Raw genomic sequence first — 112,032 nt, 5'->3', positions numbered from 1 at the left:
GCGCTGGAGCGCCGGATCGACTTCACCAGCGAAGAGGGAAAGGAATACAAGCTCCGCCCGGCCGGCGACCTGCCCACCATCGTGGTCCGGCCCCGCGGCTGGCACCTGCCGGAGAAGCACATGCTGATCGACGGCCAGCCGGTCGCCGGCGGCATCGTGGACTTCGGCTTGTTCTTCTTCCACAACGCCCGCCGCCTTCTGGCCCAGGGCAAGGGCCCGTACTTCTACCTGCCCAAGATCGAGAACCACCTCGAAGCCCGGCTGTGGAACGACATCTTCATCCTGGCCCAGGACTTGCTCGGCATCCCGCAGGGCACCATCCGCGCAACGGTGCTGATCGAAACCATCACCGCCGCGTTCGAAATGGAGGAGATCCTCTACGAGCTGCGCGACCACGCCGCGGGCCTGAACGCCGGCCGCTGGGACTACATCTTCTCCATCATCAAGAACTTCCGCACCCGCGGCCCCCGCTTCGTGATGCCGGACCGCAGCCAGGTGACCATGACGGCCCCCTTCATGCGCGCCTACACCGAACAGCTGGTCCGGGCCTGCCACAAGCGCGGCGCCATGGCCATCGGCGGTATGGCTGCAGCCGTGCCCAACCGCAAGGACCCCGAAGCCAACGCCAACGCCCTCGAGAAGGTCTGCGCTGACAAGACCCGCGAGGCCAATGATGGCTTCGACGGCTCCTGGGTGGCCCACCCGGACCTGGTGCCCATCTGCCGTGAGGTGTTCGACGGCGTCCTCGGCGACCGCCCCAACCAGCTCGGCAAGCTCCGCGAGGACGTCACCCCTGACGACCGTGCCCTCATCGATATTGCTTCCCTGCACGGCACCATCACCGAACAGGGCATTCGGAACAACATCGAAGTGGGGATCCGCTACATCGAGTCCTGGCTGCGCGGCAACGGCGCGGTGGCCATCCACAACCTCATGGAGGACGCCGCCACCGCCGAGATCTCCCGGTCCCAGCTGTGGCAGTGGATCTATGCCCGGGCCATCACGGACCACGGCGAGATCGTCAGCCACGAGTGGGTGGAGGAACTGCTGGACGAGGAATTCGCCCGGCTGGAACGCTTCGACGGCGACCGGTTCGAGGACGCCCGGGACATCTTCGAGGAAGTCACCCTCGCCACCGAGTTCCCGTCCTTCCTCACGCTTCCCGCCTATGCCCGCTACCTGACCGAGGCCCGCGAGAAGGCAACGGTTGAGGAGCTGGCTGCGGCCTGACACTCAAGAAACTTCCGTTTGCCGGGCCGGCACGCCCTTCGCAACAGGCCCCCCGAAATCCGGGGCGCCGGTCCGGCAACGGAGCACCACAGTCACCTCCGCGAGATGGCGTTTAACGGCAATGTTCCAAGGAAACATTGCGCTCAAATGGCATCTCGCGTGAGGTGTTTAAAGAAGAAGCCCGACGGCGGCACCTCGCCTTAGCGGCCTTTAGGCACCTTCCGCACAGAGAGGGTGGTGCTGACGAAGAAGGTCAGCACCGAAACCAGGATGACCAGCAACGCGGGGGTCCACGACTCCGCGCTGTCGTGCACGAAGCCCACCAGCGGCGGGGCCACCGCTCCGAGGCAGTAGCCCAGGCCCTGGACGGTGGCGGACATCCGCCCGGCGGAGGCCTGGTCGCGGGCCAGCTTGATGATGGCGATGAAGATCAACGTGATGCCGCCGCCCTGGGCGATGCCGCCGGACGTTGACCACAGCCACCACAACTGCGGCGCGAGAAGCAGCCCCACCGGAACGGGAAGCCACAAGGCACCCAGGGTGACCGCCACCGCCGTCGTGCTCATATATTTGGCTGCAAATGGCACGCCGAGCCCGCCCACTATGGCGAGGATCTGGAAGATCGAGGAGGCGGCTCCGGCCTCTGCGGCGCTCATGCCCAGCTCGTCGTGCAGGTAGCTGGGCAGCCACGCCGTGACTCCGTAGTAGGAGAACGCCTGGCCACCGAACCCGGCCGTAAGCCCGAACGTGATCCAGCCGGAACCCCCCACCCTCGCGAGTGGCGCGTCCCCGCCATCCTCAGCCTCAGCCAGGAATGCCGTCCGCGGTCCCACCGCCAGGACCCACACCACCACGGCGGCGACGGCCAGGACGGCAACACTGGCCAAGGCAACTCTCCACCCCGTCGCGGCCGCAAGCGGAGCCATGATGACCGAGGTCAGGAAGGACCCGATGTTCAGCGCGGCGGTGTAGATTCCCATGGCCGTCCCCTGCCGCCGCGGAGCGAAATCGCGGCGGATGATCAGCGGCACCGCGATGTTGCCCACCGTGATGGCCACGCCAAGGACCACCGTGCCGGCCACCACCAGCACCGGGCCCCCGGCGGAGCGCACCAGCACGCCGGCCAGGACTCCCAGGATGGTCAGCGTAACGGCGAACTCGGCACCGAATTTCCGGGCCGCAAGGGACGCCAAGGGAGCCGCGAGCGAGAAGCAGAGGACGGGGATGCTGGTCAGCAGCCCCAGCATGACCGGCGAAAAATGCAGTTCCGCCTGCATGAGGTCCACCAGGGGTGCGACGGCGACGAAAGGGCCGCGGAGGTTCAGCGCAAGCAGGCCGATGCAGGCCAGCAGGACCCAGCTTTTCGGAATGCGGGACAGGACGCGGCCGCTCACAGGGACAAAATCGGGAATGGGCGAGGATTCATCACTCCCATTGCTATCATGCCCGGCGTTGCTGGAGTTTTAGGCGCCCTCCCGGCCGGCGCTGCCATACGATGAACGTGACCCAAGGACGCAGCAAACTGGGAAGGACACCCATGACGCACCGCTTGGCCATCCTCGACGACTACCAGGACGTAGCCCACGGCTTCGCCGACTTCGCGGCCTTGGAGGCGGAGGGGGTCACCGTGACCTCCTACCGCGAGCCTTTCGCTTCCCGGGACGCCCTGGTTTCGGCGCTGGCGGACACCACCATGGTGATTGCGATGCGTGAGCGGACGGCGTTCCCGCGCGAGGTGTTTGAGAAGCTTCCAGGGCTTGAGCTGCTGGTCACCACCGGAATGGCGAACGCCGCCATCGACGTGGCAGCCGCGGCCGAGCACGGAGTAACGGTGTGCGGCACGCCCGGTTCGCCCACGGCAGCGCCGGAACTGACCTGGGCCCTGCTGCTGGCCATCGCCCGGCACCTTCCAGCGGAGGAGAACTCCCTCCGGGCCGGAACGTGGCAGTCGACTGTTGGTGTGGAGCTGGCCGGAAAGACGCTGGGGATCGTGGGGCTGGGCAAGATCGGACGGCGGGTGGCCACCTACGGGCAGGCCTTCGGCATGGATGTGGTGGCGTGGAGCCAGAATCTCACTGCGGACGCGGCCAAGGAGGCCGGTGCCCGGCTGGTGTCCAAGGAGGAGCTCTTCACGGTTGCCGACGTGGCCACCCTCCACCTGCGGCTCTCCCCACGCTCGGAGAACACGGTGGGCGAGGCAGAGCTGCGGCTGCTGGGGCCTGACGGCATCCTGGTGAACACCGCCCGCGGGCCGCTCGTGGATCAGGAGTCGCTGATCAAAGCGCTGAATGAGGGGTGGATCCGGGGCGCCGCCTTGGACGTCTTCGACCAGGAACCCCTGCAGGCCGGGCACCCGCTCCTGGCTGCGCCCAACACCGTGCTCTCCCCCCACCTGGGCTACGTCACCCAGGAAAGCTACCGACAGTTTTACGGCGGCGCCCTTGAGGACATCACCGCCTGGCTGGCCGGCTCCCCCATCCGAACCATCACCGCCTGACCCGGAAGAACAGCATGACCCACACCATCCGCAGGGCAACAGCGGACGACGCCGGCGCGTTGGCTGCGCTGGCGGCCGTCACCTTTCCGCTGGCCTGCCCGCCGTCGTCGTCACCTGCCGACATTGCCGCCCACCTGGCCAACACGCTGAGCGAGGAACACTTCAAGGGGTACCTTGCGGACCCGGACACCACCGTCCTGGTCGTCGATGCCGACGGCCAGCTCAATGGCTACAGCCTGCTGGTGGACCGGCCCGCAACGGATCCCGATGTGGCCTCTGTCCTGACCCTGCTGCCGTCCGTGGAAATCAGCAAGTGCTACGTCCACCCGGACTACCACGGCCTGGGCGCGGCCGCCGAACTCATGCACGCCAGCCTCCAGGCCGCTGCAGCATGCGGCGGTTCCGGAACCTGGTTGGGCGTGAACAGCCAGAACGCCCGAGCCATCCGGTTCTACGAAAAATCCGGTTTCCGCAAGGTGGGCACCAAGTCGTTCCGGCTGGGCAGCACTGTTGAACATGACTTTGTGCTGGAGCGCTCCCTGCCCTGACCCTGGTTCAACTGCCCGGCTGGTTCTGCCCCTGGCGCACGGAACTGCCGGCAAAACCGTTAGGCGGGTAGGCCAGCGGCGGGCGGGGCTCGGTCAGGAGTCTGAGTCCCGGCGGAAGCCCATCGATACTGCCCTTGGTTCCGGCGGCGCTGATGGTCACCCTGCTGGAGTCCAGCATGACGTTTTCGGCCCGGAACGATCCCACGACTTCGGGCAGGATGGGTGCCAGGTGCACCACGTCGCGGGTGAAGACGGGGTCGAACCGGAGCAGGATCCGGGCGAGCTGGACGGGCGCAGCGGCCGCCCAGGCCTGCGGGGAGCATGCTGTGGGATAGGGCACCGGGCTGGGGAATTCCCCGCGGTCGAAGCCGCAGAACAGTTCCGGCAGCCGACCGTCGAAGTGCGCAGCGGCGTCGAAGATCCCCAGGGCTACCCGCTTGGCCTCGTCCACGAACCCGTACCGCATCAGGCCGGTGGCCACCAGCGCCGTATCATGCGGCCAGACCGAGCCGTTGTGGTAGCTGACGGGGTTGTAGGCGCCCATGTCCGAGGCCAGGGTGCGGATCCCCCAGCCGGTGAACATCTGCGGGGACATCAGGTGCTCCATCACGGACTCGGCTTTGTCCTGGTCCACGATGCCGGTCCAGAGGCAGTGTCCGATGTTGGACGTCAGGGCGTCGACCGGCCGCTTGTCCTTGTCCAGCGCCACGGCGAAGTAGCCCTTATCCGGCAGCCAGAACTTCTTGTTGAACTCCTCCTTGAATGCCGCGGCCTTATCGGCCCAGTGCAGTTCCAGGGCCGGGTCACCGCTCCAATGGGCCAGCAGTGACCTGCCCAGGTAGGCCGAGTACACGTATGCCTGGACCTCACACAGGGCGATCGGCGCTTCAGCGATGGTGCCATCGGCGAAGTTGATGCCGTCCCAGGAGTCCTTCCAGCCCTGGTTGACCAGGCCGTGGTCGTTGGCGCGGAGGTATTCGACGAACCCATCGCCGTCCCGGTCGCCGTATTTTTCGATCCAGTCCAGCGCACGGTCGGCATGTGCCAGCAGTGGCTGGATCTTGTCCCGGGAGAGTCCCCAACGGCTCAGCTCGCCGAGGACAGCCACGAAGAGTGGCGTTGCATCTGCCGTCCCGTAATAGGCCGTGCCGCCGAGCGAAAGACCTGCTGTCACGCCGAGCCGGACCTCGTGCGGGATCCGCCCGGGTTCCTCCTCCGAGTCCGGGTCCACCTTCTTTCCCTGGATCCCGGCAAGGGTCTGCAGCGTGCCCAGGGCGAGGTTTGGGTTGACCATGAGGCTCATGTAGGAGGTCAGCAGCGAGTCCCGCCCAAACAGCGCCATGAACCACGGCGCACCGGCAGCAACCGCTGCCCGCTCCGGATGGTGGGCGTCGAAGATGCGCAGGGCACCAAGATCACTCTGGCTCCGGTTGAGCAGGTTTTGGAGGCTGGCGTCCTCGATGCTGATCCTGGGGAGGGCTTCCTCCCAGGCCAGGTGCCGGCGCACACCCTCGCGGTGGTGCGGCAGTTGTCCTTCCGTGAATGGCTCTTCCGGCGCTTCTCCGTTCACCAGCGGCACCACAATCACACTGGTGGCCCATTTTCCCCGGGCGGGGACGGTCACCCGGAAGCGCAGGCCCTCGGTGGTAACCTCCGCGTCCCGGGCCCCGATCGCAGAGCCGCGCTGCTGGCCATGGCGCGCCGCCTCGATGACAAGCCTGCCCCCTGAAACGGTCCGGGTGGTGTCATCCGCCCCCGTGGTTCGTCCACCTTTTACGTCGAACAGGTCGGCCTGGTCAGCATCGACAAGGAGCTCGATGTCGCATTCCACGGGCTCGGCGGCATAATTTTCCAGCGTGATGTCGTCCTGCAGACCCGGGCCGATGTGCCGCACCTGCCGGACAACCAGTGGACTGTCGAATTTTCCGCCGGGCCACTTCGCCCGCCCTACGAAGGTGGCCTGGAAGGGGTGGGGCCGTTGGGCTGAAAGCGGTTCGCGCAGCGAGCCGTTGACGCGCAGTATCCAGCGGGACACGATGCGGGTGTCCTGGTAGAACGCTCCGTTCGTGCCGGCGTCGGCGCTGATGTCGCCGCTGGCTGCGGAGATACAGAACGAAGATCCTTCCAGGACCGTAACCGCGCCTGAATCGGACCCGGTCGCCTCTATGTCTTCGTTCCAAGCGGTCATGGAAAGACTCCCTTCTGAAGGGGAAGCTGCCCCGGGGATCGGGAAAGCAGTTCTGCCCCTATCGATTCTGGTGCAAGCGGGTACCGTGTGGAACCCCTGGTGGCATGCGTCCCTCAATCAGGTCACCGAAGAGTTCCAGGTGTTGGGCCACCATCCGTTGGGCACTGAATTTGTCCTCAACGGATTTGCGGCAACCAGCCCGGTCCAGGGCGGCAGCAGCGGGAATGAAGCCTGCCAGTTCCTCTGTCGTTCCGAGGAACCCGGTGCGCCCGTGCTTCACGATTTCCGGGGCGGAGCCGATGTACGTCCCCACCACGGGCGTACCGGTGGCCAGGGCTTCGATCATCACCAGCCCGAAAGGTTCGGCCCACTGGATGGGGTTCAGGAAGGCTGCTGCCTCCCCCATCAGCCGGTATTTGGCGGCGTCGTCCACCTCGCCCACGAAGTCCTCGTTGGGACCCAGCATTGGTTCAATAACTTCCCGGAAGTAGCGGATTTCGTCCGGCTCCCGCATTTTGACCGCGATCTTCAGGTGCATCCCGGCCTGCCGGGCGATGGTGATGGCCTCAACAAGGCCCTTGTCCGGGCACGAGCGGCCCAGGAAGCACAGGTAGCCGCCGCTTCCGGACCCAACCGGTACGGCCGAAAGGTCCATGCCATGATGGATCACGCGGGTCACGGGAACCGTGGGTGCGTGTGATGCCTGGTCCCTTGAAATGGCAATGACAGCGCCCTTCCGGGCAACGGCGCGATAGATGTCTGCCGCCTGCTCGTGGATGGGCCCGTGGATAGTGGTCGCCACCGGCACCCCTGCCGGCCGGTGCAGGTAGAGGGGCCCAATGAAGGTGTGGTCGTGGATGACGTCCACGTCCTGCAGCCCCTCATAGGCCCTGATTACATGGCTCAACTCCGACATGGTGGTACCCAGTCCGCCGTAGTCTGCCGGACGCATTCCGGGAACGAGCGGCACGGGACACGCGCTCTCCGTCGGCGCCGCCAGTAACACCTCATGACCTGCGGCCATGAAGCCGCGGGCAAGGGTGTCAACTACTCTTTCAGTGCCCCCGTACATTACGGGGGGAACGGGAATCCAAGGTCCCGAAACCAGTCCAATCCGCATTCCTGGCCTCCCAGGTGATACAGGCCGGGCTCCCCAGCTGGCCGGGCGAAACTTCCACCGGGACAATTTCGTATTCCGCGGTGCTTTCCACTTCGAAAGGGCCCGCTGCTCGACGCCTCTGCTCCGACTATCTACCCAGCAGCGGCTCCAAGACAAGACCCAGTGTGCTGAATGTCATACCGCCGGCCCGGAATGGCGCCCGCGGTACGCGGGTTGTGAGAAACATGAAGATTGAGATCTGGTCGGACGTCGCGTGCCCGTGGTGCTTTATCGGCAAGCGACGGTTCGAAGCTGCCCTGGCTGCATTTCCCCACCGCGACGCCGTTGACGTGGTGTGGCGGAGCTACCAGCTGGATCCCACGCTGCCGGAACACTACGACGGCACCGAACTGGAGTACCTGAGCAGCCGCAAGGGCATGCCGGCCCAGCAGGTCTCCCAAATGTTCGAGCACGTGGCCCAGCAGGCAAAGGGCGAAGGCCTGTACTACCGGTTCGACAAGGTGGTGGTGGCCAACAGCTTCACCGCCCACCGCCTGATCCACCTGGCCGCGGCACACGGCAAGCAGGATGCGGCGAAGGAACGCCTGCTCAGCGATCACTTCGAGCACGGCAAGGACATCGGCAGCCGGGAGTATCTGACCGCCCTCGGCAGGGACCTGGGCTTGCCGGCTCCCGAGGTGGATGAGCTGTTCACCACGGACAAGTACTCGGACGAGGTCCGGTTCGATTTCCAGGAGGCCCGTGGCCTGGGCATCAGCGGGGTCCCGTTCTTCGTAATCGACCGCAAGTTCGGGTTGTCCGGAGCCCAGCCCACGGAGACGTTCACCGCCGCCCTGAACCAGGCCTGGCAGGAAGCGAATCCTCTGGTCCTGGTCAATTCCACGGAAGCTGAAGCCTGCGGTCCGGACGGCTGCGCCGTCTAGCGCACTTTACTGACACATAGCGGTAAAGTGTCCGCATGCCCAGGATTTCAGCGGCCAGCAATACCGAACAACGCGCGGAGACCCAGCGCCGCATCCTCACCGCTTTCGGCGAGCTACTGTTCACCCATGGCCTTCCAGGGCTGACCATGACTGATGTTGCGCGCCATGCAGGCATTGGCAGGACCGCCGTCTACAACTACTTCGCGGACATCGAAGAGCTCCTGATCTCCTACGCCCTCGATGAGACCGAGAAGTTCCTCTCCGACCTGCGCGACGCGCTGGAGCGCCTGGAGAACCCGGTGGAACGGCTGGCCCTGTACGTCCGCGCCCAGGTGGTTGACCTCAGCCGCCGCCACCTCCCGCCGGGACCTGCCATGGGTGCCGTACTGTCGCCGTCGTCCTTTGCCAAGCTTTCCGACCACGTGGGTGAGCTCAGCGTCCTGCTCCAGGGCATCCTGCGGGACGGCATGGAGCAGGGCTACCTGCCGGTGGCCGATGTGGGCCAGCAGTCACAGCTGATCCTGGGCACCCTGTCCTCCAGCGCGGCGAGGGGCAGCGACGAGCCCGCCGAACTGGAGGCCCGGGTGGCCCGGACCGTGCGGTTCATCCAGTTGGGCGCAGGTGCAAGGTTCGACGACGAGGGGCGGCCCATTCGGGTGGCGCAGCTTCCGGCGGTGGCCAGTTAGCAAGCAGCCACCAGGTGCGGGGCCCAAGAAATCAGGGGCAAAATGATCAGGCCGCAGGGGTGACGGGCAGCTTGTCCGGGTCGGCTATGCGCCGGCTTTCCCTGGGGCAGCTGAGCTGGCCCGGCGTCTGGTCCACCAGCTCCGGCGGGACGAGCGCCTTGTAGTCCTGCGCCAGGATCACGTCAACGCTGGCGTCGGTCCTGCCGTCCTGGAAATAGTCCGACCCCTGGAGATTGCGCTGCACCGTGAAAGCCGCGGCTTGTCCGGCCGCACCTGACACCACCGCAGCCACGCCCCGGTAGCCGGCGTTGACGTTCGCTACGTTCCCCACCACGAACTTCCGGGCCAGGAACTCGTCCGCCACGGAGCGGGCGAGCCCGGCCCGGCTGGTGGAGTTCAGGACATTGAGGCTGACTTTGTCGTTGGGCGTGTAATCGAAGGTCGAGGCGGGGCAGGACGATACCGGCGTCGGGGCCGGTTCGGCGGCAGGAATTTTCAGCCGGCCATTGATGATGGCCATGGCAAGGATGATGCCGGCCGCGATCAGGCCGATCAGCAGAACCAGCACCACGCCGTGCAAAACGCGGCGGCGCACCCGGGCGGTCTCATCGGCGTCCTTGGCCGCCTCCAGGGCGGCGCGCAGCTCCGGGCCGGAAACAACATGGTGGCCATGCAGGACGCCGGGGTCCTGCGGCCGCTTCCTAGCCATCGAGCACCAGGACCCTGGCGTGGATTGCAGTGCGCTGGTGCAGTGCGGTCCGGACGGCGCGGTGCAGCCCGTCCTCCAGGTACAACGTGCCCTGGTACTGCACGACGTGAGGGAAAAGGTCACCAAAGAAGGTGGAGTCCTCTGCCAGCAGCGCTTCCAGGTCCAGGGTGCGCTTGGTGGTCACCAATTCGTCCAGCCTGACGGGCCGCGGCGGCAGGGATGCCCACTGTTTCGGAGTGTTGTAACCATGGTCGGGGTAAGGGCGGCCCTCGCCCACAGCTTTGAATATCACCATGCCACAGTAGGCACCGCAGTGCGCCAGCGAAAGTAGCAGGGCTGGCAGGTGCCAGGTTGTAGCCAAACAGTGACAAAACGCCACGTCCGCGCGCTTGGTGCCTGCGCAGGCACCGCCGGCCTTGCTGAGACAATGGAGCCATGACAGCAACCGAGTCCCCCGCCGTACCCGCGCCCGGAATCCGACTGCCGTCCCCACCGCCGCTGGCGCTCCTGCTGGATGTGGACGGACCGGTGGCCAGCCCGGTGACCCGGAACGTCAAGCCGGACATCATCCGTGACCTGGTGGCCCTCGCCGCGGCAGGGATCCCCGTCATCTTCAACACCGGCCGCTCCGACGCCTTCATCCGCGAGCAGGTGATGGAGCCGATGATCGCGGCAGGCATCCCGGCAGGCACCGTCATCCACGCCATCTGCGAAAAGGGGGCGGTCTGGTTCAGCTACACCTCCGCCGGGCCGGGTCCCATCCACGTGGACCGGGAGCTGGCCGTGCCGGCAGCGTACGGCGAGGACATCCGCCGGCTGGTGGCAGAGGACTATGCGGCTCACATGTTCTTTGATGAGACCAAGCGCGCCATGGTGTCTGTGGAGCAGCACATCGATGTACCCAGCGCCGACTACCTGGCCGAGCAGAAGCTGTTCGACGCCGAGGCCATGGAGCTTATGGCGCGCCACGGGCTGGGCGTTGTCCGCCTGGACCACCACGTCCCCAATTCCGACGACGAGGTGGACTACCGCGTCGATCCCACCATCATCTCCACGGACATCGAGTCCGTGCGCCTGGGGAAGGACCTGGGCGCCAGCCGGGCGGTGGAGCTGCTTGCCGCCCAGGGCATCACGCCGCAGGCGTGGCGGACCGTGGGTGACTCGCGCACCGACTACGCCATGGCCGACTGGCTGCACCACAATGACCACGCCGTGAAGCACGTCGACGTGCGTCCTGCCGACGGCGTACCCAACAAGCCCTACCCGGTACTCACGGCGGAGGACCTGGGGCTGGAAGCCACGGTTATCCATGACGACGCCGGCGGCGCCTTCCTGCGCGCATGGCGCGAGGCGCTGGACGACTGAGCCCCTGCCGGGCTACCGTCCGACGGTGACTGCGGGGCCCCGACGGCGCCCCGGAACATGCAGTTACTCCGGCAGGACTATCATGCAGGTAAGAATGCCCACTTCCAGAAGCGCGGAGATAACCATTACAGAAGCACCGGTCCAGGACGAGGTCTACTACGGCGGCCAGGCGTCCGTGGAGGAACAATTTCACGCCGAGATCACATCACGGGCGGCGGAGCAGCGGCTCAGCCACCGGACTGACGTCATCCGGCACAAGGGCCGCTACGCCCTGACCAATGACACCAGGACCCCTTATCAGGCCATGGTGGAAGACCTGCTGTTCCTGCGCAATGTCCTGGCGAACGCCGACCTCTCCTACCTCCTGGTCCGCGGCAACAACGACCGCCCTGTGCTGGCCGTGGACTGGAAGGACCGGAAGAAGCTCCGCGCCGCGCTGGTGGAGGCCTGCCGCGATGAGCCCTTCTACTCCATGACGGTGGATGCCAAGAAGAAGACCTCCGTCCTGGTGGCAGACGGCGAACTGTCCCCCAGCCGGCAGGCACGAATTTTTCGCTTGTACCGGCCCCGGGTGGAGCCGGTGGGCGGTTTTGAGTTCGGCGCCTCCGCCGGCGTCCAGATCGAGCTGTGGTCCTTCGAGGGGGAACAGCTGATCCTCCCCATTGAGAACTCCCTGACCCGCAGGACGCTGCTGCGCCAGGATGCAGTTCGCGGGACTGTTGAGCGTTACGGCCACACCTGGCCCACCATCGAGAACATGTTCGCCGACCATGCAAGCGACATCAGCTTCGACATCGACATTGTTTTCTCGTGGGTGGATGGCAGTTCCCCGGAATACATCGCCGCCCGCCGCGCCCAGCAGAAGGGGCACGTGCTGGGCGAAGGTGATGAACACGAGGCACGGTTCCGGCAGATCGACGAACTCAAGTACGCCCTGCGGTCCGTGTACATGTTTGCGCCCTGGATCCGCCGTATTTTCATTGCCACCGACTCCCCCGCACCTGCCTGGCTGGCGGACCATCCGTCCGTCACCATTGTCCGCAGTGAAGAATTCTTCGCCGATCCCTCCGTGCTGCCCACCCACAACTCACAGGCTGTGGAATGCCAGCTGCACCACATCGAGGGGCTGTCCGAGCACTTCCTGTACTCCAATGACGACATGTTCTTTGGCCGCCCAGTGAGCCCCGACATGTTTTTCACTCCCGGCGGGATCACCAAGTTCATCGAGGCGGAAACCCGGATTGGACTGGGCGAGAACGACGCCGAGCGCAGCGGCTTCGAAAATGCTGCCCGGGTGAACCGCAAGCTCCTGTGGAACCGGTTTGGCCGTATCACCACCCGGCACCTCGAGCACACGGCCGCGCCCCTGCGGCGCAGCCTGGTGGAGCAGATGGAGCAGGAGTTCCCGGAGGAGTTCCGCAAGACGGCGGCCAGCCGGTTCCGTGCGGCGGACAACATCTCCGTGACCAACTCGTTCTACCACTACTACGCCCTGCTCACCGGCCGGGCCGTCACCCAGACAGCGGCCAAGGTGCGCTACGTGGACACCACCATGCGCGCGGGACTGAAGTACCTGCCCAAGCTGCTCGCCAAGCGGAACATGGACTTCTTCTGCCTGAACGATGGCAGTTTCCCTGAAGTCAGTGCCGATGAGCGCGCCGAAGTGGTGACGAACTTCCTGGAGCGTTATTTCCCCATCAAGGCACCCTGGGAAAAGTAGCCGGGCGGTCAGGGCGCAGGTGCCGGCCCGCACACGTGGGGCCGGCACCCAGGCATCGGCGGCCCTAGCGCCGAATAGGGCTTCCAAGCCTGGCGCTGCCGCGCTGCTTGGTGGTTTCCGGGATCCGGATGCCGGCCGCTTCCAGCCGCCGGGCGGTCTCTTCCGGTGACACGTACTCGCCGACAGTGGGCGAGCTGCCCAGCGGGACCACAGAATGCACGATGGTGTGCTCGTAGACATGGACCAGGTTGAAGGCCTGGCCGCCATCCCGCCCGCGGGTGGCTCCCGCCGGAACGTTGAGGTCCTGCGTATAGCAGGAGGCGGACGCGACCGAGACGGGAACGCCGGCAAAGCCCGCCGTGGTGGAGTAGTGAAGGTGCCCGGCCAGGATGGTGCGGACATCAGAGTTGCGCACCACTGCGGCCAACGACGCCTGGTCCCGCAGTTCCACCAGCACCGAAAGATCCAGCACGGATGGGACCGGGGGGTGGTGGAGGGCCAGGATGGTGCCGTCCGGTGCGGGGGTTTCCAACTGCCGGGCCAGCCACTCCAGTTGGGCGGCACTCAATTCGCCGTGGTGGAAGCCCGGGACGGTGGTGTCCAGCGTGATGACGCGCAGCCCATTAATGAAGTAGCTGTGGTCCACCGGCTCATCCGTGCCGGGTTGGTCCAGCAGGCCTTGGCGGAAATTGGCCCGATCATCGTGGTTGCCCATAGCCCAAATAACCTGGGCGCCAAGCTCCCTGCAGGCGGGCTCGACGATGGCGCGCAGCTTCACGTAGGCCTGGGGATCGCCCTTGTCGGCGAGGTCGCCCGTAAAGATCACGGCTTCGGGCCTGGCGCCGGACGCTTTGACTTCGTCGAAGAGCTGGATGAGCCTGGCTTCGCTGTCGACGGTTCCGTAGAGGGGTTCTGGACCTCCCAACAGGTGGGGATCGCTCAGGTGGAGTAGGAAGTGGCGCGGCCGGGGATGTTCGGCCTCGATGTGCTCCATTGCTACCTCTATGGTCGGTGGGAAGCCGTTCTTCCCTTGTACCCTTCAGTAATATTTATCCAATCAGACATTTGGCAAACATGGGGTAAATTGCCGTCGTTGATGTGGAAAAAGTTACAAGAACTGCGCTTTTGCGTGGGCAAACCGCCGGGCCACCTTTTATCCGAGCGCATGCTCGATTGCCTCGATGATCTCTGCGGAGTCCGGCTCGATCGTGGGGGCGAACCGGGCCACTACGTCCCCCTCGCGGCTGACCAGGAACTTCTCGAAATTCCACTTCACCAGCCCCGGCAGCAGGCCGGTCCGGAACTTGGTGAGCTCGCCGTAGAGCAAGTGCTGCTTCCTGCCGCGGACATCAGTCTTGGCCGTCAGGGGGAACGTAACGCCGAAATTCCGTTCGCAAAAGTCAGCGATTTCGTCGTCTGTACCGGGCTCCTGCCCCGCGAACTGGTTGCACGGGACGCCCAGGACCTCGAAACCCCGGTCCCGGAACTTGGCGTAGAGAGCTTCGAGGCCGGCGTATTGGCGGGTGAAGCCACAGTTGGAGGCGACATTGACCACCAAAACTACTTTTCCCTTGAACTGCCCGAAACTCGTCCTGGTGCCGTCGTTGAGAATCAACGGGATCGGATACAGGGGGCGCGGGCTGCGCATCAGCGAAGGATTGTTCATATGGGGAGTTCGATGCCGTGCCCCCGATGTACGGGTCAGGAATGAAATTTCCTTAGGCGGGCGGCGTTGTTGGTGCAGGTCCAGTCAACGAGGGCGTGGGGCTTGGCGCAGGCGCCACCGTCGTCGGCGCCGGCTCAGGTGCGGGCGCCGTTGGCAGGGGTTCGCTTGGCTGCGGTGCCGGTGCCGGTTCCGGCGGCGGCGGAACAGGTTCGATGGGCGCCGGTTCGATGGGCGCCGGCTCGATGGGCGCCGGCTCGATGGGCGCCGGCTCGATAGGCGCGGGCTCGATAGGTGCAGGTTCGATGGGCGCGGGCTCGATAGGCGCGGGCTCGATAGGTGCGGGCTCGATGGGGGCAGGTTCGGTGGGCAATGGAACAGGATCCGTGGGTGCCGGCTCGGACGGGGCCGGCTCACTCGGTACCGGTTCGATGGGCGCAGGCTCAGTCGGCGCAGGCTCGATCGGGCCCGGTTCATCCGGCGCCGGAACAGGTTCGGACGGGGCAGGCTCACTCGGTACCGGCTCAGTCGGCGCAGGCTCAGTAGGCGTAGGAGTCGGGTTGGCTGGCTCTGCGGGCGACGGCGACGGCGACGGCGACGGCGACGGCGACGGACTCGGCGAAGTGGGCGACGGCGCCGGGGCTGGCTCAGCAGCCGGCGGTCCGCTGGGTGCCGGGCCGGACGAAGGCGGCACGGCACCTCCGGAAGGTTCGGGCGGTGGCGGGGCCGACGTCGTCCTTTGCGCGCTGGGAGGCGGGAGAACAATACCCGTAGGTTCGGACGGCAGCGGGTTCGGAACACGTGGCAGGAGCGGCGGGAATGGCGACGGGAGCAGCCCGGCCGCGGGCGATCCATCGCCCGGGTCCACTTGGAGGGGAATGGTCCAGCTGATCGTGCCGGTGGAGGTCCCCTGCCCCGGCGCGAACGACACCATGTCGGCCGGAACCTGGCCCAGCGCGCGGAGCTGGAGGAAGCTCCACCGCAGGGGGTTGGTGTAGCGGCCGTTGAGGATGGCCTCAAAATGCAGGTGGCAGCCCGTGGACCATCCCGTGGTGCCCACGCGTGCAAGAACCTGGCCCACCTTCACCGTGTCGCCGGTACGCACGCCGATGGACTCAAGGTGGTTGTAGGTGGTGATGAGGCCGTCGCCGTGGTCGATCTCTATCCGGTTGCCGCCGCCCCAAGGATGCCAGCCCGCGGCCCGCACAACACCTGAATCAGCGGCGTAGACGGGCGTGCCACAGGCCGCTGCGTAGTCCTGGCCCAAATGGAAGTCCCCCGCTGTCCCGCTGAGCGGGCTGACCCGGAGACCGTAAGGCGAACTGGCGTCAAGGGACTGGAGCGGTGACATCAGGAAGCCGGCCAACGGCCTGCCTGCGCCGGCGGGTCCCAAGGTCAGGGCCCCCGGTCCCACCTGGTCGGCGCCTCCAATCGAGGTGTGCGGGAACGCCAGGGTGACCTGCGGATCGGACAGGATGGCAGGCGGAAGTGCGCCCGCAACAACCTGGTCCGATGCCGGCGGAGCTGATTGCCGTTGCACCTTTTGGCCCGTGCCGGCGTCCGGGGTTCCGAAGGGAGCGGCAACACCCGGATTGACTCCGGCAGGCGCCACGGACCCTGCCAGCTGTCCCGGTTCTGCGGCGGAAAGGTTGACGGCGTAAACAGACGCGGCCATCACACCTGCAGCGGCGGCGGCGCGGGCAACGGGGGGAAACGTTCGCTGCTCCGGCTTCCTGCTGCCGGACACGGATTTCTTCGCCAATTGACTGACTCCACGACGTGGCCTGCCGCACGTTGTCTCGACGGTATGTCCCATGGGACCACAGGACCTCACAGGTGGAAACCCCGGGCCGGGGCATTACGGGTTTTTTATCGGGCCTTAGGGGGATGCGGATCTGCGCTTGAAGCCATGAGCACTGCTGTCCGGGCCGGAATGGGCAACAATGGTTCATGCGCAATGTCCTTCGTACATGGCGGGACGAAGTCAAAAAGACCTTTTCAGGCAAGGCCGACGCCCCGCCGGAGTGGTCGCTGCGCCTGGCCGAAGGCGACGACGCCGGCTACCACCTGCCCGGTTCAGCGGTCTGGGCTGTACACGGCTCCATGACGCCCATCGTGGGAGGCATCCGCACGCTGCTGATGCAGTCGCTGCATCCGGGCGCCTTGGCGGGCGTTCACGAGCACTCCAACTTCCGTGATGACCCCCTGCGCCGGCTGGCCAACACCATCCGCTGGATCTTCACGGTGACGTACGGATCCACTGCGGCGGCGGAGGAGGCAACACGGCGTGTCCGCCACCTCCACGAGCCGGTCCAGGGCAGCTACCAGGACAACAACGGCGGCCAGCGCACCTACAGTGCCAACGATCCGGCACTCGCCGGCTGGATCCACATCGCCTTCACGGACGGCTTCCTCGCAGCCCACAAGACCTGGGGCGGCCCCATTCCCGGCGGCGCCGACGCCTACGTCCGGGAGTGGGCACAAGCGGGCCGGATGATGGGGGTGGAAAACCCGCCGACGACTGAAGCGGAGATGCGCAGCCAACTGGACAGGTGGTACGCGCAGGGCCAGCTGAGGGCAGACGGACGGGTGGAGGAAACCGTGCAGTTCCTCCGCAACGCTCCGCTCCATCCCCTGCTGAGGCCCGGTTACCGCATCCTGTTTGCCGGCGCCGTATACAGCCTGGAACCCCGGTACCGCGAGATGCTGGGGCTTTCTGTACCACGGCTGGGCCCCTTTCCCCTTCCGGTGAGGCTGGCCACGAAGGTGGTGCTCGGCGTCGTACACCTCGCCCTGGGCGGCATTGGCCGGCGCATGGGTCCGAGTGAAATCGCCGCGAGGCAGCGCCTGACACGGCTCGGGGAGCCGTCGGCGGACCTGGCGTAAGCGAGCCTTCGCCGACAAGGCCGGCGACATGAAAAAGCCAGGGAAAAGAGTGCCGACGACGGCGAAAAGCAAGAACCCGGCCCCAACGTTTGCTGGGGCCGGGTTCTTGACCGGCGGAGAATGGGGGATTTGAACCCCCGAGGGCGTTAACCCAACACGCGTTCCAGGCGTGCGCCATAGGCCGCTAGGCGAATTCTCCATCTGCTTCTGAATCAAAAGCAGGTACCAGATTACCTGAACTTTTCCGCATCGCCCAATTGGCCCGTCCGGAGCAGCTTTGGGGCGTCGGCGTCCGCACACCGCGGAGACTTCTGTCGGCGTCTTTAATCTGAAAATGGACGCCCCCAATGCGCCCATTCCCTGGTGCACCGTTGAGCTGCCGGGTCCGTCCCGTCCAACCAGGCCACGCAGCTCACAACCTTGAGATTGCCCCAATCGGTGTACGTTCCAATGATCGCGGCTGCGGCGGGGATAAGCAATGGAATGCGCGAAGTGTCCGGCCCCTTGCGGCATCGGGCAGGATAGGGGCCATGGCAGAGCTGCATGCACTGGTGGTTTACGTCCCCACGTCCCACACCCGGGAGGTTCTGGATGCCATCGGCGACGCTGGAGCTGGCCGCGTGGGCAATTACTCCCACTGCTCTTTCGTCACGCCGGGGACCGGGAGGTTCACACCGCAAGAAGGCGCCCGGCCCTTCCTTGGACGGCCAGGCACCCCTGAAATAGTTGCCGAGGAACGCATCGAGTGCGTGATCGAAGAGCAGGTGCTGGCCGCCGTCGTGGCTGCTTTGCGTGCCGCGCACCCGTACGAGGAGCCCGCCTTCATGACCTGGCGCGTGGAAGGCTGGCGGTGACGGGAACCCGATTCGAGTCGGGCCACATGTTCGGGTAAAGTATCTGACGGCCCCTCATGTGGCGTCATCCTGTTGAACTCCCCCAGGACCGGAAGGTAGCAAGGGTAGACGGGCTCTGGCGGGTGCATGGGGGGTCTTTACTATTCCCCCACAGGGCGGCATGATGTCAGCCCGGATTGGTAGGGTTTTCTCTGTGACAGTTACTACCGCCCTGTACCGCAGATACCGTCCCGACTCGTTCGCTGACGTTATCGGGCAGGAGCACGTCACCGAGCCGCTCATGACGGCTTTGCGGAAGAACCGGGTCAACCACGCCTACCTTTTTTCCGGCCCCAGGGGCTGCGGAAAGACCACGTCCGCCCGCATCCTGGCCCGCTGCCTCAACTGCGCCCAGGGTCCCACCGACACCCCCTGCGGAACCTGCCCCAGCTGCATCGAGCTGGCACGTGGCGGCTCCGGCTCCCTCGACGTCATCGAGATCGACGCCGCGAGCCATGGTGGCGTCGACGACGCACGGGACCTCCGCGAGCGGGCCACCTTCGCCCCCGTACGCGACCGCTACAAGATCTTCATCATCGACGAAGCCCACATGGTCACCTCTGCCGGGTTCAACGCCCTGCTGAAGATCGTGGAAGAGCCGCCGGAACACATCAAGTTCATCTTCGCCACCACGGAGCCGGACAAGGTCATCGGCACCATCCGGTCCCGGACCCATCACTACCCGTTCCGGTTGGTGCCGCCTGAGCCGCTGATGGCGTACCTCGAGCTCCTGTGCCGCCAGGAAAACGTCCCCGTTGCCCCGGGCGTGCTGTCACTGGTCATCCGGGCCGGCGGCGGCTCCGTCCGTGACTCGCTCTCCGTCCTGGACCAGCTCATGGCAGGCGCAGGGCCCAACGGCCTCGACTATGAACTCGCCGTCGCGCTGCTGGGGTACACCCACGCCTCACTGCTGGACGACGTCGTGGAGGCCATCGCCGCCTCCGATTCCGCCACCGTCTTCCGCGCCGTGGACCGGGTCATCCAGACCGGCCACGATCCTCGCCGGTTCGTGGAGGACCTGCTGGAGCGATTCCGCGACCTGATCATTGTCCAGGCAATGCCCGAAAGCGCCCACGCCATCCTTCGCGGGATGCCGGCCGACCAGATCGCACGGCTGCAGAACCAGGCCCACAACCTCGGCGCCGCGGAACTTTCCCGCGCCGCAGATGTCACCAATACCGCTTTGACGGAGATGACCGGTGCCACGTCGCCGCGGCTGCACCTGGAACTGCTGTGTGCCCGGATCCTGCTGCCCAGCTCTGAGCAGAACGAACGCGGCATGGCTGCACGGATCGACCGCGTGGAGCGGCGGCTGAACTACGCAGGAAACGACGTCGGAGCTCCCGCCGACGCAGCCCCGGCAGTACCAGCAGCCGCAGTTCAGGCAGGCCCGACAGAGGCAGCAACGGCGGCAGCCCCTGCTGGAACTCCTGCCGCGGCTTCCGGCACGTCATCAGCCGGCCCCCGCCCTGCCCCGGAGCAAGCCAGCCCTGAAGCGGGCCGCGAGCAGGCGCCGACCAGCCCTGCCGCGCAGCCGGCCCAGGAGCCGACCATTCCGTCCATGCCCGCTGCGTCTGCCGCACCCGCGGCCGGCAGCCAGAGCCCTCCCGCCGCCGAAGCACCGCGGAGCCCGCTTACACCACCAAGGGTCAGCACCAGCGACTGGCCTGTGGAAGAACCCGCCCGGGCCCGGACACAGCAGGGCCCCGGGACTGCAGTTTCCAACCACCCAGTGCCGGAGGCGAACGCTTCGCCGCATGCAGGCCCAGCGTCCGAGCCACAGGATCACCGGGCGGCACCCGGGCAGGCTTCCAATGCGCCCGCCACGCCCCAGGCCCCGGGCAACCAGGCACCCGCGCCGCAGCAGGCTGCACCGGGCAGGACAGCGCCCTCCGGTCCCCCGGCCATGGGTGATGTGGAGGTCCTCCGCAGGGCGTGGCCCGACGTCCTCCAGGCACTGTCCAAGATCAAGCGCAGCACCTGGGCGCTGGTTGAGCCCAATGCGCAGGTAAGCGCGTTCGACGGCAGCGTCCTCACCTTGGCTTTCACCACGTCCGGACTTGCAGGCGCCTTCGGCCGGGCAGACCACTCCGACAACCTTCGCCAGGCCATCCACAGGACCGTTGGCCTTGACTGCCAGATCCACGCCGTTGCCGGTGGCGCCAGCCAGGCGAGCTCTGAGCCAAACCCAAAAGTGCCCGCCAGCCCGGTGGTTCCGGCCTCTTCAGCTGACATTGCCTGGGGTCTGGCTCCTGCGCCGGCCCAATCGGCCTCACCGGCACAGGCCCCTGCCTCGCCCGTCCAACCGGCGTCACCGGCACAGGCCCCTGCCTCGCCCGTCCAACCGGCCTCACCGGCACAGGCCCCTGCCTCAACGTTCCAGCAGGCGCCGGCCCCTTCGACCACGTCCAGGACCGCCCCCGGAACTCCGGACGGCCCGGCAGCCCAACCAAGTGAACGTTCCGGTGGTTCCCCCACTGCCGGTACCTCCGCCATTAGCGGAAGTTCCGGGAGCTCTGCCGTTGCCGCCAGCCCGGCAACGGCCGCACCGAAGGGCACGCCCGCTGCGGGCGACATCGCTGAAACAGATCCGCCACAGGGTGTGAACGGCCGCGGCCAGCAGGCCCCTGAACCCGTCCAGGCGGCGGCCGGGAGGCCGGAAACCCCACGTGGCGCCTCCGGCCCTTACCCCGGCCAGTCCCCGCACTCGTCAACCGGCGGTGACTACTCCTACTCCGATGATGACTGGGGACCGCCCCGGGACGAGGACGCTCCCCCGCTGGACGAGGAACCTCCCATGGACTGGGAGCCCTCCGGGGGTCCTGCCAACCGCAGCGCCCCGTCCTCCCCTGCACCCGGCGGCCGCCCGCCTGCCGACGGCCAGGGGGCTGGTACGCGGGCCCACGGAAGTTCGGCCGTCGCTCCGCGCGCGGACAGTGCCGCCCCCCAGTCCGCGAACCCCTCCGCTGAGCCGGCCGGCGTGCCGCACGATCCATGGACGCGGGCCGTGGAGCAGGCTCCCGGCGTCTGGGTTGTGGGAGACAAGAGCAACGTGGGTGCCAAACCCGTAGCCGCCTCCGGCAGCGACAACATCGGAGCACAGGCCACCGTTCCGCACTACGCGCCGGCAACGGCCCAGGTGCCGCCCTCGATTCCCGTGGCCCCGCTGCCTGCTGCCACGCCAGGGCACGGCTGGGATCCGGGGTCAGTTTCCGGCAACGGCCACCCGGCCTCCGCCACGGAAAGCTACCAGGCGTCGTCACCGGAGCCCGCCCCGGTACCCGAATACGCCATGGCCTCCGCTGCGCCCGCCACGGTTTCGCCAGCCACTGTTGCACCCGCCACTGTTACACCCGCTGCACCGGCGCGCCCACAAGCGCCTGCAACTGCCCCGGCCGCCGGAAGAACCGAAACACGGCAAAGCCTGTACCAGCGGCTTTCAAGCAGTCCGGAAGCTGAGGCCGGTCGTGCCAAGGCGCCCGCCAGGGCAACCGCCGCTCCCAGTGCCTATGTCCAGGACATCCCAAGCGCCGATGACGAAACCATTGAGGAGTCGGGTGTGTTCGGCCGGGCGGCTGTGGAGCGCATCCTGGGTGGCAAGCTGATTGAAGAGCGGTCCCTGGACGGCAGCCCTGTTCCGCCACGCTATTGACCCTGGGCAAGGCTGCCCCGGCAGCCACAACCCGTGACCGATCCACCCGCATCCATACCAATCTGAAGAGGGAAACGTGTACGAAGGTGCTGTCCAGGAGCTGATCGATGAGCTCGGACGCCTTCCGGGGGTGGGACCCAAGTCCGCGCAGCGGCTGGCGTTCCACATCCTTGAAGCTGATCCCCAGGACATGAAGCGATTGGTGGAGGCCATCACCACCGTCAAGGAACGGGTCAAGTTCTGCACGGTCTGCGGCAACGTCACGGAGCAGGAGCTGTGCAACATCTGCCGCGACCCGCGCCGTGATCCCGCTGTAATCTGCGTGGTGGAGGAGTCCAAGGACGTGCTGGCAGTGGAGCGCACCCGGTCGTTCCGCGGCCGGTACCACGTGCTGGGCGGCGCCATCAATCCCATTGCCGGTGTGGGACCGGACCAACTGCGGATCCGCGAACTGCTCACCCGTTTGAACGACGGCGAGATCCAGGAAGTCATCATCGCCACCGACCCCAACCTCGAGGGTGAGGCAACAGCCACGTACCTGGCCCGCATGCTGAAGACCATCGGCATTGCCGTCACCCGCCTTGCCTCCGGCCTACCCGTGGGCGGCGACCTGGAATACGCCGACGAGGTCACTTTGGGCCGGGCGTTCGAAGGCCGCCGCAACGCCCTGGGCTGACGCACCGGGCCGCCATCCGCCGTCGTACATCATCCAACCTGGAGCCGCCGCCTTCCCGAGCCGACGCCACCATGTGCCGTGGCCGGTATGTGGTCACAATTAAACGTCCCTCCGGGCACGGCGATAAACTGTCCCAAGGAATGCCGCGCCCACCCGGCGCCCGGGCCGCCTGGCCTCCCAGAACTCCAATTGACCCAACGAAGGTACGCGCATGAGTACGCCCACCACCGAAGTGCACAACGCAACACAGCCGCAGGCAGCTCCCGCCGCCGGCGCGGTGACCAAGCAGCTCATTGTGCAGAAATTCGGCGGCTCCTCCGTTGCGGACGCTGCAGGGATTAAGCGCGTCGCCGCCCGGGTGGTGGCTGCCCAGCAGGCCGGCAACGAGGTAGTGGTGGTTGTCTCGGCAATGGGCGACACCACCGACGAACTCCTTGACCTCGCCGCCGAGGTCACCGACTCCGCGCCCGCCCGCGAAATGGACATGCTCCTTTCGGCCGGCGAACGCATCTCCATGGCGCTGCTGGCCATGGCCATCAACAAGCTCGGCGCCTCCGCCCAGTCCTTCACCGGGTCCCAGGCGGGCATGATCACCGACGGAATCCACGGCAAGGCCCGGATTATCGACGTCGACCCGCACCGTATCCGCACCGCCCTGGACAAGGGCAACATCGCCATCGTGGCCGGCTTCCAGGGGATGAGCCGCACCACCCACGAGATCACCACCTTGGGCCGTGGCGGCTCCGACACCACCGCAGTGGCGCTGGCCGCAGCCCTTGAAGCTGATGTCTGCGAGATCTACACCGACGTGGACGGCATCTTCACCGCCGACCCGCGTGTTGTCCCGTCGGCGCAGAAGATCGACACCATCTCCAGCGAAGAGATGCTGGAGCTCGCTGCCTCGGGCGCCAAGATCCTCCACCTGCGGTGCGTTGAGTACGCGCGCCGGTTCGGTGTGCCGCTGCACGTCCGTTCCTCATTCAGCCAGCATGAAGGCACCTGGGTCATCCCCAGCGCCGACGACAAGATCACCACTCAAGAGGGAGTTGCCTTGGAGCAGCCAATCATCTCCGGCGTTGCGCACGACCGTTCCGAAGCGAAGGTCACCGTAGTCGGCGTCCCCGATATCCCCGGCAAGGCCGCCGCGATCTTCCAGGTCATCGCCGACGCGCACTCGAACATCGATATGATCGTGCAGAACGTCTCCACCCACGGCACCGGCAAGACCGACATCTCCTTCACGCTTCCCATCATTGAAGGCGCCGACGCCCTGGCTGCCCTTCACGCCGCGCAGGACCAGATCGGTTTCGAGGCCATCGAATACAACGAGAAGATCGGCAAGCTGTCCCTGATCGGCGCCGGCATGCGGTCCCACCCGGGCGTTTCCGCCACCTTCTTCAAGGCGCTGTCCGATGCCGGCATCAACATCAACATGATCTCCACGTCCGAAATCCGGATCTCCGTGGTGACCCACGCCGACCTGCTCGACGAGGCCGTGCGCGTCATCCACAAAGCGTTCGGACTCGATACCGAAAGCGAAGCCACGGTCTACGGCGGCACCGGCCGCTAGAGCCGCGCCGGCAAAAAGCCGGGCTGCCTTCCCTGGGTTTGCCAAGGGGAAGGCAGCCCGGCTTTTTGGTGCTCTGGGCTTCCAGGTATCAGCGGAGCGTGCCGGGAAGAATCAGCTCCCGCGTTCCAGGTCTTCGCGGCGCACGGCGTAGTGGTGTCCGTTGGAGTCGGTTTCGACCACGAAGTGCGTAAGTTCCTCTTCGGAGGCCTGTTCGAATTCATCGTGCTTGTGCACCACCGGCGCATCGGTATCCAGTCGGGTGGCGGGACCGAAGACGAAGCGGAGCCTCTCAGTCAGGCTCATGAAGCCGCTGAGGACATGTGCCACTGTATCCACCCCCTTCCCGAGCCTCGGGCGAAAGTGCAGCCGGCTCCGGCGGGAGCCAGTGCCCTTATTTTAAGCCCGGGCAGTAAAAAAGGCGCCGGAGTCGACGGCGCGGAACTTCTAGCGCAGGGAGCGGTCTTCAGGGTTCTTTGGGACGACGTAGGTGCTGCCGTCCGCCCTGGTGATGGTTTCCCATTGCTGGGTCTCCGCCTGGCGCTGGGCAAGCAGCCTGCGGTTCTCTTCAGTCATGTCGTGCCCCAGGGCGGTGCGGCTGGCGGGTCCGAAGACTGCCCGCAGCTTTCCTGTGACGCGCATGAAGCGCTGGGAGGCGTTGCCCTTGTCCGCGGACTTGTTCCTACCCATGAAGAAGTTCCTTCCACTCACCCTCTACCTCCAATAAATGTACACTAATGATTAGTGCACTAACAGTTGGAGGGGCCATGACCGCCACAACGGCGACGGAAGCAATAGCGACAGACGCGGCAGCGGCAGGGGTCCAAGAGGAAGACCTGCTGCTGGAACACCAGCTCTGCTTTGCCCTCACGGTGGCTGCCCGGAGCGTGGTGGGGGCCTATAAACCGGTACTGGAAAAGCTCAACCTCACCCATCCGCAGTACCTGGTGATGCTCTGCCTGTGGGAAGACAGCCCACGGACAGTGCGGAACATCAGTGAGGCGCTCGCGCAGGAACCGGCCACCATTTCTCCACTGCTCCGCCGGCTGGAAGCAGCGGATCTGATCACACGGCGGCGGGCCGAGGGGAACGAGCGTGCACTCGCCGTCGAACTGACTCCCAAGGGGGCGGCCCTGCGGGAACAGGCACTGCAGGTCCCGGGAACCATGATGGAACGGCTGGGGCTCACCCGCGAACAGGTCACTGAACTGCATGCCTCGATGATGGGGCTCATCGCTGCCACCTCGCAGTGACCCCAGTCGAACCGAGCGAGGTCCTGCCGGGGACTGCCGACACCCGGTCAAGCGACTAGAATTACGGGACGAACGAGAGGTGGACTGATGCGCAATATTCGGACACTCGCAGTCTTCCTGGCCGTGACCGCTGGGCTGGTCTCCGGTTGCAGTGGTACCCCTGACAGCGGCACGTCCGCGTCCACAGCACCTTCGACCAATCCGGGCAGCTCCTCCAGTTCTGCCGCTGGCTCTGCCACCCCCTCCCCTGACACTGAAACCTCGGTAGCGGCCCCTGCCCCCGCCACTTCGCGGCCAAGCGCCGGACCGGGGCAGGGGAACGCCGAACTGGCAATCACCGTGGTGCCGTCCCAGGGCGCAGCGGAGCTCGACTACACCCTGGTCTGCAGCTCGGGGACGCCGGCCGCGGAAAGCAGCCATCCCAATGCCGCTGCCGCCTGTGCGGCGATCAAGGCAAATCCGGACATCCTGGCGCCGTCGAAACCGTCCGGCGCCCAGGCCTGCACGCAGCAGTACGGCGGCCCGCAGAAGGCGACCATTACGGGTGTGGTGGACGGTGTCGCCGTCGATTCATCCTTCGCCCGGACCAACGGATGTGAAATCAGTGCGTGGGATGCCGCGAAGGACGTTTTGGGCGCGGCCGGTGGAGCCTCTTAAGCTCCTGGCGGCGGACTGTGCGCGGGACAGGGAGGAGGCCCACGTGCAGCGTGTCAGCCGCTATGCCGATCCCTACCTGGCCCGCCGGTCCGCCGGGCAAAAACATCCCGTGGAGGATTTCCTCTTCACCTACTACACCCAAAAACCGGGCCAGCTGAAGCGCTGGCACCCAGGTGCCGGTACGGTCCTCACCGGCAGCCAGGCCTCCACACGGGTTGGCTGGAAGCATTACCGGAAGCTCGACGACGGCGAGCTCGCCTCCCTGGGGCTGGCTGCAGGCAGCACCGCGGTCACCTTCGACCGGAGCGCCTTCCTCGACGACCGCCGGGAAGCAGTGGCCTTTGCCGGCATCATCCTTCGCGGCACTGCCGCCAGGCCCGCCCAGTTTGGCTGCTTCGGCCTGCACGAGTGGGCCATGGTCTACCGCCAGGATAAGTTCGACCTCCGGCACGAGTACCTGCAGCTCCGTCTCGGAGCGGCCGGCACCGACAAGGTGGTGGAGGACAACAGGATCCGCTGCACCCACTTCGACGCGTTCCGCTTCTACACTCCGGACGCCATCCCGCTCAATGAACATTCCCCCAGCCGGGAAACCCAGCGGCACCTGGAGCAACCGGGCTGCCTCCACGCCAATATGGACCTTTACAAGTGGGCCTACAAACTACTGCCTGCACTGTCCAGCGAGCTGGTCATGGACTGCTTTGAACTGTCATGGCGAATCAGGGCCATGGACATGCAGGCGTCCCCCTACGATTTGGCCGACTGGGGGTACCCTGCCATTGCCATCGAGACGCCCCAGGGCAAAGCCGCCTACGTCGAGCACCAGCGGGCATTTGCAGCGGAAGCGGGGACCCTGCGGAACAGGCTCGCGGCGGAGCTTGGGGCCACGGCAGAAGGGGTATCCCGGTGATCGATTTGACCATCAGCATCCAGGAGGACCCGGAAGCTCCCGAACACGTATTCCGCCTGCTGGCCAACGATGGCCACCCCGATCCAGGGACCACCCTGCCGGATCCAGGGGCGGCCCTGGCAGCCGTGGAGCGCTTCGGCGAGGACATCTTCTTCCCCAAGCCCGGACCGCCCAAGCTGTGCACCCAGCAGTACGGCGGCCCGCAGGTAGCCGTGGTCACCGGGACATTCCGGGGGCGCAGCGTGCACTCCACCTTCACCCGCACAGATGGGTGCGAAATCGCACGTTGGAAAGCCATGGCCCCTTTGCTGGGCGGCACGGCCACCTAGCTACCCCGGCAACGGAAGAAGCCGCGGGAACGGAAAAAGGTCCCGGGCGGCCTGACGACCACCCGGGACCTCCCCCCATGTCTACCCGGTCAGGTGGCGGGTACCGCCTGGGCCAGGCCAAGCTGGGGAGCCCCGGCGGGGGCCGGGGCAGAGCCGGCTCCCACCTGGACGTTCACCCAGGTCTTGATGCCGTTGCTGCCAAGGCTCAGCCGTGAGAGGTAGGAGCCTTCCGCGAGTCCAGTCCAGTTCAGCGTGGCCGAGGTGGCGGTTCCGTTCGGTGCCACGATGGGGTTCGGGTTCACCGTAAGGTTCCCCGCGTCACCGGCGAAGCTCACCGCCTGCACCGAAGCAGTGGCCGGCCCGTTGTCCGGTGTGGCGTACAGGTTGGCCACCACGTAGTAGGTTCCGGCACGCGGCGATTCGATGTCCAGGAATTCACTGGCAGACGCCGTGGCCACCTGGGTGGCCGTCAGCCCGCCGGAACCGTTGGGTGCGTAGACCACCATGTCCCAGTCGACGTCGTTCGACTGCGCCTGGATGCCCAGCCGGGCAAACGAGGCGCCCGCGGGCACCTTCACCTGGAGCAGGGCGTTGTGCGCGTCATTGGTCGGCGCGTACTCGCCCGGCGTCTTGGTGACGGCGGTCTGGCTCAGCGGTGCAAGGCCCTCCACGCCTACGGCGATGGGGCTGTCCGAACCGGACACCAGTTCCATGGTGCCGCTGCCGGTGCCGGTGGGGGAGCTGAACGAGAACGAAGGGGCAATCTGGGCATCAACCGGGCGGACTGCGATCGGTGAGCTCACCGTCCGCGGCCCCTTCCAGGTGAGGCTTCCGGTGCTGAACTTGCCCACGGGTGCACTGACGTTGCGGATGGTCACGGTCACTTCGCGGGTCTGGCCCGCCTTGGCGAAGTTCAGGGCCTTGGGTTCCACATTGACGTTGAAGCCAGGCATGTTCACCTCGGGCCGGTACATGCCCGGCACCAGCGCAGTCAGCTTGCGCTTCACTTGGACCTCCCCCACCAGACTGCCCAAGGCAATGGAGGGAACGTTGAGGTCGCGGGCAGCGATGGAGCCTGCCTGCGGAGCACCGGTGTCCACGCCCTGGCCGTTGAGGAAGCCGAGCCAGTCCTGGATGCCGGAGTCGTACACCAGGCCTGGGTCGAGGACCCTGGTGGAATCGATGTGCCCGGCACCGCCCTGGAACGGGTCGGTGTTGGGCGAGCCATCGGCATTGACCAGCGGGTACGCCGTGGTCATCATGGCGGACTTGACCATGGCGGGGGTCCACTTGGGCTGCTTGCCCAGGACCAGGGCGCCGAAACCGGCGATGTGGGGTGCGGCCATCGAAGTGCCGGACATGAATCCGAACTGGTCACCGTGGTTGCCGATGGTGGAGACCCCGGCCAGGACGTTGACGCCCGGCGCGGAGATGTCCGGCTTCAGCAGGTCACCGCCTGAGGCGAGGGTGGGTCCGCGTGACGAGAAGCCTGCGATCTGGGGCGCCGGAGCCGGGGGCAGACCCGTCAGGTCGCCCTTGACCAGGCTGACGGTCAGCGCCGGGTTGGCTTCCAGCTTGGACTTCAGTTCCAGGCTCTTGGGGGCGTTGACGTGGACCGTGGGGATGACGTGGTTGTCCGCGTCCTCGGAGCTGCTGGTGAGGTTCACCAGGATCATGCCCACGCCGCCCTTGTCCATAACCTCCTTGCTCTTGGCAGTCCGGTCCACCACGCCGCGGTCGCAGACCACGACCTTTCCGGCCACCTTTGCGGCGTCAAGGGTTCCCGGACCGCACAGGTTGGGATTCGCGGCGCCGGGAGCGGCGGCTGCAGCGGCGACAATAACGGGCTTGTCAGCCACCTCGGACTTCATGATGGAGGCGCCGCGGTACAGCGAGCCGTCGGATACCTTGACTGTGCCCTGCAGGTCGCTGGGGAAGGTGGAAGCGGCCACCGTGGTCAGCCACGGCGACGCGTGGTTCACGGTGGAGGCCGTGGGGCCGGAGTTTCCAGCGGAAGCCGAGACGAAAATTCCTGCGGCTGCAGCGTTCAGGAAGGCCAGCGCGACAGGATCGGTGGTGCTGTTGTTGTTTCCCGAAATGGAGTAGTTCAGGACGTCGACGCCGTCCTTGATGGCTGCTTCCACAGCCTCAACCGAAGCCGAGGAGTAGCAGCCGCCGGTGTCCGGATTGGTGTCCTCCCAGCAGACCTTGTACACGGAGACCTTGGCGGCCGGGGCAACACCTGAACTCTTGCCGAAGCTGGCCCCGTCAATGACCTGCTCGATGTTGGCGTTGCCGGCTGCCGTGGTGGCGGTGTGGGTGCCGTGGCTGCCGACGTCCACGGGGGAGATCTGCTCTTCCGGGGCCCGGTTCCCCGGTGCAACGTACTGAAGGAAGGAATCGGCGAAGTATCGGGCACCGATGACCTTGGAGTTGCAGAGCGATCCGTCGAAGCCTGCCCCGGTCCCCTCACCCTTTTGGCATTCACCCTCGAAGGTGGTGCCGTCTGCCTTGAGCATGGCGATCTTGCCGTCAGCGGTGCGATAGGGAACACCGACCTGCGGGCTGCCCTGCAGCGGCTTCAGCGCTTCGCCCTGCAGGAAGGGGTTGTCGGGTGCGTAGCCGGAGTCGATGACGCCCACCACCACGCCCTTGCCGGCGTTGGCTTGTCCACCGAACTGCGTGGCCCAGGAACCATCGGGACCGGTGAGCTTGAGGAAGTCGGTGGTGGTGTAGTCCGGCTTGTTTTCAACATCCGGTGCGACCACCAGGACGCGACTGTCCTTGGACAACGCCGAAGCCTGCGCCGCGGTCAGCTCCGCACTGAACCCGTTCAGGGCTGCGGTGTACTGCTTGGCCGGAGTGACTCCCTGGGCGGCCGCAACATCACGCTGCTGCTTACGCAGGTGGGCGTCGTAGGCCTTGTAGTTGGGGCTGCCGGCGTCGAGCTTCCTGCCTTGCTGGGGCTTGGTTGCACCCAGCCCGGCAGTTCCCCCTTCATACGCGGCAGCAGCGGGTCCGGCCAGCACCACGATGTACCGGCCGTCCTTGAACTGACTGTCCTTTGCGCTGGAGGAAGCATTGCCCCCTCCCTGGCCGCCAGGGGCCGCCGAAGCGGGGCCCACAGCCAGCGAGCTGAGGATAAGGGGCAACCCGACGGCCAGCGCGGCCGCCTTCCGGAGTCCCCCAGCCCGCAAGGGGCTCTTTCCAGTTGATTTCACGTGCAACCCTTTCACGATGTGCCGCCCAGACTTGGTGGGCGCCCCCGAACGACTGGCACTGCAGAGGGAATTACAGGTTTTGTAATTTGCTGAGACCAGACTGTTCACAGAGTACAGACTGAGAGCGGGATATGACATAGAGCACATTTGAAAAATTTTCGCTTGTCACACGCGTTGTACTGCCAGTCCCTGCGCGTGAAAAAGGGCGCCCCGAAGGACGCCCTGACGAGTTAGGAGCCGGGAGGCGGACTAGTGGCGCGGAGTCCGCACCACCTCGCTGATCCACTGCCTGGTCTTTTCATCCACCGGGCCGGCCATCCGCGTCTCGCGGGCCAATCTGTCCGCCTTGATCTTCTGGAAGACCATCCTGCCCAGGCCGGCGAACACCGCCGCGGCAACCACGGGCAACAACACGGACTTTGAATTCTCAGCCATCCAGCAATCCTAATGAAGGCCTTCGGGCAACTCCAGACCACCCTTGGCCGCGGAGCGGGATCCGGCGCCCCACGCGGCGTTCCTGCCCCCCCCAATCCGCCGAATACAAAGGGACGCGCCCGGGCCGGTAGAATGATAGGGCAAGCTCGCGGAGCGCCCGACCTCATGGTGAACCAATGCAGGTGACCCCTTGTCCCCAACACCCTGGTACGGCGTGAGACGGCACCACTCCGCTGCGCCCTTACCCAAGCTCACGCACAGGAGTTACCGGATGCCCCGGATCGTTGTTGACGTCATGCCCAAGCCCGAGATTCTGGACCCGCAGGGGAAGGCAATCGTTGGCGCTCTCCCCCGGCTGGGCTTCACCAGCTTCAGCTCTGTCCGCCAGGGCAAGCGCTTCGAACTGACGGTCGACGGCGAGGTGACCGAGGAAATCCTGGCCCAGGCCCGCGATGCCGCAGAAACCCTCCTGTCCAACCCCGTGATCGAAGACGTCGTCAACGTCGAGGTCGTCGAGGCCTGAGATGAGTGAACTTCCCCTGATCGGCGAGGCTGTCGCCGTCGCGGCGGAGCCGCGCCTCGCTGGCGCCCGGATCGGCGTCGTTACCTTCCCCGGCACCCTGGACGACCGGGATGCTGCCCGCGCCGTCCGCCTGGCCGGTGCCACCGCCGTCGAACTTTGGCATGGCGACGCCGAACTTGGCGACGTGGACGCCGTCATCATCCCCGGTGGATTCTCCTATGGCGACTACCTCCGGGCCGGCGCCATTGCCCGCTTCGCACCGCTGATGTCAAAGATCATCGACGCCGCAAACTCTGACGCCAAGCTGCCCGTCCTCGGCATCTGCAACGGATTCCAGATCCTCACCGAGTCGCACCTGCTGCCCGGTTCGATGATCAAGAACGACCACCTGAAATTCCTCTGCCGCGACCAGGTACTCCGCGTGGAGAACAGCAACACGGCCTGGACCCTGGATTACCAGGCGGGGCAGGAAATCACCATCCCGCTGAAGAACCAGGACGGCCAGTACATCGCGGATGAGAAGACGCTGGACGCCCTTGAGGCCGAGGGCCGCGTGGTGTTCCGTTACGTCGGCTTCAACCCGAACGGGTCCCGCCGCGACATCGCCGGCATCTCCAACGCGGCCGGCAACGTGGTGGGCCTCATGCCGCACCCCGAACACGCCGTGGAGCCGGGCTTCGGCCCCGAGTCGCTCGATGGCATCGGTGGTTCCGACACCGATGGCCTGGGCTTCTTCACCTCCGTACTGAACAAGATTGTGGGAGGCGACAAGTGACCACCGAAACCACCAAGAAGTTCAATATCGACACCGTCGAGAACGCTGCCAAGACCCCGGACACCGAGCTGCCCTGGGCCGAGCTGGGCCTGAAGCAGAACGAGTTCGACGAAATCGTCAAGGTCCTGGGCCGCCGCCCCACCGGCGCCGAGCTGGCCATGTACTCCGTCATGTGGAGCGAGCACTGCTCGTACAAGTCCTCCAAGAACCACCTGCGCCAGTTCGGCCAGAAGGTCACCGAGGAAATGAAGAAAGACATGCTGGTGGGCATCGGCGAAAACGCCGGCGTGACCAACCTGGGGGACGGCTGGGCCGTGACCTTCAAGATCGAATCGCACAACTCGCCGTCGTTCGTTGAGCCCTACCAGGGTGCCGCGACCGGCATCGGCGGAATCGTCCGCGACATCATCTCCATGGGTGCCCGCCCCGTGGCCGTCATGGATCCGCTGCGCTTCGGCGCCATCGACCACCCGGATACCGCCCGCGTCATGCATGGAGCCGTGGCCGGAATCGGCGGCTACGGCAACTCCCTGGGCCTGCCCAACATCGGCGGCGAGATGGTGTTCGACTCCGTCTACCAGGGCAACCCGCTGGTCAACGCCCTGGCCGTGGGCGTCATGCGCCATGAGGACATCCGCCTGGCCAACGCGTCAGGCAAGGGCAACAAGGTGGTCCTGTTCGGTGCCCGCACGGGTGGCGACGGGATTGGCGGCGCGTCCGTTCTGGCCTCCGAGTCCTTCGACGACACCAAGCCGTCCAAGCGTCCCGCCGTCCAGGTGGGCGACCCGTTCGCCGAGAAGGTCCTCATTGAGTGCTGCCTGGAGCTCTTCAAGGGCTCCTTGGTGGAGGGTATCCAGGACCTGGGCGCGGCAGGCATCTCCTGCGCCACGTCAGAACTCGCATCCAATGGCGACGGCGGCATGCAGGTGGAACTGACCTCCGTCCTGCTGCGCGACCCCACGCTGACCCCGGGCGAGATCCTGATGTCCGAGTCGCAGGAACGCATGATGGCCGTGGTTACCCCGGAGAACGTGGAAGCGTTCGAGGCCGTCATGGACAAGTGGGCCGTGGAGTACTCCTGGCTGGGCGAGGTGACGGACACCGGCCGCCTCATCATCACCTGGGAAGGCGACGTGATTGTCGACGTCGATCCCCGCACCGTGGCGCACGACGGCCCGGTCTACGACCGCCCCTACGCCCGCCCCGAGTGGCAGGACGCCGTCCAGGCCGACACCTTCACCGGTTCAGTGCAGGACGCCGGCCGCCCGGCGGCTCCGGCTGAACTCGCCAAGGCCGTCACGGAGCTCGTGGCATCGCCGAACATGTGCTCCAAGTCCTGGATCACCAACCAGTACGACCGGTACGTGGGCGGCAACACCTCCATGGCATTCCCGGATGACGCCGGCGTGGTCCGCGTCGATGAGGAAACCGGGTTGGGCGTAGCCCTGGCCACCGACGCCAACGGCCGCTACACCTACCTGGATCCGTACCACGGCGCGCAGCTGGCGCTGGCCGAGGCGTACCGGAACGTTGCCACCGCGGGCGCCATCCCCATGGCCGTCAGCGACTGCCTGAACTTCGGCTCCCCTGAGGACCCGGACGTCATGTGGCAGCTGGCCGAAGCCATCCGCGGCCTGTCCGACGCCTGCATGGTGCTGGGCATCCCGGTCACCGGCGGCAACGTCTCGCTGTACAACCAGACAGGCACCACGCCCATCCACCCCTCCCCCGTGGTGGCAGTCCTGGGCAAGCTCGACGACGTCGCGCGCCGCACGCCGTCAGGCTGGCGCGAGGACGGCCAGGCCATCTACCTGCTGGGCACCACGGGTGCCGAGCTGGATGGTTCCGAATGGGCCAACATGCGCGGCCACCTGGGCGGCCAGCCGCCGAAGGTCGACCTCGAGGCCGAGCGCGCACTGGGTGAGATCCTGATCAATGCATCCCGCGACGGCATGATCGACGCCGCGCACGACCTGTCCGAAGGCGGCCTCGCGGCCGCCCTCGTGGAGTCCTCGCTGCGCTACGGCGTCGGTGCCCGGATCGCCCTGCAGGACATCATGGACCGGGACGGCGTGGACCTGTTCACGGCGCTCTTCTCCGAGTCCCAGGGCCGTGCCGTTGTAGGGGTTCCCCGCTCCGAGGAAGTCCGCTTCACGGACATGTGCACCGCCCGCGGCTTCGCCCACGCCCGCATCGGCGTGGTGGACGCCGCCAGCGGCAAACTGGAGATCAACGGTGTGGAGGGCCTGTCCCTGGACGCCCTCCGCGAAGCCCACGAAGGGACCCTGCCGAAGTACTTCGGCTGATCCCCACCCATCGACTGCTGCGTACTTGTCGTTTTGAACCGTCAGAACGACAAGTACGCAGCAATCGTTTTTAAGAGCCCCTTCGCCAGCCTGCCTGGGCCAGGGCGACCAGGACTTTGGCTGCGGCCGGCTTCGCATCGTTGACCATGTGCCGCTTGGAGATCCTGACCTCCGTCCACCCCAACGCGGCGTACCGTTCGGAGCGCGTTATGTCCCTGGCGATCTGGCATTCCTCGCCGTGGTGGTCGCCCTCGTACTCGATTCCGATCCTGTATTTGCGGTAGGAAAGGTCAGGCTCGTGATGCCTGCTGCCGTCCTCGGCAATGATCGGGACATTCAACTCGGGTTCGGGTAGGCCCGCGCGGACAATCGCGAGCCGGAGCAAGCTTTCCTGCGGTGAGTCCGATCCGACCCGAACGAGCGCCAGAGCTTCTTTCGCCTTCCGGATTCCCCGCTTTCCCCGGTGCCTGTCGATCGTCCGTTGCAGGTCCCTTATGCTGCACAGGGGCATGTCCCGGTCCTCAAACTCCGGCCTGGGCACGCGGACGCAGCTGTCCCCCATCGCCACGAGCTCGTCAACGGACAGCAGCTCGGCCATGTCGAGCCAGGTACGCGCCGGCGTCGTGACCGGAATGCCGTCACTTCTGATGATTTCGTCCTCATACACCTTCATGCGGTGCACGATGACGTGGGGCCTGTCCAGGTGGGCTGCGCCCTCTGGACGGATGAGGTGGTAGACGTCAGAGGTGTGGTCCTGGCGCCGCTGCGGCAGCGAATGGAGCTCTGCGGCCGTAACATGCGAGGCAGCACAAAGCTGGTTGACCTCAATGAATGGCCGGACCCGCGCGCCCAACGAAAGTCCCGCCGTCGTACCTTCCATCCGGATTCCCCGGCCGAAGCGCTCCAACGAATCGTGCCGCCAACGCCGCGGTGACAGGCCCGCATAAGCAGCGTCTGCAAAGGTGAAGGGGCGGCCGCGGAGTTCCTCCGGTAATGAGCGTGGCGTCTTCATCGGTCCATGACACCAGAACCAGGATTAGTGCCGCAGAAGTTATCCACACCCTTCATCGATTGCTGAGCAGGTGTCGTTTTGGCGCGTGAAAACGACAAATGCTCAGCAATCGATGGGGTGGGATCAGTCCTCGCTGTGCAGTTCCCGCTGGCGGACGCTGAGCAGCTCAATCTCCGGGCGGCCCGCCACGAAGCGTTCGACGGCGGACAGCACCTCCACGAGGTGCGCGCGGTCGGCTGCCACAAGCCCCGCACCAAGCTGCGTGCGCCGGTACTGGCTGTGGTCCCCCACCTCGGCCACTGAAATTTCGAAACGCCGCTTGAGTTCGGCCACGAGCGGCCGGACCACGGAACGTTTCTCCTTCAGGCTGTGCACGTCGCCAAGGAGGATGTCGAATTCGATCCAGCCGATCCACATGGCTTCATGCTATCGATTGCTCCGTATTTGTCGTTTGGGTGGCCCAAAACGACACATACGGAGCAATCGATGGGGGTTTAGATGGTGAGTTCGCCCATCAGGTCCCAGCCTTCGCCGTCGAGCTGGCGGCTGATGATCCTGGGCGTCTCGGCGAGGGCCTGGGGCATGTCAGCCATGGCCTTCTTGAAGTGGTCGCTGTTCACGTGGTCACCGGCGGCGTCGTCTTTGAAGGCTTCCACGAGGACGTATTCATTGGGATCGTCCAGGCTTCGGGACCAGTCGAACCAGAGGTTGCCGGGCTCCTGCCGCGTTTCCTTGGTGAAATCAGCTACGAGATCGGGCCAGCGCTCCGCCCACTCGGGCTTGACCTTGAATTTTACGACGATAAAGATCACTGGGATTTTCCTTCCGCGGCGAGACTGCGTGCTCCTTCAATGTACCGGGAAGTAACGTAGCGCTGCGTCGCCCGGGTGACCGGGCCGCCGGCGGCATAGAACCAGTTGGAGGGCTTGCTGAAGGCCCGGATCCTCAACCACACCTCGCCTTGGTTGTTGATCTCCACCTCAAACGATTCCTCCCCGCGGGCCGGGTGTCCTGGCAGCGTCCCGTATCCGAAGCCGGCGGACTGGGGAACACCGTCAGGGGCCGGCTCGTGGACCCACACCACCTGGCAGGGTGCGGGCAGACGGAAGGATCCGACGCCGAATCCGCTCACCACGCGGGCCCCGGCCACGGCCCGCGGCGAATCTGCGCGGACCCGAAGTCCTGCCCGCCGCTGCAGTTCCCAGCCCAGGATGCCGTCCGCCACGCGCCGGTAAACGTCCAGCCCGCTGCCCAGCCGTGCTTCCTCAAGGACGCGGTCATAACCTTCGGGCGCCCTGCCCTGCTCGGTGCCACCCATCCCCGGGTACCCGAGCTCGCCCGGCACCCGTCCCTCTTCACTCATTGCCGCCTGCCCTCCCGAGGCGTGCCCACCCCAGTTGCTCCTGTTGCTTCCGGCTCAAGCCTGCCACCACCAGGTCATACGAGTCCTCCACCATGTCCCGGACCATGCCGTCCGGCAGCGAGCCGTCAAGGCGGACGCCGTTCCAGTGGGTCTTGTTCATGTGCCACGCGCCGGTGATCGCGGGGTGCACTGCGCGCAGCTGGACGGCCAGGGCCGGTTCGCACTTCAGGTTCACATAGAAGTCGGCCTGGTCCATGGATGACAGGGCAAACAATTTGGCCTCGTGGCGGGCCCCGCCGGCGATGTGCGCACGCACCTTGAACACCGCGGTCTCCGGACCAAACGGATAATCCTCAAAGGCGCCTGGAAAGCTCAGGCAGATTTCCCGCAGGGCAGTTGGGTCCATAAAGGAAGCCTATAAAGCAGGCCTGCACGGTGCTAGTGTGCGAGGATGGCACGTGACCAGGGAGCAATACCTGTTCTGGATTTGAGTTCCGCACGGCAGCCTTACGGGGCTTTCCGCCCTGAGTTTATTGAGCAGTTGCGGCATGCCACCCACGATGTTGGGTTCTTCCAAATCACCGGATACGGCGGCCGGCCCGGCCAAGCCGAAGAACTCCTGGACCTGATCCGGCGCTTCTTCGACCTGCCGCTTGAGGAACGGATGAAGCTGGACAACCGCCTCTCCCCGCACTTCCGCGGTTACACCCGCATGGGCACGGAGGTGACCCAGGGCCGGGCAGACGCCCGTGAGCAAATTGACTATTCACCGGAGCGGGAGCCGGTCAGGGATTATCCGGACGACCAGCCCTACTGGCTGCTGCAGGGACCCAACCTGTGGCCGGATGAAACCCTGCCAGAGCTGAAGACTGCCGCCATGGAGTGGGCGGACCTGATGTCCGGGGTGGGGATGGAGCTGCTGCGGGCCATTGCTGTTTCCCTGCAGCTGCCCGAGGACTACTTCGACGAGCCCTTCCGGGATTCACCGGCATGGATGGGCAAGCTGGTGCACTACGTGGGCGGTGTGGTGGAGGCCGCCGGAGACCAAGGCGTGGGCTCGCATGCGGACTACGGCTTCGTGACCCTCCTGCTGCAGGATGAGGTGGGCGGCCTTGAAGTGCTGCCGCCCGGAACCACCGAGTGGCTGCCGGTGGAACCCCTCGCCGGAGCCCTGGTGGTGAACCTTGGCGAGATGCTCGAAGTCGCCACCGAGGGGTACCTGGCAGCGACCATCCACCGCGTGCAGGCGCCCCCGCCGGGCGTTGACCGCTACTCGGTGCCGTTCTTCTGGTCGCCGGGACTGGACGCGGTGATCGACCCCGTGCCGCTGGCCCCGGAATTGAAAGCAGCCGCCCGGGGGATCACCGACGATCCCGCCAACCCGCTTCTGGCGTCCTTCGGCATGAACATGCTCAAGGGCAGGATGCGGGCGCACCCGGACGTCACCGAGCAGCACTATCCGGAGTTGCTGCGGCGCCAGGGTTGATGGCCACCTACGCTGGGACTCCGGACGTTAGAGGCTGTACTTCCACGCGAGCTGTGCGGGGCAGGCATTCATGACAACGTCCAGCCCCGCGGCCTTGGCGCGCTCCGCCGCTGCCTCGTCGATAACCCCCAGCTGGAGCCAAACAGCTTTCGCCCCCGCGGCAATAGCCTGGTCCACCACGCTGCCCACCTTCTGTGAGTTCACGAAGCAATCCACGACGTCGATGGGCCGCTTTTCCGCCGGAATGTCACCGAGGGTGCGGTACCCGGTTTCGCCGTGGACAGCGTCGCCGGGCAGGTTCACCGGGATGATTTCCTTGCCCAGCCTGTCGCGAATGAACAGCGACACATCATAGGCGGCCCGCCACTCATTGGTACTCAGGCCAACGATGGCCCAACGCCCCTTGGTTCGCATGAGGCGTTCGATGACTGCAGGATCGTTCGTGTGGCCCATGGGATTAGCCTACGCTCTGCCCGGAGTAGCAGCCTGGATCGAATAAAAGAATGATCCTTCTCCGAACATGCGGCTGTGAACGAATATTACGCACCTAAACGCGAGAGTTTGCTCTCGACGATTCAGTGCGCTGTAGTGGTTCTTGACCATCCCGAGCGGCCGAGAGACCTGGATCGATGACGCCGCAGCAACCCTGGTCGCCGGACGCTCCCCAACAGCCCCGGCGATAGCAAGGATTGCAGCCGTGGGTACCGGAACTGACCACTCCGGCGAGGCTGCCTCCGTAGGGTGCTACTGCCAGGACCGATGGAGTGATCCTATGACCGCAGTTTTGTCGTCCCGGCCTGCCGGGACGAACCCCGCCCATGCGCCTGCCCTCCCCGTATCGTTCAGGAACCTGCGCCGCACTTTCGGGGCCGGCACCGCAGCCCACACCGTCCTCCGGGACGTGACCTTCGATGTGGCAGCCGGAGAAGTGCTGGCCATCCTGGGACCCTCGGGTTGCGGAAAGTCCACGCTCCTGCGCGCCACGGCAGGCCTGGACTTCCCGAGCGCCGGTTCCGTCGTCATTGAGGACACCCCGGTCCACGGCATCGATCCCCGGTGCGCCTTCGCCTTCCAGGAACCCCGGCTGCTGCCCTGGCACACCCTGCAGGCCAACGTGGCCATCGGCCTGCCCACCGGATGCAGTGCCAAGGAAGGCAAGGCAAAGGTAGCCCGCCTGCTGGAACTGGTGGGGCTGGAGAAATTCGCCAAGCACCGCCCCCGCGAGGTGTCCGGCGGCATGGCGCAGCGCGCCTCCCTGGCAAGGGCACTGGCCCGGAATCCCGGCGTCCTGCTGCTTGATGAACCCTTCGGGGCCCTGGATGCCCTCACCCGGATCAAGATGCAGGACTTGCTCCTGGACATCCACCGGGCAGAGCCCACCACCGTCCTGCTGGTCACCCACGACGTGGATGAAGCCCTGCAGCTCGCAGACCGAATCATCGTCCTCGGCCCCGACTCCGCCGGGCAGGGTGCAACCATCGTCAGGACCGTCCAGGTGCCCGGCAGCCGGCCACGTGAACGCGCCTCAGCCGAACTCGCCCTCATGCGCAGCTCACTCCTGGAAACGCTGGGCGTCGACGGGCACTGAAGGCTCCTGACGAGGAGCCGCTGGCACCCCTAAAGCCTTCACCTGCCCCCGGTGGCCCACGCCGCCGTCGGACCTTACCGCCTGGCGGGCGCAGCCTGGCCTCCCCCGTTCCACACCGCACAATTCCGCACCGTTCCATCCCGCTTTCGAAGGAAACCAATGCCGCACGCATCGCCCATCTCCCGCCGTTCAGTCCTTGGCGCAGCAGCCCTGGCCGTCTCCACGGTCCTGGCACTCACCGGATGCGTAGCTGGGGAAGGTTCCTCCGGCAGCGCGGCCGCAGCCGGCAGCAGCAAGGGCGGCGGCACCCTGAACATCGACTTCGCCACCTACAACCCGCTGAGCCTGGTCATCAAGAAGCAGGGGTGGCTCGAGGCCAGCCTCAAGGACCAGGGCGTCACCGTGAACTGGGTACAGTCCGCCGGGTCCAACAAAGCGAACGAGGCGCTGCGTTCCGGCGCGATCGACGTCGGTTCCACCGCCGGCTCCGCCGCCCTCCTGGCCCGGGCCAACGGCTCCGAAATCAAGACCATCGACATCTTCTCGCAGCCCGAGTGGGCGGCCCTGGTCGCACCGGCCGGCTCAGACATCAAGTCCGTGGCCGACCTCAAGGGCAAGTCCATCGCCGCCACCAAGGGCACCGACCCCTACTTCTTCCTCCTGCAGTCACTGGAGCAGGCCGGACTGAAGCCCGGCGACGTGACGGTCCAGAACCTGCAGCACGCCGACGGCCGCACCGCCTTGGAGAACGGCTCGGTCCAGGCCTGGTCCGGGCTGGACCCGATCATGGCGGGAGCGGAGCAGAAGGGTGCCAAGCTCTTCTACCGCAACCTGGACTTCAACACCTACGGCTTCCTCAACGCCACCGAATCCTTCCTGAAGAACAAGCCGGAACTGGCACAGGCCGTGGTAAACGCCTACGAAAAGGCCCGCGCCTGGGCCGCACAGAACCCGGACCAGACCGCCCAGATCCTGGCCGACGTGGCCGGTCTGGACCTCCCCGTGGCCAAGACCGTGGTCCTGGAGCGCAGCAACCTGGACGTCAACCCGGCACCGGGTGACGCCCAGCGCAAAGTACTGGAGAAGATCGGCCCCACCTTCGTGGAGACCGGCGACGTCAAGACGCAGAAGCAGATTGACGACGCCGTGGCCTCCCTTCTCGACGACTCGCTGGTGAAGAAGGCTGACCCGTCAGCCATCAAGGCCTCCTGATGAGCTACCCAGGAGAGCCATACACCACCGGCGCAAGTGTTGCGGATGGACGTGCTGCAGCCGCCACCGCAACCTCGGCAGACGCCGCCCAGCCGGGCGCCGCCACGGCACCCGCTCCGGCACCGGGATGGTCTCCCGCCGGAGTCCTTTCCAGGAACTGGGCGCGTCTGCCCCTTGGCCTGATCATTCCGGCGGCCCTGCTGGCAGCGTGGCAACTTGCCTCCACCAGCGGGATGTTCACCGTGGTCCAGCTCCCCCCGCCGGCCATGGTGCTGTCCGCTGCGGGCGAGCTCGTGGACCGCGGTGAGCTGTGGACCCACATCGCTATCTCCACCCAACGGGTCCTGATCGGATTCCTGGTGGGCGCAGCCCTGGGCCTGGTCCTCGGCGCAACCGTGGGACTTTCCAAAATCGCCGACGCCCTGCTGGCACCCATCATCGGCGCACTCCGGGCAGTACCCTCGCTGGCCTGGGTGCCGCTGCTGATCCTGTGGATGAAGATCGGCGAGGACTCCAAGGTCACGCTCATCATCATCGGCGCCTTCTTCCCGGTGTTCACCACCGTCTCCCTGGCGCTGCGCCACGTGGACCGCAACCTGGTGGAGGCCGCCCGGGCCTTCGGGCTCAAGGGGATCCGGCTGCTGACCACCGTGCAGCTGCCCGCCGTCGTCCCCGCCGTGTTCTCCGGCCTGCGCCTGGCCCTTGCCCAGGCATGGCTGTTCCTGGTGGCGGCTGAGCTGATCGCGTCCTCCATGGGACTGGGCTTCCTCTTGATCGACTCGCAGAACAACGGCCGCACAGACCGTCTGCTCCTGGCCATCGTGATGCTGGCCGTGATTGGAAAGATTACCGACGCCCTGCTGGGCCTGGCCGAAAAATGGGCGGTGAAACGATGGGCGTGAGCACCACCGAAACGTTGGACCAGAGCACTGGGGTGCACCCGGACAACGTTGCTTTCTGGGAGCAGCAGGCGCTGCGCCTGGACTGGGACACCCGCTGGCACACCGCTCACCGCTGGGTCCCGGCAGACCCGGAGGCGGGCCGCGGCCCGGAGATCACGTGGTTCGAGGGCGGCAAGCTCAACGTGGCCGCCAACTGCGTGGACCGCCACGTGGCGGCAGGCCGGGGCAACAAGGTGGCACTCCACTTCGAAGGGGAGCCGGGCGACCGCCGGTCCATCACCTACGCCGAACTCCAGCGCGAGGTGTCCAAGGCAGCCAACGCGCTCCTGGCCCTAGGCATCACCAAGAGCGACCGCGTAGTCATCTACCTCCCCGTCATCCCCGAAACCATCATCATCACCCTGGCCGTGGCCCGCATCGGCGCCATCCACTCCCTGGTCTTCGGCGGCTTCTCCGCGGAGGCACTGAAGTTCCGGGTGGAGGACACCCGCGCCAAGCTGTTGGTGACCACTGACGGCCAGTTCCGGCGCGGCACAGCCGTTCCCGTCAAGGACAACGCCGACGCCGCGGTAGCCGGCGAGAACGCGATCGAACACGTCCTGGTGGTCAACCGCACCACCCCGGCCGCCGACCTGGCAACCGTCCCCATGACCGAGGGCCGCGACCTTTGGTGGCACGACGTCGTCGACACCGCCGCGGACGTCCACGAGCCGGAGGCCTTCGACGCCGAGACGCCGCTGTTCATCATGTACACCTCCGGCACCACCGGCAAACCCAAGGGCCTGGTGCATACCTCCGGCGGTTACCTCACGCAGGCGTCCTGGAGCTTCGAGCACCTGTTCAGCAACCCGGACCCGACCCTCCGGGATGAGGACGTGCACTGGTGCACCGCCGACCTCGCCTGGGTCACCGCCCACACGTATGAGATCTACGGCCCGCTGTCCAACGGCGTCACCCAGGTGATCTTCGAGGGCACGCCCAACACTCCCCATCCGGGCCGGCACTTCGAGATTATCGAGCGCTACGGCGTGACGCAGTACTACACCGCGCCCACGCTGGTCCGTTCCCTGATGGGCTGGTTCCCCGACGGCGTGCCGGACACCTACGACCTCTCCTCCATCCGCCTGCTGGGCACCGTGGGCGAGGCTGTCAATCCCGAGGCCTGGCGTTGGCTGCGGGAGAACGTGGGCGCGGGCACAGCGCCGGTTGTGGACACCTGGTGGCAGTCCGAGACCGGCGCCACCATTCTCTCCCCCGCCCCCACGGACACCAGCTTCAAGCCGGGTTGCGCGGCCCGTCCGCTGCCCGGCGTCAGCACCAGGATCGTGGACGACGGCGGCGCCACCGTTGCGCCGGGCGTCCAGGGGTACATCGTGGTTGACTCCCCCGGGCCCGCCATCGCGCGGACCGTCTGGGGGAACGCGCGCCGCTACTTCGATTCCTACTGGAGCAAGTACGCGGACCAGGGCTGGTTCCTGGCCGGCGACGGCGCCAAGTACGATTCCGACGGCGACATCTGGATCCTGGGCCGGGTGGATGACACCCTCAACGTCTCAGGCCACCTGCTCTCCACTATCGAGATCGAGTCCGCCCTGGTCTCGCACCCGGACGTGGTGGAGGCAGGCGTCTGCCCGGTGGCGGACCCGAAGACCGGCCATGCCGTGGTCGCCTTCGTCGTCCCCACCCGCCCCCTCCCCTCGCAAGCTCGGGCAGGGAACCCTGCGGGCGTGGGCCCATCCAGCGCCGCCGCCTTCGCTGAGGACCTCCGCAACCACGTTGCAAAGGAGATCGGCCCCATCGCCAAGCCGCGTGACGTCGTCGTGGTCCCTGACGTCCCCAAGACGCGCAGCGGCAAGATCATGCGCCGGCTGCTTACCCAGCTGTTCGAAGGAACACCGCTGGGCGACACCACCTCACTCCAGAACGAGCCGGCCATCGCCGGCATCCAGGAAGTCCTGCAGCAGCGGGCCCTACCGAAGGAAGAATCATGACAGACATCAGCAACGTCGCACGTCTCTCCGAACCGCTCAAGTTCGCCTACTGGGTGCCCAATGTCTCCGGCGGCCTGGTGGTATCCACCATCGAACAGCGCACCGGCTGGGACTTCGACTACAACAAGAAGCTGGCGCGCATCGCCGAGGAGTCCGGGTTCGAGTACGCCCTGACCCAGACCCGCTACGCCGCCTCCTACGGAGCGGACAAGCAGCACGAGGCCACCTCGTTCAGCCTGGCCCTGCTCGCCGCCACGGAGCGCCTCAAGGTGATCGCCGCCGTCCACCCGGGCATGTGGCACCCCGGTGTCCTGGCGAAGTACATCATCACCGCGGACCACATCTCCAACGGCCGCGCTGCTGTCAACATCGTTTCCGGCTGGCTGAAGAGCGAGTTCACCAACTTTGGCCTGGAGTGGCTGGAACACGACGAGCGCTACGTCCGCACCGAGGAATTCATCAACGTCCTGCGCGGCCTGTGGACCGAGCAGGAGTACAGCCAGTCCGGCAAGTACTACAACATCACCGACTTCACCCTGAACCCCGCCCCGGTCAACGTTCCCGGCCGCGCCCACCCCGAGATCTTCTTCGGCGGCAATTCGACGGCGGCCCAGGCCACCGCGGGCCGGGTGGCGGACTGGTACTTCTCCAACGGCAAGGACCTGGAGGGTTTCAAGGAGAACATCGCCGGTGTTGTCGCCTCGGCCGGCGAGGCCCGGCGCGGCACCGAAGGGCAGCTCGCCGCTCCGAGGTTCGGCCTGAACGGTTTCGTTATTGCCCGCGACTCCGAGAAGGAGGCCCGGGACACCCTGCGCGAGATCGTCGAGAAGGCACACAAGCCCGCCGTCCAGGGGTTCCGCGACGCGGTGCAGGAGGCCGGGGCGTCCACCAAGGACGGCAAAGGCATGTGGGCCGACTCCACGTTTGAGGACCTGATCCAGTACAACGACGGGTTCAAGACCCAGCTGATCGGTACCCCGGAGCAGATCGCCGAGCGGATCGTCGAGTACAAGAAGATCGGCGTGAACCTCTTCCTCACCTGCTACCTGCACTTCCAGGAGGAGGTGGCGGCGTTCGGCCGGGACATCCTGCCGATCGTCCGCGAACTGGAAGCGGACCTGGCCCGCAAGAACGGCACCGAGCTCGTCCCCACCCGCCCCCTAACCTCGCAAGCTCGGCCAGGGAACCCTGCGGGCGTGGGCCCATCCAGCACCCCGGTTGCTGCCGAGGCGGTGGCTGTCTAATGGCTGAGCGTACTTTCGGTTTCCGCACCCGCGCCCTGCACGCCGGCGGCACCCCGGACGCCGAGCACGGCGCCCGCGCGGTCCCCATTTACCAGACCACGTCCTTCGTCTTCAAGGACACCAACGACGCCGCCAACCTGTTCGCCCTGCAGAAGTACGGCAACATCTACTCCCGCATCGGCAACCCCACGGTGGCGGCGTTCGAGGAGCGCATCGCGTCCCTGGAAGGCGGCATCGGAGCGGTAGCGACGTCGTCAGGCATGGCCGCGGAGTTCATCACCTTCGCCGCGCTCACCCAGGCGGGCGACCACATCGTGGCCGCCTCCCAGCTGTACGGCGGCACGGTGACACAGCTGGACGTGACCCTGCGCCGGTTCGGCGTGGACACCACGTTCGTCCCCGGCACGGACCCGGCGGACTATGCCGCGGCTGTCCAGGACAACACCAAGGCGATCTTCGTCGAGGTGGTGGCCAACCCGTCGTCGGAAGTCCAGGACCTTGCCGCCCTGGCCAAGGTGGCGCACGACGCCGGCATCCCCCTAGTGGTCGACGCCACCTTGAGCACGCCGTACCTCGTGCGGCCCATCGAGCACGGCGCCGACATCGTGATCCACTCCGCCACGAAGTTCCTGGGCGGCCACGGCACCACGCTCGGCGGCGTGGTGGTGGAAAGCGGCCGCTTCAACTGGGGCAACGGCAAGTTCCCCACCATGACCGAGCCCGTGGCTTCCTACGGAAACGTCTCCTGGTGGGGCAACTTCGGCGAGTACGGCTTCCTCACCAAGCTCCGCTCGGAGCAGCTGCGCGACATCGGCTCTGCCCTGTCGCCGCAGTCGGCGTTCCAGCTGCTCCAGGGCGTCGAAACCCTGCCGCAGCGGCTCGACGAGCACTTGAAGAACGCCCAGGCCGTGGCCGAGTGGCTGGAAAACGATGACCGGGTGGCCTATGTCAACTACTCCGGGCTGCCGTCGCACCCACACTTCGAACGGGCGCGGAAGTACCTGCCGCACGGCCCCGGCTCGGTCTTCTCCTTTGGAGTCAAGGGCGGGCGCGCTGCCGGCCAGAAGTTCATCGAGTCGCTGCAGCTGGCCTCGCACCTTGCCAACGTGGGTGACTCCCGTACCCTGGTGATCCACCCCGGCTCCACCACCCACCAGCAGCTCAGCGCGGCACAGCTGGAATCCGCCGGCGTGCCGGAGGACCTGGTCCGCATCTCCGTGGGCCTGGAGGACATCGAGGACATCCTGTGGGACCTGGACCAGGCACTCACCGAGGCGTCCAAAGCGGTGCCCGGAGCCGTCGCTGAAGAACCCGCAGAAGCCTGCACGATCGGAGCAAACGCATGAGCACCGCCGAACGTACCTGGACGGGCCCGTCAGCACCGGAACGGCTCTCCCTGCTCCGGCAGGCGAAGTCCATCGCGATTGTTGGCGCGTCGGACAAGCCGTCACGGGCCAGCTACTTCGTGGCCACCTACCTGCTGTCATCCACGCGCTACAAGGTGTACTTCGTCAACCCCGTGGTCAAGGAGATCCTGGGACAGCCCACCTACGCGTCGCTGGCGGACCTGCCGGAAAGCCCGGACATCGTTGACGTGTTCCGCAAGCACGACGACCTTCCCGGCGTCCTCGATGAGGCAGTGGCCGCGGGCGCCAAGACGCTCTGGCTGCAGCTGGGGTCCTGGCATGAAGGCGTGGCGGCAGACGCAGAAGCCGCCGGGCTCAACGTGGTGATGGACCGCTGCGTGAAGATCGAACATGCGCGCTTCCATGGCGGGCTCCACCTGGCCGGTTTCGATACTGGCGTGGTTTCCTCCAAGCGCCAGGTCCTGGCGTGAAGCTTCCGCTCGAATGAGAACAGCGGGCCCGTTTCAACGGGCCCGCTGTTCTTTTTAACGGCTATTTGGCCGGGGAGGCGCCCTTCTGGGCGTTGCCCGGGCTTCCGCCCTGTGACTGGCCCTGTGCTGGCTGCCCGGCATTACCAGTGGAGCCTGCCGACTTCTGGGCCCCGGCACCGGCGGTCCCCGGGACCCCGGCCGAGCTGTTGCCTGCCGGCGGTTCAGCTTTCCCCGCTCCTGGCGGGCTTGGCGCTACTGCCGTTCCTTCGGCCCCGGCCGATCCGGCGGTGTCCTTGCCGCCGCCGGATCCATTGTCCTGTGCAGCTGCCCCCGACGCACCCTTATCCCCGGTCGCACCGCACTTCGCTGTACCTGTTTCGGATTCATGCCTTACCGGGCCGGTGCATGGCGGGAGGTTGGTGCGGCCGGACAGGCCTGCGTGGCCTCGCAGGAGGCGTGACGCCAAATTTGCGGCGTCGGCAGGCCCGGCAGGAGCAGCGGAAGAAGCCGTCTCCCCGTCTGCCGCCATTTTGGGGGCACCGTGACCCGCGCCGGCGGCCCCGGCACCGTCCCCGGTGGCTGACGCGTCAGCGGCGGGCCGGCTCCACGGAACCCACTCCTCCAGCACTTGCTCCATGCTGCTGCCGTCCGGGGTGGTGGTGCCGGCAGCAACTCCGCCAACACCGAGTCCCATCCCGGCAACCAGTACCAGACCGAGCGCCGTGGGGCGATGGCGGCGACGGCGGCGGGCGAGTTCGTCGTGCCGCTGGTCACGGGGCTGCTCGTGCGGCAGCTCAGCAGTCGGCTCATCCGAATCAGGCACTTCAGCCGTTGGCGGCACACCCGCAGCAAGCAAGGCGGCCAGCTCCCCGGTGGGCGCGGGGACGGGCAGCGATGCCATGGTGCCGAGCGAGAGCAGCACGTCACGAAGTTCCGCGTCCTGGCCGCAGCCTGCGTCCTGAAGCACGTCGTCCACAAGGGTGGCGAGGTTATCCGAGGCGGATGTCATGGCGTGAGATACTCCTTCACTGCCTTAAGTTCCCGGAGTTTGAGCAAGGCGCGCCGCTGCAGTTGTTTTACCGCTCCGGCGCTCTTATCCATGGCTTCCGCCGTCTGTTCTATCGAAAGGCCGCCCACCAGCCGAAGCGACAGCACTTCCCGCTGGTCCTGGGGCAGTCCGTCCAGCAGCCCAAGGACTTCCCGGGGCGAGATGCGGTGCAGGGCTTCATTCTCCGCAGAGGTATCTTCGCGCTGATCGAGTTCGGGCTCGAAAGACAGCTTGACTGGAGTCCGGCTTTGGCGGCGGTAGTCATCCACCATCCGGGCGTGGGCAACGGAGAAGATGAACGTACGCAGCCCGGCTTCTCCTCCGTGGACGGTGTTGAGCCTGGGCAGCACCGAAAGGAATACTTCCTGCATGGCGGCCTCCGGATCCTCGACTCCCCGGGCCGTGAGATAGCCCAGTACCTGTGATGCGTATGTCTTGTAGACGAGGCTGAAGGCAGCGGTCCCGGAAACTGGCTGGTCCGGAGCCTCGTCTGTCTGTGCATCGGTCACTGACGTAGTGCTTTCCGTCAAAGAGGGTGTTGGCAAGGCAAGCGCTCAGTACATCCGGAACGCTGGCCCCACTCTACCCTTCGGTAACCACCCCGCCGGAACCGCCACGGCCCCGTGGACGGGCCAGTGCGGGGTCACGCCGGGGGAAGCTACACGTTGGGAAAGACAAAAGAGCCGGTCTGGAACGTGATGGGGGACAGGTTCCAGACCGGCACTTCATAGGGGTAATCGCCGACGCTGCCGGGAGGGTTACGCGTTTTCAAAAAAACTTCCAAATTTTTTTCAACGGACTGCTGCCCTGGTCCACCGCGGGGTGGCCGCCTGCCGCCGGGGCGCCTTCGCCGGCGCGAAAGCATGCACCCTGGCGGGCATGCGCTCTTCGGCGCAAACAGGTGCGACGACGGCAGGCGGCTCAGCGGCACCGGCGGCAGCAGCCGCAGCGGGCGGGATTGCCGGGGTTGCGGCCCCGGGACGGGTCAGGGCTCCCGCGGGGCACAGGTCGGTGACCAGGCCGGTGCCGGCACATTCGCGTACCGCGGCGATCCCGGCTGCCACCGACGCTTTGTCCTCGTAGGGTCCCGAGACCGCGATCACTCCCCCGTCAGCAGCCAGGAGCCGGAACCGGAAGAACAAATCAGCATCAATGAATGCTTCGAATTTTCCAGCCATGACGGTCCTTCCTTGGGCACCAAGGGTATTACCGAGTGTGGCTTCCCCACCATCCGCCTCACAAGACCGGCCGCGTTAAGCCTGTGTAAATTGCTTCCCCACGCCAAAGCAAACGGCCAGCCACCTGCAAAGGTGGCCTGCCGCCGTCGTTATCCTGCGCTCTAAGCGCGGATTAGTCGTTGATGAGGTCGTTCACCACGATGGTCTGGTCCCGGTCCGGGCCCACGCCGATGGCGGAGAAGCGGGTGCCGGAGAGCTTCTCCAGCGCCAGCACGTAGTTCCGGGCGTTCTCCGGCAGGTCCGCAAGGGTGCGGGCGCCGGTGATGTCCTCGGTCCAGCCGTCGAAGTACTCGAAGATGGGCTTGGCGTGGTGGAACTCGGTCTGCGTCATGGGCATCTCATCGTGCCGAACGCCGTCCACGTCGTAGGCCACGCATACGGGGATCTGTTCGATGCCGGTGAGCACGTCCAGCTTGGTCACGAAGTAATCCGTGAAACCGTTCACGCGCGAGGCGTGGCGGGCCAGAACGGCGTCGTACCAGCCGCAGCGGCGCGGGCGCCCGGTGTTGACGCCGAATTCGCCGCCGGTCTTCTGCAGGTACATGCCCATCTCGTCGAAGAGTTCCGTGGGGAAAGGTCCGGCGCCAACGCGGGTGGTGTAGGCCTTGATGATGCCGATGGAGCGCGAAATCCGGGTGGGCCCGATGCCGGAGCCCACCGACGCGCCGCCGGCCGTGGGGTTGGAGGAGGTCACGAACGGGTAGGTGCCGTGGTCCACGTCCAGGAAGGTGGCCTGGCCGCCCTCCATCAACACCACTTTGCCCTCATCCAGGGCGGAGTTCAGGACCAGGGTGCTGTCGATGACCAGAGGGCGGAGCCGCTCGGCATAGGACAGGAAGTACTCCACGATCTCGTCCACCACCACGCTCCGGCGGTTGTAGACCTTGACCAGGAGCTCGTTCTTCTGGCGCAGCGAACCTTCCACCTTCTGGCGGAGGATGGATTCGTCGAAGACGTCCTGGACGCGGATGCCCAGCCGGGCCACCTTGTCCATGTAGGCGGGGCCGATGCCCCGGCCGGTGGTTCCGATGGCACGCTTGCCGAGGAAGCGTTCGGTCACCTTGTCCAGGACTTGGTGGTACGGGGCCACGAGGTGGGCATTGGCGGAGACGCGCAGTTTGGAGGTGTCTGCACCGCGGGCCTGGAGGCCGTCGATTTCCTGGAAGAGGGCCTCGAGGTTTACTACGCAGCCGTTGCCGATGATGGGAACGGCATTGGGGCTGAGGATGCCTGCCGGCAGCAGCTTGAGTTCGTACTTTTCACCGCCCACGACGACGGTGTGCCCGGCGTTGTTGCCGCCGTTGGGCTTGACGACGTAGTCAACACGGCCGCCGAGCAGGTCGGTGGCCTTGCCTTTTCCTTCGTCGCCCCACTGGGCTCCTACGATCACAATTGCTGGCATGGGATCCTCCCCCATTCGTTCGGGCTGCCGGGTTGCCACGAGGTGGCGGGCCATGCAGCACCGTTCATGAGAATGCCCCGAACATACCGGCCTTCACACAGCCGCAGCACGGCACGGCGAAGGAAGAGTTCCGGGGCTCTTACCACCCAAGTTTAGCCGATGGGGCACTTGGTCCTTTGTTGGCCCCGCCGCGGCCCGTCATGCGGGAAGGGCCGCGGCGGGCCTGGTCAGAACCGCCGCCGCGCTGCTATTCGTCCTCAGCCTCCCCGGCGGGCCGGGACGTCTGCTCGGCGAGGGTGTCCCAGAAGGAAATGTCGGCGTCGGCAATCGAACCGTCAGCAATGGCGGCGGCGGTGGACGTCAGCGTGGTGACCGTCTGCTTGATCAGATAGCCGTTGCTGCGCTGGCCCAGTGCGTAGCCGTCCAGGTAGTGGTCGGACATGCCGCGCATCTCGAAGAGCAAGGTGGCAATGCCGTATTCCACGGAGATGCCGTTGCGGCTGATGGTTTCGGCGCTGCCGCCCTGGTATTTGCCCAGGTGGCCCCAACCGGTGGAGTCGACGTTGTTGAAGACCACGGCGCCCAACTGCTTGGACTTTTCGACGACGGCCGGGTCGGCGTTGGGGGTGGTGGGGTACAGGATGGAGCCGGAAACCAGCTTGCCGTCGCGCTCCGCCCGGGTGCCCTGGTGGTGCAGGTCGATCATGTAGTCGATCCGGTACTTGCGCATCACGTTGTTGTGCAGCGCCTGGGTCTCCGGCTGGATCTTGGCCACGTGGTCGCGGTTCAGGTCCACGCCCTCGGCGTTGTAGCGGGTGAGGTGCCGGTCCCCCTTGGCGAGGTAGTTGTCCAGGGAGAAGTTCACGTCCCCCATGGCGCCGTCCGCGTTGAGCATGGGCACCACCAGGATGTTCGCGCCTTTGAGGATGTCCGCCGACTTGCCGGCGCCCAGGTGCTTGATGAACTCCATGGCGCCCTCGGTGGTGAGCTGTTCGTTGCCGTGCTGCTGGGTCAGGTAAAGGATGGTGGGCTTGGCCGGGTCCGAGATGTACTTGACCAGGTGGATGTCGCGGCCCTTGACGGTCTGGCCGATGACTTCCAGTTCCATGGCGGGCTGGCGGGCGTCCTGGTCCTTCAGGAAGGAAACCATCTGGTCATAAGTGGCCAGCTTTGTTGTGGTGATCTGTCCGTTGCCGTCATAGCTGGGGCCCTCGCCCACTGCATTTGCCAGCGGGGCCGGTCCCGCCACGACGGCGAGCGCCAGAACGCCGGAAAGGGCAAGGTTCCTGAGGTTTGCCAGGGGTTTGTTCACGGTGCATGACCTCTTCATTGAGTGCGGTGGTTCTTTGGGTCGAGTGGGTGGCAGCCGCCATGTCCCTCATTCGGCTGTGACAAGAAGCCAACCAAGCTGGACATAATCTGTCAATATACTGGACGAAACCTGTAAGGATGCAAACAGGAGCGCAGAAGTAAAAGAAGGCCTGCCTGGCGCGACACAAAGTGGACCGGACTTGCCCGCGTGGAGCGTCTCGATTTAAGTGGGAGGGAACCATCCGGAGCGGCCGAGAGACCTGGCTCGATGACGCCGCAGCAACCCCGGTCCGGCAGGATTCCTGCCGGCCGAAGGTGCTACTGCCAGGACCGATGGAAAGGAAGATTCCAGCATGTCACTGAACACCGACCACATCCGCGTCACCCACGCCGGTTCCCTGCCCCGCACCCCGGAACTCATCGCGGCGAACGCCGCCAAGGAAGCCGATGGCATCACCCCGGAATTCCTCCAACTGCTTGAGGCCTCCGTGGTGGACGTGGTGCAGCGCCAGAAGGACCTGGGCATCGACATCCCCAACGACGGCGAATACGGACACGCCATGTCCAGTTCCGTGGATTACGGTGCTTGGTGGAACTACTCCTTCGCACGCCTCGGCGGCTTGGAGCCCACCAATGTGGACCGCTGGGCCGAAGCCGGGGTCCGCCGCTCGTCACCCGGCCATGTGGTCCTGACGTCCTTCCCCGACCGCCGGGATCGGCAGGCGTTCAACGAGGCGTACAACGATCCTTCCTCCGGCATCCTCACCCACCGCAAGAGCGTCGCCCAGCCCAAGATCGCCGGGCCCCTGACCTACACCGGCCAGGATCTGGTGGCATCGGATATCAGGAACTTGAAGACCGGACTGGCCGCCGCAGGCCTCTCAGACGGTTTCGTGGCGTCCCTCTCCCCCGGCTCCTGCGCCAGGGTAGCCAACGAGTACTACAAGTCCGACGAGGAACTCGTCTACGCCTGCGCCGACGCCATGCGGGAGGAATACAAGGCGATCATCGACGCCGGGCTCACCGTGCAGCTCGATGACCCGTCCTTGGCCGAGAGCTGGGACCAGATCAACCCCGAGCCCTCCCTGGAGGACTACCTGAAGTTCATCCAACTGCGCATCGAGGCCACCAACTGGGCCCTCCGGGATCTCCCCCAGGAACAGATCCGGCTGCACGTCTGCTGGGGATCCTGGCATGGCCCGCACACCACGGACATCCCCTTCGCGGACATTATCGGCTCCGTGCTGCAGGTCAACGCCGGGGCGTACTCCTTCGAGGCCGCCAACGTGCGCCATGAACACGAATGGCGGGTCTGGGAGGACACCAAGCTGCCCGAGGGCAAGGTCATCATTCCGGGCGTCGTGTCGCATGCCACCAACGTGGTGGAGCACCCTGACCTGGTGGCGGACCGCATCGTGCGTTTCGCCGACGTGGTGGGCCGGGAGAACGTCATTGCCTCCACCGACTGCGGCCTGGGCGGCCGGGTGCACCCGCAGATCGCCTTCGCCAAGCTGGAAGCGCTGGGCGAGGGCGCCCGTCGGGCCACCAACCGGCTCTGGTAATCCGCTTGCCATCCGGGGCGCCGGCTGTTCCTTCCATCACCGGAAAGGGGCGGCCGGCGTTTCGCTTCCCGGGTCTTGCTAAACTGGGGAAGGCCGGCGAGGTCCGGCCCACCCCAACCAACCGCTGCTGATGCGTTTGCGCTTGCCCGCGCCCTCATCTGCCGGCGGCAGCAACGCCAATCCCCGCAGGAGAACCAGCACTTCATGACAGCCCTGGCCCCCGAAACATTCCACGAACAGCTCATGAGCCGCCGCTACGAACCCAGCGTTGCAGCCGTCAACGAACTCTGCGATTCCCTGCGGGAGACCAAACCAGGAACCGTGGTCCCCTACGTCGACCCCATGCACGACGTTGAGGAATGCCGCATCATCAGCCTCTACTCCAACATCGGCGAGGCGGATCCGTCCGGCTTCATCACCGCCGGCGACCAGGACGCCGCAACCCGGATGCTGGGCATCCAGTGGAAGCTGGGCCTGCGCCCAGAGTTCGTGATGCCTTGGAACGTCCACCCCTGGCACGTTCCCGGCGAAGCCAACGGGAAGTTCACCCCCGACCAGGTCCAGGCCGGCCTCAAGCCCCTGCTGAAGTTCCTGGCCTTGGTCCCCCGCGCATCGGTCATCGTGGCGCACGGCACCGAAGCCAACCGCCTGGCCAACCTGCTGCTGAAGACCGAGGTTCCCCTGCTGTGGCGCCGCGGCCTGAAGACCTACAAGGTCCGCTCGCTGAGCGGCCGCGCGTTCGCCGGTTCCCCTGCACGCCAGGAGGAGTTCCTCGAGGACATGCGGACGGCGTATGCAGACGCCATGGCCCGGACCGGCATCGCGAAGCCCTGAATCGTCGGCGCTCAGCCTGTGGCATCGGAGTCGGTAAACGAAATTCCCGGTGCCGATTCGTCTTCGGCTTCAACCCAGGTGGTGAAGTCGGCGTACGACATCCAGGAGTAGTAGTCACAGAACCTGAGACACGCTTTTTCCTGCTTTCCCACGCTTCGCGCAGCTCCTCCTTTCTTCCTCTAGCCCTTTGATTCTTTTAACCGAAATCAGGGACGGCGCATTCCAGTCCAGGGACGACGGCGGGCGGTCACCTTTTCGCCAAAAGGTGACCGCCCGCCGTCGTCATATATGGGGCCCTCGGTGGGGACTTAGGAGCCTTCGATGGCTGCCTTTGCCCTGGGGTCGGAATCGTTGAGGAACTTCTCGATCCGCTCCGGTTCGTCCGCCTCCCCGATGGCGGCCGACGCCCTGCCCAGGGAGTAGAGCGCGCGCAGGAACCCCCGGTTGGGCTCGTGCTCCCACGGGATGGGTCCGACGCCGCGCCAGCCGTTGCGCCGCAGCGCATCCAGGCCGCGGTGATAGCCCACCCGAGAGTAGGCGTAGGAGTCGATGGTGCGCCCCTCCGCCCATGCTTCCTCGGCCAGGATGGCCCACAGCAGCGAGGACGTGGGGTGCCTTTCTACCAGGTCCAGGGCTTCCTGCCCGGCCTCCAGCTGTCCGTACACCTCGGTTTCGGCGGGCAGGAGCGTGGGCTCCGGCCCCATCAGGTTCCGGCGGAACTCGTCCGACATCTAGAAGGTCTTTCCGGCCGAGCCGAGCTGCTTGGTGGCTTCCACCACGCGGGCTGCGAGGCCGGCTTCGGCGGAGGCGCCCCAGACACGGGGGTCGTAGGTCTTCTTGTTGCCCACTTCGCCGTCAACCTTCAGGACGCCGTCGTAGTTCTTGAACATGTGGTCCGCCACCGGGCGGGTGTAGGCGTACTGGGTGTCGGTGTCGATGTTCATCTTGATCACGCCGTACGAAACAGCGTCCGCGATTTCCTGGTCCGAGGAGCCGGAGCCGCCGTGGAACACCAGGTCAAACGGGTTCTCCTTGCCGATCTTGGCACCAACCTGGGCCTGGATGTCCTTGAGGATCTCCGGGCGCAGCTTGACGCCGCCGGGCTTGTAGACGCCGTGGACGTTGCCGAAGGTGAGGGCGGTGATGTAGCGGCCGTTCTCGCCGGCGCCCAGGGCATCGATCGTAGCCAGGGCGTCCTCAACCGTGGTGTACAGCTTGTCGTTGATGGCGTTCTCCACGCCGTCTTCCTCGCCGCCGACGGTGCCGATTTCAACCTCGAGGATCATCTTGGCAGCCGCGGTGCGGGCCAGCAGGTCACGGGCGATCCGCAGGTTTTCCTGCAGGGTCTCGGCGGAGCCGTCCCACATGTGGGAGTTGAACAGCGGGTTGCGGCCGGCCTTGACCTCAGCTTCGGAAGCCTCGAGCAGGGGCAGGACGAAGCCGTCCAGCTTGTCCTTGGGGCAGTGGTCCGTGTGCAGGGCGACGTTCACGCCGTAGTTCTTGGCAACCTCGCGGGCAAAAGCCGCGAAACCCAGGGAACCGGCCACCATGTCCTTGGTGGACGCGCCGGACCAGTAGGCCGCACCGCCGGTGGAAACCTGGACGATGCCGTCGGACTCGGCCTCGGCGAAGCCACGGAGGGCTGCGTTAAGCGTCTGCGAGGACGTGACGTTCACGGCCGGGTATGCGAAGCCGCCCGCCTTCGCACGGTCGATCATTTCGGAGTAGATCTCTGGGGTTGCAATGGGCATGCTGGCTCCTCTGCTGAGTTTCGTCTGTGGGTGGAAGACCCTCAAGTAGACCGCTTACGGCTTGGCACCATCCTAGCCATTAGCGGGCCGGGAGTGCTCTGGGTTACGCCCCACCGGCCCACCTACCACTTCCACCCACCCCCGCGAGATGGCACTTGACGGCAATGCCTGGGGCGGGAATTGCCGTCATCTGCCATCTCGCGTCCAGCCGCGGCTCTGCAGCGCCTCCCGCACCTTGCGTACGACGGCGGGCCTGTCACCTTCCAGGTGTTGCTTGCCGATGCGAACTTCAAGCCACCCCAGTGCCAGAGTCCGGTCGTACCGTTCCATGTCCCGCAGGTGCTGCTCCTCCCCTGCGTGGTGCCCGCCGTCGTACTGCAGCGCGATGCCCCACTGCGGATAGGCAGCGTCAGGCCAGAGCGAAGGAAGCCCCCCTTGGTCGAACAGGACGTGGTTCAGGACCGGTTCCGGCAAGCCGGCGTCAATCAGCGCGAGCCGCATGTGTGTTTCCGGGGCGGAGTCGGCGCCTGCCCGCACCAATTCGATCGCTTCCCGGGCTGTCTTTATGCCCCGCATGCCCCCATGCCTGCTGATGACGTACCGGAGTGCGTCAAGGCCGCACAGCGCCTCCCTCGGACGCGGAAAGCCGGGCCCGTGGGAGCACACCAAGTAATCTCTGACGGCCACAAGGTCCTGCACGGCCAGCACAGAGGCCAGGTCCAGCCAGGTCCGTGCAGGCGAGGTGACCCTGACGCCGTCGTACTCCGCTACCTCGTCCGGCAGGAAAGACAGCAGATGGCCGACGACGTTGGAGCGGCGTGGAAAGCTGAATCCGCGCCGCCGGGCCAGATGGATCCGCCAGTCGCCGCCCGGCCCTGGCGGCAACGGCGCTCCCCAGACATGTGCGGCAGAGAGGGACGTCAGAATGGACGTGTCATCAAGGTCTGTGTACGCGCGCAACGCTGCAGCACCGGCGGCACCGGAGTGGACCGGCATCCGGATGCCCCTCGAAACGGTCACCAGATCCTTCGCCGCGGTTCGCGTGCGCGTGACCCCCGCCTTGTCGGAAGCACGCAGCGAAAACGTTCCTGTGGTCAAATGCTCTGGAAGGCTGGCCCTGCGCATGCCCCCATTCTGGCGCGTTACGGAGGCCCAGCAGAGGTTATCCACAGGCTCGCGGACGACGAACCCGCGAGTTGGCACTTAACGGCAATCATCGGCTCCGCGACTGCCGTTAAGTGCCATCTCGCGGGGTTAGGAGACGTGCTGGTTGAAGACGTGCCGGCGGATCCAGGCGTGCATGGCGATCGCGGCGGCGGAGGCGGCGTTGATGGACCGGGTGGAGCCGAACTGTTCGATAGACAGGGTGGCCTGGGCGGCCTGGTGGACTTCCGCGGTCAACCCCGGCCCCTCCTGTCCGAAGACCAGCACGCAGTCGCGGGGCAGTTCGTACGTTTCCAGGGGCACCGAGTCCGGGAAGATATCGATCCCGATGATCGCCAGCCCTTCCCCCTGCGCCCACTGGACAAAGTCCTCGACGGTGGGGTGGTGGCGAACATGCTGGTAGCGGTCGGTGACCATGGCACCGCGCCGGTTCCACCGCCGTCGACCGATGATGTGAACTTCCTTGGCGAGGAAGGCGTTGGCGGTGCGGACCACGGTGCCGATGTTCAGGTCGTGCTGCCAGTTCTCGATGGCCACGTGGAAGTTGTGCCGCCGGGAGTCCAGTTCCGCGACGATCGCCTCGTGCTTCCAGTAGCGGTATTTGTCCAGGACGTTGCGCCGGTCGCCGTCGGCAAGGAGGTCGGGGTCCCAGTGGTCGCCTTCGGGCAGTTCCCCTTCCCAGGGCCCGACGCCGACCTCCGCCTTTGCGGGTTCGGCCTCCCCGGGCGCGTGGTCGGGTTCGTCTGTCATGCCGGGCGTTTGGTTCACCCTTCAACACTAGACTGGACTCTTCGGGCAACCATCACAGGCGGAGGCAGGCATGGCAGAAGCAGACGAGGTAACAGGCAACCCGGCGGTATACCGCAGCGGCCAGGAGATCGAGTGCTGGCTGACGGACATGGACGGCGTCCTGGTCCACGAAAACCAGCCCATCCCGGGAGCCGCGGAACTGATCCAGCGCTGGGTGGATACCTCAAAGCGCTTCCTGGTGCTGACCAACAACTCCATCTTCACTCCCCGCGACCTTGCCGCCCGCCTCCGCTCTTCCGGCCTGGAGATTCCGGAAGAGAACATCTGGACGTCGGCCCTTGCCACGGCCCAGTTCCTGAAGGACCAGGTGTCCGCCGGGGGCTCGGAATCCGGGAACCGCGCCTACACGATCGGCGAGGCAGGGCTGACGACGGCGCTGCACGAGGCGGGCTTCATCCTGACCGACCAGAACCCGGACTTCGTGGTGCTCGGCGAGACCCGCACGTACTCCTTCGAAGCGATCACCATGGCTATCCGCCTGATCCTCGCCGGTGCCCGGTTCATCGCCACCAACCCCGATGCCACGGGCCCTTCCAAGGACGGCCCGATGCCCGCCACCGGCGCCATCGCGGCCCTGATCACCAAGGCGACGGGCCGCGAGCCGTACATCGTGGGCAAGCCGAACCCCATGATGTTCCGCTCAGCGATGAACCAGATCGACGCCCATTCCGAAACCACCGCCATGATTGGTGACCGGATGGATACGGACATCATTGCCGGCATGGAGGCAGGGCTGCACACGGTCCTGGTCCTGAGCGGCATCACGCACAAGGACGACATCGCTGCATACCCGTTCCGGCCCAACCAGGTGCTGAACTCGGTGGCGGACCTGAAGAACCAGATCTAGAAGATGCTGACCCGGGAACCGCCCCGGGGCAGGGGGAAGTACTCGTCCAGCAGTTCCGTCAACAGGGGCCGGTAGATCTGCGGATTCCAGCCCGGGCTGGCGTGCGCGGGGGCAGCCCCGATGGTCTGCAGGTTGCTGGAAACCATGTTGTCCTTGAACACCACGGCCCAGGTTTCGGACGCGGTCTCGTAGTCCACTGTGCCGTCCTTGGGGTTGCCGATGTAGGCCATCTTGGCTGTGCCAAGATGGCCGGCAAACTGGCTTCCCTCGAAGTGGTAGATGTAGGCGGACTCCGTCTGGACCAGGACATTGGACGGGGCGATCGGCGACAACTGCTCCAGCGTCTGGTTCAGGATCTGGCGCCAGCTCCGTTCGTCCTTGTGGATGATCCGTTCCCCCAGTTCATACCCGCCACGGAGGGTGGACGGGAACCTGACACCGCTCTCGTAGAGGAACACCACGCCGTCGAACCAGCTCTGGTCCAGGACGTCGTGCGCGCTGTAAGGGCTGGAGTCCAGGAGGATGAACTGTACCTGGATTTCCTGCAAGGCCAGCAGCCGCGCAGCCACCTGCGTTGCCAGCATCCCGCCAAAGCTGTGTCCGTAAAAGAACAGCTTGGTGATCTTCTCCGCGGCAACGTAGTCGGTGATGGCGTTGACCACCTCGGTGATGTTCAGGCCCAGGTTGGAATATCCGACGGCGGCGAGCCGGGCCCGCTTGTTCAGCGAGCCCCGCATGGTGTTGAGGATCCACTGAGCCTCTTCCCAGCTGGTTTTGTAGCCCGGGAACAAGAACCAGCTGGCGTCCGGATAGTAGGCGTCGGCGAAGTCGTCGGCCACCGTGAGGATCCTGGTGCTGCGGCGCTGCGACTGCACTTGCCGGGTTACCAGCATGTCCGCAGCCAGCAGTCCGGACGCCCCCGCACCGGCCAGGAAGCTGCGCCGCGAAAAGCGCTTCAGGGCAGCCGCGTCCGCCAGCAGCCGGGCGTCTGAGACCCAGCGCCGGCCCTGCGGACCAACCTCCCCCTCATACGGCACACTCCTACCGTAAGCCCAGGGAAAGTTACCGCCGCAACGGGCGGAGGTAAACGTTTAGTGACGGGAGGTCAGCTGGCAGCTTGCCCTTCCGCAGCGGGGAACGGCGCGTGGGGTTCCCGCCGGCGGCGGAGGATTTCCAGGCCGATGTCGTTGTAGCGGCCCAGCAGGTCCGCGCCGTCGAGGGCTCCCGGGGTGTCCAGGAGCGCGAAGACCGCGTCACTCCCCTGGAGCAGTTCCTCGTCCGAGTATTCGGCCAGCGGGCGGCCGTACAGTTCCTCGATCCACATGACGGGCAACTGGGGGAACTCGCCAGCAAACTCGCCGCCGGGGAAAAGCTCACGGACGTCGTCGTCCATCAGGAGCGGCTGGCGGCTGCCGGCGTCCTCCGGGGCCCAGTCATGCGCGGCGGGCGCGAGCTGAAGTCCCACTGAGGCGGAAGGAGCCCCCAGCAATGAGTTGGTGGCAATAGCGTTGAGATCTGTCCGAAGCCCTGCCAGTGCGGAGGACTCAATAAGCTCGGCCTGCGAAAGGTCAACGCAGATGCGGCAGCGGATGCCCATCCTCCGGACACGGCGGATGATGCGGACCAGTTCAGCACGGGTGTCGTGGTGAAGGGCCCCCCGGACTTCAATCCGGACGATGTCGGCAGGGACATCCAGGTTAACGAGTGCGTCTAATGCGCGGTCCATAGGTACTCCAAAAGAGGTCTATGGCCGACGGCTCAACCTCCGCAAGCGTAACCCCCGTGGGAGCCCCCGCACAACCCGCCCTCACGCGCCGGGGCCCGACCCGACCTTTCCCGGCTCCTGGTAGTAGGTGCGCGTTCCGGCGCCGCCCACCGAATCAACCAACGACTTGGCGATGTCCCGCAGCTTGGTGTTGCTGTTGCTCGACGCCTCGGTGAGGATTTCCACGGCGGCCTCCTGGCTGCAGCGGTTCTGCGCCATGACGATGCCCACTGCGATGTCGATGATGGTGCGCGATTCGAGGGTGGCTTTGAGGTTGGTCGCGCTGTCCGCGTGCAGGGAGAACCTGACGGCCAGGCGCAGGGCCTGCGAGATCTCCCGGGTGAAGTCCCTGGCCCTCTCCGCCGCCTGCCCGTCGAACTTGTGGTCGACGTCTGAGTAGAGGTTCAGGGCTGCCCTGGCTTCCCCCTGCAGGTTGAAGGGCAGGGAAAAGACGGAACGCAGCCCATAGGAGGCAACCGCCGTCGCGTAATCGGGGCCCCAGCGGTCCTCCTGCAGCAGGTCCGGAACGTAGACTTCCCGTTCTTCCTTCGCGGCAGTCAGGCACGGACCCTGGGATAGCGAGTACTGGATTTCGTCCACTTCCCGTGCGGAGGGGCTGCTCCAGCCAATGGTGGCTGCCTTGCGGTCGCGGAGCAAAGTGATGCCGCACAGGGCATCGTCACCGTCCCCTGCCATCTGGTGGGCAGAGAACCGGGCAAGTTCGTTAAGGAAATCCTCAAAATCAGCGCTTTCCAGGATCAGGTTCTGCACCTGGTCGGTCGCGCTCAAGGGCTGTTCTGGGGGGAGCAAGATGCGTGGTCTCCAAGCAACTGAAAAGTGTTAACGCACATCATAAATCAGCGCCAACACAGCAGCCAATGGCTGGCAGCGTGCGCCCACGCCTCTGGCTAGTCCAGACCCAGTTCGTCCTTGCCGAACGCGAACAGGTAGGGCACACCGGTCTCGGCTTCAATCTTTTCCTTGGCGCCGGTGTCGCGGTCCACAATCACGGCTACCGCCACGACATTGCCGCCGGCTTTCCGGACGCCTTCCACCGCCGTCAGCGCGGACCCGCCCGTGGTGGAGGTGTCCTCCAGGACCAGCACTTTGCGGCCCTCGACGGACGGGCCTTCAACCTGGCGGCCCATGCCGTAGGACTTCTGCGCCTTGCGGACCACGAACGCGTCAACGGTGCGGCCGGCGTCGGCGGCGGCGTGCATCACGGCGGTGCCCACGGGGTCCGCGCCCATGGTCAGCCCGCCGGCGCACTCAAAGTCGATCCCGGCGTCGTCCGCCAGCGCCAGCATGACCTGGCCCACCAGCTTGGACGCCTCGTGGTGCAGCGTGATGCGGCGAAGATCGATGTAGTAATCGGCCTCGGCACCGCTGGAGAGGATCACCTTGCCGCGGACCACGGCGAGTTCCTTGATCAGTTCGAGCAGTCGGGCGCGGGCAGCTGCGGTGTCTACCGCAGTGTCAGTGGGCGAAGTCATGGCTTCAAGTTTAGTGGGTGGCCGGGCCGTGAGCGGGCGCGCGAAGGCCGGCGCATGCTCCGGTCGCGGTCCGAACGCGATGACGCGCGGGAGGAGACGCTTCACTACGGGGTTGTGGCGCAGGATAAAGAAGATCGCACGCTGGATCAGGAACCTGGCGCCCGACCCCTTGCCGGCCAGCATGTCGCCGGACAGCTTCCCGTCGAAGAGCGGAACGAACACCACCCGGTGCATGATGCGCTGCACGGTCTGCACCACCACCGTGGGCATGCGGCGGCGGCGCTGGATGGCTGCCAGGGTTTTGGTGCGCACATAACCCCGACGAAGGTCCGGGGCCAGCCGCTCCGCTGCCGCCACCGCATCCTGGATGGCGAGGTTGATGCCCACTCCTCCGGCTGGGGACATCGCGTGCGCGGCGTCCCCAATGCACAGGAAGCCGTCCACGTACCAGCGCCGCAGTCGGTTCAGTTTCACGTCCAACCAATGCAGGTCCTCCACGCTGCTGATGGAATCGACGCGGTCGGCAAGGTCCGGGCGGAGAGCCGCCACCCGCTGCCGGAACCGGTCCACCCCGTCAGCCCTGATCCTGGCATCAGAACCCTTCGGGGCAAGGTATCCCATCTGGTAATAGTTGGTGCGGTTGAGGGCAATCATGGCATCCCGGTTACCCAGCGAGGGAACCACTCCCGCCACTTCGCCCCTTTCTGAGGCGTGGCGCGGGAGCCTGAACCACCAGGTGTCAAAAGGCACCGGGTATTCCCGGGGGCGCATTCCCGCCGCCTGGCGCAGCACCGAATGCCGGCCGTCCGCCGCCACCACCACGTCCGCGTGCAGGACGTGCTCACTGGAAGTACCGACCTCCCGGTAGCGCACTCCGGTGACCCGCCCGCCGTCGAACTCCAAACCTGTTGCCTCGCTCTCCATGAGCAGCGTGAACGTTGGTTCCTCGGCGGCTGCTGAGGCGAGGAAATCCAGGAAGTCCCACTGGGGCATCATGGCCACGTAGTTGTACGGGGGCTTCAGGGAGTCAAAGGCCGCAAGGGTGACCAGTCCGGCGCCGGGCACCGGGACGGCGACATTGCTCAGGCGGCTTTGCGGCAAGCTGCGGAATCCTGCCCCCAAACCCAGTTCGTCGATCAGCCGGACGGTGGACGCGTGCACCGTGTCGCCGCGGAAATCCCGCAGGAAGTCACGGTGCTTCTCCATGACCGTCACGTTCACTCCGGCCCGCGCCAGCAGCAGGCCCAGCACCATTCCCGCCGGGCCGCCGCCCACCACGGCACACCCCGTCCGCTCCATGCGATTACGCTACGCCGCACGGGACCTTCCTGGAACAGTTGAGGGTTGTTGACAGTGCTGGCTAGGCTGGACCACATGCGCGAACTCCAGGCCAAGATCATTGAAGAAATGGGCGTTCAGCCCCGGATCGATCCCGCAGGGGAGGTGCGCAAACGCGTCACGTTCCTCAAGGAATACCTCAAGGCCACGGGCACCAAGGGCTTTGTCCTGGGCATCTCGGGCGGCCTGGATTCATCCCTTGCCGGGAAGCTTGCGCAGCTGGCAGTGGATGAACTCGAGGCTGAAGGTGTTGAGGCCAACTTCGTGGCCGTCCGCCTGCCCTACGGGGTCCAGCACGACGAGGAAGACGCCCAGGCGGCCCTGGACTTCATCAAGGCCAAGACGGAGTGGACCTTCAACATCTCCGCGGCGGTGGATGGTTTCGAGGACGAGTTCGAGAAGACCGTGGGCTCGGAGATTTCCGACTTCCACAAGGGCAACACCAAGGCCCGCACCCGGATGATCGCCCAGTATGCGCTGGCCGGGGAGTTCAACTACCTGGTGCTCGGCACGGACCACGGCGCCGAGTCCGTCACGGGGTTCTTCACCAAGTACGGCGACGGCGGCGCGGACATCCTGCCCCTGTTCGGCCTCAACAAGCGGCAGAACCGGGCCCTGCTGGCCGAGCTGGGAGCGCCGGCGCGGGTCTGGGAGAAGGTCCCCACGGCCGACCTGCTCGATGACCGGCCGGGCCGCACGGACGAGGACGAACTGGGCCTCAGCTACGACCAGATCGACGACTACCTTGAAGGCCGCGAGGTTCCGGACGCCGTGGCCGAGTCCATCGAGCAGAAGTACCTGCGCACGCGCCACAAGCGCACGGTGCCGGTGACCATCTTTGACACCTGGTGGAAGGAAGAAGGCCCGGAGGAGCCCCGCGCGGGACTGTAACCATCCCCCGGCACTGAATTTTCACCACCTTTGGGGAGTACGACGGCGGGCCGCGCCGAAAAAGTGCGGCCCGCCGTCGTCGTTCGCTGCCATAGTTGGGAAGACTCAGCGGGTGCGCCGGCCCCCGTCGCGCCCGCCCAGCTGTTGGGTAATCCGGTGCGCCTCCGCCATCAGCAGGCCACCCAGCTCCTCCTGCCGCTCGGGCTTGAACCTCGGCTCGATGCCGGTCAGGGACAGCGCCCAGGCCGGCTTCCCGGACCGGTCGAACACCGCGGCGCCCATCCCCCAGCTGCCCTCCAGGACCAGCCCGGGGTTCACCGAGTAGCCGGCCAGCCGGGTGCGGGCCAGGTTTTCCCGCACCAGCTGCGGAGTGTGGTGCGCGGCGAAGGCGCCGGCGTGTTCGCTCCAGCGGCCCAGCAATTCCTCCTGTTCGGCTTTCGGCAGGAAGGCCAGGATGGCGGTCCCGGCCGACGCTACTCCCAGCGGGAACCGCACCCCCTCGTGCAGGACGAAGGACCGGACCGGGAAGGTGCCTTCCTCACGCAGCAGGCAGACCGTCTCCGCCCCGCGGCGGATCGAGAAAAAGGCGCTCTCGCCCGTTGCCTGTGCCAGCCGGCGCAGGCTGGGCCGGGCAATGTCCTCCATGGGAAAGCGCGCCGAAGCCACCGATCCCATCAGTAGTATTTCCGGCCCCAGCACCCAGTTGCCCGTCACGGGGTCGTGGTCCAGGAGGCCTTCCGCGGCGAGGGATGCCAGGAGCCGGTGGACCGTGGGTCGGGTGAGGCCCGATTCGCGGACCAGGCCTGCCAGCGGCATGCCTTCGGCGCTGCGGCCCACCAGCCGCAGCAGCCCAGCAACGCGCGCCACCACCTGGGCGCCCTGTACCGGCGTGCCAGCCATGAATCCTCCTTGTTGTCCACAATATGGATGCTTTTCATCCTAGTGTCCATACTGTAAGGCCGCAGCCAGTGATTCTTGACACTTTTGGCCAAGCGCCCATAGTCTCCAAACTCAGATCCCAGGCGTCCACTTAGTGGACGACCGCCGCGCTCAACGAGGAGACGTCATGAAGAAACTCCAGGCTTCTGCTGCCACCGCCCTGGAAGGAGCCCTGCAGGACGGCATCACCCTCGCCGTCGGCGGGTTTGGCCTCAGCGGCATTCCCGCCGACCTGATCGAAGCCGTCCGGGACTCCGGAGTCCGGGACCTCACCGTGGTGTCCAACAACATGGGCGTGGACGGCAAGGGCCTGGGCATCCTGATCGAGGCAGGCCAGGTCCACAAGGTGATCGCCTCCTATGTCGGCGAAAACAAGCTGTTCGCCGAGCAGTACCTCGCCGGCAAGCTCGAGGTGGAGTTCACCCCGCAGGGCACCCTCGCCGAGCGACTCCGCGCCGGCGGCGCCGGTATCCCGGCCTTCTACACCAAGACCGGCGTGGGCACCCTCGTGGCAGAAGGCAAGCCGCACGAGGTGTTCGACGGCGAAACGTACGTCCAGGAGCGCGCCATCCGGGCCGACGTCGCACTTGTCCACGCCCACACCGCGGACACGGACGGCAACCTGACCTACCGCTACACTGCCCGGAACTTCAACCCCGTTGTGGCGACCGCCGGAATTCTCACCGTCGCCGAGGCGGAAGTGATTGTGGAGTCCGGCCGACTGGACCCCAACCTCATCGTCACGCCCGGCGTCTTTGTCCAGAGGCTGGTGCAGGCAACGGACCGGGTCAAGGACATCGAGCAGCGGACCGTCCGGCAGCGCGCCGGGCTCATCCCGGCCTGACCGCCGTCTAAAGCGCGCCGCGCGCCCCACACCACGACTCGATGGAGAGAATCACCCTCATGACCGCCGTGCAATTCAACGACCAGGATGTCCGCCAGAAGGGCTTGGCCCGGATGGCTGAGAAGCTGGCCGGGTGGACACAGAAGTGGTTCCCTGACGCGTACATCTTTGCCCTGGCAGGCGTACTGCTGGTGGCCATCGCGGCGCTGGCCATCGGCGCCTCACCCAAAGCCGTGGTGGATTCCTTCGGCAACGGGTTCTGGGACCTCACCGCCTTCACCCTGCAGATGGCCATGGTGGTGCTGACCGGCTACGTTGTGGCCACGTCCCCGCCGGTGGCCCGGCTGATCGAGCGGCTGGCACAGGTTCCGAACTCGGCACGTTCGGCCGTCAGCTTCGTAGCCGTCCTGTCCATGTCCGTTTCCTTCGTCAACTGGGGATTGAGCCTGATCTTTGGCGGGCTCCTGGCGCGCGCGGTGGCCCGGCGGGCGGATCTGCATGTCGATTATCGGGCCCTTGGTGCCGCGGCCTTCATGGGGCTGGGCGCAGTCTGGGCGCTGGGCATGTCCTCCTCCGCCGCCCAGCTGCAGGCGACCAAGGCCTCCATCCCGCCGGCGCTGCTGAAGATCACCGGCGTCCTGGACTTCGGAACCACCATCTTCACCTGGCAGTCCCTGCTGACCCTGGCCATCCTGATGCTACTGACCACCGTCATTGCGCACTTCTCCGCCCCAACGGGAGCCGGCGTCAAAACGGCAGCCGACCTAGGCGTCGATCTTGATGACCAGCCCGAACCGCCGGCCGAAAAGTCCCGGCCAGGCGAATGGCTCGAATACAGCAGGGTCCTGCCCATCCTGGCCGGCGTGCTGACCCTGGGCTGGCTGGTGTCCCAGCTGCTCACCCTGCCCATCCTGAGCGTTGTCAGTTCACTCAACGGATACCTGCTGGTCTTCCTGATGCTGGGACTGGTGCTGCACGGAACGCCGCGCAAGTTCCTCCAGTCAGTGACCAAAGCCGTCCCCGCCACTGCCGGAATCCTGGTGCAGTTCCCGCTCTACGCGGCAATGGCCGCCATCCTGACCAAAGCCACCGGCGCCGGCGGCCTCTCGGTGTCAGAACACCTGGCCCACTTCTTCAGCAGCATCGGCGGCAACGGGGCATTCGCCGTCATCATCGCCATCTACACCGCCCTCTTGGGGATGTTCGTCCCCTCCGGCGGCGGAAAGTGGCTGGTGGAGGCACCCTACGTCATGCAGTCCGCCACGGACGTGAACATGAATCTCGGCTGGACCGTACAGATCTACAACATGGCCGAGGCGCTGCCCAACCTCATCAACCCGTTCTTCATGCTGCCGCTGCTGGCCGTCCTGGGCCTGCGCGCCCGGGACCTGGTGGGCTTCACCTTCCAGCAGTTCCTCTTCCACCTTCCGGTGGTCCTGCTGCTGGCCTGGCTGCTGGGGATGACGTTCGAGTTCGTGCCACCGGTAATACCCAACTGATTACAGCTAACGAGACTAAGGAGAAACCCCATGGGATGGACCAGGGATGAAATGGCCGCCATCGCGGCGGAGGAACTGAACGACGGCGACTACGTGAACCTGGGAATCGGCATCCCCACGCTGGTGGCCAACAACCTGCCCGAGGGCGTGCGGGTGGTGCTGCAGAGCGAGAACGGCCTGTTGGGCATGGGCCCCTTTCCCTTTGAGGGCGAGGAGGACGCTGACCTGATCAACGCCGGCAAGCAAACCGTCACGGTCCTGCCCGGCGGGAGCATCTTCGACTCGGCCACCTCCTTCGGCATGATCCGCGGCGGGCACGTCAAAGTGGCCATCCTGGGCGCCATGCAGGTCTCCGGAAACGGAGACCTGGCCAACTGGACCATCCCGGGCAAGATGGTCAAGGGCATGGGCGGTGCCATGGACCTGGTGGCCGGCACCCCGCGCGTCGTGATCCTCACCGAACACAACGCCAAGGATGGCACGGCCAAGATCGTGCGCGAATGCACGCTTCCGCTGACCGGGCTCAGCTGCGTGGACAGGATCATCAGCGACCTCGCCGTCTTCGACCTGAACAAGATGGACGACGGCGGGCGGCAGCTCACGCTGACCCGGCTGGCTCCGGGGGTCACGGTAGAGGAGATCCGGGAAAAGACCGAAGCCGGCTTCGAAGTGCGGCTCGATGAGAAGGAAGTGGCGGCATGAGCCTCAAGGAACAATTCGGCAAGGATGTCCTGATCACCGGCTGGGGCCACAGCCGGTTCGGCAAGCTGACGGAGGAAACCCTGGAGTCCCTGATCGTGCAGGTGGCTACCGAGGCCATCAGCACCGCCGGGATTGAGCCCGGCCAGATCGACGAAGTCTACGTGGGCCAGTTCAACTCCGGCATGATGCCGCTGGCCTTCCCGTCCTCGCTGGCGCTGCAGGTCTCACCGGACCTGGCCAACGTCCCCGCCACCCGGGTGGAGAACGCCTGCGCCTCGGGTTCAGCCGCGTTCCAGCAGGGCACCAAGTCCCTCCTTGCCGGCACAGCAAAGACTGTCCTGGTCATTGGCGCGGAAAAGATGACCCACGCCGGCGCCGACGTGGTGGGCGCCGGACTGCTCGGGGCCGACTACGACATGGCCGGCAAGCCCTCCACCACAGGTTTTACCGGCCTCTTCGCCGAGGTGGCCAAGCATTACGCCAAGCGCTACGACACCGACGGGAAACTGGGCGACGTCCTGGGCAGTATCGCTGCCAAGAACCACCGCAACGGCGTGGACAACCCGTACGCGCAGCTTCGGAAGGACCTTGGCGAGGAGTTCTGCCAGACCGTCTCGGACAAGAACCCGATGGTCGCCGATCCCCTGCGCCGCACCGACTGCTCCCCTGTCTCGGACGGTGCTGCCGCCGTCGTCCTCTCTACGTCCGCCACCGGCGGCACCAACCCTGCCGTGCGGCTCGCCGGCTTTGGCCAGGCGAATGACTTCTTCCCTGCCGCCCGTCGGGACCCCACCGCCTTCGAAGCCACCCGGGTTTCTTGGCAGCGCGCCCTGGCGATGGCCGGTGTTGGCATCCATGACCTGGACCTCGCAGAGGTCCACGACTGCTTCACGATCGCCGAACTGCTGATGTATGAGGCCATGGGCCTGGCAGAACCCGGCCAGGGCGCCCGTGCGCTGGAGGAAGGCTGGGTTTTCAAGGACGGAAAGCTGCCCGTCAACGTGTCCGGCGGCCTCAAATCCAAGGGCCACCCGGTGGGCGCAACCGGGGTATCCCAGCATGTCCTGGCAGCCATGCAGCTCACGGGGACCGCCGGCGACATGCAGCTGGCGGCTCCACGGCGGGCAGCCGTGCAGAACATGGGCGGCGTGGGTATCGCCAACTACGTCAGCATCCTCGAAGCCGTCTAGCTGGGGATCCGCCCGTCGCGGGGCACTTTGATGCGGTACACCGGCCGTCCGGGGAATTACGACGGCGTGTCCGCGCCAAAGTGCCCCGACTCGGCATGGGAAGGGGCGGGTCAGGCGGAAGGCTGCGATTGACTTCCGCCTGAACTGCCGCATCCCTGCAGCCTACTTTCCTGCAGCCTACTTCCCTGCGCCAGCGATGGCTTCCGCGCCGGCGGTGGCGCAGGCTTCATCCAACGCGCCATCGGGAGCACCACCGACGCCGATGCCGGCCACCGAAACTCCGTTGACCTTCAGCGGGACACCTCCCGCCAGGAACAGGGTGCCTGGCAGGTCTGTGATGGACGGGCCGTTCCCATTGATCCGCTTGGCCAGTTCGCTCGTGGGCGCACCGAACGCCGCGGCGGTGTATGCCTTCTGCTTTGCGGCTTCGATGGTGTGCTCCGCCGCGTTGTCCCCCCGGAGCAGGGCCTGGATGGTGCCGAACCGGTCCACGAGGGCCACGGTGACAAACGGGAGCTTATCCGCCTGGCATTTGGCGAGGGCGGCGTTCACCGCGGTGAAGGAGGCGCCAACGGAAATACGGTTCTGCTGGACAACAATCCCGGGCGCAGGCTGGACGTCGACGGCGGGAACGGCCGCGGGCGCGGGTCCCGGCCCGGCGTTGGCGGCCGCCGTGGCCCCTGCGGTCAGGACGAGCGCGCCTGCTGCTGCGGCGGCGAATACTTTGTGGGACTTCTTCACGGTGACTCCCTGGGATCGGATTGGCTGGAGGATACGCATCAATCCTTCCGGGGGCGGCGTCGCCTGCCATCGGGCCTTGGGCTGCTTCCCGTTCAGACCAAAGGCCAGCCGTATCAGCCAAAAGGCTGAGGACCAGCAGGGGCGGGGGCAATAGCATGGAGACAGCGTTCCCACCACGAAGAACAGGCGGCGTCCCATGCCTACCGGAGTTCCCACCGCCACGCCTGCTGAAGACATCGGGCAAGGGGTCCGGCCCCACCGTGCCGCCGGCACCAGCCTGGGCAGCATCGGTACAGCGGTGCACCTCGGGTTCGCGGTGCTCCTGGTTGCATCCCTGGTCAGGTACATCATGCGTCACAGCCCGCGGATAACCTGCTGGTCCTGGGCCTGGCGGCCGCGGCAAGCCTGCTGTATGCCGCCGTCGCAGTCCTGGCCAGGCGGGGCAGGCCAGGGCTGCCGTGGATGTTCACCCTGGTGGCTGTATGGGCGGTGCTGGTGGTGCGGCACCGAGCTTCGCCTGGTGCTCGTTCGCGCTCTTCTTTCTGTGCCGCAGTGCCCTTGCCGGAACGGCTGCGTACGTTGCGGCGGGGACAACGGCGGCTGCTACGGCGGCAGGCCTCTTCAGGTTGAGCGGTGGCACCGATCTGGCGATGCTTCTGGGGCCGGTTGCGGTGGGCCTCATGCTCACACTGGTGTACGACCGTATCCAACACGATGCGGAGGAGCAGCGGCGCCTCAACGCCGAGGTTTCGCTCGCCCAGGACCAGCTGGCGGCCAGCGAGCGTCGGGCCGGCACCATCGCCGAGCGTGAGCGCGTGTCCCGGGAAATCCACGACACCGTCACCCAGGGCCTGGCCAGCAGCCTGCTCCTGCTCGAAGCGGCGGACCGTTCCTGGCCTGCCCCTGGCGCACAGGCGGATCTCAGGCAGGCCACCGCCCTGCTGCGCATCAACCTGTCCGAGACCCGCAGCCTGGTGCACGACCTGGCCTCACCGGGAATTGACGCGACACCCCTGCCGGACGCACTGTGCCTCGCCGCCCGGCAGTACGTGCCCGGAGCCACCCTGCTGGTGACGGGCGAGCCACGGCAAGTCCCACCAGAGGTCCGCCACGGCTTGCTTCGGGTGGCGCAAAGCGCAGCGTCAAACATTGCGCTCCATGCGGACGCCAGGACAGCAGCGGTGACCGTGGGCTTCCTGCCGGACTCCGTCACTTTGGATATCTACGACGACGGCGCCGGCTTTGATCCGTCAGCGGCAACTCCGCCATCGAATGCAGGAGGGTACGGCCTGCGGGCCATGCGGCAGCGGGCAGAGCAGCTGGGTGGAAGCTTCTCGGTGCAAAGTGCCCCGGGCGAAGGAACCATAGTGGCGGCGCAACTGCCGGTGGAAGGAGGCAGATGAGCACCATCACGGTCCTGCTGGTGGACGACCATCTGGTGGTGAGGAGCGGCCTGCGCGCGCTGCTGTCCACCCAGCCCGACATCGAGGTGGTGGGTGAGGCTGCGTCCGGCGAGGCAGCCGTGCAGCTGGCCCAGATCCACTCCCCCGCCGTGGTGGTGATGGACCTGGCCATGGGGCCGGGCATGGACGGGCTCGAAGCGATCAGGCGGATCAGGGACCTTAACGGCCGGCAGGCCATCCTGGTGTTCACCACCTACGATTCCGACGCCGACATTGTCCGTGCAGTGGACGCCGGCGCGATGGGTTACCTGTTGAAGGATGCTGCCCCGGAAGAAATCTTCGCCGCCATTCGGGGCGCCGTCCAAGGCAAAAGCGTCATGAGCCCGCCGGTGGCATCCCGGTTGTTTCAGCAGCTCCGCAACCCGGACGAAGTCCTGACACCGCGCGAAGCCGAGCTGCTGAGCCTGCTCACCGAGGGGCTCAGCAACCGCGAACTGGGCCGCCGGCTTTTCATCTCCGAGGCCACGGTAAAAACCCATCTGGCACACATCTACGCCAAGCTTGGAGTTGATACCCGGGCGGCAGCCATTGCCACCGCAATCCGCCGCGAAGGCATGCGTTGAGGTGGCTTTATCGCGAATACCCTTGCACCCAGGCCCTCCGCCCCGTACGTTTGGGGACAGTGGGGGATTACCTCCCGCGCACTCCGGGACGATCCCCGGGGAGAGAATCAGAGTCACATGAAGGAATGCAGCCATGGCAACAGGCACAGTTAAATGGTTCAACGCCGAAAAGGGTTTTGGCTTCATTGCCCCCGATGACGGGTCCGCTGACGTTTTCGCCCACTACTCGGCAATCGCCACCAGCGGTTACCGCTCCCTGGACGAGAACCAGAAGGTCGAATTCGATGTGACCCAGGGCCCCAAGGGCCCGCAGGCAGAGAATATCCGCCCGCTCTAAGTCTTCGGCGGCCTCCGGCAGCTGCCGGGACCCCATTCAGCGGCCCCTCCACCCCAGGGTGGAGCGGCCGCTGTTTTCATGCACCGCCTTGGCTGCCCAGCCCCCCTCCGCTTCTACAGTTTGGGATAATGGGGGCATGACGGGACAGGACCAGGACCGGGATCCGTGGGAGGAGTTCGACTCCCTCGGACCTGCCGCGCAGGACCGCGTCCCCGGCCAGCCCGGCGGGGAGCCGCACGGGTTCGGGTTCCGGACCGGCGTACGCAGCGCGCGGGTTGCGGTCGGCTTCGCCGTTTACGCGCTCGCCCTGGGAACCATCCTGGCCTTGACCGGGTGCATAGTCTTCATCACCCGGCAGCAGTGGCTGCTGATGGGCCTCATGCTGCTGTTCGAGGCAATCTTTGTTTTTGCGTTCACGCGCCTGGTTGCCCAGGCCAGGCACCGTACACCCCGGGACCGGCACGCCAGGTGACTCCGCTGGCGCCTGCCGGCCATTGCAGGGTTCAGGCTGCGGGGTGCGTCAGCTGCCTCCGGCTCCAAAGCACGACGACGGCCCCCGCCACCGTGCCTGCGGCCACCATCCTGCGCCGCGCCGTCCGCCGCCTCCCCTGCCAGCCGCCGCTGACTGAAGCCTTGCGGCTGTGGCCTGACGGCTCGTAGAGGGTTCCCGTCGTGGCAGCTGCCGGCTTCTTCCGTGACAAGTGGGTCTTATCCACCTGCGCGGCCATGGCGGCTTCCACCTTGGCCGGCGTGAGCTTGTGCTGAAGGACCATCAGCCGTCCGGCGGGGCCCACCACTGCCTCGCGCCGGGGCTTGGCGGCCAGGCTGACGATGGTTCCTGCCACGCGTTCCGGGGTGTAGACCGGCGGCATCGCTACCACTTTCCGTCCGGTGTAGTTTGCCGCATGTTGGAAGAAGGGCGTGTCGATGGCCGCGGGCAGCACCGTGCAGACCTTCACTTTCCGCACTCCGTCCAGCCGCAGTTCGGACCGGATGCTGACGCTCAGGGCCCGCACCGCAGCTTTGGACATGGAGTACGCGGCCGTGTAGGGCTGGGATTTCTCGCCCACGATGGATGCGACGTTGATCAGCACCCCTGATCCCTGTGCACGAAGCCGGGGCAGCGCGGCGCGGGCACCATGGATGTAGCCCCCGATGTTGACGTCCAGCACGCGCCTGATGTCTGCAAGAGGAATATCGGTGAGGCGGCCAAAAACTCCGACGGCGGCGTTGTTCACCCAGATGTCCAGCCGCCCAAACTCCTTCACGGCCCGGTCCGCAAGTGCTTCAACGCTTGCGGCGTCCGTGACATCCGTCGGGACGGCAATGGCCTTGCCTCCCCGCCTCCTCACCTCATGAGCCAGGCTTTCCAGGGCAGCGGCGCTTCGTGCGGCGAGGACCAGCCGGGCACCCTTGTCCGCGAAGGCCAGCGCCGTTGCACGGCCGATGCCGCTTGAGGCTCCGGTGATGACCACAACTGCCTTTTTGACCCGCATCCCGACTCCGTTCCGTGCCCCCGCAGACACGGCCATCAACACTAAGTATGCTTACCAGTGCGATGGTACCGAGAGGCCCCAGTCGCTGACAACCTTTCAGACGCCAGTTGTCAGCGCCTGGCCTTGGCGCGTTTGGTCCGCCGGACGACGAGCAGGACCACGGCAACGGCCAGCGCGGCGTAGACGGCGTAGTTGAGGTAGTGCGAGTACTCCTCGATGAGCCTGTACTGAGTGCCCAAAAGGTAGCCCAGGCCGATGAGGGCGCCGTTCCAGAGGCCGCTGCCGGCGAGGGTGAAGAGGCTGAAGGTTCCCACGGGCATGGCTGCCGCTCCCGCCGGCAGGGAAATGAGGCTGCGTACCCCGGGCAGCAGGCGGCCGAAGAAGATGGAGGACCTGCCGTGGCGGCGGAACCAGCCCGCCGCGTGCTCAAAGTCCTCCCGGTCCACCAGCGGCAGCTTGGACAACCATCGGATGGATCTGTCCAAACCCAGTTTGGCGCCCAGCCAGTAGAGCAATAATGCCCCCAGGTACGCACCAAGGGTGCTGGTGGCGAAGACGAGGAAGAGGTTCAGGGAGCCCTGCTTGGCGAGGTAGCCCGCCAACGGGAGTATCACCTCGCTGGGGATCGGCGGCACCACAGTCTCGGCGAGCGTAAAGGCGCCAACGCCCCACTCGCCCAGGGTATCAATGGCCCTCGCCGCAAAGCCCACGAGTCCCGTAAGCCCCTCCGTGGGGCTGGCTGCACCGGTCATGGTTGTCCACACTACCGGTGCTTGAACTCGGGCTGGCGCTTCTCGGTGAACGCCGCCATGCCTTCCTTTTGGTCCTCGGTGGCGAACAGGGAATGGAAGAGCCGCCGTTCGAACTGGACTCCTTGGGCCAGGCCGGTTTCGAAGGCCGCATTGACGGCTTCCACGGCTGCCATCGCCGCTGGCTTGGATTTGCCGGCTATCACCCCGGCCACCGTGAGTGCCTCGGACACCACGTCCGCCGCCGGAACCACGCGCGACACCAGCCCGCACCGGTCCGCTTCCTCGGCGTCTATGAACCTGCCGGTGAGGATCATGTCCATGGCCTTGGCCTTGCCCACAGCCCGGGTGAGCCGCTGGGACCCGCCCATGCCCGGGAGGACGCCCAGGTTGATTTCGGGCTGCCCGAATTTCGCATTGTCGCCGGCAATGATGAGGTCGCACATCATGGCCAGTTCGCAGCCGCCGCCCAGGGCAAAGCCCGACACTGCGGCGATGGTGGGAATCCGCAGCCGGGCGAAGTCCTCCCAGCCCCGGAACCAGTCAGCCAGGTACATGTCCATGTAGCTCTGGTCCGCCATCTCCTTGATGTCGGCTCCCGCGGCGAAGGCCTTGCCCGAGCCCGTGATCACTACCGCCCCCACGCCCGGATCGGAGTCCATGGCGGTGACGGCTGCCACCAACTCTTCCATGGTGGCTTTGTTCAGCGCGTTCAGCGCGGAGGGCCTGTTGAGCGTCACCAGCCCTACCCTGCCTTGCTGCTCCACCAGGATGTTGGCGTACTCCGTCATTCGGGACTCCCGTCGTCGTGTGCTGTTGTACTGTGCCTGCCGGGCGACTCCCCGGGGGAATGCTCCCCGGCTACCGCGTCCCGGGCAGGCTTGCCGGATGCCCGGCGGATCTCGGTGATGATGGCGGAAAAGTCACGGCCTGCGCCGCCCTCCGCGGCAAACCTATCGTAGATATGGGCGGCGAGCGCCCCCATTTCCCCCGCCACCCCCGTGCCGTTAAGGGCGTTGACCGCGAGGTTTAGGTCCTTGGCCATCAGTGCTGAAGCAAAGCCCGGCTGGTAGTCCCGGTTGGCAGGGCTGGCGGGGACCGGTCCCGGCACCGGGCAGTTGGTGGTCAGCGCCCAGCACTGGCCGGACGCGGCGGAAGCGACGTCGAACAGCGCCTGATGGGTCAGGCCCAGCTTCTCGCCGAGGACGAAGGCCTCACTGACCGCGATCATGGAGACGCCCAGGATCAGGTTGTTGCAGATTTTGGCGGCTTGGCCGGCGCCGTGTCCGCCGCAGTGCACCACCCGCTTGCCCATGACCTCCAGCAGGGGCCGCACGGCCTCGAAGTCCGCGTCGTCTCCGCCGGCCATGAAGGTCAGGGTGCCGGCCTCGGCCCCCACCACACCGCCGGAAACGGGGGCGTCGACGGATCGGTGGCCTGCTTCGATAGCCAGGCGGGCAGCTTCGCGGGCCTCATCCACGTTGATGGTGGAGCAATCCAGGAACATGGTTCCCGGCTGTGCTGCTGCCAGCAGGCCAGGTCCCCCACTGGCGCCCCGGTAAGCGTCCAGGACGTGTCTGCCGCTGGGAAACATTGTCAGGACCACATCGGCGCCAGCCAAGGCGTCAATGGTCGATCCTGCCACTGGAACGCCCTGGGCCTGCGCCGCTTCCAGTGCCGCCGGCACCACATCAAAGCCGGTCAACCGGTAACCGGCCCTGATCAGGTTTATGGCCATCGGGTTCCCCATGTGCCCCAGCCCCAGGAAAGCAACGCGGCGTGTGTCAGGCATGGTCCGTCGCCTTCACCTGCAGGTCCAGTTCCCCACCGTCCAGCGGCTGGAAGAACCGGTCCACATCCTGCGGAAGCACCTCGGCGAGGGTGGCCGGTTTCCACTGCGGGTTCCGGTCCTTGTCCACCACCTGGGCCCGGATTCCCTCACGGAAATCTGGTCCTCCCAGAAAGCGGATTCCTACCCGGTACTCCTGGGCCAGCACTTCATCGAGGGTCAGGCTTGAAGCGCGGCGCAGGGACGCCAGGGTGACCTTGACCGACGTCGGCGATTTGGCCTCGATGGTGTCTGCAGCCGCCGTGGCATCGTCCTGCCCGGGCCCGGTCCACGCGCGGAGACGGGCGACAATGTCCCCGGCATCGTCCGAGTCGTAACAGGCATCAATCCATTCCCGCTGGCCGGCAAGCACCGAGGCAGGGGGTTGCCCGGCGTAACGTGCGACGGCGTCTTCCGGGCTTTCGGTTTCCAGCGCCGCCATCAGGCTGGGCACCGAGGATGACGGAACGTAGTGGTCTGCAAGGCCCAGGAACAGGGCATCTCCGGCGCCCAGGTGTGCGCCTGTGAGGGCCGCGTGGGTTCCCGTTTCTCCCGGTGCGTGGGAGAGCAGGAAGGTCCCGCCGACGTCGGGGGCAAACCCGATGGTGGTTTCCGGCATCCCCATCCTGGTCCGCTCCGTGACGACCCGGACGTTCCCGTGCGCCGAGACACCAACCCCGCCGCCGAGGACCAGGCCGTCCATCAGCGCAACGTATGGCTTGGGGTACCTGGAGATCAGGGAGTTCAGGCGGTACTCGGTTTGCCAGAAACCCGCCGTCGCGTTTCCACCTTGCAGCATGTCCTGGTAGATGGCCACGATGTCTCCGCCCGCGCACAGGCCCCGCTCCCCGGCGCCCTGCACCAGGACGGTGGCCACGCCGTCGTCCCCTGCCCAGGTGGTGAGTTGGCGCAGCAGCAGGTCCACCATTTCCGCGGTGAGCGCGTTGACCGCCCGGGGCCGGTTGAGGATTGCCACCCCCAGCCTGCCGCGCCGTTCAAAAAGTACGTCCGCTCCCCCGTTGCCTGCCGTGCTGTCCGTTGTATTCCCCGTGGCTGCCGTCATGGGCTGGGTGCTCCTTCGCATGGTGGCCGGATGAGTGATCCAAGTCATTCTGTTGGCGAATATACCCGCCCCTTCCGGTCCGTAACCAACCGTACGGGCACCATGGGGCGGGGCCGGCGAAGGCTTTACCCCGCGTGCAGCTGCCAAGGTAAGTTAGGAACCGTGAAGATAGCTACCTGGAATGTGAACTCGCTCCGTGCCCGCGCCGACCGCGTCGAAGCGTGGCTGCAGCGCAGCGACTGCGACGTCCTGGCCATCCAGGAGACCAAGTGCAAGGACGACAACTTCCCCTGGGAACTCTTTGAGCGAATGGGTTACGAGGTGGCCCACTTCGGCGTCAACCAGTGGAACGGCGTGGCCATCGCCTCCCGGGTGGGGCTCGAGGACGTGGAGCGGACATTCCTGGACCAACCGTCGTTCGGCAAGGCCGGCAAGGATCCCGTGCAGGAAGCCCGGGCCATGGCGGCCACGTGCGGCGGCATCCGCGTCTGGAGCCTTTACGTCCCCAACGGCCGATCCCTGGACGATGAGCACATGCCGTACAAGCTGAAGTGGCTGGAAAGCCTCAAGACCCACGCCCAGGCCCTGATCACGGACGATCCCCAGGCTCAGGTGGCCCTGATGGGCGACTGGAACATCGCACCCTTCGACGAGGACGTATGGGACATCGACCTGTTTATCAACAACCGGTCCACCCACGTCAGCCCGCCCGAGCGGGAGGCGTTCCACGCATTCGAAACCGCCGGCTACACGGACGTGGTGCGGCCCTATACCCCCGGCCCCGGCGTCTACACCTACTGGGACTACACCCAACTCCGGTTCCCCAAAAAGGAGGGCATGCGGATCGACTTCGTCCTGGCCTCCCCCGCCCTGGCAGCCCGCGTCACCGGCGCCGCAATCGACCGCGAGGAACGCAAGGGCAAGGGCGCTTCCGACCACGCGCCCGTGCTGGTGGAACTGGCGGACTGATGACCGTGGCCTGGACCCATGCAAGGAGACCGCAATGACGGGAAACCTCTACCGGGGCCAGGCCGGCCTGCCTTTCTCCTCCACCCTGCGCGTCTACGAACCCGTGGAAGCCTTTCCGGAGGAACAACGCCCGGCCATCGAGGCAGCCGGGGCGCAGGCAGTCTCGCGCGCCGCCGTCGAAAACGCTGAACTGCTGGCTTCGCTGGGACGCATCACCCGCTCCGGCGGGGACCCCTTCCCCACCGGACGCACCGACCTGGTCCGCGTCACCACGGCGCCGTCACCGGAAGGCGGAACGGCCGACGACGGCGCTGACGCCGACTCCGAGCCCGTCCTGCTGTACTGTCCCAGCCAGTTGGTCCTGCGCGCTGGCCTGGCAGCCAATGCCCTGATGGAAGGCATCCACGGTCCGTTGGCCGAGCTGCTGATCCCGGAGGAACAGCGGGACCGGCACCAGGAGCGGATCGACCTGGTGAAGGCCAGGGACGGTTCCGTCCGGGTGCACACGCGGGCGTCAACGTGGGGCATCCCGTTCAGCTGGTTCTCACTGTTCGCCGAATCCGACCGCAAGGATGTGGTGGAAGCCGGCGGGCGGATCCTCACCGTTCGGGTTTGGACGCCCATCACCGAAGCCCTGGAACGGGCCCGCTATGCCGTGGCCAACCTGGCCCTCGCCGCCCCGGACCTGGACATGCTTGACGACCTGGCCCAACTGACGGAATGGCTTGAGCTGTTCCACGTGAACTCCATGGTGGAGCTGGACTACGGCGCAGTGGCGGACAAGGTCTACCCGGACGAGTCGCCGATGGATATCAGGCTGGGCATCGAGTGCCTGGCGGAGGGTGACATGACCGGCGCTGCAGCGGCCTACCGGCGGCTTGCCTCGCGCTGGATCCCCATCCGGCAGCTGGCCCGCGCCTCATAACGGTTCCCTGGCTGTTAGAGGTGCAGTGCCCGTACAGGTCGTGGGCTGTTAGAGGTTTTGCGGCGGCGCCGTGGTGCGCCGGACAATCAGTTCATGGGGTGCCACCGCGGAGCGGACAGCTCCTGCCTGGCCATCCAGTTCGTCGAGCAGCATCTTGGTGGCCAGTTCGGCCTGCTCGTCCGGCCGTTGGCCCACGGTGGTGAGGCCCATGGCTTCTGCGAAGTCGTGGTTGTCGATACCCACCACTGACAGGTCGCCCGGAACACTGACGCCGGCGTGGTTGGCTTCGAAGATCACTCCCATGGCCATCTCGTCCGAAGCGCAGAAGATCGCCGTGGGCTTCTGCCCGGGCCGGGACCACAACCGGCGGAAGGCCTCCTGGCCGCTGCGGACGGTGAAGTCTCCCCATTCGTCCCATTCCGGCCGCGTCGGCAGGCCGGCCGCCGCCATGACGTCCTTGAACGCCAGGATGCGGACCCGGGGGACGTCGAAATTCAGGTCGGTCTCGTCGTCGCCATGCAGCAGGGCGATGTCCCGGTGCCCCAGGTCGATAAGGTGCCGGACGGCGGTGGAGGCAGCGGCGTAGTCATCGATGCCAATGTAGGGGCATTCCTCCACATGCCCTCCCACCACAACCAGCGGGATATCGATCTTCTGCAAGTGCTCGATCTCTTCATGGGTGAGCGCCATACAAAGGACCAGCAGGGCGTCAATCTGCTTGTAGACCATGGTCTTGCTGAACAGCCGCTCCCGGTTGCTGCCGTGGCCGCCGAGGTTGAACAGCGAAAGGTTGTAGTGGCGGGCATGCAGTTCGCGGTCAGCACCCTCGATGGCTTTGGAAAAGAACCAGCGGCTCACGAACGGAGCCAGGACGCCGATGGTCTTGGTCCGTCCGGTGGCCAGCCCCGAGGCTGAGGAGGATGCCACGTAGCCGAGATTCCCGGCCACTTCCAGGATCTTTTCCCGGGTGGCGGGCGAAACCCGCGGCAGTCCACGGACTGCGCGGGAGACGGTGGCTGTGGAGACTCCGGCGGCCGCCGCAACGTCCTCGATGCTGACGCCGTTATGGCCGCCCCGCTGGGACCTTTCCGTTGTCCGTGCCACCGTGTCCCCTCTGTAACTCCTTTTCGGCGTAGAGCCAGCCGGCCCTGCGTGTACCCTGGCCCTGTATTTTTCCATTGCGCGGCCAGGGAATGAAAACTTAGACAGCGCAAATCCACGCAGTTGCCGCGAAGGCGGATGCGCGCGTCAACGCCTACCTGCGGGCCGGCAGCTTCCTGCGCAGCCGCACCATGCCATACAGCGCCAGCAGTGTTGCCAGCAGGCCCAGCGCCCAGCCAAGGGCCGGTTGGGCGGTAACTTCCATCCACACGGTGACCACCAGCAGGACCAGTGCCCAGAACGCGAGGAAGCCGATGATGATGTCGAAGTCCTCGCCCGATCGGACCAGCCGGCTGCGGTTTCCCGCCCCCGGAGTGCGGGGGCGGGAACCGTTGTCCGTCACTTGACTGCACCTGCCGTGAGGCCGGCGACAATCTTGCGCTGGAAGACCAGCACCAGGATCACCAGCGGGATGGTGACGATGGTGCCTGCGGCCATGATGGCCGTGTAGGGGATCTGGTTGGGCTGGGCGCCGGCGAAGTTGGCGATAGCCACCGTCACCGGTTGGGTTGCGTCACTGGACAGCTGGCTGGCGATCAGGAACTCGTTCCACGAGGAAATGAAGGCCAGGATTGCCGTGGTGAAGATAGCCGGTGCCGCCAAGGGCATGATGACCTTCCGGAAGGCCTGCCCCTGCGTGCAGCCGTCCACGCGGGCCGATTCTTCAAGCTCCCACGGCATTTCCCGGAAGAACGAGGTCATGGTGTAGACCGTCAGCGGGAGCACGAAGGAGATGTTCGGAATGATCAGCGCCTGGTACGTGCCCATCCAGCCGATGTTGGTGAACAGCTGGAAGAGCGGGGTGATCAGGGCAACGCCGGGGAACATGGAAGCCCCAAGGATGAACCCGAGCACCAGGAACTTGCCTCTGAAGTTCAGCCGGGCCAGCGCGTAGGCCGCGAACACACCGATCAACAGGGACACGATGGTCACCACGCCGCCGATAAACACACTGTTCAGCAGCGCTTGGCCAAACCGGTTCCCGAAGGACGTATCAAACGCCGTTTTGAAGTTGTCCAGGGTGACATGCGTGGGCAGGATCGAGGTGTCGTAGGTGAACCCCACATCGCGGAACGCCGTGACCACCATCCAGTACGCCGGAGCCAGGCACCAGAGCAGGATGATTGCTGCGCTGAGGTAGGTGCGTCCCTGGGCCCACTTCTCACGGTTCTGCGCAGCCTTGCGGCCCTTGTCCTGCCGGGCGCGCAGCGCAGAGGCGTCTGCTGTTGCCGTGGTCATTTCTTCCCCTTTCCTGTGGCGCCGCTCTGTTCAACCACGTTCGCCCCGAGGAAGCGAACGAAGATGAAGGCGACGAGGAAGATGATGATGAAGGTAATGGTGGACAGTGCAGCTGCCGAGTTGAAGCCTTGCCTGATCTGGTTAATCACCAGGATGGACAAGGTGGTCGTATTGTTCGCGCCGCCGGTGAGGATGTAGGGCAGGTCGAACATGCGCAGCGCATCCAAGGTACGGAACAGGATGGCCACCATCAGCGCCGGCTTTACCAGCGGCAGGGTGATCAGCCGGAACCGCTGCCAGGCAGTGGCGCCGTCCACTTTGGCGGCTTCATAGACTTCCGCCGGAATCATTTGGAGACCGGCGAGGATCAGCAGCGCCATGAACGGCGTGGTCTTCCAGACGTCCGCAATGATCACGGCCCATTTGGCCGGCCACTCGCTGCCCGTCCACAGGATGGTGGTGTTGAACAGCTTGTTGGCGATGCCTTCGAACGCGAAGATGAAGAACCAAAGCTTGGCCGTAACGGCGGTGGGGATGGCCCAGGGCACCAGGACGGCTGCACGGACCAGGCTGCGTCCGCGGAACGTCCGGGCCATGATCATGGCCATCCAGAAGCCCAGGACAGTCTCCAGTGCCACCGTCACTACCGTGAAGAAGAAGGTAGTGGCCGTGGCAGACCAGAACTGGCCGCCCAAGGTGCCGGGGGGACAGGCGACGGTTCCGCCGTTTGGTGCTGCACACTGCTGCGCCAGCCAGTTCACGTAGTTCTGGATGCCTGCCGGGCCGCCCTGGGTGAAGAGGCCGGTAGCGGGGTCCAGGCCGGCGTCCTTCTGGAAGGACATGACGATGGCGCTGATGATCGGGTAAACAATCACCACCGCGAGGGCCACGATGGTGGGGGCGAGCAGCCAGGAAGCCCAGCGCCCCTGGCTTGCGATCCTGTTGTCCTCCCCTACGCCTTTGGGGGCGTGATGGACGGGGGTACCGCCCGACGCCGGTGACTTGACCGGCGTCGGGCCTAGTTCGGTTGCCATGGCAGAACTACGATCCCGCACCAGCGGATTCGATGGACTTCTGCATGTCAGAGAGTGCGCTTTCCACTGACTTTTCTCCCTTGATTGCCGGGTATGCGTTGTCTTGGATTGCTTTGGTGACCGCCGGGTAGAACGGTGTTACGGGACGCGGCACGGCGTTCTCGATGGACGTCTTCAGGACCGGCAGGTAGGGCAGCTTGGCAACCAGTTCCTTGTCCTCATAGAGCGAACCAAGCACCGGAGCCAGCGAACCCTGGGTAGCGTAGAACTTCTCAGTTTCCTCGGAGGTCATGAACTTCAGGAAGTCCAGCGCGGTGGCCTTGTTCTTGGAGTAGACGCTGACGGCGAGGTTGTGTCCGCCAAGCGAGGAGGCACCGGGGCCGTCCTTGCCGGGCAGGGCGGCCAGGCCCGTCTTGTCCTTCACTGCGGACGAGCCTTCAGTGGTGATCAGGTTGAAGGCGTAGGGCCAGTTGCGCAGGAACAGGAGCTTTCCGCTCTGGAAGGCCTGCCGGCTGTCCTCTTCCTTGTAGGTGATGGCTTCCTTGGGGATGTTGCCATCGGCGTAGGCCTTCGCCAGGTTTTCCAGGCCGGCTTTGGCCTCGGGGGTGTTCAGGTTGGGCTTGCCATCCTTGTTGAGGACGGAGCCGCCGGCCGAGTTGATGGCCTCGGAGGCGTTTACGGTGAGACCCTCGTACTTGCTGAACTGGCCGGCGTAGCAGCCGATGTTGTTCTGCTTGGCGATGGAGCACATGCTCATCATCTCGTCCCACGTTTTGGGCGGGGTGGGAACGAGGTCCTTGCGGTAGTAGAGGATGCCACCGTCAGAGGTCTGCGGGGCAGCGTACAGGGTGCCCTTGTAGGTTCCGCTCTCCACGGTTGGCTTGAGCATGGCGCTGGTGTCAATCGCCATCTTGTCCTTCAGCGGCTGCAGCCAACCCTTGGCCGCAAACTCCGCGGTCCAGATAACATCCACATCCACAACGTCGTAGTCGGACTGCTTTGCCTGGAAGTGCTGGACGAGGTCGTCGTGCTGCTGGTCGGCCTGGTCGGTCTGTTCCTTGAACGTGACCTTTTCGTTCGGGTGCGCGGCGTTCCACTTATCGACCAAGGGACGGACCACGTTGCTGTTGTCCTTGCCCTGGACGTAGGTGATGGGCCCGCGGCCGTCGAGGTTGGCGTCAGCGTCACTGCCTCCACCGCCCGTGGTGCCCCCTCCACCTCCGCCGCCGCAGGCGGACAACGTAAGGGCCAGAATGCCGGCCGTGGCAGCCGGAAGCAGGAATCTCGGGGTTTTCATTAGCTTGAAGCTCCTCGCTGAGTGACAAGTAAGTCGACAGTGCGCTTGCTAGGTGAGGTTGATGTGGTGACAGTCACACTAGTAAGGTAGCTGTCGGGAATGCAAGCGTTTACATCAAAAAGTTATCAGAGGGGAACCAAATGCCAGACCCGACCGTTCCGGCACCCAGTCCAAGTCCCTCTGCCTGGTGGGCCGACGCAGTCGTGTACCAGATCTACCCCCGTTCCTTCGCAGACGGCAACGGCGATGGCATGGGAGACCTGCGCGGCGTCCTGGACAGGCTCCCCTACCTCGAACGGCTGGGTGTGGATGCTATCTGGCTGTCGCCGTTTTACAAGTCACCGCAGGCCGACGGGGGATACGACGTAGCGGACTACCGTCAGGTCGACCCGCTTTTCGGGTCTCTGCCGGACTTCGACGCCATGTTGCAGGAGGCTCACCGCCGGGGCATGAAGGTCATTGTGGACCTGGTGCCCAACCACACTTCCGACGGACATGTCTGGTTCCGCGAGGCGCTGGCCGCAGCACCGGGCAGCCCCGAACGGAACAGGTACATTTTCAGGGACGGCAAGGACGAGGTGCCCGGATCCGGCGACGGCAGGCGGGCGCCCAACAACTGGAAGTCGGTGTTCGGCGGCCCGGCGTGGAGCCGGGTGGCCAACCCTGACGGGTCGCCGGGACAGTGGTACCTGCACCTTTTCGACACCAAGCAGCCGGACCTGAACTGGGACAACCCCGAAGTCCACGAGGAGATGCGTTCGGTGCTGCGGTTCTGGCTGGACCGGGGCGCCGACGGTTTCCGCGTGGACGTTGCCCACGGCCTGTGAAGGAGGCGGGACTGCCTGACTGGGACGGAGTCGCTGCCATGGTGGAGGGAACGTCCGTTCCGCACCCTGAAAGCCACCTCCCAGGGGATGCACCCCATGCCCACACCGATGCCGAGGAACCGCACAGGGCAGTCTCCCCGATGTATCCGCCGTCGCCGTTCTTCGACCAGGACGGTGTGCACGCGATCTACCGCGACTGGAACCAGGTCCTGGCCGAATACGGCGGAAACCGGATGATGGTTGCCGAAGCATGGGTGGAACCGGCTGAGCGGCTGGCTCGCTACGTCCGGCCCGATGAGATGCAGCAGGCCTTCAACTTCGATTTCCTGCTGGCCGGCTGGGATGCCGAACGCATGGCTGACGCCATTGACGCCTCGCTGGCAGCGGCAGCATCAGTAGGTGCTCCCTGCACATGGGTGCTCAGCAACCACGACACGGTGCGTCATGCCACCCGGTTCGGGCTGACGGATCCCACCACTTTTCCAAAGGGCATTGGCCCTGACGACGAACAACCGGACGCATCCCTGGGCCTGGCCCGGGCCCGGGCCGCCACGCTGGTTGCACTGGCCCTGCCGGGTTCGGCCTACCTTTACCAAGGTGAGGAGCTGGGACTTCCGGAGCACACTACCCTCCCTGCGGAGGCCAGGCAGGACCCGACGTTCTTCCGGACCCACGGCGCAGAAATCGGGCGCGATGGTTGCCGGGTTCCGCTGCCGTGGGCAGGGGAAGAACCCGGTTATGGTTTTTCCCAAGGCGCTTCCGCAAAAGCGCCCGAACCGTGGCTCCCGCAGCCCGAAAGCTTCGGCCCTCTAGCCGCCGACAAACAGGACGGCGAGGACGGCTCAACGCTGGAGCTCTACCGCGCAGCGTTGGCGTTCAGGGCAGCCCAGCGCCTGGGCAGCGGCACCGTGGAGTGGACCGATGAACACTCGCCGGGCACCGGGCTGCTGGCTTTCCGCAATGGGGAAACAGTGGTCTTGTCCAACATGAGCTTCGCCTCGGCCCCCGTGCCCGAAGGTTATGCCGTGGTCCTTTCCAGCGGTCCCGAACCCGCCGAAGAGTGGGCCGCCATCCAGGAAATCCCCGTGGACTGCACTGTTTATCTTCAAAGCAGGCAGCGCCTTGAAATCGGCCGGCATCTTCACGGCGGTCGGTAACCGGGAAGGGCGTGCAGTACCGGCAGCAGCGCCCGCCGGCACCAGGGGCAACCTAGCGGACGCGCTCGGCCCGGCTGAAGCGCGTCCGCGCCCCTGCCCCGATGTGGATGAGGACCGGCACCTCCTTGCCCACAACGGACTCCAGCGCGTGCACGAGTCCTGACACCTCGGCCGCGAGCAGATGCGGTGCGACACCCTGGCGCGGAAGAAGACGGACCTTCAATGCGGGCGAGCCCTTCACGTCATAGGCAGTGACCGTGGCACCGGCCAAGTCCGGTCTCCCCTCCAAAGCCTGCTTCAGCGCCTGTTCCGCTACCCCGCCGCCGATGCGGACGTCGCCGGGGGTGTCACCGTGATCGTATTCGGCTGCGAGGAGGTTCGACCGGCCTTTTCCTTGCTGGGCGATCCAGGCCACCATGAGGCCCATCAGCCCCAGCAGCGCCACTGCCACGACAATCCACAACCAGCTTTCCGACCGGCCAGGGAACCGCGTGGACTCGAAAAGCCGGGTGAGCCCGCCCCAGACCCCGCCGGACCAGGCGTGCCACCAGGAAGCAACGGGAGGAACGGCCGCCAACAGCACCAACAGGATCCCTGCTCCAAGCAGGGCCAGGCCCAGCACAGTGAGCAGGATGCGGTTGAGCAGTGCCGGGGTGCTGTTCATGCCCCAACCACCCCGGAAGCAGTGACGTTGACGCGCGGAACGGGAGCAGGTTCCAGCAGCATCTGGTCCAGCTCGTCGCGGATTGCGTCCAATACCCTGTCCTGGTCCACGGGGATTCCGGACGTGGGACGCACGTTGACCAGCACCTGTCGCTGGGAAACAACCACCATGACCTGTTCAGGCGTGACGTTGGCGGCCAGGCGCGCGCGGCGGGCAAGCGAGGATGCAATGACCTCGTCATCCACCACCACGGCCGGGAGGCCCTCGCCGGGTGCACCGGCCAGCAGGTGGCGGGCGCGTTTTCCTGGGAGGACCCCATTAAGGAAGAAGATCAGGCCCAGCATGGCAAGGACGGCGCCAATCGCTGACAGCAGCAGCGGGGAGATCCCGGCCGGAAGGTCCACGATGCGCTGGGCGGCAACCTGCGGCTCAATGAGCCAGGCGGGCTGGCCCACGGCGTGGACCCCGGATTCCAGCACGCCGTAGGCAGCCAAAATTAGGACGAGGGCAGCGGCGGCAATGGACACGGAGGCACGGGAGGAGTGGGTCTCACGGTAAAGGACCCTGCGCATGAGGGTCCCGGTGCTCCCCCGGGTCTCCTCAGCCGCCCCGCGGTCTTCCACGCTGCTGCTCACCGCACCCGCCCTCCTGCACTGGTCCTTGCTGTGCTGATCCTTGCCCCGCTGATGCGGATATCCACGCGGCTCAACCGGGAACCGCTCAGTTCGGAAACTGTTGCCAGGATGGTTGCCTTGGCCCTGACGGTGCGGTCCCAGACGGACCCGCCGGCCGCCTGCACCCGTGCCGGCTCCAGCACCACGGACTGCAAAGGCGGGATGCTGATGGGGGCAACGAGGGATAAAGCCAGCAGGCCGTCGTCGTCCGTCCAATCCGCCCGAACATCCTGGGCGTCGACGCCCAAGGCCTGCGCCGCCGCCACCCTGGCAAGGCTGGTCAATGCCTGGGTGCTGATCCGGTTGTGGCCGCCGAGCACCTGCCCAGGCATAACGGGTGCGGGTGTTGTCATGAGGAGGAACGCCGGCCGGTGATGGCATCTAAGACGCCGCGCAGGTCCAGTTTCCCTTCCGCAGCCCGGCCCAGGAGCGCTCCGATGGCCATGAAGAGCAAGGAGACAAGGAAGCCCCACAGCCCGAATTGCAGGGACATGAAAGCCACGAAGGCGCCCATCGCCACGCCTGCCACCGTGAGGCTCACAGCAGTGCCTCCCGTTCGGCCGTTGCGGGCGGGGTGGTTTTGACGGGCGGGGGCACGTAGACGTCCGCTATTTCCACGTTAACCTCGATGACCTGCAGGCCCACCAGTTCCTCGACGGCGCGGTAGACAGCGGCGCGGACCGCATTGGCCAGTGAGTGCAGGGGTGTTCCATAGCTTGCCACCAGGGTGATGTCCACTGCTACCTGGGTTTCGCCCACTTCAGCACGGACACCGGCGGCGTGGTCGGAGCTTCCGACGGCGTCGCGGATGGCGCCCAGGGCACGGGACGGACCCGACCCAAGGGAATAGACGCCCGGAACTGCCCGCGCGGCGATTCCTGCGACCTTGGCCACCGCAGTCTCGGAGATGACGGTCCGTCCGGGGCCCGGGGCCGGGCTTGCGGCGGGACGGCTTGGCACCACGGGTTGTGGGTTCTGGTATTCCATCAGGCACTCCCCCTTCTGTTGCTTCCACCCTATCCCCAGCCTGTGACACTGCGCTGGAAGAGACATCAGGGGTTAAAGCAGAAAAGCACCAGTTCCGAAGAACTGATGCTTCCCAGTGGTGGCTCCGACCGGCGTCGATCCGGTGACCTTTCGATTTTCAGTCGAACGCTCTACCAACTGAGCTACAGAGCCTAGGTGACTAGTCACCATGACAGCCGGAATCTCTTCCAACAATCAGAGCGACCCTGACGGGACTTGAACCCGCGACCTCCGCCGTGACAGGGCGGCGCGCTAACCAACTGCGCTACAGGGCCTTGCGTTTCTTGCTTCGCAGTATCTCTACCGCTTTTTTCAAGGCTTCCAGCCTACCAGACTTTTTGAGCCTGCTTGACCAGTTCCTTGAGTACCCCCAACGGGATTCGAACCCGTGCCGCCGCCGTGAAAGGGCGGTGTCCTAGGCCGCTAGACGATGGGGGCCAGAACCTGTCCGGAACAAAATAAAAGGCGTCAAGCGGGGCTTTCCGTCTTTGTCCTTTGCGTTCTCCGAACGGGACTCCACAACTATAGGGGGTAACCGGGAATATTCCAAAATTGGCGCAAGACCCCACTTTTCCAGCGCCTTACGGGTAAAGATGGACGGATGGATGCCGTCGCAGCGCTCAACGAGATTGCTTTCTGGCTGGAGCGCGGACGCGCCGCCACCTTCAAGGTCCAGGCCTTCCGCAAGGCGGCAGCTGCCATCAACCCCCTTGGCCCTGACGAAGTGGCATTGCGGGCCCGCACCGGCCGACTCAAGTCCATGAAGGGAATCGGCGACCGGACCTACGCTGTCATCCGGGAGGCCGTGGACGGGCAAGTGCCCGGCTACCTGGCAGACCTCAGGGAGAAGGGCACCCAGCCGTTGGCATCCGGTGGGGCAGACCTCCGGGCGGCGCTGCGTGGCGACCTGCACAGCCACAGCGAATGGTCCGACGGCGGCTCCCCCATTGAGCTGATGGTGGCTGCTGCGGAGGTGCTGGGCAGGGAGTACCTGGCCCTGACCGACCACTCCCCCAACCTCACCATCGCCAATGGACTGTCGCCCGAGCGCCTGGTGGACCAACTGGACGTAGTGGCGGGCATCAACAGCAACGGCGGGGCCACCCGGCTCCTGACCGGGATCGAAGTGGACATCCTGGAGTCCGGCGAGCTCGACCAGGAGCCGGAACTGCTGGACCGCCTGGACATCGTGGTGGCCAGCGTCCACTCAAAGCTGCGCGCCGACCGGAAAACCATGACCACCCGGATGCTCGGCGGCATCCAGGACCCGCAGACCAACATCCTGGGCCACTGCACCGGGCGGCTCGTCGAGGGCTCGCGCGGAACCCGGCCGCCGTCGGACTTCGACGCCAAGGAAGTGTTCGCAGCGTGCGCGGAACACGACGTGGCCGTCGAGATCAATTCCCGCCCGGAGCGGCAGGACCCACCGGACGCCCTGATCCAGTTGGCGCTGGAGGCAGGCTGCCTGTTCTCCATCGACAGTGATGCCCATGCGCCGGGGCAACTGGACTTCCTGCAGTACGGCGCGGAGCGGGCAGCCCGCAACAACGTGCCGCCCGAACGGATCATCACCACCTGGCCGGTGGATAAGCTGCTCGCCTGGGCTGGCGGACAGTAGGGACGGCAAAAGTAGTCGCTGGGGAAAGAAAGGGTCGGCGTAAATAAAGGGCGGCCTTCCCGCCACGGCAGCACCAGCCGGCTGCATCTCCGTTATTTGGCGGCGTCGGCCAGCTTCTGCCGGAAATCCGCTTTGGTGCTTAGCGTCAGCTTCTCCCCGTTGAGGAAGAAGGTGGGCGTGCCGTTGACACCAAGGGCATTGCCGTCGGCGATATCGGCCAGGATGCGGTCTTCGGTTTCGGAGTTGGCGACGGCGGCATCGAACTCCGCGATGTTGAGCCCCAACTCCTGCGCGTAGGTGCGGAACAGGGGCGCCTGGGATTGTTGGTTTCCGGCCCATTGGGACTGGTGTTCGAACAGCTTGTTTGCCATCTGCCGGTACTGGCCCTGTTGTGCGGCCGCCTCCACAGCAAGCGCTGCCTGGCCGGAGTTGGGGTGGGCGGACAGCGGAAAGTACCTGTTGACGAACGTGATCCTGTCCCCGAACTCCGCTTTGAGCTCCTCCACAAAGGGGTGCACGGCCCCGCAGGAGGGGCACTCGAAGTCGAGGAACTCCACCAGCTGCGCCTTTTCCTCGGGGGGTGCGGTGAGCCGGTGGCTGTCCGCGCGCACGAGTTGTTCCTGGCCCGCTGCCGGGGATGCGGACTGCGGGGGCTTGGTGGCAGTGAAAAGGGCATACCAGGCCACCCCGCCCAAGACGATGACAGCCATTGCGATCCAGATGACTCTCCGGATAAGGCGCGGGGTATCACGGGCGGGAACCTGGGGGGAGAGCATAGTCCGCATCCTAGCCGAGGGCACCGACGTGGCCGATTCCCGCCAGTCCGACGCCGGCATCCGCCGTAGATTTATCTCATGCCTTCCACCAGTCCCGCGCGTCAACCTTTTCCTCCGCAAGCTCCAGCTGCTGCTCCCGTCAAGGCACTGGGCGTGGCGGCCATGGTGGTCACCGTGGTCCTGTGGGCCTCGGCGTTCGTGGGCATCCGGGCCATCGGCCCGCACTTCTCCCCCGGCTCCCTGACACTGGGCAGGCTGGCGATTGCCGCCGTCGTCCTGGCTTTCCTGGTGGTGCCACAACTGCTCAAGAGCCGGCTGTTGCCCCAGGGCCGCGAATGGCTGCCCATCCTCGCCTATGGGGTGATGTGGTTCGGCGGGTACAACGTGGCATTGAACGCAGCAGAGCACATCCTGGATGCCGGCACCAGCGCCTTGCTGATCAACGTCAACCCCATCCTGGTGGCCATCATGGCGGGCATCTTCCTCAAGGAAGGCTTTCCGCGCTGGCTGCTGATCGGCAGCACGGTGGCGTTTTCCGGGGTCGCGTTGATCGCCTTTGGCTCGGGCCGGCCGCGCGTACCTGGGGAAAGTTCGACGGCGGACCTGGCGGGTGTGGCGCTTTGCCTCCTTGCAGCGGTGCTCGCCGCGGTCAGCGTCATCATCCAGAAACCGGTGGTGCGGAAATTCCCCGCGGCCCAGGCCACGTGGTTCGGCATCGTGGTGGGAGCCCTGTGCTGCCTGCCCTTTGCAGGGCAGCTGGTGTCCGAAGTGCAGGCCGCCCCGCCGCAGGCCACGCTGGGGCTGGTGTACCTGGGCGTTTTCCCGACCGCCATCGCCTTCACCACCTGGGCTTACGCGTTGTCGCTGGTGGATGCCGGGAAACTCGCCGCCACCACCTACCTGGTCCCCGGCACTACCGTCCTCATCTCCTGGCTGCTCCTGGGCGAGATCCCCACCGCATGGGGGCTGGTGGGCGGGCTGGTGTGCCTGGTGGGAGTGGGGCTGACCCGGCGCAGGACGCCGGCGGACCGCATCCGGCATCAACGCTTCCAGCGGTAGGGTCTGGGCATGACAGCCAACCTGCCGCCGGGCCTGCCGATCGTTCCCGACGGAGGGCATGAGCCTTCCGGTTTCACTATGTCCCCCGACGACTTCGAGGCCGCTGTCCAGGACGCCCTCGACAGCATTCCGGAGCGGCTGGCCCGCGCCATGGACAACGTTGCGGTCTTCATTGACGACGATTACGTGCCCGGGCCCGGGGAAGACCCGGACACCGTGCTGCTGGGACTGTACGAAGGGGTTCCGCTGACGGAGCGCGATTCGTGGTGGGACGCCGGTTCCCTCCCGGACCGGATCACGATCTTCCGCGAACCCATCCTGGAAATCTGCGCCTCCCGGGACGACGTAATCCACGAAGTTGCCGTGACCGTAGTCCACGAAATAGCGCACCACTTCGGGATCTCCGATGACCGGCTGCACGAACTGGGCTGGGGCTAGCCTTGTAATCATGGGACATGACCACAGTCACAGCCACGGGATCACCGGCACCGGGCGGCACCGGAAGCGGCTTGTGGCCGTCCTGGGGATCACCCTTGGCGTGGTGGCCATCCAGATCGTGGGTTCCATTCTCTCCGGGTCGCTTTCCCTCCTGGCGGACGCCGGACATATGCTCTCCGACGCGGCCGGCGTCACCATCGCCCTGCTGGCTGCGTGGATCGCGGGCCGCCCCGCAAGCGATCAGCGGACCTATGGCTTCCAGCGTGCGGAGGTTCTCGCGGCACTGGCCAATGCGCTGATCCTGATCGTGATTTCCGTCGTCATTTTCACCGAAGCCATCAGGCGGTTCGGCGCACCCCCGGAAGTGCGGACGGACATCATGCTGTTTGCCGCCATCCTCGGCGCCGTCGCCAACCTGGTATCGCTGCTGGTCCTGCGAACGGCGCAGGAGGAGAGCCTGAACATCCGCGGCGCCTACCTGGAGGTGCTGGGCGACCTCTTGGGCTCGGTGGCCGTCATCATCGCAGCGGTGGTGATCATGCTGACCGGCTTCCAGGCAGCGGACACCATTGCCTCCGTCCTGATCGCGCTGATGATCCTCCCGCGGGCCTGGAGCCTGCTGCGCGACGTGGTGGACGTCCTCCTGGAAGCCAGCCCCAAAGGAGTGGAGGTCCAGATGATCCGGGAACACATCCTTTCCGTGGCGGGTGTGACGGACGTGCACGACATCCATATCTGGACCATCACGTCAGGCGTACCAGTGTTCTCCGCCCACGTGGTGGTGGAGGACGGAGTACTCAACGCCCGGGGCGCCGACCAGCTGCTGGACAAGCTCATCACCTGTCTGGGCTCGCACTTTGATACCGACCACTGCACCTTCCAACTGGAGCCCGCCAGTCACTCAGAACATGAGGAACGCCAACACGCCTGATCCGACACACCCCGCAAATTCTGCCCCTAATGACACTGTTGTGGTTTATGTTATTGATGTGACTGCTGTTGCTAATGTGCAAAGGGTCACGTAACCTCGGACTGCTGGCGAGCAGCTGAGGGGCACGGTTGTGCCACATCCAGAACCTCACTCCCAGCCTTACCGTTGCGAGGTCTCTGCAGATGGCTTTATCCGGATCCGGCCGCAGGACGGCCGTGCTGTGCGCCGCCGTCGTCCTTTTTGCTTCCGTGGCAACACCTGCAGCCGCGGTCCCGGCGCCATCCCTTCCCTTGACCGTTCCGGCGTCGCCCGGGATTCCCTCGCCCGAGGACATTGCCGCGGCCAAGGCCAGCGAGTCCGCGACGGCGGATAAGGTCACCGACATCGAGCGCATCCTGGCCGACGCGTCCACCGCGCAGCAGGCCGCGTTCGCCGTGGCCATGCAGGCCAATAACGCCTACAGCGAGGCATTGGTGGAACTGCAGCAGCGGACCGAAGCGGCGTCGGTGGCCTCGGCCAAGGCCGGATCCGCCCGGGAACAGCAGGACAAGACCCGCAAGCAGGTGGGCCAGCTCGCCGGTGACCTGTACCGGAACGGAGGCCTGAACCCCACCCTCGGAACGCTGGCCGGCGGCGGTGAAAGCCTGCAGCAGGCCGCCACGCTTGAGGCCCTCTCTGCCAGCCGCAGCCGGGCCTTCGAAGCTGCCGACGCCGCAGCCACTGCCTACCGTTCGCTGACCGCGGCTGCGGAGGACGCCACCAAGGCCGCCGACGATGCGGCCAAGACTGCGGAGCAACGGAAGTCCCAGGCGGAACAGGCGAATGCCGCGCAGGCGAAGGCAGTGGCCGACGCCAAGGCCCAGCGGACCGTCCTGGTGGACCAGCTCGCACAGCTCCGCAACACCACGGTGGCGCTTGAGTCAGCGCGCGTAGATGCTTTGGACCGGCAGCGCGAGGAGGCCCGCCTCGCCGCGCTGTCCGCCGCCGCGGACAAGGCCGCCGCGGACAAAGCCGCCCAGGATCAGGCAGCCCAAAATCAAGCTGGGCAAAACCGGGGTGCCGGCCAGAACAACCGCAGCCAGGACGTGGCACCTGCGGCTCCCGCTCCGGCAGCAGCGGCCCCCGCAGCGCCTGCCGCACCGGCGCCTGCTGCGCCGGTTGCTCCGGCACCTGCCCCTGCTGCGCCGGCACCTGCCCCTGCTGCCCCCGCACCCGCGCCCGTCGCTCCGGCACCCGCACCGGCGCCGGCGCCGGCGCCGGCGCCGGCGCCGGCACCTTCAACGGGTTCGGGCACGTATGAAGCAGCAATCTCCGTGGCCCTGGGAAAGGTGGGCGCTCCGTATTACTACCAGTGGGGCGGAACCGGCGTCTATGGTTTCGACTGCTCCGGATTGGTGCAGAACGCCTTCGCCGCAGCCGGCACCTACCTGCCGCGCACCGCTTCCCAGCAGTACGCGGCCGCCCCGGTCCACGTCCCGATTTCACAGGCCCGCCGCGGCGACCTGCTGGTCTGGGGCTCGGCACCGAACTTCTACCACGTGGCGATCTACCTGGGCAACGGCCAGGTGGTGCAGGCCCTCAACCCGCAGGAAGGCATCACCGTTTCCAGCATCAGCTCGATGGTGGGCATGGAGCTTTACCCGTACGCGGCCCGCTACTGATCCTCACCCACGCGGACCGTCCGCCGGGCGGCGCGGCATTGAAATCCGCCGCCGCCGTCGTCAGCTCAGAATGTCCTTGGTGACGAACCGGCCGTAGGCGAGCGCCCCGAACACTGCCACGTAGCCTGCCTGGAGCAGCGCGTTGCTGGCGAAAGAATCCCACACCACCGGCTGGCGCAGCATGTCGCCGAAGCCAAGCCAGTAGTGGCTGAAAAGCCACGGGTGCAGCCACTCCAGCTGCGGCAGCTGGTCGGCGACCTGCGACACTACCGAGACAACCACGGTGGCGGCCATTGCCCCGACGGGAACCACTGTCAGGGTGGACAGGAACAGCCCAATCGCGGAAAGGCCCGCCAGGGATATCGCCAGGTAGGCGGCGATCAGCACGATGCGCAGGGCAGCTTCGCCCGGCTGGACCACGCCCCCGGAGAGCAGCGTCACCGGGCCTACCGGGAAAAGCGCGGCTCCGATGGCCGCACCGGCTGCGCCCACGGTTAAGGGTGCCGCGACGCAGAAGGCCAGCGCGCCTGCGTACTTGACCAGCAGGAGCCGCACCCGTCCCGCCGGCGCCACCAGCAGGTACCTGAGGGTTCCCAGGTTCGCTTCCCCGGCGATGGTGTCCCCGGCCACCACGCCCACCGCGAGCGGCATGAACAGCGGTACGGAGACCAGCATGGCGGTGAAGGCAACGAACAGGCCGTTTTGGGTGATCCGGTCAAGGAAGGCGGGACCCCGGCCAGGCGGAACGTTGGATGAGACCTTCACTGCGATGGCGATGAGGACCGGGATGGCCGCCAGGGCCAGGAGCAGCGCCCAGGTGCGCCGGCGCCCGAACAGGACCTTGAGCTCGGACCCAAGCAGGGAAAATCCGGAGCTTCGCGGGGCTGCTGCCGGCCGGGCCGTTCCGGCGGCTTCGGGCATGTCGGCGGGCACGCTACTGGGCAACGTCGAATCCTTCCCCGGTAAGGGCAACAAAGCGGTCTTCAAGGCTTTCACGCTCGACGGCGAAGCCCCGGACCCGGACGCCGGCCTGCACCAGGTGCGCCACAACGTCCTCCGGGAGCACCGCCGGCTGTTGGGCGCCGGTTTGAAGCACCGCTACAACAGTCTCCCCGTCGGGTTGAGCACGCGGTCCAGCCTGTCCGGGTTCAGGCGCCAGCCCGAGGCGGGCCAGGACCTCCCGGGCCCTCCCGCCGTCGGGTGTCACCAGCCGGAGCCGGGTGGACCCGGCTTGCCGCAGTTCAGCGAGCGGCCCCTGCGCCACGAGCCTGCCCGCGCTCATGACGGCGGCGTGGGTGCACATCTGGTCCACCTCGGCCAGCAGGTGGCTGGAGACAAAAACGGTGGTGCCCTCATGCGCCAGCGACCGCACCAGGTTGCGGACTTCCCTGGTGCCCTGCGGATCCAGCCCGTTGGTGGGCTCGTCCAGCACCAGCAGGTCCCGCGGCGAGAGCAGGGCGTTGGCAATGCCCAGCCGCTGCTTCATTCCCAGCGAGTACGCGTGCACCCGTTTGCCTGCGGCGTGCTCCAGGCCAACGCGTTCCAGCGCCTGCTGCACGCGCGCCTTCCGGGTGGCGGGCACAGTATGCCGGCTGGCTGAATCCAGCCGGTGGAGGTTGGCGGCGCCGGAGAGGAAAGGGTAAAAGGCCGGCCCTTCAACCAGGGCCCCCACGCGCGGCAAGACCTCGTGGAGTTTGTCCGGCATCTCGCGGCCCAGCAGGCTTACCGTCCCGGCGGACGCAGCCGCCAGCCCCAACAGCATGCGGATGGTGGTGGTCTTGCCGGATCCGTTGGGCCCCAGGAAGCCAAAGACCGTCCCGTGCGGAACGGCCAGGTCCACGTGGTCGACGGCGGCCTGCTGGCCAAAGTGCTTGCTCAGGCCACGGGTTTCAATCGCCAGCGCGCCGCTCACCGCACCAGCCCCCGCCCGGCCACCACTCCCCGTCCGGCCACCACTTACTGGGCCGCTGCTGCTGACTGCAGCCGTTCCGGCGGCACCATTCCCGCGAAGATCCGTCCGTCGTCGGTGACCAGGACGTTGACGAGTGCCGTGGAGAGCAGCCGGCCGCCGGGTACGGCGACGGCAGCCTGGGACAGCAGTGGATCCTTCAGGACGGATTCGGCAGCCGAGGCATTGCCATGCGCCGTGCCCACCACGGTTTCCCAACCGGTGCCGGTGACGGACACCTGTCCCTTGGCACCCTTGTGCATGGCGTCCTGGTGGGAACCGTCCGGACGCTCACGGGACTTGTCCGGAACGGGGAGTTCCTTGACGGTGCTGCCCGGCGGCGGGGTGAAGGCGAAGACGGACTGGTCGGGGACGGCCAGGGAGAGACTGGTGAAACCAGAGCTGAAAGCGGGCTTGTCCGCTCCACGTGCGGTCACCTGGACGGACAGGGGCAAGCCGTTGCGACCGTCGACGGCGATGGCCACCTTGCCCACCAGGGTTGCGTCGCTGCGTGGTTCGATCAGCAGGTTGTATGCTGCCCGGCCGGCAACGGAAACGTCCGGCCCCACGGAAACGGCGGTGGTGGGGTCAACCTTGGACAGGAACTGCTGGGCCACCTCGGCCGGGGTATGCACCCCGCCCGCCCCTTGATGGTCTTTTGGCTGTGCAGGGTCATGGGCGGGCAACGCCAGGTGCGCCGCCGTGTTGTCCTTCGACGAATAGAACCACACGTCGCTGCCGTGGCGGACCACGTCCCGCTCGGCCAGTTGGTCCATCACCTGGACCCGGGCATTGTCCTTTCCATCCAGGAAGACCCGCGCACTGTGTTTGCCGGACAAAAGCTCAATCACCGAAGCTACGCTGCCCGGGGAGGCAGGCGTGGACGGCTTTCCGGCGGCAGGCAGCTCTGGCAGCCCCAGGTCGGCCGACTGCTCCACGGTCCCCGAGAGTGCCTGGACCTGGTGGCTGGCTGCCAGTTCCAGGACCTGGGCGGGCGTCTTGGCAGGCAGGGGGTCGCTGGCCCCTGCCGGGAGGGATCCAGCGAGGGCGCCCGCGGCTATGACTGCCGGGGCCGCCACGGCAGGCAGCCACCGCAGCCACACCCGGCGACCTGGTGCTGTTTTATTGACTTGCAAGCGTCCGCTGGAACCCAGCCTGTTGGAGCCCATAAAGAAAGACTACGCCTGTGCTGGTGGCTCCGCGCCCCTTGGCAGCCCTCCATCCCGGAGCGTTCCTGGATGTTCCGGCACCACGGTTCCCGCGCCGCCGTCGACCGTTATTCTTTGGCCTGTGCTGATGCGCGCGGTGGCGTCCGCCACTCCCACTACGGCGGGAATGCCGTACTCCCTTGCCACCACGGCGCCGTGTGAGTTCGCTCCGCCCATCTCCATCACCAGCCCTCCGGCCGTGAGGAACAGCGGTGTCCAGCCGGGGTCCGTGGAGGGCGCCACCAGGATCTCGCCCGGCTCGAGGCGGGCGCCGACCGGATCCAGGATGACCCTTGCCGGGGCAGTGACCATACCCGCCGAAGCCGGGCTGCCGGCCAGAATTCCATTCCCGGAAGCTCCGTCCCCGGAGTTTCCGACGGCGGCCCGCACCGCTTCCGGTTCGGTCCCGTCCGAGAGCAGCACCCTGGGGATGTGCCGGCGCCTGAGCTCCCTTGCGTACTCCTGGCGGCGGGCTGCGACAACCCGCCGAAGGCCCTGGCCCGGCCCTTCGGTGTCCCGGGCGTTGTCCGCCAGTGCTTGACGGGCCTCAGCGAAGTCCAGGAAGAAGACGTCCTCCCGGCACTCAATGGTGCCCGCCTGCTCCAGCTCCCTGCCCACCAGGAGCAGCTGCCTGCGGACTTCCCCGAGGCCGGTCACCAGCAGGTACTTTGGCAGCTCCCGAAGGCCGGCAAACAACCGCGCCCTCCGCAGCGCAGCAGCCATCAGCATGCCCCTAATCCTGCCACGGGCGGCGGCCTGGGCGACCAACCGGGCCACCTGCTCTTCCGCGTCCTCGGCTGCCTTGCTGAACTGGGCATCAGGTGCCAGGGCCGGGTTATCCAGCCGGAGGTAGTTGGCAAGGACTCCCAGGATGTGTGCCGGCTCCTCCAACCATCGCGGCAGTCCGACGTCGATTTCACCCACTGCCCGCTGGCCGTACCTGTCCAGGAACCTTCCCAGGCCGGCGTCCAGGCGAGCCGGCAGCTCCCCGGCATGGAAAGCGGCCGCCAGGTCGGAAGGATTCTCCGTCAGGAGCGCGGTGCGTGAGTCCGCATCTTCCTGGATGGCCGTTGCGAGGCGCCACAATTCCAGGTCCATTTCCGTGGTGACATTGTGCGGCAGGCCGCGGATCACCGGCTGCAGTTCGTCCCACGCATCCCCGCCAAGCAGCTTTCCGGCAAGGCCCAACATGGCGAAGCCCAGGGCGGGAAGGGGCAGGATGGCGGGCACAATCAAAAACAGGCGTGACCCAACCAGCGATTCGGCGTGGTCGAGGCGCGCCATGGTGTCAACGCCCGTATCGGGAGCCAGTGAGGCCTCAAAGTCCCGGGTGAACTGGTCCAGCCGGTGCAGTGCCGCGCGGGGCCGGAGGAGGGCATGGACGAGAGTGGTGGGAACCTTGGCGCGGATCGCCACCGGCGCGACGTGGCGCAGCAGCCCGAACGGCGTCCTCCTGGTTACCGAAAAGGCCGGGTCCTCCATCAGGCGGCGCATGACGGCGGCGGTCCGCGCTTCCATGATGTCGAAGACCCGGGGAATGATGCGCCGGCCTATGGCGCTGCGGATGGGGGTGGTGAAGTCGACGTAGATCCGCTGCCCGGCCTCGGCGTAGGGTGACGGTCCGCTCCGGGGATCAGGAACAGGAAAGCCGGCGGCCGTGGCCACGGAGGAAGCAATCAGACGGACAGCCGCGAGCCCCATGGGGGTGAGCGGCCGGGTCAGCCCCTGGGCCAGGCTGAAGCAGAGGTACGCCCTGGTGCCGGCAACGGATTTCGCCCGCGGAGCCAGGCCCGCGGCACCGTTGCTCCTCGGAACCGGGTACAGCGTAGTGATCGGCCGGGACTGGGTGAGCCAGAGGACGCCTGCGTGGTCTACGGCCCACTCAGTGTCCTGCGGGGCGCCGAAGTGCTCCTGGGCCTGCAGGCCCAGGCTGGCAAGCGCACGCAACTGGCTGCCCGTCAGGCAGGCAGCAGCATGGCCTTCCGGCAACTCCCGGATTTGCGTCCCGCCACCAGGAAGTGGCCGCACCTCGATGCCCTTGGCGCCCAGTTCCTGTTCCACCACCCTGCCGGTCAGCGCATCGACCACGAAGTGGTCCGGATTAACCGCGCCGGAGACCACCGCCTCGCCCAGGCCTGGACTGGCGTCCAGCATTACCTGCCGGCGGCTGCCGGTGAGGGGATTCGCCGTGAACATGACACCCGCGGTCTCGGCATCCACCATCCGCTGCACCACCACCGCGAGCGCCACCCCCGCAGGGTCAATCCCCAGGCTCGCCCGGTACGCCGTTGCCCGGTCTGTCCACAGCGAGGCCCAGCAATGCCGGACAGCCTCCAGCACCGCAGGCACTCCCACCACGTTGAGGTACGTGTCCTGCTGCCCGGCAAAACTGGCGAAGGGCAGGTCCTCAGCGGTGGCCGAAGACCTGACGGCGACCGGTACGTCGGGACCGAGGGCGGCGTAAGCCTGTTCCACGGCTTGGGCAACAGTGCCCGGAATTGGAGCTGCCAGGATTGCTGCCCGTGCGGTTCCGGCCAGCCCGGCTATGTCGGGTGTGTCCTCGGCGCCGGCCCGTGCTGCCTTCCCCAAGGCTGCGTAGACCCCTGCCAGCGCGGGAAGCAGGGTGTCTGAAGCGCCGATGGCCTGCCGGTACCCAACGGTCGTCAGGCAGAACCCGTCAGGGACCGGCAATCCGGCAGACAACAGCTCACCGAGGTTGGCTGCCTTGCCGCCCACCAATGCCAGCATTCCGGCGCCGAGGCCGCGCAACTCCAGCACCAGTGCGTCCGCGCCGGTGCCGGCCGACGGCGACCCTTGCTGCGCCATGTTCCAGGTGCCGTATGCCTGAAAGCCGTGCTGCCTGGCAGTCCCGGGCCTGGCCTAGGCGACGTCGCCCAGGATTGGGCCGAACCGTCCCCGGTCCGCCATGCGCGGGTCCTCCCTGTCCGGGACCACCATGACCGGTCCCTTGGCGTGGTGAAGCACGCCGTCGGACGTCGAACCCAGGAGCATCCCGGTGAAGCCGCCGCGGCCGCGGGTGCCCACTACCACCAGCTCCACGTGGCGGCTTTCTTCAACGAGCACGTCAACCGGCGAACCGTCCTTCAGCTCGTACTCGGCCTCGAGGTGGGGGTAGTGGCTGCGAAGCCAGGCCATGCCGGCCTCCAGGGTGACCCGGATGTCGTCGAACAGGGCCTTGCGGTCCATCGGCGCCGGCACCCAGGCCAGGGAACCGCTGTACTGGGGTACTGCGCACACCACGCGCAGGGAGGCGCCAAGACGTTCGGCCTGGTCAGCTGCTTCGAGGACGGCAACGCGCGCCTGCTCGGAACCATCCACCCCGACCACCACGACGTTCTCCACTTGCCGGTGCCCGGACTTGGCCTGCTCAGCCTTGACCCGGCGGTCCTCAGTGGTCTCGCCGAGCCGGTCCGAGCAGAACAAGGGCACCGTCACTGTGGGGCATTTGGCATGGGCGGGAAGTGCACTGCTGACCGAGCCCAGGAGCCGGCCCACGAAACCGCCGCGGCCGCGGGTTCCCACCACCAGCAGTTCCGCGCTTTCGGAGATCTCCAGCAGCACTCCTGCCGCGTCACCGTTTTCCACGGAGGAAGTCACGTCCACGTCGTACGGCGCAATCTTCTCCAGCGCCTGCTTGAGGATGGCCTCGGCACCTTCACGGATGACGGAATCGTCCACCGTGGCGTAGCCGCCGTCCAATCCGGACGCGGCGAAGATCGGGACAGAGTAGGCGGTGACGATATGGAGGGGACGACGGCGGCGCTGGGCTTCCCGTGCGGCCCACACCAGGGCGCACTGGCCATGGTCCGAGCCGTCAACGCCCACCACGATGCCATGGGGAGCGTCAGACGCACCGCCACCATCCCGGGCCGGGTCCGGATGCAACTCTCGTGAGCCCATGGGGGCCGCCTCCTCGCGATACGCCTAATGTTGCGGCTATTCTGCCAGAAAACGGCCCCTCCCCCGCACATCCCGATTCCGGGCTGCACCGGCAGGAAAAGACTGTTTCCCGTTTCCCACTATTCTCCGTCCCCACAGGCTTAGCAAGCCTGTTCAGAGGCGATTGAACCCGGTTATCCACAGGCTCGGCCAGGCTGCTCAGGGGCCGTTGGCTCCAGCTATCCACAGGCTTTCCGGCGGCCGCCGGAAAGCGCCTTCACGGCCGCAGGAATGTTTTCTCCATTGGGCTATTCACAGCCGCTTTTGTTCTGTAGTCTTCAGGACATTGTTGGTCCGGGACGCCAAGCGCAACTTCCTGCCAGGACGTTTCCGGCCATACTCTGCGTCCGGACTTTGGGAGTACCGGGACGCGGGCCGGCGAGGATGCCGGCGCCTGCTGAAAGCTTCGAAGGAGGGAAACTGTAGTGTCAAGCGTGCCTGGGGATGCGGGGACCGAACAGACCACCACGGTGATCATTGGCACGGGCCTGTCCGGGCTGGCCGTGGCCGCCGAACTGAGCCGCCACGGGGTGGACTCCATCGTGGTGGACGGGCTGGACATCCTTGGCGCCAACCAACCCGCCAACACCTCCTCACTCCAGCGCTGCGATGCGGCAGACAGCGATACCCTCCGGGAACGGAACGAGATCCTCCGCCATCTCCGCAACTACGCAGCAAGCCATCGTGTCGATGTCCGGAACACCACCCGCGCCGTGCAGCTGACCATGCTGGAAGGCCCGGGACACGAATCGACCCCGCAGTGGCACGTGCACACCCCCACAGGCGTCCTGGTGGCCGACCACATTGTGCTGACCCGGTGCGCCCACAGCCAACTGCGGCGCATGCTCAATGACTTCGGCATTACGGTTGGCCGCAACGTGGCCGCGGCCATGCGGGCCATCGGCATCTACCTGGTGGGCGTGGGCGAACTGATTACGCCCTCGCCCAAGGAAGTACTGCGCCAGGCCAAGACCGTGGGCCAGGCAATCTCCGCCAAGGTCAACCAGGGCACCGCCCAACTACCAGGCGGTACCTTCCCGGCAACGGGGAGCCTTGCGGTGCTGAGCTGCTGACGCTCCACCCCCTTCCCGCCGTCAGGCCCGGGCCTTCCGGCCCTGCTTGCGGCAGCTACTCCCCGCCCTTCCCTCCCGCGTCCCCGTCGCCGTTCAGCCGGCGCCGGGCCAGCACCCCAAGGGCCACCAGCAGCCCCACCGCGACGAGGGCAAAGATCACAATGCTCCATTGGAAGGGCTCCCCCGTCTTAGCCGGCCTGGATGGCTCTTCCGTCACTCCGGGCTGTGCCGTGCCCATGCTCGGTACCGTACCCGCCGCCGTCGAACTTTTCGCCGGGGAAGTTGAGGAGGGGGCAGCCCCAGCTGCGCCGGCGGCCACGGTGAAGGTGAAGGTGCCTTCGATGGGGTGGGAGTCCGAGCCGACTACGCGCCACGCAACGGTATACGCACCCGACGGGCCGCCCTGCCGAAGCTTCTGGGTTGCCACGTTGTCGACAATCCGGACGGAGCCGTCAGCCCATTCCGTGCCGCCCGCATCCTTGATTGAGAAGGACGATCCGATGCCCAGCGGCGTGTTGCTGAAGGTCACGGAAACCTCCTCCGGCGGCGCGGCGAGCGAAGCGCCCTGGGCGGGACTGGTGGACTCTGCAGCATCATGGGCTGAAGCCGGGCCTGCCAGCCCCAGCGCTGCGGCGGCAAAAACAAAGGATCCGAGCACGAGGCCCAGCAACTGGCGGCGGATTTGGCGCATGTTTGGGCTGCTCCTTGTGTTGGCTTCCTTACAGACTAGGCGAATTTGGCGCCCCGCCCCGGGCCGCACCATTAGGATGCAGGTATTCCCACACACTCCCCCGGAGGACTAATGCTTAAGCAAGGCTCTGCCCTGGACCGGTATTTCAGGGTCACCGAGCGCGGTTCAAACCTTTCCCGCGAGGTCCGCGGCGGGTTCGCCACGTTCTTCGCAATGAGCTACATCGTGGTTCTGAACCCCCTGATCCTGTCCGGGCCGGACTCCAACGGCACAACGCTCGGCTTCACCGCGGTTGCCGCCGTGACGGCTCTCGTGGCCGGCGTCCTGACCATCCTCATGGGGGCGTGGGGGCGGCACCCCTTCGCGCTGGCCACCGGCCTGGGCGTCAACGCTTTCGTCGCGGTCACCGTGGCCACCAACCCCGGCCTGACGTGGCCGGACATGATGGGCCTGGTGGTCCTCTCCGGCCTCACCATGCTGATCCTGGTCCTCACCGGTTTCCGGACCGCGGTCTTCAAAGCCGTACCGGAGGGACTCAAGACCGCCATCGTCGTGGGCATCGGGCTTTTCATCGCCTTGATTGGCCTGGTTAACGCCGGCTTCGTGCGGCGCATCCCGGACGTTGCAGGCACCACCGTTCCGGTCGGCCTGGGCTTCGAAGGCAAGCTTCTGGGCTGGCCCACCGCCGTGTTCGTGTTCGGCCTGATCCTGACCATCGCCCTGGTGGTGCGCAAGATCAAGGGCGCCATCCTGATCGGCATCATCACCTCCACGGTGCTGGCCGTCATCCTTGAGACCACCCTGCACATCGGGCCCAGCTTCGACGGCAAGAACTTCAACCCGCAGGGCTGGTCCCTGGTGGCGCCCGCATTCTCCGGCTGGGCCGCACCTGATCTCTCCCTGATCGGCAAGGCGAACCCCTTCGGTGCCTTCGGGCACCTTGGTTTCGTGGCCGCCACGCTGCTGGCCTTCGTCATCCTCCTCAGCATTTTCTTCGACGCCATGGGCACCATGGTGGGCCTGGCCAACGAAGCCGGCACGGTGGACGAGCATGGCAACATCCCCGACGTCGACCGTGTGCTCCAGGTGGACGCACTCGGCGCCATCATCGGCGGCGGCGCCTCAGTATCTTCCAACCAGATCTACGTTGAAGCCGGCGCCGGCATTGGAGAGGGTGCCCGGACGGGCATCGCTTCGATCGTGACCGGCCTGCTGTTCCTCGTGGCCATGTTCTTCACCCCGCTGATCAACCTGGTGCCGTTCGAGGCAGTGGCTCCGGCCCTGGTGGTAGTGGGCTTCATGATGGTGTCCCAGGTGGGCAAGATCGACTGGCAGGACTGGGGCATCGCCATCCCGGCGTTCCTGACCTTCGCCCTGATGCCGTTCACCTACTCGATCGCCAACGGCCTGGGCGCCGGCTTCATCAGCTACGTCCTCATCCGCACCGTTCAGGGCCGCGCCAAGGACATCCACCCCCTCATGTGGGCCGTGGCGGCAGCCTTCCTGCTGTTCTTCTCCATCGGAACCATCGAGGCCGCACTGGGCATGAAGTAACCCTTGCCTGCAGAAGGGGCTGGTGCGGCGGATGCCGTACCAGCCCCTTTGTGTATGACCGGGTTTCTGCAGGCGCGCCTACACCGGGGTGTTCGGGGCCAGCCCCTCGTCCCCGGATACTGCCAGGGCTTTGCGCTGCCGCAGCCGGTCGAGCCGGTTCATCAGCGGTGATGTGGTGGCACCGTGGATCACGATGGACAGCGCAATGACCAACCCAATGAAGGACCAGAGCCAGCGTGCCTGGTCCGTGAAGTGGCCCTCCGCCAGCGCAAACGCAACGTAGTACACGGAACCGATTCCGCGGATGCCGAAGAAAGACAGTGCCACGCGTTCCCGTGGGCCGGTCTTGCCGCCCAGCAGGCCCAGCCAGCCTGCCAGCGGCCGAACCACCAGCAGGAAAGCCAAGGCCACCAGCACTTCCGCAGGGCCGACGCCGGCAAGCAGCCCCCGGGCAATGGCTCCGCCGAGCAGGACCAGGATCACCACCGTCAGAAGCCGTTCCAGCTGCTCAACGTAGGAGTGCAGCACCCGGTGGTAGCCGTGGGTGCGTTCTGCAGCACGGATGGTCACGGCGCAGACAAACACTGCGATGAACCCGTAACCCTCCACCATGTCCGTCAGCCCGTAGGCCAGGAACGTCGCCGCCAGTGCCACGAACCCTTCCGAGTGGTTTGACAGCCGCAGGCTTTCGGCGCGGGCTGAAAAGAACAGCTTGGCCAGCAGCTTGCCGGTGAGGAAGCCGCCGAGAAGCCCGATGGCCAGCCGCCACAGCACGTCCAATCCAAACCATTCACCGAACCACGCGGACGGGCTGGCCCCGGCGACGCTGATGGCAATGGCAAGGTACACGAACGGGAACGCCAGGCCGTCGTTGAGCCCGGCTTCCGAAGTAAGGCCGAACCGGACCTCATCCTCCTTGTCCGCGTGCTCGTCCTGGTCTGCGGGCTCGCCCACCTGTACCTCCGAAGCGAGCACGGGGTCGGTGGGCGCGAGGCTGGCGGCCACCAACAGCGCCGCGCCCAGCCCCAGGCCCAGGAACCACATGCCCAGCAGGGTGAGTCCCACGATGCACAGCGGCATGGCGATGCCCAGGAGCCGCCAGGTGGTGGCCCAGCGCTTGCGTCCCACCGGCCGGTCCAGGGCAAGCCCGGCACCCATCAGCGAGATGATCACGCAAACTTCGGCAAGGTGCATCACGAAGTCGCTGTGTTCCACCGGGTTCGGGTCCGGCAGCGAGGGGATCAGGGCGAAGGCACCCATTCCTGCGCCAAGGAAGACCATCGGCATGGACAGCGGCATATTGCGCAGCAGCTTGGGTAGTACCGCGGCGATGAAAACGGCCAGGCCGGCCGCAGCAAAAAGGATGTCGGGGGGTTCAAACATGGGCTCTCCAGCCTGGAATTGTTGGGTTGACGGCCGGCAGGGATTGCATGCTGCCGCGGACCCGCTGGGTCTCACCCTATTCCCTGTACCCATCGGGGGCGGTTTCCCGCCAATGCCTGGCCACCGGCAGGGTTCTTGGATCCCGGACAGGACGACGGCGGTATTGCTGGTTTTCGCCGCCGGCATGCGGTGAGCTTGGAGAATGTCGTTCCAGCTCTCCGCACTAGATGTCCCGCCCCAGCCTTGGACAGGAAGGTACGACGGCGACGGTCCCGGCCACCGCCGCTGGTGGCAGGCTGTGAATTCCGGCAGTGCGTCGTGGCAGGGAGCGGCCGGGGCTCCGGACAAGGGGTTGCCTCAGCCTGCCAGCCGGAAGCCTGCCGCCTTGCTGGGTTTCGCCAGCGATGAGGGCGTACGGCGCAACAAGGGCCGTACCGGGGCCTCCGCGGCCCCGGCTGCCCTGCGGAAAGCCCTTGGCCCGCTGGCCTTCCACCTGGACCGCGCGGTGGCTGACGTTGGTGACGTGGTGGTGTCAGGGGAAGGCCTGGAAGCCGGCCAGGAACGGCTTGGCCGGGCGGTGGCGGCCCTGCTCGACGCCGGGCACCAGACTGTCGTGCTGGGCGGTGGCCACGAAACTGCCTACGCCAGCTACCTCGGCGTCGCCGCATCGTCCGCCGTCCAAGGTGGGCAGCGCCTCGGCGTCCTGAACCTTGACGCCCACTTCGACCTCCGGGACGAGCCCATTCCCAGTTCAGGGACCCCGTTCCTCCAGATGGCCCGCGCGGAAGCGGACGCCGGCCGCGGATTCCGTTACGCCGTCGTTGGTATCTCGGAACCGAACAATACGCAGGTCCTGTTCGACACCGCCGACAAGCTGGGCGTCCGGTACCTGCTGGACGAGGAGTGCGACGCGGACCGGGTGCGGGACTTTGTCGACGGCTTCCTGGCAGACATTGACGTCCTGTACCTGACCATCGACCTGGACGTGCTGCCTGCCGCCGTCGCGCCCGGGGTGAGCGCACCTGCGGCCTACGGCGTGCCGCTGCCGGTCATATCGGCGGCGTGCCGGCAGGTGGCGCAAAGCGGGAAGCTGCTGCACCTGGATGTAGCGGAACTCAATCCTGCGTTCGACATCGACGGCCGCACCGCCCGCACCGCGGCACGGTTGGTGGACACCCTCCTGCGCTGACGGCCTGTCGGGCTTGGCAGCCTCTTCCCGTTGGCCCGGTCAGGCCTTGAGCACGTACCGGCGCTCCGGACGGCCCACGCCGTACTTGAGCCGCACGTCCAGCGTTCCTTCGTCATGCAGGTACTCCAGGTAGCGGCGCGCGCTGACCCGGGAGGTTCCGAGTTCCTCGGCCACTTCCGCCGCAGACACGTCGCCGGTGGCAGCGTTCAGCGCGGCCTCCACCAGCCTGAGCGTCTCGATGCTGCAGCCCTTGGGGAGTGGACGTTCAGCGCGGTCCAGGCCGAACACCCGGTTGACATCAGACTGTTCCGCAACGTCCTTGGACGCATCCAGGCTTTGGTAGGCGTTGCGGTAGTGCTCCAGCCGTTCCTGCAGGTCCGACTGCGAAAACGGCTTGATCAGGTAGTGGACAATGCCGCCGCGCAGGGCCTTCCGCACGGTTTCCACTTCCCGGGCGGCGCTGATCACCAGCACGTCCAGCTCGGGAGCCACGTCGCGCAGGCGCTGCATCAGGTCCAGGCCATTGATGTCCGGGAGGTGGATGTCCAGCAGCACCAGGTCGGGCTGGAGCCGTCCGGTTTCCGCGATGGCCTGGGCGCCGGTATGCGCCGCGCCCACCACGGTGAAGCCCGACGTGCGCTGGATAAAGCCGGCATGCACCTTGGCCACCATGAAGTCGTCGTCGACGATCAGGACCTTGATCATGGCTGGTTGGTTCCTCGTTTCAGCACAGCGGTAAAGACAGCCCCATTATCGTTGGCCACGGTCAGGTTCCCGCCAGTCCGGCGGCAGACCACCCGGGACAGCGCCAGGCCAAAGCCGCGGCTGCCGGCGGGGCCCGGTTCCTTGGTGGTGAAGCCCTGGCGGAAAATACGGTCGGTGGAGCCACCCGGAACGCCGGGACCGTTGTCCCGCACCGTCACCACCACGTCTTCACCGGCCCTGCCGTCCACCAACACCCTCACGGCTGCGTGCGGGAGGCCCGCGACGGCGTCGAACGCGTTGTCCACGAGGTTCCCCACCACTGTGGTGAGGTCCCGGGACAGCGCGTCATCGACCCTGTCCAGCACTGAGTCCGGGTCCAGCTGCAGGGCTGCGCCGCGTTCGGCGGCAAGGCTGGACTTGGCGATCAGCAGGGCCGCGAGCGCCGGGTCCTTGATCCGGCCGGTCACCTCATCGTTGAGTCGGGTCCGGTCCACGGTGGCACCGTTGACGAACTGGACCACGGAATCGTACTCACCGATCTGGATCAGGCCTGAGATCACGTGCAGCTGGTTGGCGAACTCGTGGGCTTGGGCGCGGAGGGTGTCCGTGGCGGTGCGGGTGGTTCCCAGTTCCTGCTCCAGCTCGGAAAGTTCCGTGCGGTCGCGCAAAGTGGTGACGGAGCCGATCACGCGGCCCCGGGATTCGAACGGCAGCCGGTTCATCACCACCAGCCGGTCCCCCACCAGCAGCAGCTGGTCCGGCCCGGGCTGCGCGCGGGTGAGGACTTCCTTCAGGGCAGGTTCGACGGCGAGTCCCGCCACACGCTTGCCCACACAGTCGGGCGGGAGGCCCAGCAGGGCACGGGCGCTGTGGTTGGCCACCGTAATCCGGTCGTGCAGGTCCAGCGCAACCACGCCTTCCTTGAGGCCGTGCAGCATGGCCTCGCGGTTTTCCACCAGGCTGGTGATTTCGCTCGGCTCCATGCCCAGGGTCTGCCGCTTCACCCGGCGCGACAGCAGCAGGGACCCGGCCACGCCCAGGACACTCGCAACACCCAGGTATGTCAGGAGGTTGGGGACGGCCTCGCCCAGCCGCTCAAGCATGGTGGGATAGCTGCGGCTGATGGAGGCGATCCCGATCATGCGCCCGGTGTCATCCAGGACCGGGACGTGCGCGGACAGCAGTGGGGCCGGCGTCCCGCCCACCACTCCGGTCCAGGCCCTGCCTTCCATCACCCTGCTGGCACCGAGCTCCAGCGGCTCGCCCAGCAGGCTGGGATCCGAGGACGCCACCACGGTCCGGTCGATTCGCGCCAGGGCCACCCTTGAGGAGCCCGACACGATGCGCACCGATTCCGCCACTGCCGGCAGCACGGCGCCGCCGCGCGGTTCCGTCTCGGGGAGGAGTTCACGCACCACCGGGTTTCCGCCCAGGGCTTCTGCAGCGGACAGGGCCCGCCTGCCTTCAGTGCGCTCGAAGGCGGCAGCGGACTGGGCCAGCGAGATGGCCACCACGCCCACCAGGACCGCGAGGACGATGAGCAACTGCAGCAGCAGGTATTGCCCCGCGAGGGACATTCCTCGTCGTCGAGTCACAATGGTCTTCCTGGTGGTGCGGCAGGGCGGGTTCTCCGGCACGGCGGGCTGGCGGGCGAAGTGCGCGCAGCAGCATGGGCGCGGGGCCGGGTGGTACCGGGAACTATATCCCAAAGCCGCGCTCCCGAAGCTCGGGCGGGGCGCCGTGGGGTTTTGGAAACGTGAACGCAATGAACACAACTTTCTCTGCGTACACAAGAGTGATCGGCGTCACGGCCGCCCCTAGCATCGGAACCGCAAGGCATCGGAAACACAAGTCAACTGATGCTGATCAGATTTGTTTTGAGAGAAGAGGAACACATGCGCCAGATCCGCGCATTGCGAATTGCCGCCGTTGCTGCCGGCATCGCCCTGATGGCCACCGGCTGCGGTGCCACCGGCAAGAGCTCCACCGGTTCGGAAAGCACCGGCGCCGCCGCCGGACCCATCACCGGCCTGCAGATCATGGTCCCCAACTCCCCGGGCGGCGGCTACGACACCACGGCCCGCGCCGCCGCGAAGGTCCTGGACGACGCGAAGATCTCCACCAACACCGAGGTCTTCAACCTGGCCGGTGCCGGCGGCACGGTGGGCCTGGCCCGGATCGTGAATGAGAAGGGCAACGGCGACCTGGCCATGCTCATGGGCCTGGGCGTCGTGGGTGCCAGCTACACCAACAAGTCCGAGTCCAAGCTGACCTCAACCACCCCGCTGGCCCGCCTCATCGAGGAACCGGGTGCCATCATGGTCGGCAAGGATTCGCCCTACAAGACCATTGACGACCTGGTGAAAGCCTGGAAGGCCGATCCCGGTTCCATCGCCGTGGGCGGCGGTTCCTCCCCCGGCGGCCCGGACCACCTGCTGCCCATGCAGCTGGCCGGTGCCGTGGGCATCGATGCCACCAAGGTCAACTATGTGGCCTACGACGGCGGCGGCGACCTCCTGCCCGCGATCCTCGGCAACAAGCTCGGTTTTGCCGCCTCCGGTGCCGGCGAGTACCTGAAGCAGATCGAATCCGGCGAGGTCCGCGTGCTGGCCACCAGCGGCGAGAAGCGC

108 protein-coding genes, 4 tRNA genes, 1 other RNA gene, 3 pseudogenes and 1 riboswitch (2 of these 117 only partly in view) are annotated in these 112,032 nt (G+C 66.2%); of the genes and pseudogenes, 52 read left to right on the top strand and 64 right to left on the bottom strand.

Annotation, left to right across the window (positions count from 1 at the left end; genetic code table 11):
* Positions 1-1,230: the 3' portion of a malate synthase A gene (gene aceB, locus LFT46_RS02760; RefSeq protein ID WP_236821188.1), read on the top strand. Its footprint begins 423 nt before the window's first position; 1,230 of the gene's 1,653 nt are visible here — the last part of the coding sequence; its start codon lies beyond the left edge, outside the window; the stop codon is at positions 1,228-1,230.
* A 200-nt stretch (positions 1,231-1,430) separates the two neighbouring features.
* Here the strand turns inward: aceB and LFT46_RS02755 are convergent, their stop codons facing one another.
* Positions 1,431-2,624, bottom strand: a complete 1,194-nt coding sequence (locus LFT46_RS02755; protein ID WP_236821187.1) for an MFS transporter — start codon at positions 2,622-2,624, stop codon at positions 1,431-1,433.
* Positions 2,625-2,767: 143 nt separating this feature from the next.
* Between LFT46_RS02755 and LFT46_RS02750 the strand changes: the two genes are divergently transcribed.
* Both LFT46_RS02750 and LFT46_RS02745 read left to right on the top strand, forming a co-directional pair.
* On the top strand, positions 2,768-3,727 hold the full coding sequence (locus LFT46_RS02750) for a D-2-hydroxyacid dehydrogenase family protein (protein ID WP_236800965.1): 960 nt from the start codon (positions 2,768-2,770) through the stop codon (positions 3,725-3,727).
* 14 nt (positions 3,728-3,741) lie between these two features.
* Positions 3,742-4,275: a GNAT family N-acetyltransferase gene (locus LFT46_RS02745; RefSeq protein WP_236800964.1), complete on the top strand. Its 534-nt coding sequence runs from the start codon at positions 3,742-3,744 to the stop codon at positions 4,273-4,275.
* A 7-nt stretch (positions 4,276-4,282) separates the two neighbouring features.
* Here LFT46_RS02745 and LFT46_RS02740 read toward each other — a convergent pair whose 3' ends face one another.
* Complete coding sequence (locus LFT46_RS02740) at positions 4,283-6,463, bottom strand: amylo-alpha-1,6-glucosidase (protein ID WP_236800963.1); 2,181 nt, start codon at positions 6,461-6,463, stop codon at positions 4,283-4,285.
* Between the two features lie 58 nt (positions 6,464-6,521).
* On the bottom strand, positions 6,522-7,583 hold the full coding sequence (locus LFT46_RS02735) for a glycosyltransferase family 4 protein (protein WP_236800962.1): 1,062 nt from the start codon (positions 7,581-7,583) through the stop codon (positions 6,522-6,524).
* A 224-nt stretch (positions 7,584-7,807) separates the two neighbouring features.
* Here LFT46_RS02735 and LFT46_RS02730 point away from each other — a divergent pair, with 224 nt between their 5' ends.
* Entirely contained in the window at positions 7,808-8,506 is a 699-nt protein-coding gene (locus LFT46_RS02730; RefSeq protein ID WP_236800960.1) for a DsbA family oxidoreductase, read from the top strand.
* A gap of 35 nt (positions 8,507-8,541) precedes the next feature.
* Positions 8,542-9,192 carry a TetR/AcrR family transcriptional regulator gene (locus LFT46_RS02725; protein WP_236800959.1) on the top strand — a complete coding sequence of 217 codons (651 nt, stop codon included), beginning with the start codon at positions 8,542-8,544 and terminating at the stop codon, positions 9,190-9,192.
* 46 nt (positions 9,193-9,238) lie between these two features.
* Here LFT46_RS02725 and LFT46_RS02720 read toward each other — a convergent pair whose 3' ends face one another.
* Together LFT46_RS02720 and LFT46_RS02715 are read right to left on the bottom strand one after the other, a co-directional pair.
* Positions 9,239-9,901, bottom strand: coding sequence for a LytR C-terminal domain-containing protein (locus tag LFT46_RS02720; protein WP_236821186.1), 663 nt, complete (start codon positions 9,899-9,901; stop codon positions 9,239-9,241).
* Positions 9,894-10,193 carry a type II toxin-antitoxin system VapB family antitoxin gene (locus LFT46_RS02715; RefSeq protein ID WP_181422479.1) on the bottom strand — a complete coding sequence of 100 codons (300 nt, stop codon included), beginning with the start codon at positions 10,191-10,193 and terminating at the stop codon, positions 9,894-9,896. Before LFT46_RS02715 ends, LFT46_RS02720 begins: the two co-directional genes overlap by 8 nt.
* Before the next feature lie 143 nt (positions 10,194-10,336).
* Between LFT46_RS02715 and LFT46_RS02710 the strand changes: the two genes are divergently transcribed.
* Both LFT46_RS02710 and LFT46_RS02705 read left to right on the top strand, forming a co-directional pair.
* Positions 10,337-11,266 carry a hypothetical protein gene (locus LFT46_RS02710; RefSeq protein WP_236821185.1) on the top strand — a complete coding sequence of 310 codons (930 nt, stop codon included), beginning with the start codon at positions 10,337-10,339 and terminating at the stop codon, positions 11,264-11,266.
* A gap of 94 nt (positions 11,267-11,360) precedes the next feature.
* A complete protein-coding gene (locus tag LFT46_RS02705) occupies positions 11,361-12,986 on the top strand; it encodes a stealth family protein (RefSeq protein ID WP_373462145.1) in 1,626 nt (541 codons plus the stop codon).
* Positions 12,987-13,050: 64 nt separating this feature from the next.
* Here LFT46_RS02705 and LFT46_RS02700 read toward each other — a convergent pair whose 3' ends face one another.
* The 3 genes from LFT46_RS02700 to LFT46_RS02690 all read right to left on the bottom strand — a co-directional run bounded on the left by LFT46_RS02700 (position 13,051) and on the right by LFT46_RS02690 (position 16,411).
* A complete protein-coding gene (locus LFT46_RS02700; RefSeq protein WP_236800956.1) occupies positions 13,051-13,980 on the bottom strand; it encodes a phosphodiesterase in 930 nt (309 codons plus the stop codon).
* 159 nt (positions 13,981-14,139) lie between these two features.
* Entirely contained in the window at positions 14,140-14,652 is a 513-nt protein-coding gene (locus tag LFT46_RS02695; RefSeq protein WP_236821184.1) for a glutathione peroxidase, read from the bottom strand.
* A 52-nt stretch (positions 14,653-14,704) separates the two neighbouring features.
* Positions 14,705-16,411: a M23 family metallopeptidase gene (locus LFT46_RS02690; RefSeq protein ID WP_236821183.1), complete on the bottom strand. Its 1,707-nt coding sequence runs from the start codon at positions 16,409-16,411 to the stop codon at positions 14,705-14,707.
* Positions 16,412-16,599: 188 nt separating this feature from the next.
* On the opposite strand from LFT46_RS02690, the gene LFT46_RS02685 reads away from it, so the two are divergent.
* Positions 16,600-17,535 carry an oxygenase MpaB family protein gene (locus LFT46_RS02685; RefSeq protein ID WP_236800953.1) on the top strand — a complete coding sequence of 312 codons (936 nt, stop codon included), beginning with the start codon at positions 16,600-16,602 and terminating at the stop codon, positions 17,533-17,535.
* Between the two features lie 114 nt (positions 17,536-17,649).
* On the opposite strand, the gene LFT46_RS02680 is transcribed toward LFT46_RS02685, so the two are convergent.
* Positions 17,650-17,734, bottom strand: a tRNA-Ser gene (locus LFT46_RS02680).
* Positions 17,735-18,065: 331 nt separating this feature from the next.
* On the opposite strand from LFT46_RS02680, the gene LFT46_RS02675 reads away from it, so the two are divergent.
* The 5 genes from LFT46_RS02675 (at position 18,066) to LFT46_RS02655 (ending at position 24,326) form a co-directional block, all read left to right on the top strand.
* A complete protein-coding gene (locus LFT46_RS02675; RefSeq protein WP_236800952.1) occupies positions 18,066-18,389 on the top strand; it encodes a hypothetical protein in 324 nt (107 codons plus the stop codon).
* A 45-nt stretch (positions 18,390-18,434) separates the two neighbouring features.
* Positions 18,435-18,531: signal recognition particle sRNA small type (ffs, locus tag LFT46_RS02670), an RNA gene on the top strand.
* 21 nt (positions 18,532-18,552) lie between these two features.
* Entirely contained in the window at positions 18,553-22,080 is a 3,528-nt protein-coding gene (locus LFT46_RS02665) for a DNA polymerase III subunit gamma and tau (protein WP_442863665.1), read from the top strand.
* A gap of 76 nt (positions 22,081-22,156) precedes the next feature.
* Complete coding sequence (gene recR / locus LFT46_RS02660; protein WP_236800949.1) at positions 22,157-22,756, top strand: recombination mediator RecR; 600 nt, start codon at positions 22,157-22,159, stop codon at positions 22,754-22,756.
* A gap of 211 nt (positions 22,757-22,967) precedes the next feature.
* Positions 22,968-24,326, top strand: coding sequence for an aspartate kinase (locus LFT46_RS02655; RefSeq protein WP_236800948.1), 1,359 nt, complete (start codon positions 22,968-22,970; stop codon positions 24,324-24,326).
* Between the two features lie 111 nt (positions 24,327-24,437).
* Here the strand turns inward: LFT46_RS02655 and LFT46_RS02650 are convergent, their stop codons facing one another.
* Both LFT46_RS02650 and LFT46_RS02645 read right to left on the bottom strand, forming a co-directional pair.
* Positions 24,438-24,653 carry a hypothetical protein gene (locus LFT46_RS02650; RefSeq protein WP_236800947.1) on the bottom strand — a complete coding sequence of 72 codons (216 nt, stop codon included), beginning with the start codon at positions 24,651-24,653 and terminating at the stop codon, positions 24,438-24,440.
* A 117-nt stretch (positions 24,654-24,770) separates the two neighbouring features.
* A complete protein-coding gene (locus LFT46_RS02645) occupies positions 24,771-25,013 on the bottom strand; it encodes a hypothetical protein (RefSeq protein WP_236800946.1) in 243 nt (80 codons plus the stop codon).
* A gap of 77 nt (positions 25,014-25,090) precedes the next feature.
* Between LFT46_RS02645 and LFT46_RS02640 the strand changes: the two genes are divergently transcribed.
* The 4 genes from LFT46_RS02640 (at position 25,091) to LFT46_RS02625 (ending at position 27,472) form a co-directional block, all read left to right on the top strand.
* A complete protein-coding gene (locus LFT46_RS02640; protein ID WP_236800945.1) occupies positions 25,091-25,576 on the top strand; it encodes a MarR family winged helix-turn-helix transcriptional regulator in 486 nt (161 codons plus the stop codon).
* An 87-nt stretch (positions 25,577-25,663) separates the two neighbouring features.
* Positions 25,664-26,233, top strand: coding sequence for an SSI family serine proteinase inhibitor (locus LFT46_RS02635; protein WP_236800944.1), 570 nt, complete (start codon positions 25,664-25,666; stop codon positions 26,231-26,233).
* On the top strand, positions 26,190-27,143 hold the full coding sequence (locus LFT46_RS02630; RefSeq protein ID WP_236800942.1) for a 3-methyladenine DNA glycosylase: 954 nt from the start codon (positions 26,190-26,192) through the stop codon (positions 27,141-27,143). Before LFT46_RS02635 ends, LFT46_RS02630 begins: the two co-directional genes overlap by 44 nt.
* Positions 27,140-27,472, top strand: coding sequence for a serine protease inhibitor (locus LFT46_RS02625; RefSeq protein WP_236800941.1), 333 nt, complete (start codon positions 27,140-27,142; stop codon positions 27,470-27,472). Before LFT46_RS02630 ends, LFT46_RS02625 begins: the two co-directional genes overlap by 4 nt.
* A gap of 89 nt (positions 27,473-27,561) precedes the next feature.
* Here the strand turns inward: LFT46_RS02625 and LFT46_RS02620 are convergent, their stop codons facing one another.
* Both LFT46_RS02620 and LFT46_RS02615 read right to left on the bottom strand, forming a co-directional pair.
* Positions 27,562-30,669, bottom strand: coding sequence for a S8 family serine peptidase (locus LFT46_RS02620; protein WP_442863685.1), 3,108 nt, complete (start codon positions 30,667-30,669; stop codon positions 27,562-27,564).
* Positions 30,670-30,942: 273 nt separating this feature from the next.
* Complete coding sequence (locus LFT46_RS02615) at positions 30,943-31,128, bottom strand: hypothetical protein (protein WP_236800939.1); 186 nt, start codon at positions 31,126-31,128, stop codon at positions 30,943-30,945.
* Positions 31,129-31,399: 271 nt separating this feature from the next.
* Here LFT46_RS02615 and purS point away from each other — a divergent pair, with 271 nt between their 5' ends.
* Genes purS through purL form a run of 3 tightly spaced genes read left to right on the top strand, consistent with a single transcriptional unit; the run spans position 31,400 to position 34,732 of the window.
* A complete protein-coding gene (purS, locus tag LFT46_RS02610) occupies positions 31,400-31,651 on the top strand; it encodes a phosphoribosylformylglycinamidine synthase subunit PurS (protein WP_015935902.1) in 252 nt (83 codons plus the stop codon).
* Between the two features lies 1 nt (position 31,652).
* The gene (gene purQ, locus LFT46_RS02605; protein ID WP_236821180.1) at positions 31,653-32,426 is read left to right on the top strand and encodes a phosphoribosylformylglycinamidine synthase subunit PurQ; all 774 of its coding nucleotides are present in this window, start codon (positions 31,653-31,655) and stop codon (positions 32,424-32,426) included.
* A complete protein-coding gene (gene purL, locus LFT46_RS02600; protein ID WP_236800937.1) occupies positions 32,423-34,732 on the top strand; it encodes a phosphoribosylformylglycinamidine synthase subunit PurL in 2,310 nt (769 codons plus the stop codon). The genes purQ and purL overlap by 4 nt, the downstream gene beginning before the upstream one ends.
* A 70-nt stretch (positions 34,733-34,802) precedes the next feature.
* On the opposite strand, the gene LFT46_RS02595 is transcribed toward purL, so the two are convergent.
* The 5 genes from LFT46_RS02595 to LFT46_RS02575 form a co-directional block, all read right to left on the bottom strand.
* Positions 34,803-35,744, bottom strand: coding sequence for a hypothetical protein (locus tag LFT46_RS02595; RefSeq protein WP_236800936.1), 942 nt, complete (start codon positions 35,742-35,744; stop codon positions 34,803-34,805).
* Between the two features lie 123 nt (positions 35,745-35,867).
* Entirely contained in the window at positions 35,868-36,161 is a 294-nt protein-coding gene (locus LFT46_RS02590) for a DUF503 domain-containing protein (protein WP_236800935.1), read from the bottom strand.
* Positions 36,162-36,238: 77 nt separating this feature from the next.
* Positions 36,239-36,556, bottom strand: coding sequence for a putative quinol monooxygenase (locus LFT46_RS02585; protein WP_236800933.1), 318 nt, complete (start codon positions 36,554-36,556; stop codon positions 36,239-36,241).
* A complete protein-coding gene (locus tag LFT46_RS02580) occupies positions 36,553-37,107 on the bottom strand; it encodes a DUF1990 family protein (protein ID WP_236800931.1) in 555 nt (184 codons plus the stop codon). The genes LFT46_RS02585 and LFT46_RS02580 overlap by 4 nt, the downstream gene beginning before the upstream one ends.
* Positions 37,100-37,513 (bottom strand): MmcQ/YjbR family DNA-binding protein, encoded by a 414-nt coding sequence (locus LFT46_RS02575; RefSeq protein WP_236800929.1) that lies wholly within the window; start codon positions 37,511-37,513, stop codon positions 37,100-37,102. Before LFT46_RS02575 ends, LFT46_RS02580 begins: the two co-directional genes overlap by 8 nt.
* Before the next feature lie 45 nt (positions 37,514-37,558).
* On the opposite strand from LFT46_RS02575, the gene LFT46_RS02570 reads away from it, so the two are divergent.
* The gene (locus tag LFT46_RS02570; protein WP_236800927.1) at positions 37,559-38,593 is read left to right on the top strand and encodes an isopenicillin N synthase family dioxygenase; all 1,035 of its coding nucleotides are present in this window, start codon (positions 37,559-37,561) and stop codon (positions 38,591-38,593) included.
* A gap of 27 nt (positions 38,594-38,620) precedes the next feature.
* On the opposite strand, the gene LFT46_RS02565 is transcribed toward LFT46_RS02570, so the two are convergent.
* Positions 38,621-39,046 carry a CoA-binding protein gene (locus tag LFT46_RS02565; protein WP_236800926.1) on the bottom strand — a complete coding sequence of 142 codons (426 nt, stop codon included), beginning with the start codon at positions 39,044-39,046 and terminating at the stop codon, positions 38,621-38,623.
* 319 nt (positions 39,047-39,365) lie between these two features.
* On the opposite strand from LFT46_RS02565, the gene LFT46_RS02560 reads away from it, so the two are divergent.
* The 7 genes from LFT46_RS02560 (at position 39,366) to LFT46_RS02530 (ending at position 47,367) form a co-directional block, all read left to right on the top strand.
* Positions 39,366-40,181 carry an ABC transporter ATP-binding protein gene (locus LFT46_RS02560; protein ID WP_236800925.1) on the top strand — a complete coding sequence of 272 codons (816 nt, stop codon included), beginning with the start codon at positions 39,366-39,368 and terminating at the stop codon, positions 40,179-40,181.
* A 159-nt stretch (positions 40,182-40,340) separates the two neighbouring features.
* The gene (locus tag LFT46_RS02555) at positions 40,341-41,393 is read left to right on the top strand and encodes an aliphatic sulfonate ABC transporter substrate-binding protein (protein WP_236800924.1); all 1,053 of its coding nucleotides are present in this window, start codon (positions 40,341-40,343) and stop codon (positions 41,391-41,393) included.
* On the top strand, positions 41,393-42,295 hold the full coding sequence (locus LFT46_RS02550) for an ABC transporter permease (protein WP_236800923.1): 903 nt from the start codon (positions 41,393-41,395) through the stop codon (positions 42,293-42,295). The genes LFT46_RS02555 and LFT46_RS02550 overlap by 1 nt, the downstream gene beginning before the upstream one ends.
* Positions 42,286-44,286: an acetate--CoA ligase gene (acs, locus tag LFT46_RS02545; protein WP_236800922.1), complete on the top strand. Its 2,001-nt coding sequence runs from the start codon at positions 42,286-42,288 to the stop codon at positions 44,284-44,286. The genes LFT46_RS02550 and acs overlap by 10 nt, the downstream gene beginning before the upstream one ends.
* The gene (gene sfnG / locus LFT46_RS02540; protein ID WP_236800920.1) at positions 44,283-45,530 is read left to right on the top strand and encodes a dimethylsulfone monooxygenase SfnG; all 1,248 of its coding nucleotides are present in this window, start codon (positions 44,283-44,285) and stop codon (positions 45,528-45,530) included. The genes acs and sfnG overlap by 4 nt, the downstream gene beginning before the upstream one ends.
* Positions 45,530-46,876 carry an O-acetylhomoserine aminocarboxypropyltransferase/cysteine synthase family protein gene (locus LFT46_RS02535; RefSeq protein ID WP_236821179.1) on the top strand — a complete coding sequence of 449 codons (1,347 nt, stop codon included), beginning with the start codon at positions 45,530-45,532 and terminating at the stop codon, positions 46,874-46,876. The genes sfnG and LFT46_RS02535 overlap by 1 nt, the downstream gene beginning before the upstream one ends.
* Positions 46,873-47,367 carry a CoA-binding protein gene (locus tag LFT46_RS02530; RefSeq protein WP_236800916.1) on the top strand — a complete coding sequence of 165 codons (495 nt, stop codon included), beginning with the start codon at positions 46,873-46,875 and terminating at the stop codon, positions 47,365-47,367. Before LFT46_RS02535 ends, LFT46_RS02530 begins: the two co-directional genes overlap by 4 nt.
* A 61-nt stretch (positions 47,368-47,428) precedes the next feature.
* Here the strand turns inward: LFT46_RS02530 and LFT46_RS02525 are convergent, their stop codons facing one another.
* The 5 genes from LFT46_RS02525 to LFT46_RS02505 all read right to left on the bottom strand — a co-directional run bounded on the left by LFT46_RS02525 (position 47,429) and on the right by LFT46_RS02505 (position 52,385).
* Positions 47,429-48,376 carry a hypothetical protein gene (locus tag LFT46_RS02525; RefSeq protein WP_236821178.1) on the bottom strand — a complete coding sequence of 316 codons (948 nt, stop codon included), beginning with the start codon at positions 48,374-48,376 and terminating at the stop codon, positions 47,429-47,431.
* The gene (locus tag LFT46_RS02520; RefSeq protein WP_236800914.1) at positions 48,373-48,924 is read right to left on the bottom strand and encodes an RNA polymerase sigma factor; all 552 of its coding nucleotides are present in this window, start codon (positions 48,922-48,924) and stop codon (positions 48,373-48,375) included. The genes LFT46_RS02525 and LFT46_RS02520 overlap by 4 nt, the downstream gene beginning before the upstream one ends.
* Before the next feature lie 282 nt (positions 48,925-49,206).
* Positions 49,207-49,593, bottom strand: coding sequence for a YegP family protein (locus LFT46_RS02515; protein WP_236800913.1), 387 nt, complete (start codon positions 49,591-49,593; stop codon positions 49,207-49,209).
* Between the two features lie 172 nt (positions 49,594-49,765).
* Positions 49,766-51,055, bottom strand: coding sequence for an adenylosuccinate synthase (locus tag LFT46_RS02510; RefSeq protein ID WP_142131297.1), 1,290 nt, complete (start codon positions 51,053-51,055; stop codon positions 49,766-49,768).
* Between the two features lie 247 nt (positions 51,056-51,302).
* Positions 51,303-52,385, bottom strand: a complete 1,083-nt coding sequence (locus tag LFT46_RS02505) for a M14 family zinc carboxypeptidase (protein WP_236800912.1) — start codon at positions 52,383-52,385, stop codon at positions 51,303-51,305.
* A 216-nt stretch (positions 52,386-52,601) separates the two neighbouring features.
* Positions 52,602-52,706: riboswitch (SAM riboswitch) on the top strand.
* Positions 52,707-52,719: 13 nt separating this feature from the next.
* Between LFT46_RS02505 and LFT46_RS02500 the strand changes: the two genes are divergently transcribed.
* Positions 52,720-53,928, top strand: a complete 1,209-nt coding sequence (locus LFT46_RS02500; protein WP_236800911.1) for a cobalamin-independent methionine synthase II family protein — start codon at positions 52,720-52,722, stop codon at positions 53,926-53,928.
* Positions 53,929-54,132: 204 nt separating this feature from the next.
* On the top strand, positions 54,133-54,762 hold the full coding sequence (locus tag LFT46_RS02495; protein WP_236800910.1) for a uracil-DNA glycosylase: 630 nt from the start codon (positions 54,133-54,135) through the stop codon (positions 54,760-54,762).
* Between the two features lie 11 nt (positions 54,763-54,773).
* Here the strand turns inward: LFT46_RS02495 and LFT46_RS02490 are convergent, their stop codons facing one another.
* The 5 genes from LFT46_RS02490 to LFT46_RS02470 all read right to left on the bottom strand — a co-directional run bounded on the left by LFT46_RS02490 (position 54,774) and on the right by LFT46_RS02470 (position 58,427).
* Positions 54,774-54,914: a hypothetical protein gene (locus LFT46_RS02490; protein WP_236800908.1), complete on the bottom strand. Its 141-nt coding sequence runs from the start codon at positions 54,912-54,914 to the stop codon at positions 54,774-54,776.
* 156 nt (positions 54,915-55,070) lie between these two features.
* Complete coding sequence (locus tag LFT46_RS02485; RefSeq protein ID WP_236821177.1) at positions 55,071-55,493, bottom strand: DUF3151 domain-containing protein; 423 nt, start codon at positions 55,491-55,493, stop codon at positions 55,071-55,073.
* Positions 55,494-56,513, bottom strand: coding sequence for a class II fructose-bisphosphate aldolase (gene fbaA / locus LFT46_RS02480; protein ID WP_236800904.1), 1,020 nt, complete (start codon positions 56,511-56,513; stop codon positions 55,494-55,496).
* Between the two features lie 186 nt (positions 56,514-56,699).
* Positions 56,700-57,638 carry a hypothetical protein gene (locus LFT46_RS02475; RefSeq protein ID WP_236821176.1) on the bottom strand — a complete coding sequence of 313 codons (939 nt, stop codon included), beginning with the start codon at positions 57,636-57,638 and terminating at the stop codon, positions 56,700-56,702.
* 129 nt (positions 57,639-57,767) lie between these two features.
* The gene (locus tag LFT46_RS02470) at positions 57,768-58,427 is read right to left on the bottom strand and encodes a TrmH family RNA methyltransferase (protein WP_236821175.1); all 660 of its coding nucleotides are present in this window, start codon (positions 58,425-58,427) and stop codon (positions 57,768-57,770) included.
* 70 nt (positions 58,428-58,497) lie between these two features.
* On the opposite strand from LFT46_RS02470, the gene LFT46_RS02465 reads away from it, so the two are divergent.
* On the top strand, positions 58,498-59,334 hold the full coding sequence (locus LFT46_RS02465) for an HAD-IIA family hydrolase (protein WP_236800900.1): 837 nt from the start codon (positions 58,498-58,500) through the stop codon (positions 59,332-59,334).
* Here the strand turns inward: LFT46_RS02465 and LFT46_RS02460 are convergent.
* The 5 genes and pseudogenes from LFT46_RS02460 to LFT46_RS02440 form a co-directional block, all read right to left on the bottom strand.
* Positions 59,331-60,371, bottom strand: a complete 1,041-nt coding sequence (locus tag LFT46_RS02460; RefSeq protein WP_236800899.1) for an alpha/beta hydrolase — start codon at positions 60,369-60,371, stop codon at positions 59,331-59,333. The two genes, LFT46_RS02465 and LFT46_RS02460, sit on opposite strands and share 4 nt — an antisense overlap.
* Before the next feature lie 68 nt (positions 60,372-60,439).
* On the bottom strand, positions 60,440-61,060 hold the full coding sequence (locus LFT46_RS02455; protein ID WP_236821174.1) for a hypothetical protein: 621 nt from the start codon (positions 61,058-61,060) through the stop codon (positions 60,440-60,442).
* Positions 61,061-61,141: 81 nt separating this feature from the next.
* Positions 61,142-61,888: a GAF and ANTAR domain-containing protein gene (locus LFT46_RS02450; protein WP_236800897.1), complete on the bottom strand. Its 747-nt coding sequence runs from the start codon at positions 61,886-61,888 to the stop codon at positions 61,142-61,144.
* A gap of 119 nt (positions 61,889-62,007) precedes the next feature.
* Positions 62,008-62,592, bottom strand: a complete 585-nt coding sequence (gene pyrE, locus LFT46_RS02445; RefSeq protein WP_200830744.1) for an orotate phosphoribosyltransferase — start codon at positions 62,590-62,592, stop codon at positions 62,008-62,010.
* A 96-nt stretch (positions 62,593-62,688) separates the two neighbouring features.
* A pseudogene (locus LFT46_RS02440) lies at positions 62,689-63,846 on the bottom strand (FAD-dependent oxidoreductase); the annotation flags it as partial.
* Between the two features lie 120 nt (positions 63,847-63,966).
* On the opposite strand from LFT46_RS02440, the gene nadE reads away from it, so the two are divergent.
* On the top strand, positions 63,967-64,821 hold the full coding sequence (gene nadE / locus LFT46_RS02435; protein ID WP_236800896.1) for an ammonia-dependent NAD(+) synthetase: 855 nt from the start codon (positions 63,967-63,969) through the stop codon (positions 64,819-64,821).
* A 105-nt stretch (positions 64,822-64,926) separates the two neighbouring features.
* Here nadE and LFT46_RS02430 read toward each other — a convergent pair whose 3' ends face one another.
* Positions 64,927-65,721, bottom strand: coding sequence for an IclR family transcriptional regulator (locus tag LFT46_RS02430; RefSeq protein WP_236821173.1), 795 nt, complete (start codon positions 65,719-65,721; stop codon positions 64,927-64,929).
* Between the two features lie 166 nt (positions 65,722-65,887).
* Between LFT46_RS02430 and LFT46_RS02425 the strand changes: the two genes are divergently transcribed.
* From LFT46_RS02425 to LFT46_RS02410, 4 genes are read left to right on the top strand one after another with little or no spacing between them, the layout of a single operon-like run.
* A complete protein-coding gene (locus tag LFT46_RS02425; RefSeq protein ID WP_236800893.1) occupies positions 65,888-66,604 on the top strand; it encodes a CoA transferase subunit A in 717 nt (238 codons plus the stop codon).
* 59 nt (positions 66,605-66,663) lie between these two features.
* A complete protein-coding gene (locus LFT46_RS02420) occupies positions 66,664-68,103 on the top strand; it encodes a short-chain fatty acid transporter (protein WP_236821172.1) in 1,440 nt (479 codons plus the stop codon).
* Between the two features lie 30 nt (positions 68,104-68,133).
* Positions 68,134-68,805, top strand: coding sequence for a CoA transferase subunit B (locus tag LFT46_RS02415; protein WP_236821171.1), 672 nt, complete (start codon positions 68,134-68,136; stop codon positions 68,803-68,805).
* The gene (locus tag LFT46_RS02410; protein ID WP_236821170.1) at positions 68,802-69,995 is read left to right on the top strand and encodes an acetyl-CoA acetyltransferase; all 1,194 of its coding nucleotides are present in this window, start codon (positions 68,802-68,804) and stop codon (positions 69,993-69,995) included. The genes LFT46_RS02415 and LFT46_RS02410 overlap by 4 nt, the downstream gene beginning before the upstream one ends.
* 177 nt (positions 69,996-70,172) lie before the next feature.
* Here the strand turns inward: LFT46_RS02410 and LFT46_RS02405 are convergent, their stop codons facing one another.
* The gene (locus tag LFT46_RS02405) at positions 70,173-70,736 is read right to left on the bottom strand and encodes a GlcG/HbpS family heme-binding protein (RefSeq protein ID WP_236800888.1); all 564 of its coding nucleotides are present in this window, start codon (positions 70,734-70,736) and stop codon (positions 70,173-70,175) included.
* Positions 70,737-70,932: 196 nt separating this feature from the next.
* Here LFT46_RS02405 and LFT46_RS02400 point away from each other — a divergent pair.
* From LFT46_RS02400 to LFT46_RS02385, 4 genes and pseudogenes are all read left to right on the top strand, one after another.
* Positions 70,933-72,139, top strand: a pseudogene (locus tag LFT46_RS02400) (sensor histidine kinase).
* Entirely contained in the window at positions 72,136-72,762 is a 627-nt protein-coding gene (locus LFT46_RS02395; protein WP_236800887.1) for a response regulator, read from the top strand. The pseudogene LFT46_RS02400 and the gene LFT46_RS02395 overlap by 4 nt, the downstream one beginning before the upstream one ends.
* 133 nt (positions 72,763-72,895) lie before the next feature.
* Positions 72,896-73,099 carry a cold-shock protein gene (locus tag LFT46_RS02390; RefSeq protein ID WP_009357211.1) on the top strand — a complete coding sequence of 68 codons (204 nt, stop codon included), beginning with the start codon at positions 72,896-72,898 and terminating at the stop codon, positions 73,097-73,099.
* A 136-nt stretch (positions 73,100-73,235) separates the two neighbouring features.
* A complete protein-coding gene (locus LFT46_RS02385; protein WP_236800886.1) occupies positions 73,236-73,571 on the top strand; it encodes a hypothetical protein in 336 nt (111 codons plus the stop codon).
* A gap of 31 nt (positions 73,572-73,602) precedes the next feature.
* Here LFT46_RS02385 and LFT46_RS02380 read toward each other — a convergent pair whose 3' ends face one another.
* The 5 genes from LFT46_RS02380 to LFT46_RS02360 all read right to left on the bottom strand — a co-directional run bounded on the left by LFT46_RS02380 (position 73,603) and on the right by LFT46_RS02360 (position 78,235).
* Entirely contained in the window at positions 73,603-74,595 is a 993-nt protein-coding gene (locus LFT46_RS02380; protein ID WP_236800885.1) for an SDR family oxidoreductase, read from the bottom strand.
* A gap of 110 nt (positions 74,596-74,705) precedes the next feature.
* Complete coding sequence (locus LFT46_RS02375; protein ID WP_236800883.1) at positions 74,706-75,347, bottom strand: DedA family protein; 642 nt, start codon at positions 75,345-75,347, stop codon at positions 74,706-74,708.
* An 11-nt stretch (positions 75,348-75,358) separates the two neighbouring features.
* Positions 75,359-76,135: an enoyl-CoA hydratase gene (locus tag LFT46_RS02370; protein ID WP_236800882.1), complete on the bottom strand. Its 777-nt coding sequence runs from the start codon at positions 76,133-76,135 to the stop codon at positions 75,359-75,361.
* Positions 76,132-77,136: a 3-hydroxyisobutyrate dehydrogenase gene (mmsB, locus tag LFT46_RS02365; RefSeq protein ID WP_236800881.1), complete on the bottom strand. Its 1,005-nt coding sequence runs from the start codon at positions 77,134-77,136 to the stop codon at positions 76,132-76,134. The genes LFT46_RS02370 and mmsB overlap by 4 nt, the downstream gene beginning before the upstream one ends.
* Positions 77,129-78,235, bottom strand: coding sequence for an enoyl-CoA hydratase/isomerase family protein (locus LFT46_RS02360; protein WP_236800880.1), 1,107 nt, complete (start codon positions 78,233-78,235; stop codon positions 77,129-77,131). The genes mmsB and LFT46_RS02360 overlap by 8 nt, the downstream gene beginning before the upstream one ends.
* Before the next feature lie 162 nt (positions 78,236-78,397).
* Here LFT46_RS02360 and LFT46_RS02355 point away from each other — a divergent pair, with 162 nt between their 5' ends.
* Both LFT46_RS02355 and LFT46_RS02350 read left to right on the top strand, forming a co-directional pair.
* Complete coding sequence (locus LFT46_RS02355) at positions 78,398-79,204, top strand: exodeoxyribonuclease III (protein WP_236800879.1); 807 nt, start codon at positions 78,398-78,400, stop codon at positions 79,202-79,204.
* Positions 79,205-79,238: 34 nt separating this feature from the next.
* Positions 79,239-80,129, top strand: a complete 891-nt coding sequence (locus LFT46_RS02350; RefSeq protein ID WP_236800878.1) for a hypothetical protein — start codon at positions 79,239-79,241, stop codon at positions 80,127-80,129.
* Between the two features lie 48 nt (positions 80,130-80,177).
* Here the strand turns inward: LFT46_RS02350 and LFT46_RS02345 are convergent, their stop codons facing one another.
* From LFT46_RS02345 to LFT46_RS02325, 5 genes are all read right to left on the bottom strand, one after another.
* The gene (locus tag LFT46_RS02345; RefSeq protein WP_236800877.1) at positions 80,178-81,233 is read right to left on the bottom strand and encodes a LacI family DNA-binding transcriptional regulator; all 1,056 of its coding nucleotides are present in this window, start codon (positions 81,231-81,233) and stop codon (positions 80,178-80,180) included.
* 151 nt (positions 81,234-81,384) lie between these two features.
* Positions 81,385-81,633: a hypothetical protein gene (locus LFT46_RS02340; RefSeq protein ID WP_236800876.1), complete on the bottom strand. Its 249-nt coding sequence runs from the start codon at positions 81,631-81,633 to the stop codon at positions 81,385-81,387.
* The gene (locus LFT46_RS02335) at positions 81,630-82,529 is read right to left on the bottom strand and encodes a carbohydrate ABC transporter permease (protein WP_236800874.1); all 900 of its coding nucleotides are present in this window, start codon (positions 82,527-82,529) and stop codon (positions 81,630-81,632) included. Before LFT46_RS02335 ends, LFT46_RS02340 begins: the two co-directional genes overlap by 4 nt.
* The gene (locus tag LFT46_RS02330; RefSeq protein WP_236800872.1) at positions 82,526-83,563 is read right to left on the bottom strand and encodes a carbohydrate ABC transporter permease; all 1,038 of its coding nucleotides are present in this window, start codon (positions 83,561-83,563) and stop codon (positions 82,526-82,528) included. Before LFT46_RS02330 ends, LFT46_RS02335 begins: the two co-directional genes overlap by 4 nt.
* 7 nt (positions 83,564-83,570) lie before the next feature.
* Positions 83,571-84,860, bottom strand: coding sequence for an ABC transporter substrate-binding protein (locus LFT46_RS02325; protein ID WP_236800870.1), 1,290 nt, complete (start codon positions 84,858-84,860; stop codon positions 83,571-83,573).
* A gap of 140 nt (positions 84,861-85,000) precedes the next feature.
* On the opposite strand from LFT46_RS02325, the pseudogene LFT46_RS02320 reads away from it, so the two are divergent.
* A pseudogene (locus LFT46_RS02320) lies at positions 85,001-86,844 on the top strand (glycoside hydrolase family 13 protein).
* A gap of 52 nt (positions 86,845-86,896) precedes the next feature.
* On the opposite strand, the gene LFT46_RS02315 reads toward LFT46_RS02320, so the two are convergent.
* From LFT46_RS02315 to LFT46_RS02280, 8 genes are all read right to left on the bottom strand, one after another.
* Positions 86,897-87,508 (bottom strand): hypothetical protein, encoded by a 612-nt coding sequence (locus LFT46_RS02315; RefSeq protein ID WP_236821169.1) that lies wholly within the window; start codon positions 87,506-87,508, stop codon positions 86,897-86,899.
* Positions 87,505-88,143, bottom strand: coding sequence for a hypothetical protein (locus tag LFT46_RS02310; RefSeq protein ID WP_236800867.1), 639 nt, complete (start codon positions 88,141-88,143; stop codon positions 87,505-87,507). Before LFT46_RS02310 ends, LFT46_RS02315 begins: the two co-directional genes overlap by 4 nt.
* Positions 88,140-88,535 carry a hypothetical protein gene (locus tag LFT46_RS02305; protein WP_236800866.1) on the bottom strand — a complete coding sequence of 132 codons (396 nt, stop codon included), beginning with the start codon at positions 88,533-88,535 and terminating at the stop codon, positions 88,140-88,142. The genes LFT46_RS02310 and LFT46_RS02305 overlap by 4 nt, the downstream gene beginning before the upstream one ends.
* A complete protein-coding gene (locus LFT46_RS02300) occupies positions 88,532-88,723 on the bottom strand; it encodes a hypothetical protein (RefSeq protein WP_236800865.1) in 192 nt (63 codons plus the stop codon). Before LFT46_RS02300 ends, LFT46_RS02305 begins: the two co-directional genes overlap by 4 nt.
* On the bottom strand, positions 88,720-89,169 hold the full coding sequence (locus LFT46_RS02295) for an Asp23/Gls24 family envelope stress response protein (protein WP_236800864.1): 450 nt from the start codon (positions 89,167-89,169) through the stop codon (positions 88,720-88,722). The genes LFT46_RS02300 and LFT46_RS02295 overlap by 4 nt, the downstream gene beginning before the upstream one ends.
* Positions 89,170-89,285: 116 nt before the next feature.
* Positions 89,286-89,361: transfer RNA gene (locus tag LFT46_RS02290), tRNA-Phe, on the bottom strand.
* Between the two features lie 48 nt (positions 89,362-89,409).
* Positions 89,410-89,483: transfer RNA gene (locus LFT46_RS02285), tRNA-Asp, on the bottom strand.
* Positions 89,484-89,573: 90 nt separating this feature from the next.
* Positions 89,574-89,646: transfer RNA gene (locus LFT46_RS02280), tRNA-Glu, on the bottom strand.
* A gap of 163 nt (positions 89,647-89,809) precedes the next feature.
* Here LFT46_RS02280 and LFT46_RS02275 point away from each other — a divergent pair.
* Positions 89,810-90,826, top strand: coding sequence for a PHP domain-containing protein (locus tag LFT46_RS02275; protein WP_236821168.1), 1,017 nt, complete (start codon positions 89,810-89,812; stop codon positions 90,824-90,826).
* A gap of 92 nt (positions 90,827-90,918) precedes the next feature.
* Here the strand turns inward: LFT46_RS02275 and LFT46_RS02270 are convergent, their stop codons facing one another.
* Positions 90,919-91,602: a DsbA family protein gene (locus LFT46_RS02270; RefSeq protein ID WP_236821167.1), complete on the bottom strand. Its 684-nt coding sequence runs from the start codon at positions 91,600-91,602 to the stop codon at positions 90,919-90,921.
* 78 nt (positions 91,603-91,680) lie between these two features.
* Here LFT46_RS02270 and LFT46_RS02265 point away from each other — a divergent pair, with 78 nt between their 5' ends.
* From LFT46_RS02265 to LFT46_RS02250, 4 genes are all read left to right on the top strand, one after another.
* Complete coding sequence (locus LFT46_RS02265; RefSeq protein WP_442863664.1) at positions 91,681-92,661, top strand: DMT family transporter; 981 nt, start codon at positions 91,681-91,683, stop codon at positions 92,659-92,661.
* Between the two features lie 9 nt (positions 92,662-92,670).
* Positions 92,671-93,099 (top strand): metallopeptidase family protein, encoded by a 429-nt coding sequence (locus LFT46_RS02260; RefSeq protein ID WP_236800861.1) that lies wholly within the window; start codon positions 92,671-92,673, stop codon positions 93,097-93,099.
* A gap of 10 nt (positions 93,100-93,109) precedes the next feature.
* Entirely contained in the window at positions 93,110-94,030 is a 921-nt protein-coding gene (locus LFT46_RS02255; protein ID WP_236821166.1) for a cation diffusion facilitator family transporter, read from the top strand.
* Positions 94,031-94,212: 182 nt separating this feature from the next.
* Positions 94,213-95,691, top strand: coding sequence for a C40 family peptidase (locus tag LFT46_RS02250; protein ID WP_236821165.1), 1,479 nt, complete (start codon positions 94,213-94,215; stop codon positions 95,689-95,691).
* Positions 95,692-95,751: 60 nt separating this feature from the next.
* Here the strand turns inward: LFT46_RS02250 and LFT46_RS02245 are convergent, their stop codons facing one another.
* From LFT46_RS02245 to LFT46_RS02225, 5 genes are all read right to left on the bottom strand, one after another.
* On the bottom strand, positions 95,752-96,612 hold the full coding sequence (locus LFT46_RS02245) for an ABC transporter permease (protein WP_236821969.1): 861 nt from the start codon (positions 96,610-96,612) through the stop codon (positions 95,752-95,754).
* A gap of 13 nt (positions 96,613-96,625) precedes the next feature.
* Complete coding sequence (locus tag LFT46_RS02240) at positions 96,626-97,603, bottom strand: ABC transporter ATP-binding protein (RefSeq protein ID WP_236821164.1); 978 nt, start codon at positions 97,601-97,603, stop codon at positions 96,626-96,628.
* 44 nt (positions 97,604-97,647) lie between these two features.
* Entirely contained in the window at positions 97,648-98,718 is a 1,071-nt protein-coding gene (locus tag LFT46_RS02235; RefSeq protein WP_442863663.1) for a LolA family protein, read from the bottom strand.
* A gap of 99 nt (positions 98,719-98,817) precedes the next feature.
* Positions 98,818-101,673, bottom strand: a complete 2,856-nt coding sequence (locus LFT46_RS02230; protein ID WP_236821163.1) for a PEP/pyruvate-binding domain-containing protein — start codon at positions 101,671-101,673, stop codon at positions 98,818-98,820.
* A 54-nt stretch (positions 101,674-101,727) separates the two neighbouring features.
* Positions 101,728-102,768, bottom strand: coding sequence for a universal stress protein (locus LFT46_RS02225; protein WP_236800856.1), 1,041 nt, complete (start codon positions 102,766-102,768; stop codon positions 101,728-101,730).
* Positions 102,769-103,241: 473 nt separating this feature from the next.
* On the opposite strand from LFT46_RS02225, the gene LFT46_RS02220 reads away from it, so the two are divergent.
* A complete protein-coding gene (locus tag LFT46_RS02220; RefSeq protein WP_236821967.1) occupies positions 103,242-103,880 on the top strand; it encodes an NAD(P)-binding protein in 639 nt (212 codons plus the stop codon).
* 55 nt (positions 103,881-103,935) lie between these two features.
* On the opposite strand, the gene LFT46_RS02215 is transcribed toward LFT46_RS02220, so the two are convergent.
* Positions 103,936-104,571, bottom strand: coding sequence for a copper resistance CopC family protein (locus LFT46_RS02215; RefSeq protein WP_236821162.1), 636 nt, complete (start codon positions 104,569-104,571; stop codon positions 103,936-103,938).
* Positions 104,572-104,682: 111 nt separating this feature from the next.
* On the opposite strand from LFT46_RS02215, the gene LFT46_RS02210 reads away from it, so the two are divergent.
* Positions 104,683-106,125: an NCS2 family permease gene (locus LFT46_RS02210; protein WP_236800852.1), complete on the top strand. Its 1,443-nt coding sequence runs from the start codon at positions 104,683-104,685 to the stop codon at positions 106,123-106,125.
* Between the two features lie 78 nt (positions 106,126-106,203).
* Here LFT46_RS02210 and LFT46_RS02205 read toward each other — a convergent pair whose 3' ends face one another.
* Entirely contained in the window at positions 106,204-107,508 is a 1,305-nt protein-coding gene (locus LFT46_RS02205) for a cation:proton antiporter (protein WP_236800851.1), read from the bottom strand.
* Between the two features lie 202 nt (positions 107,509-107,710).
* Between LFT46_RS02205 and hutG the strand changes: the two genes are divergently transcribed.
* Positions 107,711-108,697 carry a formimidoylglutamase gene (hutG, locus tag LFT46_RS02200; protein WP_236800850.1) on the top strand — a complete coding sequence of 329 codons (987 nt, stop codon included), beginning with the start codon at positions 107,711-107,713 and terminating at the stop codon, positions 108,695-108,697.
* 39 nt (positions 108,698-108,736) lie between these two features.
* Here the strand turns inward: hutG and LFT46_RS02195 are convergent, their stop codons facing one another.
* The gene (locus LFT46_RS02195) at positions 108,737-109,402 is read right to left on the bottom strand and encodes a response regulator (protein ID WP_236821161.1); all 666 of its coding nucleotides are present in this window, start codon (positions 109,400-109,402) and stop codon (positions 108,737-108,739) included.
* Positions 109,399-110,979, bottom strand: coding sequence for a sensor histidine kinase (locus LFT46_RS02190; protein WP_236821966.1), 1,581 nt, complete (start codon positions 110,977-110,979; stop codon positions 109,399-109,401). The genes LFT46_RS02195 and LFT46_RS02190 overlap by 4 nt, the downstream gene beginning before the upstream one ends.
* Positions 110,980-111,297: 318 nt before the next feature.
* On the opposite strand from LFT46_RS02190, the gene LFT46_RS02185 reads away from it, so the two are divergent.
* Positions 111,298-112,032: the 5' portion of a Bug family tripartite tricarboxylate transporter substrate binding protein gene (locus LFT46_RS02185; RefSeq protein ID WP_236821160.1), read on the top strand. It continues 276 nt past the right edge of the window; 735 of the gene's 1,011 nt are visible here — the first part of the coding sequence; the start codon lies at positions 111,298-111,300; its stop codon lies off the right edge, out of view.

The sequence above is a fragment of the Arthrobacter sp. FW306-07-I genome (genome assembly GCF_021800405.1).
GTDB lineage: Bacteria > Actinomycetota > Actinomycetes > Actinomycetales > Micrococcaceae > Arthrobacter.
Note: the sequence above shows the minus strand (reverse complement) of the source record. Positions and strands in the feature narration are given on the sequence as shown.

Bases quoted from the DNA above. Each gene is read 5' to 3' on its own strand.
- LFT46_RS02750 (WP_236800965.1), top strand. From the start codon at position 2,768: ATGACGCACCGCTTGGCCATCCTCGACGACTACCAGGACGTAGCCCAC.
- LFT46_RS02745 (WP_236800964.1), top strand. From the start codon at position 3,742: ATGACCCACACCATCCGCAGGGCAACAGCGGACGACGCCGGCGCGTTG.
- LFT46_RS02740 (WP_236800963.1), bottom strand. From the start codon at position 6,463: ATGACCGCTTGGAACGAAGACATAGAGGCGACCGGGTCCGATTCAGGC.
- LFT46_RS02735 (WP_236800962.1), bottom strand. From the start codon at position 7,583: ATGCGGATTGGACTGGTTTCGGGACCTTGGATTCCCGTTCCCCCCGTA.
- LFT46_RS02730 (WP_236800960.1), top strand. From the start codon at position 7,808: ATGAAGATTGAGATCTGGTCGGACGTCGCGTGCCCGTGGTGCTTTATC.
- LFT46_RS02725 (WP_236800959.1), top strand. From the start codon at position 8,542: ATGCCCAGGATTTCAGCGGCCAGCAATACCGAACAACGCGCGGAGACC.
- LFT46_RS02720 (WP_236821186.1), bottom strand. From the start codon at position 9,901: ATGGCTAGGAAGCGGCCGCAGGACCCCGGCGTCCTGCATGGCCACCAT.
- LFT46_RS02710 (WP_236821185.1), top strand. From the start codon at position 10,337: ATGACAGCAACCGAGTCCCCCGCCGTACCCGCGCCCGGAATCCGACTG.
- LFT46_RS02705 (WP_373462145.1), top strand. From the start codon at position 11,361: ATGCCCACTTCCAGAAGCGCGGAGATAACCATTACAGAAGCACCGGTC.
- LFT46_RS02700 (WP_236800956.1), bottom strand. From the start codon at position 13,980: ATGGAGCACATCGAGGCCGAACATCCCCGGCCGCGCCACTTCCTACTC.
- LFT46_RS02695 (WP_236821184.1), bottom strand. From the start codon at position 14,652: ATGAACAATCCTTCGCTGATGCGCAGCCCGCGCCCCCTGTATCCGATC.
- LFT46_RS02685 (WP_236800953.1), top strand. From the start codon at position 16,600: ATGCGCAATGTCCTTCGTACATGGCGGGACGAAGTCAAAAAGACCTTT.
- LFT46_RS02675 (WP_236800952.1), top strand. From the start codon at position 18,066: ATGGCAGAGCTGCATGCACTGGTGGTTTACGTCCCCACGTCCCACACC.
- LFT46_RS02665 (WP_442863665.1), top strand. From the start codon at position 18,553: ATGTCAGCCCGGATTGGTAGGGTTTTCTCTGTGACAGTTACTACCGCC.
- LFT46_RS02655 (WP_236800948.1), top strand. From the start codon at position 22,968: ATGAGTACGCCCACCACCGAAGTGCACAACGCAACACAGCCGCAGGCA.
- LFT46_RS02645 (WP_236800946.1), bottom strand. From the start codon at position 25,013: ATGGGTAGGAACAAGTCCGCGGACAAGGGCAACGCCTCCCAGCGCTTC.
- LFT46_RS02640 (WP_236800945.1), top strand. From the start codon at position 25,091: ATGACCGCCACAACGGCGACGGAAGCAATAGCGACAGACGCGGCAGCG.
- LFT46_RS02635 (WP_236800944.1), top strand. From the start codon at position 25,664: ATGCGCAATATTCGGACACTCGCAGTCTTCCTGGCCGTGACCGCTGGG.
- LFT46_RS02630 (WP_236800942.1), top strand. From the start codon at position 26,190: ATGCCGCGAAGGACGTTTTGGGCGCGGCCGGTGGAGCCTCTTAAGCTC.
- LFT46_RS02615 (WP_236800939.1), bottom strand. From the start codon at position 31,128: ATGGCTGAGAATTCAAAGTCCGTGTTGTTGCCCGTGGTTGCCGCGGCG.
- purS (WP_015935902.1), top strand. From the start codon at position 31,400: ATGCCCCGGATCGTTGTTGACGTCATGCCCAAGCCCGAGATTCTGGAC.
- purQ (WP_236821180.1), top strand. From the start codon at position 31,653: ATGAGTGAACTTCCCCTGATCGGCGAGGCTGTCGCCGTCGCGGCGGAG.
- LFT46_RS02595 (WP_236800936.1), bottom strand. From the start codon at position 35,744: ATGAAGACGCCACGCTCATTACCGGAGGAACTCCGCGGCCGCCCCTTC.
- LFT46_RS02590 (WP_236800935.1), bottom strand. From the start codon at position 36,161: ATGTGGATCGGCTGGATCGAATTCGACATCCTCCTTGGCGACGTGCAC.
- LFT46_RS02580 (WP_236800931.1), bottom strand. From the start codon at position 37,107: ATGAGTGAAGAGGGACGGGTGCCGGGCGAGCTCGGGTACCCGGGGATG.
- LFT46_RS02575 (WP_236800929.1), bottom strand. From the start codon at position 37,513: ATGGACCCAACTGCCCTGCGGGAAATCTGCCTGAGCTTTCCAGGCGCC.
- LFT46_RS02570 (WP_236800927.1), top strand. From the start codon at position 37,559: ATGGCACGTGACCAGGGAGCAATACCTGTTCTGGATTTGAGTTCCGCA.
- LFT46_RS02565 (WP_236800926.1), bottom strand. From the start codon at position 39,046: ATGGGCCACACGAACGATCCTGCAGTCATCGAACGCCTCATGCGAACC.
- LFT46_RS02560 (WP_236800925.1), top strand. From the start codon at position 39,366: ATGACCGCAGTTTTGTCGTCCCGGCCTGCCGGGACGAACCCCGCCCAT.
- LFT46_RS02555 (WP_236800924.1), top strand. From the start codon at position 40,341: ATGCCGCACGCATCGCCCATCTCCCGCCGTTCAGTCCTTGGCGCAGCA.
- LFT46_RS02550 (WP_236800923.1), top strand. From the start codon at position 41,393: ATGAGCTACCCAGGAGAGCCATACACCACCGGCGCAAGTGTTGCGGAT.
- acs (WP_236800922.1), top strand. From the start codon at position 42,286: ATGGGCGTGAGCACCACCGAAACGTTGGACCAGAGCACTGGGGTGCAC.
- sfnG (WP_236800920.1), top strand. From the start codon at position 44,283: ATGACAGACATCAGCAACGTCGCACGTCTCTCCGAACCGCTCAAGTTC.
- LFT46_RS02535 (WP_236821179.1), top strand. From the start codon at position 45,530: ATGGCTGAGCGTACTTTCGGTTTCCGCACCCGCGCCCTGCACGCCGGC.
- LFT46_RS02530 (WP_236800916.1), top strand. From the start codon at position 46,873: ATGAGCACCGCCGAACGTACCTGGACGGGCCCGTCAGCACCGGAACGG.
- LFT46_RS02525 (WP_236821178.1), bottom strand. From the start codon at position 48,376: ATGACATCCGCCTCGGATAACCTCGCCACCCTTGTGGACGACGTGCTT.
- LFT46_RS02515 (WP_236800913.1), bottom strand. From the start codon at position 49,593: ATGGCTGGAAAATTCGAAGCATTCATTGATGCTGATTTGTTCTTCCGG.
- LFT46_RS02510 (WP_142131297.1), bottom strand. From the start codon at position 51,055: ATGCCAGCAATTGTGATCGTAGGAGCCCAGTGGGGCGACGAAGGAAAA.
- LFT46_RS02505 (WP_236800912.1), bottom strand. From the start codon at position 52,385: ATGAAGAGGTCATGCACCGTGAACAAACCCCTGGCAAACCTCAGGAAC.
- LFT46_RS02500 (WP_236800911.1), top strand. From the start codon at position 52,720: ATGTCACTGAACACCGACCACATCCGCGTCACCCACGCCGGTTCCCTG.
- LFT46_RS02495 (WP_236800910.1), top strand. From the start codon at position 54,133: ATGACAGCCCTGGCCCCCGAAACATTCCACGAACAGCTCATGAGCCGC.
- LFT46_RS02485 (WP_236821177.1), bottom strand. From the start codon at position 55,493: ATGTCGGACGAGTTCCGCCGGAACCTGATGGGGCCGGAGCCCACGCTC.
- fbaA (WP_236800904.1), bottom strand. From the start codon at position 56,513: ATGCCCATTGCAACCCCAGAGATCTACTCCGAAATGATCGACCGTGCG.
- LFT46_RS02475 (WP_236821176.1), bottom strand. From the start codon at position 57,638: ATGCGCAGGGCCAGCCTTCCAGAGCATTTGACCACAGGAACGTTTTCG.
- LFT46_RS02470 (WP_236821175.1), bottom strand. From the start codon at position 58,427: ATGACAGACGAACCCGACCACGCGCCCGGGGAGGCCGAACCCGCAAAG.
- LFT46_RS02465 (WP_236800900.1), top strand. From the start codon at position 58,498: ATGGCAGAAGCAGACGAGGTAACAGGCAACCCGGCGGTATACCGCAGC.
- LFT46_RS02455 (WP_236821174.1), bottom strand. From the start codon at position 61,060: ATGGACCGCGCATTAGACGCACTCGTTAACCTGGATGTCCCTGCCGAC.
- pyrE (WP_200830744.1), bottom strand. From the start codon at position 62,592: ATGACTTCGCCCACTGACACTGCGGTAGACACCGCAGCTGCCCGCGCC.
- nadE (WP_236800896.1), top strand. From the start codon at position 63,967: ATGCGCGAACTCCAGGCCAAGATCATTGAAGAAATGGGCGTTCAGCCC.
- LFT46_RS02430 (WP_236821173.1), bottom strand. From the start codon at position 65,721: ATGGCTGGCACGCCGGTACAGGGCGCCCAGGTGGTGGCGCGCGTTGCT.
- LFT46_RS02425 (WP_236800893.1), top strand. From the start codon at position 65,888: ATGAAGAAACTCCAGGCTTCTGCTGCCACCGCCCTGGAAGGAGCCCTG.
- LFT46_RS02420 (WP_236821172.1), top strand. From the start codon at position 66,664: ATGACCGCCGTGCAATTCAACGACCAGGATGTCCGCCAGAAGGGCTTG.
- LFT46_RS02415 (WP_236821171.1), top strand. From the start codon at position 68,134: ATGGGATGGACCAGGGATGAAATGGCCGCCATCGCGGCGGAGGAACTG.
- LFT46_RS02410 (WP_236821170.1), top strand. From the start codon at position 68,802: ATGAGCCTCAAGGAACAATTCGGCAAGGATGTCCTGATCACCGGCTGG.
- LFT46_RS02395 (WP_236800887.1), top strand. From the start codon at position 72,136: ATGAGCACCATCACGGTCCTGCTGGTGGACGACCATCTGGTGGTGAGG.
- LFT46_RS02390 (WP_009357211.1), top strand. From the start codon at position 72,896: ATGGCAACAGGCACAGTTAAATGGTTCAACGCCGAAAAGGGTTTTGGC.
- LFT46_RS02385 (WP_236800886.1), top strand. From the start codon at position 73,236: ATGACGGGACAGGACCAGGACCGGGATCCGTGGGAGGAGTTCGACTCC.
- LFT46_RS02380 (WP_236800885.1), bottom strand. From the start codon at position 74,595: ATGCGGGTCAAAAAGGCAGTTGTGGTCATCACCGGAGCCTCAAGCGGC.
- LFT46_RS02375 (WP_236800883.1), bottom strand. From the start codon at position 75,347: ATGACCGGTGCAGCCAGCCCCACGGAGGGGCTTACGGGACTCGTGGGC.
- LFT46_RS02370 (WP_236800882.1), bottom strand. From the start codon at position 76,135: ATGACGGAGTACGCCAACATCCTGGTGGAGCAGCAAGGCAGGGTAGGG.
- mmsB (WP_236800881.1), bottom strand. From the start codon at position 77,136: ATGCCTGACACACGCCGCGTTGCTTTCCTGGGGCTGGGGCACATGGGG.
- LFT46_RS02360 (WP_236800880.1), bottom strand. From the start codon at position 78,235: ATGACGGCAGCCACGGGGAATACAACGGACAGCACGGCAGGCAACGGG.
- LFT46_RS02350 (WP_236800878.1), top strand. From the start codon at position 79,239: ATGACGGGAAACCTCTACCGGGGCCAGGCCGGCCTGCCTTTCTCCTCC.
- LFT46_RS02335 (WP_236800874.1), bottom strand. From the start codon at position 82,529: ATGACCACGGCAACAGCAGACGCCTCTGCGCTGCGCGCCCGGCAGGAC.
- LFT46_RS02330 (WP_236800872.1), bottom strand. From the start codon at position 83,563: ATGGCAACCGAACTAGGCCCGACGCCGGTCAAGTCACCGGCGTCGGGC.
- LFT46_RS02325 (WP_236800870.1), bottom strand. From the start codon at position 84,860: ATGAAAACCCCGAGATTCCTGCTTCCGGCTGCCACGGCCGGCATTCTG.
- LFT46_RS02315 (WP_236821169.1), bottom strand. From the start codon at position 87,508: ATGAACAGCACCCCGGCACTGCTCAACCGCATCCTGCTCACTGTGCTG.
- LFT46_RS02305 (WP_236800866.1), bottom strand. From the start codon at position 88,535: ATGACAACACCCGCACCCGTTATGCCTGGGCAGGTGCTCGGCGGCCAC.
- LFT46_RS02295 (WP_236800864.1), bottom strand. From the start codon at position 89,169: ATGGAATACCAGAACCCACAACCCGTGGTGCCAAGCCGTCCCGCCGCA.
- LFT46_RS02275 (WP_236821168.1), top strand. From the start codon at position 89,810: ATGGATGCCGTCGCAGCGCTCAACGAGATTGCTTTCTGGCTGGAGCGC.
- LFT46_RS02270 (WP_236821167.1), bottom strand. From the start codon at position 91,602: ATGCTCTCCCCCCAGGTTCCCGCCCGTGATACCCCGCGCCTTATCCGG.
- LFT46_RS02265 (WP_442863664.1), top strand. From the start codon at position 91,681: ATGCCTTCCACCAGTCCCGCGCGTCAACCTTTTCCTCCGCAAGCTCCA.
- LFT46_RS02260 (WP_236800861.1), top strand. From the start codon at position 92,671: ATGACAGCCAACCTGCCGCCGGGCCTGCCGATCGTTCCCGACGGAGGG.
- LFT46_RS02255 (WP_236821166.1), top strand. From the start codon at position 93,110: ATGGGACATGACCACAGTCACAGCCACGGGATCACCGGCACCGGGCGG.
- LFT46_RS02250 (WP_236821165.1), top strand. From the start codon at position 94,213: ATGGCTTTATCCGGATCCGGCCGCAGGACGGCCGTGCTGTGCGCCGCC.
- LFT46_RS02245 (WP_236821969.1), bottom strand. From the start codon at position 96,612: ATGCCCGAAGCCGCCGGAACGGCCCGGCCGGCAGCAGCCCCGCGAAGC.
- LFT46_RS02230 (WP_236821163.1), bottom strand. From the start codon at position 101,673: ATGGCGCAGCAAGGGTCGCCGTCGGCCGGCACCGGCGCGGACGCACTG.
- LFT46_RS02225 (WP_236800856.1), bottom strand. From the start codon at position 102,768: ATGGGCTCACGAGAGTTGCATCCGGACCCGGCCCGGGATGGTGGCGGT.
- LFT46_RS02215 (WP_236821162.1), bottom strand. From the start codon at position 104,571: ATGCGCCAAATCCGCCGCCAGTTGCTGGGCCTCGTGCTCGGATCCTTT.
- LFT46_RS02210 (WP_236800852.1), top strand. From the start codon at position 104,683: ATGCTTAAGCAAGGCTCTGCCCTGGACCGGTATTTCAGGGTCACCGAG.
- LFT46_RS02205 (WP_236800851.1), bottom strand. From the start codon at position 107,508: ATGTTTGAACCCCCCGACATCCTTTTTGCTGCGGCCGGCCTGGCCGTT.
- hutG (WP_236800850.1), top strand. From the start codon at position 107,711: ATGTCGTTCCAGCTCTCCGCACTAGATGTCCCGCCCCAGCCTTGGACA.
- LFT46_RS02195 (WP_236821161.1), bottom strand. From the start codon at position 109,402: ATGATCAAGGTCCTGATCGTCGACGACGACTTCATGGTGGCCAAGGTG.
- LFT46_RS02190 (WP_236821966.1), bottom strand. From the start codon at position 110,979: ATGTCCCTCGCGGGGCAATACCTGCTGCTGCAGTTGCTCATCGTCCTC.